The sequence below is a fragment of the Erwinia sp. Leaf53 genome, assembly GCF_001422605.1.
In the GTDB taxonomy this organism is placed as follows: domain Bacteria; phylum Pseudomonadota; class Gammaproteobacteria; order Enterobacterales; family Enterobacteriaceae; genus Erwinia.
The window spans coordinates 1-115,343 of record NZ_LMLK01000021.1 but is presented as its reverse complement, the minus strand read 5'-3'; the positions used below and the strand labels follow the sequence as shown (position 1 = coordinate 115,343).

Here is a 115,343-nt window from a genome sequence, read left to right as displayed (position 1 = left end):
TTGCCATGCGTTATGTATTGAGTCGATTTGCCCTGCTGCTGGTACTGACCGCGCTCAGTTTACCGACCCGGGCGGACCGTATACGCGATCTGACCACCGTCGGCGGCGTGCGTGATAACTCGCTGATTGGCTATGGCCTGGTGGTGGGGCTGGACGGCACCGGTGACCAGACCACCCAGACGCCGTTCACCACCCAGAGTATGAACAACATGCTGTCGCAGCTGGGCATCACCGTGCCGGCCGGCACCAATATGCAGCTGAAAAACGTGGCGGCGGTGATGGTCACCGGCAAACTGCCGGCCTTTGGCCGTCAGGGGCAGGTGATGGACGTGGTGGTCTCTTCAATGGGTAACGCCAAAAGCCTGCGCGGCGGTACGCTGCTGATGACCCCGCTGAAAGGGGTCGATAACCAGGTCTATGCGCTGGCGCAGGGGAATATCCTCGTGGGCGGCGCGGCGGCTTCGGCGGGCGGCAGCAGCGTGCAGGTCAACCAGGTTAACGGCGGCCGCATCACCGGCGGTGCCACCATTGAGCGTGAGTTGCCGAACAACTTCGGCACCAGTAACGTCATTAATCTGTTCCTGAATGCGGAAGATTTCAGCATGGCGCAGCGCATCAGCGATGCCATTAACAGCCGCGGCGGTTACGGTATGGCTCAGGCGGTGGACGGGCGCACCGTGCAGATCCGCACCACGGCCAACAATACCTCTCAGGTGCGCCTGCTGGCCGACATTCAGAACATTGACGTCTCGGTGCCGATTCAGGACGCGAAGGTGATCATCAACTCGCGTACCGGATCGGTGGTGATGAACCGCGAAGTGATGCTCAGCCAGTGCGCGATTGCGCAGGGTAACCTGTCGGTCACCGTTAACCAGACGCAGAACGTCAGCCAGCCGGATACGCCGTTTGGCGGCGGCCAGACGGTGGTGACGCCGCAGACGCAGATCGACATGCGCCAGTCCGGCGGCGCGCTGCAGAGCGTCAGCGCCAGCGCCAACCTGAACAGCGTGGTACGCGCGCTGAACGCGCTGGGCGCCACGCCGATCGACCTGATGTCGATTCTGCAATCGATGCAGTCGGCGGGCTGCCTGCACGCCAAACTGGAAATTATCTGATGGGTGACGCGCAGTCGATGACGGATGCGGCCTGGGACAGCCGCTCCTTAAACAACCTGAAGCGGCTGGCCGCCAGCGACCCGAAAACCCATGCCAAAGCGGTCGCGAAGCAGGTGGAAGGGATGTTCGTGCAGATGATGATGAAAAGCATGCGCGACGCGCTGCCGCAGGATGGCCTGATGAGCAGCGACCAGACCAGACTCTACACCTCGGTCTACGATCAGCAGATCAGCCAGCAGATTGCGGCGAGAGGGCTGGGGCTGGCGGACGTGATCGTTAAGCAGATGGCAACCCAGGCTCCGCCGGACGAGAAGGCCGGCACGGTGCCGATGCCGCTGGATAAAAGCTTTATCAACACGCTGCCGCCGCTGGAGATGGAACAAACCGTGCGCCGTGCGGTGCCGCGCCTGCCGACGCCAGGCACGCCCGACGGCCAGGCCTTTATCGCCCAGCTGGCGCAGCCGGCGCGCGAGGCCAGCGCACAGAGCGGGATCCCACATCACCTGATCCTTGCGCAGGCCGCGCTGGAGTCAGGCTGGGGGCAGCGGCAGATCCTCACCCGCGACGGCAAGCCGAGTTTTAACGTCTTCGGTATCAAGGCCGGCGGCAGCTGGCAGGGTAAGACCACCGATATTATGACCACCGAGTATGAGAACGGTGAGGCGAAGAAGGTTAACGCGAAGTTCCGCGTCTATGACTCCTATTCCGAGGCGCTGCAGGACTACGTCAATCTGCTGAGTAACAACCCACGCTACGCGGCGGTGACCAGCGCCTCTTCACCGGAGCAGGGCGCACGGGCGCTGCAGGCCGCCGGCTACGCTACCGATCCGAAATATGCCCAGAAGCTGATGGGCATGATTCAACAGTTTAAACAAGCCGGTGAGAAGGTGGTAAAAGCCTACGGCCAGGACCTGAGCAAGCTGTTCTGAATCCGCAACCTCAGCGGTGTCAGTCTGAAGAAACCGCTCAAGTTTGCCTGATTTTTACCGATAACTTCTGCAGGCCGGATTAGCGTTCTCCCGGCATCTTTTTCGTCATGGCTGGCATTGCCGCTGCCGGTAACCAAGGAACCGACATGTCTAACCTTATCAATACCGCGATGACCGGCTTAAGCGCCGCTCAGGCCGCGTTAAGCACCACCAGTAACAACATCAGTAACTACAGCGTGTCCGGATACTCCCGTCAGACCACCGTGCTGGCGCAGGGCAACAGTACGCTGCTCGGCGGCCAGTATTACGGCAACGGCGTCAAGGTGTCGGCCATTTCTCGTGAGTATGACCAGTTTATTACCACCCAGCTGCGTACCGCCAGCGCGCAGAACAGCGCGCTGACTACTCAGTACAGCCAGGTTTCCAATATCGACGATATGCTCTCCAGCACCAGTAACACGCTGTCGAGCAGCATCCAGAGCTTTTTCAGCTCGGTGCAGACGCTGGTCAGTAACGCCAGCGATCCCTCGTCGCGCCAGGCGGTGCTGGGTAAGGCCGAAGGGCTGGTTAACCAGTTTAAGGTGACCAACACCTATCTCAGCAATATGGACACCAGCCTGAATACCTCGATCTCGTCTACGGTGGATCAGGTCAACACCTACGCCAAGTCGATCGCGAATATTAATCAGCAGATCGCTAAGCTGACCAACACCAGCGCCGGCAGCGATCCCAACGATCTGCTGGACCAGCGTGACCGCCTGGTCAACGAACTGAACAACCTGGTGGGCGTGACCGTCAGCCAGCAGGATGGCACCAGCTACAATGTCTCTATCGGTAACGGCATCTCGCTGGTGAACGGCAGCAACTACTATCAGCTGGCTGCGGTACCTTCCAGCAGCGATCCGGGCCGCATCACCCTGGCCACGGTTAACAGCAAAACCGGCAACACCAGCGAGATCCCTGAGAACCAGTTCAACACCGGTTCGCTGGGCGGCCTGCTGGCGTTCCGCAGCGATCTTGACAGCACCCGCAACCAGGTGAGCCAGCTGGCGCTGGCGCTGGGCGACAGCTTCAACACCCAGCACAAGGCGGGCGTTGACAGCAACGGCGACGCCGGTGAAGACTTCTTCAACTTCGGTGGCACCAGCGTGCTGTCGAATACCAAAAACACCAGCACGACCGAAGTCACGGCGGCCATTGCCGACAGCAGTAAAGTGCAGGCGTCCAACTACACCGTGACCTACGGCGACAGCGGCTGGAAGGTGACGCGGCTCAGTGATAACGCCAGCATCACCGCCGCCAGCGGCACCGACGCCAGTGGCAACGCGACGCTGAGCTTTGACGGTTTAAAACTGACGGTTGACGGTACGCCTGCGGTAAAAGACAGCTTCACCGTGAAGCCGCTGGCCAACGTCATTACCAATATGAGCGTCAACATTACCGATGAAGCCAAACTGGCCGCGGCCAGCAGCGCTAACGGCGTCAGCAACAACGAAAACGCCCAGGCGCTGGTTGACCTGCAGACCAAAGGCGTGGTCAATGGTAAAAGCACCCTGACCCAGGCCTATGCCAGCATGGTGGCGGATGTGGGTAACAAAACCAGCACCCTGAAAACCACCAGCACCACCCAGACCAACGTGGTGACGCAGCTGAGCAACCAGCAGCAGTCCGTCTCCGGGGTTAACCTCGACGAGGAGTACGGTAATCTGACTCGCTATCAGCAGTACTATATGGCTAACGCGCAGGTGCTGCAGACGGCCTCCTCTATTTTCGATGCACTACTCAGCGCCGTTCGCTGATAGCGCCAGAAGGATTTAACCATGCGACTCAGTACCACAATGATTTATGACCAGCAGACGCGCGGCATCTCGACGGCTCAGCAGAGCTGGCTGGCGGCAGGCGATCGGCTCTCTACCGGCTTACGCGTTGTAAAACCGTCCGACGACCCGGTTGCTGCCTCGCAGGCGGTAGTGGTCTCCCAGGCGCAGGCGCAGCAGGATCAGTTTAAGACCGCGCGCGTCTTTGCCACTCAGGCGCAGTCGACGGAAGAAACCACCCTGACTCAGGTGACGTCAGTGATTCAAAGCGCGCAGACCACCATCGTAGCGGCGGCAACCGGTACGCTGTCTGATGATGACCGCGCCTCTTACGCCACCCAGCTGGAAGGACTGCGCGATCAGCTGCTGAGCCTGGCCAACAGCACCGACGGTAACGGACGCTATATCTTTGGCGGCTATAAGACGGATGCCCCGCCGTTCACCAGCGATGCCAGTGGTAACATTACCTATAACGGTGGCGATGTTGCCATTACGCAGAAAGTGGACGCCAGCCGTACAATGACCACCAGCCACACCGGCGATAAAGTCTTTATGTCGCTGACCAGCAACGCCAAAACCGAGCCGGACGGCTCTGCCGGTGAAAGCAATCTCTTCACCACGCTGAACACCGCGATTGCCTCACTGAAAGTTCCGTTGGAAGATGCTGATTCAGCCACGCGTACCGCGGCCAGCGACGCTATCGCTAAAACCAACCGTGGCCTGAGTAACTCACTGAATAACGTGCTGAGCGTGCGCTCTGAGAACGGTATTCAGCTCAAGGAGCTGGAAGACCTGGATGACCGTGCGGCGGATACTGCGCTGAATCTGAAAACCCAGATGAGCGGGCTGGTGGATGCGGATATCACCGAAGCTGCATCCAACTGGACCATGAAGCAGGCGGCGCTGCAGGCTTCTTATACGGTCTTCAGCCAGATGTCGAAGATGTCACTGTTTGCGATGAATGCGTGATCCCACTTTAACGGCTGAACGCCCCTGAATGCTGGGGGGATAATCTGAACCGCTGCCCGCACTGACCTGCTGGCGGCGGTTTTTTTATGCCTGCTGTTTATCCTGCAGCACCGCACCAGCCGGTACGACACCGAGCGCAACCGGAAGGGAGTGGCAGACTCAGGCAGAATTCTGCGGCAGGCGGTTAACCCCTTATTGCGCCGGAGGTGGCACCCTGAGGCGGGCGTTACACAAGGCCGCCGGTACAGGCCGCAGCCTGATGTTATGCAGGGCAGTGAGGGGGGGTATTTTGCGCAAAAAAAAGCCCCGGCCAGCTGGCCGGGGCTTTTGCATCAGCTAACCCGTCGCTTAAGGACGCGTTGCCGGTGCGGTCGCCTGATGAGTAGCGGCGTGGCCACCCGCAGCGCCTTTACCTTCAAAGTTGAAGTCCGGGCGTACCCAGTCGCTGTTGCGGGCCGGTTCTGGCTGGAAGTCCGGCGCAGGTGCTTTGGTCATCGGTGCGGTAGCGTGGTGCTTGTAGACGCCCTGCGCCGGTGCAGCGTTCAGCTCAGCGGCGGGCAGATCGCGCCCCGGGACCGCAGCATGCGGTTCGCTGACTGCCGGCTGTTCAGCCACGGCAGCCTGCTGCGCTTCAACGATCTCAGCAACCTGCTGTGCCGTCTCTTCACTGACGTCCGCGGCCTGCTGCTGCGCCAGTTCGCTGGCGACTGCCGCATCCGCTGTCACAGGCTCTGCAACCTGTTCAGCCGCTGCAGTCACCCGGGCATCATCAGCGGCAACCGCCTGAGCAATCACCTCTTCAGCCACGCTCTCTTTCGCCGGTGGGATCACCGAAGGTACCTGGTCGGCAGCAACGTCGATAGCCGCGGTGTCATCGGTATTCACCACGCTCACCGGGGCCTCTGCCTGCGGTTCAGCGATGTGCACCGGCTCAGCTTCTGGCTGTGGTTCGGCAGCCGCCGCAACCGGTGCCTGAGCTTCAACTTCGGCAGGTGCCGCAACCGGTGCCTGAGTTTCAGCTTCAACAGGTGCCGCAACCAGTGCCTGAGCTTCAACTTCGGCAGGTGCCGCAACCGGTGCCTGAGTTTCAGCTTCAACAGGTGCCGCAACCGGTGCCTGAGCTTCAACTTCGGCAGGTGCTTCAACCGGTGCCTGAGCTTCAACTTCGGCAGGTGCCGCAACCGGTGCCTGAGCTTCAACTTCGGCAGGTGCCGCAACCGGTGCCTGAGCTTCGGCTTCAACAGGTGCCGCAACCGGTGCCTGAGCTTCTGCTTCGGCAGGTGCCGCAACCGGTGCCTGAGCTTCTGCTTCGGCAGGTGCCGCAACCGGTGCCGGGGCTTCAGCCTGTTCTGGTGCAACTACTGCTGTTTCGGCTTCAGCCTGCTCAACGGCAGGGATCGCCGCGGTAGCAACGGTTTCAGCGACGGCAACGGCAGCAACATCATCAGCCGCGTCTTCCACGTCGGCGTGGCCATAGGCTGGTACGACGGACTGTTCATGCTGATGATCGCCATCGGTTACCTGAGCCACCGGGTAAGAAACCCACACTTTACCTGAGGCCATTTCCGGCGAAGCGCCAGCTGAAGCCAGCGGCATCGGTGACTGCGTCGGGTGATGCTCATCACGATAGCGACGACGGCGCTGACCGCTCACGCGCAGGTGGCGTGGTGAACGACGTGAACGGCGTGGCATGGTGTTGCCTTCGCGATCGTCGCTTTCTGCCGTTTCAGCAACCGGCGTTACGTCGGCAGGCTGGGCTGTCGGGGTTTCGTCAGCGGGTTCCGGCTGGAAGGCGCGGGCCGCAGTCTGCTCAGCGGTTTCGATACGCACTTTCTGGTTCAGCTGGCGCGGGTTACGGCGCGGCAGAACCTGGACGTTCTCTTCCTGATCGGCCTCATCCACCGCTACCGGAGCAACGAAGGTTTCTTCCTGCACCGGCTGCTGCGTTTCATCCTGACGACGGGGTTTACGCTCGGCACGCGGTTCACGACGCGGCGCCTCGACCTGCGCGACATCATCTTCAGTGCGCGCATCCGGCACCATACGTTCGCTGCGTGCGTCGGGCACCATGCGTTCGTTACGCGAATCCGAGCCGTTACGGCGGTTACGGCGGTCATCACGGCCTTCGCGTGGGGCGCGTTCAGGACGCTCGCTGCGCTCTTCGTTACGATCGTTGCTGCGTTCGTTCCGGTCGTTGTTGCGCTCGTTCCGGTCGTTATTGCGGTCGTTACGGTCGTTATTGCGTTCGTTCCGATCGTTGTTACGGTCGTTACGGTCGTTATTGCGGTTGTTACGCTCGCCGTTGCGGTCGTTACGTTCACCGTTGCGGTCGTTACGTTCACCGTTGCGGTCGTTACGTTCACCGTTGCGGTCGTTACGCTCGCCGTTGCGGTCGTTACGCTCGCCGTTGCGGTCATTACGCTCGCCGTTGCGGTCGTTACGGTCGCGGCGGGTGTTCTGACGACGGTTGTTGTTACGACGTTCACCACGTGGAGCCTGCGGCTCTGCAGGTTTCTGTTCAGCCGCAACTTCTTCAACGACAGCCGGTTTTTCCTCAGCGGCAAACAGCTTTTTCAGGCCGTTAACGAAGCGGCTAAACAGGCCAGGCTGCGCAGCAGCGGCCGGAGCCGTTGCAGCAGCGGCAACCTCTGCTTTAGTGCTCAGCGCTTCTTCTGCCGGTACTTCCTGTGGCAGCGGTGGGGCATCCGGCATCACGAAGGCGGCCAGTGCAGGCTGCTCAGGGCGTTTACGTTCGGCGTGCTCTTCTTCAGACGGCAGCGCCATTTCTGCTTCATGCAGTTTTGGCAGATGATAGCTCAGCGTCTGCGTCTCTTCACCGTTGCGCACGCGCAGTACGGAGAAGTGCGGGGTCTGCATCTGATCGTTTGGTACGATGATCGCGCGCACGCCGCCCTGGCGTTTCTCAATTGCGCTGACCGCTTCACGTTTTTCGTTCAGCAGGTACGATGCAATCTGCACCGGCACAATCGCGTGGACTTCTTTGGTGTTCTCCTTCAGCGCTTCTTCTTCAATCAGACGCAGAATAGAGAGTGACAGCGACTCGTTATCACGAATGGTGCCGGTACCGCTGCAGCGTGGGCAGACGTGATGGCTGGACTCACCCAGTGACGGACTGAGGCGCTGGCGTGACATCTCCAGCAGGCCAAAGCGGGAAATGTGGCTGATCTGGATGCGGGCACGGTCCTGACGGACGGCCTCACGCAGACGGTTTTCCACCGCACGCTGGTGGCGCACCGGGGTCATATCGATAAAGTCGATAACGATCAGGCCACCAAGGTCACGCAGACGCAGCTGACGTGCGATCTCGTCGGCGGCTTCCAGGTTGGTGTTGTACGCCGTCTCTTCGATATCGCCACCGCGGGTTGCGCGGGCGGAGTTGATGTCGATGGCGGTCAGCGCTTCGGTGCTGTCGATCACGATAGAACCGCCGGATGGCAGGCGAACTTCACGCTGGAATGCCGACTCGATCTGCGATTCGATCTGATAGTGGCTGAACAGCGGGATTTCACCGGTGTACAGCTTGATTTTGCTGCTGAAGTCCGGGCGGCCCAGCGCAGCGATATGCTGACGCGCCAGCTCCAGTACCTTCGGGTTGTCGATCAGGATCTCACCGATGTCCTGACGCAGATAGTCGCGGAAGGCGCGAACAATCACGTTGCTCTCCTGATGGATCAGGAAAGGAGCAGGGCGGCTGTCGGCGGCTTTCTTAATCGCATCCCAGTGCTTCAGGCGGAAGCTTAAGTCCCACTGCAGCGCTTCGGCAGATTTACCGACGCCTGCGGTGCGCACGATCAGGCCCATGCCATCCGGCAGCTGCAGGTCGGACAGGGCTTCTTTCAGATCGGTGCGGTCGTCACCTTCGATACGGCGTGAGATACCGCCAGCACGCGGGTTGTTGGGCATCAGCACCAGATAGCTGCCGGCGAGACTGATAAAGGTGGTCAGCGCAGCGCCTTTGTTGCCACGTTCTTCTTTATCAATCTGAACGATCACTTCCTGACCTTCACGCAGCACATCCTTAATATTCGGGCGGCCGTGTGCGGAGTAATTAGCAGGGAAGTATTCGCGGGAAATTTCTTTCAGAGGTAGGAAACCGTGCCGGTCAGCGCCGTAGTCTACAAAAGCGGCTTCAAGGCTGGGTTCAATGCGGGTGATCTTGCCTTTATAAATATTGGCTTTCTTCTGTTCGTGTCCAGGGCTTTCGATATCCAGATCGTACAGACGTTGTCCATCCACCAGGGCAACACGCAACTCTTCCTGCTGAGATGCGTTTATCAACATTCTTTTCATCGTAACTTACTCATTATTCTTACATTAGGGACAAAGCTGCGGGCAAAGTAACGCTGGACGCTATAAACCGATGGCCCCGTGTCTTATCGCAAAGCCGTCAACCTCCCGGATGTCGGCTGCTCAAGGGGCGCAAAATCTCGGTTGCCTGTTTTTCATATGGAAAAACAGCGCATTCAAGGGGGGGAACCGCCAGTAGAATACCAGGTGAACCAATCCCGTTGTGTGTCCAGGCTGCAACCCGCAGCCCGCTAAATGCCTGATGGTTCACTACGTCTTACGCCATTGCTGCGTGATATGAACTATCCGGCAAAATTTTGTTCACAAGCTTTCGCATAAAAAACGGAATCATTATTCCATTGCTACACTTGTGATCGCAAGGTGACTTTCTCCGCGATGAGAAGTTTCTCTCAGCTTTTAGAGCGAATTGCAGTGCTTTTCTGCAAATTGTCTAAAAACCGGTCACAACTTCCTGCGGCGACCGTCACTGCCAGTTAAGCACAGAAAAAGATGTGGCGCTATCACTGCTGGCTATTTAGAATCGCCAACCATGAAAACCAATACTCCAGCCGTACAGTATGTTGCCATTTCCGCTGATGAAGCGGGGCAGCGCATCGATAACTTTTTACGCACCCAGTTAAAAGGTGTGCCGAAAAGCATGATTTACCGCATCCTGCGCAAAGGCGAGGTGCGGGTGAACAAAAAACGCATTAAACCGGAATATAAGCTGGAGGCCGGCGACGAGGTGCGCATTCCGCCGGTTCGGGTGGCAGAACGTGAAGAGGAGGCGGTCTCGCCTAAGCTGGCCAAGGTCGCGGCGCTGACCGCAGCCATCCTCTATGAAGATGACCACATTCTGGTGCTGAATAAGCCGTCAGGCACCGCGGTACATGGCGGCAGCGGGCTCAGCTTTGGCGTGATTGAGGGCCTGCGGGCGCTGCGGCCGGAGGCGCGCTTCCTTGAACTGGTGCATCGTCTGGATCGTGATACCTCCGGCATTCTGCTGGTGGCGAAAAAACGTTCCGCACTGCGTTCGCTGCACGAACAGCTGCGGGAAAAGGGCATGCAGAAAGACTACCTGGCGCTGGTCAGCGGACAGTGGCCGTCGCACGTCAAATCGGTGCGCGCGCCGCTGTTGAAAAATATTCTGCAAAGCGGCGAGCGGATAGTGAAGGTCAGCGCCGAAGGGAAACCCTCGGAAACCCTGTTTAAAGTGGAAGAGCGCTACGACGTGGCAACGCTGGTTAAGGCCAGCCCGGTGACCGGGCGCACCCATCAGATCCGCGTCCACACCCTGCACGCCGGCCATCCGATCGCGTTTGACGATCGCTACGGTGAAGCCGGCTTCGATCAGCAACTGGGCGGCACCGGCCTCAAGCGTCTGTTCCTGCACGCGGCAGCGCTGAAATTCACGCATCCGGGCAGCGGCGAAGAGATGCGGGTCGAAGCACCGCTGGATGATGAGCTGAAACGCTGCCTCGCCGTGCTGCGCAATAAGAGCAAGGCGTAACGCAGACGCTGGCCCAGCCGTAATAGCCGAGCCAGCGCTTTTCAGAGCGCTGTGCTGTTACGCCAGCGGGTCGACACCGGCCTGACGCAACATCTCCGCCAGTGCGATCAGCGGCAGGCCGACCAGCGTGTTCGGATCGCGGCCGGATAAGCGCTCAAACAGCGTAATCCCCAACCCTTCACTCTTAAAGCTGCCCGCGCAGTTGAGCGGCTGCTCCAGCGCAACGTAGCGGGCTATTTGCGCGTCGCTCAGCGGGCGGAAATCGACGCTGAATGGCTCAACCCGGCTCTGCACGCTGCCGTCGCGGCTGTCGAACAGCGCCAGTCCGGTATAAAACACCACGCTGTTGCCGCTGGCGGCGCGCAGTTGTGCGCGGGCATTCTCCTCGGTGTGGGGCTTGCCGCAGATCGCGCCGTTAAGCACGCAAACCTGGTCTGAACCCACAATCAGGCTATCGGGGAAAGCTTCCTTCAGCGCACGGGCTTTAGCGATCGCCAGCCGGAGCACCAAATCCTCAGCAGACTCACCTGGATGAGGCGTTTCGTCAGTTGACGGGGCGGCGGTGGTAAACGGCAGCTGAAGCTTTGCCAGCAGGGCCTGACGATAGGGTGAAGTGGACGCTAACACCAGTTGTCGCATAATTTTTTCCAGAATCTATAGCGTAACAGTGGCAGGCATTTTAAACTATGCGCCGCACTGGATGCGAATCATGGGTGAAAGATGTCGTTTTACGGCCTTTTTCTTTGACTCTATGTCGTTACAAAGTTAATATGCGCGCCCTATGCAAAAGGTAAAATTACCCCTGTCTCTCGACTTAGTACGTACTGCTCAAAAACGCCTGGACTACCAGGGTGTTTACACCCCTGATCAGGTTGAGCGTATTGCCGAGTCAGTAGTCAGTGTGGACAGCGATGTAGTATGCGCGATGTCGTTCGCGATTGACCCACAGCGTCTGGCAGTACTGGAAGGTACCGCTGAAGTTTCCGTTACGCTGTGTTGCCAACGCTGCAACAAGACGTTTGCTCACGAGGTCCACGTATCGTACTGTTTCAGCCCGGTCGTCACCGACGAGCAGGCAGAAGCTCTACCGGAAGCGTACGAGCCGATCGACGTCAACGAGTTTGGCGAAACCGATCTGCTGGCAATGGTTGAAGATGAAATCATCCTCGCCCTGCCTGTCGTTCCGGTGCATGATTCTGAACACTGTGAAGTGTCCGAGGCGGACATGGTGTTTGGTCAACTGCCTGCAGAGGCGGAAAAACCGAATCCATTTGCCGTATTAGCCAGTTTAAAGCATAAGTAATAGGAGTAAGGTCCATGGCCGTACAACAGAATAAACCAACCCGTTCCAAGCGTGGCATGCGTCGTTCGCACGATGCTCTGACCACTGCAACTCTTTCCGTAGACAAAGTTTCAGGCGAAACTCATCTGCGTCACCACATCACTGCGGATGGTTACTACCGCGGTCGCAAGGTCATCACTAAGTAATTCCGCGGATTTAACGCGGTACTACTTTGACACGATTGACCCTGGCGATAGATGCCATGGGCGGGGATTTCGGTCCCTGCGTGACAGTGCCTGCGGCAATGCAGGCACTGGCGTCTAATCCGCATCTGCACCTCCTTCTGGTCGGCGACCCCGACGTCATCTCGTCATCCCTTGCAAAAACTGATTCTGCCCTGCGGGCACGTCTGCAAATTATTGCTGCCGAGTCGGTTATTGCCAGTGATGCCAGACCGGCTCAGGCGATCCGCGCCAGTCGCGGTTCGTCGATGCGCATCGCGCTGGAGCAGGTAAAAGAGGGGCACGCCGCGGCCTGCATTAGCGCCGGCAACACCGGCGCGCTGATGGGGCTGGCGAAACTGTTGCTCAGGCCGTTAGACGGCATTGAACGTCCGGCGTTGATGACGGTGTTGCCGCATCAGCAGCAGGGCCGCACGGTGGTACTCGATTTAGGGGCCAACGTGGAATCCGACAGTGCCATGCTGGTGCAGTTTGCCGTTATGGGGGCGGTGATGGCTGAAGAAGTCCTGTCAATCACCAATCCCAGAGTGGCCCTGCTCAATATTGGCCAGGAAGAGACTAAAGGGTTAGATTCGATTCGCGGCGCGGCGGCTATACTGCGGCAGTCGCCGACGATTAACTATATTGGATACCTCGAAGGCAACGATCTTCTTACCGGAAAGACCGACGTGCTGGTCTGCGATGGCTTTGTGGGCAACGTCACGTTGAAAACAATGGAAGGCGTGGTAAGAATGTTCCTTTCGCTGTTGAAATCACAGGGCGAAGGTAAAAAAAAGGCGTGGTGGTTGAGAATTATTGGACGCTGGCTACAGAAACGTCTGGCGAAGAAATTCGGCCACCTCAACCCCGACCAGTACAATGGCGCCTGTCTGTTAGGATTACGCGGCACGGTGATTAAGAGTCACGGTGCTGCCAATCAACGCGCGTTTACCGTGGCGATAGAACAGGCAGTGCAGGCGGTGCGGCGGCAAGTTCCCGAGCGGATTGCCGCCCGCCTTCAGGCTGTATTACCTAAGAGTGACTGAGCGTACATGTATACGAAGATTATCGGTACGGGCAGCTATCTGCCCGAGCAGGTGCGGACTAACGCCGATCTGGAAAAAATGGTGGAAACAACGGACGAGTGGATTGTCACCCGTACCGGGATCCGTGAGCGTCGTATTGCCGGCCCGGATGAAACCGTCGCCACCATGGGCTTCCACGCCGCCGAGCGCGCGCTGGAAATGGCCGGTGTGGATAAAAATGACGTTGGCCTGATCGTGGTGGCCACCACCTCATCCAGCCATGCGTTTCCGAGTTCAGCCTGCATGATCCAGCAGATGCTGGGAATTGATGATGCCGCCTCTTTTGACCTGGCAGCGGCCTGCGCGGGCTTTACCTACGCGCTGAGCGTGGCCGATCAGTACATTAAAAACGGCGCGGTGAAAAATGCGCTGGTGATCGGTGCCGACGTGCTGGCACGCATGCTCGATCCGAACGATCGCGGCACGATCATTCTGTTTGGCGACGGTGCGGGTGCGGTGGTGCTGGGTGCCAGCGAAGAGCAGGGCATTATCTCCACGCACCTGCACGCTGACGGCCGCTATGGTCAGCTGCTGACCCTGCCGAATCAGGATCGTGAACATCAGGATACGCCATCCTATGTCACCATGGCCGGTAATGAAGTGTTCAAGGTTGCCGTAACCGAACTGGCGCACATCGTCGATGAGACGCTGACGGCAAATAACCTTGACCGTTCTGCCGTCGACTGGCTGGTGCCGCACCAGGCTAACCTGCGCATTATCAGCGCCACCGCCCGCAAGCTGGGTATGGACATGGATAAAGTAGTGGTGACCCTCGATCGCCACGGCAATACCTCTGCCGCTTCCGTGCCAACGGCGCTGGATGAAGCGGTACGCGATGGCCGTATTCAGCGCGGTCAGCTGATTCTGCTGGAAGCCTTTGGTGGCGGGTTCACCTGGGGTTCCGCGCTGGTTCGCTTCTGATTAACAGGAAATGATGATGACGCAATTTGCAATGGTCTTCCCGGGACAGGGATCGCAGTCGGTCGGCATGCTGGCCGAACTGGCCGCTGAACATCCGCTGGTGGAACAGACTTTCGCCGAAGCTTCTGACGCGCTGGGCTACGATCTGTGGCAGCTGGTGCAGCAGGGTCCTGCTGAAGAACTGAACAAAACCTGGCAAACGCAGCCGGCTTTACTGGCTGCATCTGTTGCCATTTTCCGCGTTTGGCAGGAAAAAGGCGGAAAAGCGCCGTCAATGCTTGCAGGCCACAGCCTGGGTGAGTACAGTGCGCTGGTTTGTGCCGGGGTGATCGCGTTTGCTGATGCGATTAAGCTGGTAGAACTGCGCGGTAAACTGATGCAGGAAGCCGTTCCGGAAGGAACGGGTGCCATGCAGGCGATTATTGGCCTCGATAACGCGTCGATCGTCAAAGCCTGCGAAGAGTCTGCACAGGGGCAGGTGGTGTCACCGGTGAACTTTAACTCACCGGGTCAGGTGGTGATTGCCGGCAATAAAGAAGCCGTTGAGCGTGCCGGTGCCGCCTGTAAGGCTGCCGGCGCCAAACGTGCACTGCCGCTGCCGGTTAGCGTGCCGTCACACTGTGCGCTGATGAAACCCGCCGCCGACAAACTGGCGGAGGCGCTGCTGCAGCTGACCTTTAACGCGCCGCAGTTCCCGGTCGTCAACAACGTTGACGTACAGTGCGAAACCTCTGGCGAGGCGATTCGCAGCGCGCTGGTGCGTCAGCTGTACAGCCCGGTGCGCTGGACGGAGTGCGTAGAATTTATGGCCCGGCAGGGCGTGACGTCGCTGCTGGAAGCGGGTCCGGGCAAGGTGTTGACCGGTCTGACAAAACGTATTGTTGACACACTGACGGCGGCGGCGGTAAACGATCCGGCCAGCCTGTCTGCAGCGCTTGAGCAATAAACGAGGAATAACATGAATTTCGAAGGTAAAATTGCGCTGGTAACCGGCGCAAGTCGCGGCATTGGCCGTGCTATCGCGGAAACGCTGGTCGCTAAAGGTGCCAAAGTTGTCGGCACCGCCACCAGCCAGAGCGGCGCTGATGCCATCAGCGAGTATCTGGGTGACAACGGCAAAGGGCTGTTGCTCAACGTCACTGACGCGGCTTCGATTGACAGCGTCTTAGAAAATATTCGCAGCACATTTGGCGAAGTGGATATTTTAGTCAATAATGCAGGCATCACGCGTGACAATCTTCTGATGCGCATGAAAGATGATGAGTGGCAGGATATCCTGGACACCAATCTGACTTCCGTATTCCGTCTGTCAAAAGCGGTAATGCGTGCGATGATGAAGAAACGCGCGGGCCGGATTATTACCATTGGCTCCGTCGTTGGAACAATGGGTAATGCGGGCCAGGCAAACTACGCGGCAGCAAAAGCGGGTTTGATTGGCTTTAGCAAGTCACTGGCGCGTGAAATCGCGTCACGTGGCATTACCGTTAACGTTGTGGCACCTGGTTTCATTGAAACCGACATGACGCGTGCGTTGAGCGAAGATCAGCGTGCGGGCATTCTGGCGGAAGTGCCTGCGGGTCGCCTTGGCGATGCGCAGGAAATCGCCAATGCTGTAGCATTTTTAGCCTCTGACGAGGCGGCGTACATCACAGGTGAGACGCTGCACGTCAATGGCGGAATGTACATGGTTTAATAATCACGAAAATCATTTGCGTTATTTGCGGCAATGGCCGCAAAATAGCGTAAAATCGTGGTTGGAACAGCCGGGATTTAGTTGCATCTTTTTCAACATTTTATACACTACGAAAACCATCGCGAAAGCGAGTTTTGATAGGAAATTTAATAGTATGAGCACTATCGAAGAACGCGTTAAGAAAATCATTGGCGAGCAGCTGGGCGTTAAGCAGGAAGAAGTTGTGAACACTGCCTCTTTTGTTGAAGATCTGGGCGCTGATTCTCTTGATACCGTTGAGCTGGTAATGGCTCTGGAAGAAGAGTTCGATACCGAGATTCCGGACGAAGAAGCTGAGAAAATCACTACTGTTCAGGCTGCTATTGATTACATCAATGGTCACCAGGCATAAGTGAACATCTCCAGGCGGTCATTCGACCGCCTGAGTTTTATCTGAACATCCCACATCCTGTCCTTTTTTCCCTCCCTGGAGGACGAACGTGTCTAAGCGTCGTGTAGTTGTGACCGGTCTTGGCATGTTGTCTCCTGTCGGCAATACCGTAGAGTCCACCTGGAATGCTCTTGTTGCCGGTCAGAGTGGCATCAGCCCGATCGACCATTTTGATACCAGTGCCTATGCAACCCGTTTTGCCGGTCTGGTAAAGGATTTTAACTGTGACGATTTCATCTCGCGTAAAGATCAGCGCAAGATGGACGCCTTTATTCAATATGGCGTCGTTGCAGGCATTCAGGCCATGCAGGATTCCGGCCTGGTCATTACTGACGAGAACGCCGAACGTGTGGGTGCTGCTATTGGCTCCGGAATTGGCGGCCTGGGTCTGATTGAAGAGAATCACGCGTCACTGGTTAACGGTGGCCCGCGTAAAATCAGCCCGTTCTTTGTTCCCTCAACCATCGTTAATATGGTTGCCGGACACCTGACCATCATGTTTGGCATGAAAGGTCCCAGTATTTCTATCGCTACCGCCTGTACGTCTGGCGTGCATAACATCGGCCACGCTGCGCGTATTATCGCCTACAACGATGCCGATGTGATGCTGGCCGGCGGAGCGGAAAAAGCCAGTACGCCGCTTGGCGTGGGTGGCTTTGGCGCGGCGCGCGCACTGTCGACCAATAACGATAATCCGCAGGCGGCCAGCCGCCCGTGGGACAAAGATCGTGACGGCTTCGTGCTGGGTGACGGAGCGGGTCTGCTGGTACTGGAAGAGTACGAGCACGCCAAACAGCGCGGCGCGAAAATCTATGCCGAAATCGTCGGCTTTGGTATGAGCAGCGATGCCTACCATATGACCTCACCGCCTGAAAATGGCGCCGGTGCGGCACTGGCGATGGTCAACGCGCTGAAAGATGCGCAGCTGAAACCTGAACAGATCGGTTATATCAACGCGCACGGTACCTCAACCCCGGCCGGTGATAAAGCGGAAACGCAGGCGGTTAAGTCGGTGTTTGGTGAGTCAGCCAGCACGGTGCTGGTCAGCTCAACCAAGTCGATGACCGGCCACCTGTTAGGGGCGGCGGGCGCGGTAGAGTCGATTTTTACCATTCTGGCCCTGCGCGACCAGATCGTTCCGCCGACCATCAATCTGGACAATCCGGACGAAGGCTGTGACCTCGACTTTGTGCCGCACACCGCGCGTAAAGTTGAAAACATGGAATATGCCCTGTGCAACTCCTTTGGTTTCGGCGGCACTAACGGCTCGCTGATTTTCCGTAAGATTTGATGCTGAAGCAGTAACAACAGTGAGGCCCGCTTTCTAGCGGGCCTTTTTTTTAGCGCAGGCGCACCGGCCGCCCCCTCAGGCAGTTTCAGATGATTCTGTCGGCATTGGCAGGTAATCTGGCTGACATTCGGATAGCGGGAAGCAGGCATAATGTGGATTAACGGTATACGGCAGCAGACGATCGAGGCCAGCGATCGGGCGGTACAGTTTGGCGACGGCTGTTTCACCACCGCGCGCGTCAGGCAGGGGCAGGTAGAGTGGCTGGAGGCGCATCTGCAGCGGCTGCAGCAGGGCTGTGAACGGCTGCTGATCGCCGATGTCGACTGGGCGGCGCTGCGGTCTGAAATGATCGCCGCCAGCGCCACGCTGGCAGACGGCGTGCTGAAGGCAATCGTCACCCGCGGAAGCGGTGGCCGCGGCTACAGCGCCAGCGGCTGCGGCAGCCCGACGCGAATTATTTCGCTGGCCGCCTACCCGGCGCACTACGACGCTTTACGCCACAGCGGTGCCCGGCTGGCGCTCAGCCCGGTGCGGCTGGCGCAAAACCCGCTGCTGGCCGGTATTAAACACCTCAACCGGCTTGAGCAGGTGCTGATCCGCACACGGCTTGAACAGACGGGGGCCGACGAGGCACTGGTGCTTGACACTGATGCTATGCTGGTGGAATGCTGTGCGGCGAATTTATTCTGGCGCACCGGGGATCGGGTCTTTACCCCGGACTTAAGCGAATCAGGGGTCAACGGCATCCAGCGACAGCGGGTGATGCAGCAGATTGTCGCCCATGGCCTGTCACTCAGTGAGGTGCGCGTGGGAATTGATGCGCTGGCCGCTGCCGATGAGGTTTTCATCACCAATGCGCTGATGCCGGTGCTGCCTGTGCGTCAGGTCGAGTCATGGCACTATCCTTCGCGCCAGCTGTTTTCTCTGCTTTGCCCCCATTAGATAACGTGGAATTTTTATGACTACAACACGCAAAATCGTCGTCGGGGTGGTTGCGGCAGCACTGTTAGCCGCCGCATACGGTTACTGGCAGACGCGTCAGTTTGCCGATTCTCCCCTGACCATTAACCAGGAAACGATCTTTACCCTGCCCGCCGGCTCCGGCCGCGTGGTGCTGGAAGCCCAGCTGGAGTCAAAGCACATTATCAAACCCGGCCCGTGGTTTGGACTGTTGTTGAAGCTGGAGCCGGAGCTGGCGGAGTTCAAGGCCGGCACCTATCGCTTCGATGAAAAGATGACCGTGCGCCAGATGCTGGCGCTGCTGGCCTCCGGTCGCGAAGCGCAGTTCCCGCTGCGCTTTGTGGAAGGAACGCGCCTGCAGGAGTGGCTCAGTCAGCTGCGCAGCGCCCCCTATCTGAAACATCAGCTGGCAGACGACCAGCTGACGACCGTTGCCGCCGCGCTGCAGCTGCAGGGTGAAGAGCAGGGTGCCGAAGGCTGGTTCTATCCGGATACCTACCACTACACCGCCAATACCAGCGATGTCGCGCTGCTGAAACGCGCCCATCAGCGGATGGAAAAAGAGGTGGATGAGGCCTGGCAGGGACGGGAAGATAACCTGCCGTATAAATCGAAACTCGAGCTGCTGACCATGGCGTCGATCGTTGAGAAAGAGACGGCGGTCAGCGACGAGCGCGCTAAGGTGGCGTCGGTGTTTATTAACCGCCTGCGCACCGGCATGCGTCTGCAGACCGACCCCACGGTGATTTATGGCCTTGGCAGCGACTACAGCGGCACCCTTACGCGTAAGGATCTGGACACGCCCACGGCGTATAATACCTACACCATTAACGGCCTGCCGCCGGGGCCGATTGCCATGCCGGGCAGCGCCTCGCTGCAGGCTGCCGCCCATCCGCTGAAAACCAGCTATCTCTATTTTGTCGCTGACGGTAAGGGCGGGCACACCTTTACCACCAATCTGGCCAGCCACAATAAAGCCGTTCAGGTCTACCGGCTGGCGATGAAGGAAAAAAATGAACAGTAAATTTATCGTTATTGAGGGCCTGGAAGGGGCGGGTAAAACCACGGCACGGGATGCGGTGGTCGCTGAACTGCAGCGGCACGGAATTAACGATATTGTCTTTACCCGCGAGCCGGGCGGTACGCCTCTGGCGGAAAAGCTGCGCGAGCTGATCAAGCAGGGCATCGAGGGGGAGCGCGTCACCGACCAGGCAGAGCTGCTGATGCTCTATGCCGCCCGCGTACAGCTGGTCGAAAACGTGATTAAGCCGGCGCTGGCACGCGGTGCCTGGGTGGTTGGCGATCGTCACGATCTCTCATCGCAGGCTTACCAGGGCGGCGGCCGCGGCATGGACAGCGCGCTGATGCGCACGCTAAAGCAGGCGGTGCTGGGCGACTTTGCCCCCGATCTGACCCTGTACCTCGACGTGACGCCGGAAATTGGCCTGCAGCGGGCGCGGGCGCGTGGCGAGCTGGATCGGATCGAACAGGAGTCGCTGAACTTCTTTATCCGCACCCGTGACCGCTATCTGGCGCTGGCCGCCGCAGACCCACGCATCCTCACCATCGACGCCACCCGTCCGCTGGCGCAGGTCAGCCAGGATCTGCAGCAAACGCTGGCCGGCTGGTTACAGGACGTCCGATGAACTGGTATCCGTGGCTGAATCCGGCTTACCGACAGATCCTCGGCCTGCATCAGGCCGGGCGCGGGCACCATGCGCTGCTAATCCAGGCGCTGCCGGGCATGGGGGACGATGCGCTGGTATGGGGCATCGGTCGCTGGCTGATGTGCCGCCAGCCTGAAGGTCTGAAAAGCTGCGGTCACTGCCACGCCTGCCAGCTGATGCAGGCGGGTACCCACCCGGACTGGTACCGGCTGGAAGCTGAGAAAGGTAAAACCACGCTGGGCATCGACGCCGTCCGCAACGTGACAGAAAAACTCTACCATCATGCCCAGCAGGGTGGGGCCAAGGTGGTCTGGCTGCCGGATGCCGCCCAGCTGAGCGAGGCGGCGGCTAACGCCCTGCTGAAAACGCTGGAAGAGCCGCCGAAAAACACCTGGTTTATGCTCAGCTGCGAAGAGCCCGCGCGGCTGCTGGCCACGCTGCGCAGCCGCTGCCTGCTGTGGCATCTTCAGGTGCCGGACGAAGCGCAGAGCCTGAACTGGCTGCAGAAACAGTCGACGGCCAGCGCAGAGGAGCGCATGGCGGCGCTGCGGCTGGCGGCCGGGGCACCGGCCGCCGCGCTGGCGCTGCTGGAGCCAAAGGTGTGGCAGCAGCGTCAGGCGTTGTGTCAGGCGCTGCCTGCAGCGCTGCAGGGTGATATGCTGACGTTGCTGCCGGTGCTCAACCATGAGCAGGCGGCGCAGCGTATTGGCTGGCTCTGTTCGCTGCTGATTGACGCTGCCAAATGGCAGCACGGTGCCGGGGCGTACATCACTAACCCTGACCAGCAGGCGGCGGTCAACGGGCTGGCCAGCCTGCTGCCGGCGGCGGCGATCGATCGCAGCCTGCGTCACTGGATGGCCTGCCGCGATCGCCTGCTGCACGTGGTGGCGGTCAATCGCGAATTACTGCTTACCGACCAGCTGTTAGGCTGGGAAGAGACGATCAAACCGGCGGCTGCCGGTATCCACCTTTAAGAGTAGCGAACATGTTTTTAGTTGATTCTCACTGCCATCTGGATGGCCTGAACTACGAAACCCTGCACAAGGATGTGGCCGACGTGGCCGCCAAGGCGGCGGCGCGCGACGTAAAATTTATGCTGGCGGTAGCCACCACGCTGCCGGGCTATAAAGCGATGACCGCACTGATTGGCGATCGTCCCGACGTGGCTTACTCCTGCGGCGTGCACCCGTTGAATCAGGAAGAGGAGTACGACTTCGCCGAACTACGCGCGCTGGCCGCCGAACCACGGGTGGTGGCGATGGGCGAGACCGGGCTGGACTATTTCTATCAGAAAGAGACCAAAGCACGTCAGCAGGCTTCCTTTCGGGAGCATATTCGCGTGGGGTGCGATCTGAACAAACCGGTGATTGTCCACACGCGTGACGCGCGCGAAGACACGCTGGCTATTTTGAAGGAAGAGCAGGCCGATCGCTGCGGGGGCGTGCTCCACTGCTTTACTGAAGATCGGGAAACGGCGGAAAAACTGTTGGATATGGGTTTCTACATCTCTTTCTCCGGTATTGCCACCTTCCGCAATGCTGAGCAGATCCGCATCGCGGCGCGCTATGTGCCGCTGGACCGCATGCTGGTGGAGACGGATTCGCCGTATCTGGCCCCGGTGCCGCACCGTGGCAAAGAGAATCAGCCGGCCTGGACCCGAGATGTGGCGGAGTACATGGCGGTGGTGAAGGGCGTCAGCATTGAAGAGATGGCTCGCGCCACCACGGAAAACTTCTCGCGCCTGTTCCACGTGCCGATGTCGCGCCTGGGCGGTTGAATCCGCTGGCTGATTTGTTTTATGCCTCGTAATTAATAGCGAAAAGTCGTAAAGTGCAGCGCCGAAAATTGGCAGCTGCACTTTTTTTTAGCGCATAATTTAGCGGGTTTTGACGATTTTTCCTGGTTATCGGCGGGTGGGCAGCGCGAAACGTGATAGCCATCAAACAAATTTTTACCAATTTATTTTACTCTTCGTAATAAATACCGAGAGCGTTAAGACTCTCTGAAAAAAGCAAGGGATCCTCCCTCCTTTGCACCGCGTACCACGCGAACGAAAAGCACTCATACTCAGGAGCTTTACACTATGTTCAAAAATGCATTTGCGAACCTGCAAAAGGTCGGTAAATCGCTGATGTTACCCGTTTCGGTGCTGCCGATAGCGGGTATTCTGCTGGGCGTTGGTTCTGCCAACTTCAGCTGGTTACCGCTGGTCGTCTCACAGGTGATGGCGGAAGCCGGTGGTTCAGTCTTTGCCAATATGCCGCTGATTTTTGCCATCGGCGTGGCGCTGGGCTTCACGAATAACGATGGCGTTTCTGCCCTTGCGGCGGTGGTAGCTTACGGCATCATGGTGAAAACCATGGCCGTGGTCGCGCCGCTGGTGCTGCACCTGCCGGCGGAAGAGATCGCCAGCAAGCACCTGGCCGATACCGGCGTGCTCGGCGGGATTATCGCCGGCTCCATCGCCGCGTATATGTTTAACCGCTTCTACCGCATCAGGCTGCCAGAGTATCTTGGCTTCTTCGCCGGTAAGCGCTTTGTACCGATTATCTCCGGCCTGACGGCGATCTTCCTCGGCGTGGTGCTCTCCTTCATCTGGCCACCGATTGGTTCGGCTATCCAGACCTTCTCCCAGTGGGCGGCGTACCAGAACCCGGTGGTGGCGTTTGGCATCTACGGCGTGGTTGAGCGTTCTCTGGTGCCGTTTGGCCTGCACCATATCTGGAACGTGCCGTTCCAGATGCAGATCGGCGAATTCACCAACGCGGCAGGCCAGGTATTCCACGGCGATATCCCGCGTTATATGGCGGGTGACCCAACCGCAGGTAAACTGTCCGGCGGCTTCCTGTTCAAAATGTACGGCCTGCCTGCCGCAGCGATTGCCATCTGGCACTCCGCGAAGCCTGAAAACCGTGCCAAAGTGGGCGGTATCATGATCTCCGCCGCGCTGACCTCGTTCCTGACCGGTATCACCGAACCGATTGAATTTGCCTTTATGTTCGTTGCGCCGATCCTGTATGTGATCCACGCAATTCTGGCCGGTCTGGCGTTCCCAATCGCTATTCTGCTGGGCATGCGCGACGGTACCAGCTTCTCGCACGGCCTGATCGACTTCATCGTGCTGAGCGGTAACGGTAGCAAACTCTGGCTGTTCCCGATTGTCGGTATCATCTACGGCATCATCTACTACACTATCTTCCGTGTACTGATTGCCAAACTGGATCTGAAAACGCCGGGCCGTGAAGAGAGCTCCAGCGAGCAGACCAGCGCCTCGGCCAACGAAATGGCGGCCAACCTGGTTGCTGCATTCGGCGGTAAAGAGAACATCACTAACCTCGACGCCTGTATTACCCGTCTGCGCGTCAGCGTGGCGGACGTGGCGAAAGTCGATCAGGCAGGGCTGAAAAAGCTTGGTGCTGCCGGCGTAGTAGTGGCAGGTTCCGGCGTTCAGGCGATTTTCGGCACCAAGTCCGATAACCTGAAAACCGACATGGACGATTACATGCGTAACGCGTAAGCGCTAAGCATCAGTAAAATGAAAAGGGAGCGCAGGCTCCCTTTTTTACGTCTTAAGCAATAGTGTATGATCCTGTCCGCAGGTGAAGAAAAGAAAAACGGCGTTGAAAGTTGATAAAAAACGATTTTCTCGCTCATACTGCGATAATTGTACAGATGCTAAGGATATGCACCATGGCCGAAGAAACCATTTTCAGTAAAATCATCCGCCGCGAAATTCCGGCTGACATCGTCTATCAGGACGAACTGGTCACCGCCTTTCGCGATATCTCTCCGCAGGCACCCACCCATATTCTGGTGATCCCCAACCTGCTGATCCCAACGGCCAACGACGTGCAGGCGGCGCATGAGGCGGCGCTGGGTCGGATGATGACCGTGGCGGCGAAAATTGCCAAAGAAGAGGGCATTGCCGAAGACGGCTATCGTCTGATTATGAACTGCAATAAGCACGGCGGGCAGGAGGTGTACCACATCCACCTGCACCTGGTGGGCGGCCGCCCTCTCGGGCCGATGCTGGTCTCCTGACCCTGAACGGCTACGGAAGTCACCCGATGCGGATCATCATTATCAGCGCGCTGATGCTGCTGGCACTCAGCGGCTGTTCCAGCGACCGCACCGCAATCAACACCGCGCAAACGCTGGTGATGGAGTCGTCGGTGCTGTCGGCCGGCATCACCACCGATGAGCCGACGATCCGCGAGGTCAACGGCCAGCAGCGTGCCTCAACCACCCTGTTTAACCAGCAGGACAAACCGGTCAGCGTCAACTGGCGATTCTACTGGTACGATGAAAAAGGGCTGGAGATCCTGCCTTTTGAACGCCCACAAACCGTGGTCGTTCCTGCCAACGGCAAGGCCGAAGTGGCCTCGCAAAACGGCAACCTGTCGGCGGGCAAAGTTCGTCTCTACCTGTATCTGTGAGGAGTGATAGCGTGCAACATAAATTTAAGCTGGCGGGCGTACTGGCGCTGGCCCTGTTACTGACGGGCTGTATTACCGGTGAACAGCAGCAGGGGCAGCAGCCTGCGCCGGTGGAACCGGTACAGCCGCAGCCGCAACCTGAGCCACAACCGGTACCAGCACAGCCTGCGCCGGTAGAGAACGTGCCGCAACCGCCGAAGATGCAATCCATCAACTGGCAGGCCAGCGTTTCTCCGCTGGTGGCGCAGATGCTGAAGGCGGATGGCGTCACCGCCGGCAGCGTGCTGCTGGTCGACAGCGTGAAAAACAGCACTAACGGCAGCCTGCAGAGCGCTAAGGCGACCGCGGCGCTGCAGGGTGCGCTGGCCAATAACAGCCAGTTCACGCTGGTCAGCCCGCAGCAGCTGGGCGTGGCTAAGCAGACGCTGGGCCTGTCGGCGGAAGACAGCCTGGTCTCGCGCAGTAAAGCGATCGGTCTTGCCCGCTACGTTGGCGCACAGTATGTGCTGTACAGCAATGCCGAAGGCGACATCAAATCGCCGACGCTGCAGATGCAGCTGATGCTGGTGCAGACCGGTGAAATTATCTGGTCAGGCAGCGGTGCCGTTCAGCACTGATCCGGCACTCGGTCAGCTAATCAGGCAGCACTTTCCGGCGGCAGACATTGCCGCCGGATGCTTTACGGCGCAAAGCGGCCTGAGCGGTGGCAGCGTGCGCATCGCGCTGCCGGACGTTACGCTGCTGGCGCGACGGGCGGACGTTACCCCGCTGATGCCTGGCGTCTGCCGCCGTCGTGAGTACCGCATTTTACGCAAGCTGGCCGCCAGCGGTGTGGCACCGCAGGCGGTAGGGCGCAACCCGCACTGGCTGCTGCTGGGCTGGCAGGTGGGGCAGGTGCTGCACCCCGACGCGCTGAATGACTGGCTGGAGCCGCTGGCCGCCACCGTGGCGCGACTGCACCAGCAGCCGCCGTGCGGTTACCGCTTAACCCTGCTGCCGCTGTTGCAATGTTACTGGCAGCGCAGCCAGCCTGCACGGCGCACGCTGACGTGGCTGCGGGCGTTACGGCGGTTAGCGCGTCAGGGTGAGCCGCGTCCGCTGCGGCTGGCACCGCTGCATATGGATATCCACAGCGGCAATCTGATTAACGCCGGCGGCAGGCTCAGGCTGATCGACTGGGAATATGCCAGCGATGGCGATGTGGCGCTGGAACTGGCCGCAATCATTAGCGGTAACGGGCTGGATATCGGGCAGCAGCAGCGGCTGATTACGGCTTACGCCGGACAGCAGCAGCTGCAGCCTGACGCCCTGATCCAGCAGATTCACCGCTGGCTACCGTGGCTGACGCTGCTTGCCAGCTGCTGGTATGAACTGCGCTGGCAGCAGAGTGGCGAGACGAATTTTCTGGCGCTGGCCGAACAGGGCTGGCGGCAGGTTAAACACAATGTAGCCTGAATCATTCAGGTTGCCTGAAGCGAATGCCTGTGCGACCTGATGAATGACGGATATAGCCTGTAACAGCAGGATAAGAGGTGAACTGTGGGACCCGTAATGTTAGACGTGCACGGCTACGAACTGGATGCCGAAGAGCGCGAAATTTTACAGCATCCGCTGGTGGGCGGGCTTATTCTGTTCACCCGCAACTACCACGATCCGGCGCAGCTGGCCGAACTGGTACGGCAGATCCGCGCCGCCTCACGCCAGCGGCTGGTGATCGCGGTCGACCAGGAAGGCGGACGCGTGCAGCGCTTTCGCGACGGCTTTACCCGGCTGCCCGCGATGCAGGCGTTTGCCGCACTGAATGACGCGGCGGCGGGGGAACAGCTGGCGCAGCAGGCGGGCTGGCTGATGGCCGCCGAGATGATCGCCATGGATATCGACATCAGCTTTGCGCCGGTGCTGGACATTGGCCACGGCAGCGCGGCAATTGGCGAGCGCTCATTCCATCAGGACCCGGCGATCGCGCTGGCGATGGCGCGGCAGTTTATCCGCGGTATGCACGATGCCGGGATGAAGACCACCGGCAAACACTTCCCGGGGCACGGTGCGGTCAGCGCCGACTCGCACAAAGAGACGCCGCGCGATAACCGCAGCGAAGCGGAGATCCGCCAGCAGGATATGCCGATTTTCAAACAGCTGATTGCCGAAGGCGCGCTGGATGCGATCATGCCAGCGCACGTGATCTATACCGAGGTCGACCCTAACCCGGCCAGCGGCTCATCGCACTGGCTGCAGACGGTGCTGCGCAGTGAGCTGGGCTTTAACGGCGTGATCTTCTCTGACGATCTGTCGATGGAAGGGGCGGCGGTAATGGGTAACTATGCCCAGCGTGGGCAGGCGGCGCTGAACGCCGGCTGCGACATGATTCTGGTCTGCAACCACCGTGCAGGCGCGGTGAGCGTGCTGGATAATCTGCCGCCGACCCGCAGCGAACGGGTCAGCCAGCTGTACCACCGTGGTCATTTCAGCCGGCAGCAGCTTATCGACTCGCCGCGCTGGAAAGAGAGCCATAACGCGCTGGAAAAACTGCAGGATCGCTGGCTGACGCAGAAGGCGAATTCTGCCCGCTAATTCAAATCTCCACGTTGTTTTTTATATAAAAATTAACCCGCCAGCCGGCGGGTTAAATACCCCTGTTATTCGTAGTATTCCCGCTTTTATTAATAAAATTGACCAGGATCAATTTTCGTAGAACAGATGAATTCCCCCGTGTTATTCTGCCCTCAGCTCGCGAATTAACATCGCCAACCCTATGTTTGCTAAGGTTATTATTTAACTTTTAGTTAACGATTGGTTCACTTTTATGAGGGTCGTCAGACTGTATCTATGAAGAAAATTGTTATTATCGGCGGAGGCGCCGGAGGACTCGAACTGGCTACTCAGCTGGGCCACAAGCTGGGGCGCAAAAAGAAAGCGCAAATCACGCTGGTGGATCGTAACCAGACTCACCTGTGGAAACCGCTGCTGCATGAAGTGGCCACCGGATCGCTGGATGAAGGCATTGACGGACTGAGCTACCTGGCTCACGCCCACAAGCACGGCTTTGAGTTTCAGCTCGGTACCCTGACCACCCTGAACCGTGACGATAAGCGCGTGCACCTTGCGGAAATTCGCGATGAGAAGGGCGCTCTGCTGGTCGCCGAACGCGAACTGGAGTACGACACGCTGGTGATGGCGCTGGGCAGTACCTCTAATGATTTCGGTACGCCGGGCGTCAAGGATAACTGCATCTTCCTCGACAACCCGCATCAGGCGCGTCGTTTCCATAACGCCATGCTGAACCTGTTCCTTAAGTTCTCCGCCAGCAACGGTGCCACCGAAAAAGTGAACATCGCCATCGTCGGTGCCGGTGCCACCGGGGTGGAACTCTCTGCCGAGCTGCATAACGCGGTGAAAGAGCTGCACAGCTACGGCGTTAAGGGGCTGAACAGCGAAGCGCTGAACGTCACGCTGGTGGAAGCCGGCGAGCGTATTCTGCCGGCCTTACCGCCGCGCATCTCCGCCGCGGCTCATCAGGAGCTGAGCAAGCTGGGCGTGCGCGTTCTGACCCAGACCATGGTTACCAGTGCCGATGAGAAGGGCCTGAACACTAAGTCCGGCGAGTTTATTGACGCCGACCTGATGGTATGGGCCGCGGGTATCAAGGCACCGGACTTTATGAAAGAGATCGGCGGCCTCGAAACCAACCGCATCAACCAGCTGGTGGTGGAGCCGACGCTGCAGACCAGCCGCGACCCGAACATTTACGCGATCGGCGACTGCGCGTCCTGCGCGCTGCCGGCGGGGGGCTTCGTGCCGCCGCGTGCGCAGTCCGCTCACCAGATGGCGTCACGCGTGCTGGCAAATATCCTGGCAGAGATTAAAGGGCAGCCGCAGAAGCCCTACGTCTATAAAGACAACGGCTCGCTGGTTTCGCTCTCACGCTTCAGCACCGTGGGCAGCCTGATGGGCAACCTGATGCGCGGTTCGATGATGATCGAAGGCCGCATTGCACGTATCGTCTACATCTCGCTGTACCGCATGCACCAGATTGCCCTGCACGGCTACTTCAAAACCGGGCTGATGATGCTGGTGGGCAGCATTAACCGGGTGATCCGCCCGCGTCTGAAGCTGCACTAAGCCGCGCGGTAGTCCGCGTCTGAACCGGTCCTGCATCCTGTTCAGATCCTGAAAGGCCGGGAAGGGCGTCGCGAATGCGGCCCTGACCTGGCCTTTTTTTCTGCTGCAGGTGGGGGCATTACCGGTGCTCGGAACACTCCTAAAACCCCGTATCTTCGGTGCTTTCGCACGTTTTCTTCCCCTATTCTTATTGTCACATTCCCCGTCAGATTGCAAAATTCAGCTCATTACCCTGGTGCGTCGCGCACGCCGGGTAGGCCGTACCTGCCACGGATGTTGCAGCAGGCCAGTATGCGCGGTAACTGTCAGGAGGATTTCCTGTGAATAAATCAATGTTAGCGGGAATTGGAATCGGTGTGGCTGCCGCGCTGGGCGTAGCTGCCGTGGCCAGCATGAACGTGTTTGACCGTGGTCCGCAGTTTGCCCAGGTGCTCTCCGCCACGCCGATTAAACAGACGGTAAAAAACCCGCGTCAGGAGTGCCGTAACGTCACTCTGACCCACCGCCGCCCGGTGCAGGATGAAAACCGCATCGCCGGCTCGGTATTAGGTGCGGTAGCCGGTGGCGTGCTTGGCCACCAGTTCGGCGGCGGACGTGGGCGCGATGTTGCCACGGTCGCGGGTGCGCTGGCCGGCGGCTACGGCGGTAATCAGGTACAGGGAGCGCTGCAGGATCGTGACACCTACACCACTACCGAGCAGCGCTGCAAAACGGTCTATGACAAGCAGGATAAAATGCTGGGTTACGACGTCACCTATAAAATTGGCGACCAGCAGGGTAAAGTCCGCATGGATAACGACCCGGGTACCCGCATTCCGCTGGACAGCAACGGCCAGCTGATGCTGAATAATAAAGCCTGAGCCTGAGCCTGAGCCTGGGCCTGGGCCTGAAAAACGTTGACCGTTGACAGCCGCAAAGCTGTCGACAGTCAACGCGTTAATGATGGCACATCCGTATTACTTCCACTTCAGTCATGACGCCCAACTCAACCGCCTCAGTAAAATTCACGCTGCTGAGTGCCGTTAAACCCGTAATATAGCGGGCATAATTCTGCAACCCTGCAACCCTGCAACCCTGCAACCCTGCAACACTCAGACACTGCAGGACATCCCTGCGTAGCGATGGATTATTTCGCCACCAGCTGAAACTGCTTGCCTATCGCGCCGGCCATCGCCAGCAGCGCATCGAGGGTGAATTTTTCGGTTTTCTGATTCACCACGTCAGAGACGCGCGGGCGGGTAACGTGCATGATCTGCGCGGCCTGGTGCTGCTTAATATTGCCCGCTTTGATCCAGTCAGCGATCTCCGCCATCACCTGTTTTTTCATCGCCTGCAGGCGACGGATCTCCTCGTCAGAGTCGCGCAGCAGCGCTGCCGCCTGGGCATCATCAAACCCGAGGTCGCTAAAGATATTATCCTCCGCCCGGGTCAGATGGCGGCTGGCAGTGTCAATTTTATCGCTCATACTTTGCTCCTGGTCCTTTCCGCAATCACTTCGCGATAGCGGGTTTTGATGATAACAACATCTTCGTTACGCGTTTTCTGCGATTTTTTAATAAAGCTGTGCAGCACGTAAAGTCGTTCGGCAAACTTTGCCACATACACCACCCGGCCAGAGTGATGTTCGTCGTTCAACCGGATCTCCACCACTCCCGCCCCCCAGTCTGCAATCACTTTAAAGTCGGCGGGGTCTTCACCAAACTGAACCTTACGCAACTCCCTGCCTGCCAGCGCCCGCAGCGTCAGCGGCAGCTGTTTCAGATCGTCCAGTGAGCTGCCGCGCCAGTCGATCGTCTTCGGTCGCAGGTGTTGTTCCGTTGTGTGCGTCATTAAGCCTCCCTGAGTGTATAAGTTTTTGTACAACACGCAAGTGGGGCCAGCACGTTAAGTTCATTCGTGATGGCCGGCTCCGGCGGTTGACCGAGTACACAGGGTAAGCTCTGAACGGATGGCGGTCATCATCGTGGCGCAGGCACGTGTCAGATCCTGAAAGCGTTACGTAAAATTAGCGGGGAAGGGGCACGAAATGAGAATTCAGGCCCTGCCGCATAAGAATTATCGCGGCAGGGGCCTGGGTGAAAGAACCGGCTGCGTTGAAAGGCGCAGGCCCGGCGGAGGTCAGGCATCAGGTCAGACCGCGTGCTCCTGCAACTGCTGCATAAACGTCTGTACCCATTTAACGCGCAGCTTGCGCTCGTCGAGATCGCGCATAAACTTCAGGCGGGTCGGGCCGTCCAGCCGCCAGTGCTGCGGCTCCTTCTGCAGCAGGCCGATCAGCCACATCGGGTCAACCTTATTCTTCTCGGCGAATTCGATATAGCCGCCTTTCTCGCTGGCCTCCAGCTTGCGAATACCCAACGCTTTGGCGGCCAGCCGCAGCCCGGCGATATCCAGCAGATTGCGGGCGGCATCCGGCAGCAGGCCAAAACGGTCGATCAGCTCCACTTTCAGGTCGTCCAGCTCGCCGGCCTGCTGGGCGCTGGCAATACGCTTATAGAACGACAGGCGCGTGTTGACGTCAGGAATAAAATCATCCGGCAGCAGCGACGGCATCCGCAGCTCAATTTCGGTCTGGTTGCTGGTCAGATCTTCCAGCGATGGCTCGCGGCCCTCTTTCAGCGCATCGACCGCATTCTCCAGTAGCTCCATATACAGCGAGAAGCCGATGGTTTCCATCTGGCCGCTCTGGCCTTCGCCGAGCAGTTCGCCAGCGCCGCGGATCTCCAGATCGTGGGTGGCCAGCGCGAAACCGGCCCCCAGATCTTCCAGCGAAGCGATGGCCTCAAGGCGCTTATGCGCATCGGTGGTCATCGCTTTCGGGTGGGGCGTCAGCAGCCAGGCGTACGCCTGATGGTGCGAACGACCCACGCGACCGCGCAGCTGGTGCAGCTGTGCCAGGCCGAAGTGATCGGCGCGCTCGATGATAATGGTATTGGCGGTGGGGATATCGATGCCGGTCTCAATGATGGTGGTACACACCAGCACGTTAAAGCGCTGGTGGTGAAAATCGTTCATCACCCGTTCCAGCTCGCGTTCGCGCATCTGACCGTGGCCGATGGCCACCCGGGCCTCCGGCACCAGATCGCTGATGCGCTTCGCCGCTTTCTCGATATTTTCCACATCGTTGTACAGATAATAGACCTGGCCGCCGCGCAGCACTTCGCGCAGCAGCGCTTCGCGCACCACCAGCTCGTCGTACTCGCGGACGAAGGTTTTTACCGCCAGGCGGCGGGCCGGTGGCGTGGCGATAATCGACAGATCGCGCATGCCGCTCATCGCCATATTCAGGGTGCGCGGGATCGGGGTGGCGGTCAGCGTCAGAATATCGACGTCCGAGCGCATCGCCTTGATGCGCTCTTTATGGCGCACGCCAAATCGGTGCTCTTCATCGACGATCAGCAGCCCCAGGTCGCGCCATTTGATCTCGCTCTGCAGCAGTTTATGGGTGCCGATCAGAATATCGACCTTGCCTTCCCGCGCCTCTTCCAGCACCTGCGCCTGCTCCTTTGCGGTACGGAAGCGGGACAGCACCTCGATGCGCACCGGCCAGTTGGCAAAGCGATCGCGGAAGTTGTCGTAGTGCTGCTGCGCCAGCAGGGTGGTCGGTACCAGCACCGCCACCTGCTTGTGGTTCTCTACCGCCAGGAAGGCGGCACGCATCGCCACTTCCGTTTTACCAAAGCCGACGTCACCACATACCAGCCTGTCCATCGCCAGCGGCTGACACATATCGCTGAGCACGGCGTTAATCGCCTGCGCCTGGTCCGGGGTGGTTTCAAACGGGAAGCTTTCACAGAACAGCTGGTACTGCTGCTTATCATGCTTAAAGGCAAAGCCGGTCTTCGCCGCGCGCTGGGCATAAATATCCAGCAGTTCGGCGGCGACGTCGCGCACTTTCTCTGCTGCTTTTTGTCGGGCGCGTGACCAGGCGTCGCTGCCCAGCTTGTGCAGCGGGGCGCTCTCATCGGCACCACCGGCATAGCGGCTAATCAGGTGTAGCGAGGAGACCGGCACGTAGAGTTTGGCGTCGCCGGCGTAGGCCAGCATCAGGTATTCGGCCTTGATACCGCCGGTTTCCAGGGTGGTCAGGCCAATATAGCGCCCGACGCCGTGCTCCAGATGCACCACCGGCTGCCCCGGATGCAGCTCGGCGAGGTTGCGGATCAGTACGTCGGGGTTGATGGTACGGCGACTGTCCTGGCGACGACGGCTGACCCGCTCGCCCAGCAGGTCGCTCTCGCAGATCAGCGCACGGTGGCGCAGGCCGTCGATAAAGCCGTGCTCGCTGGCGCCGATCAGCAGGTAGTGACCCGGTTGGCGGGCATCATGCAGCGCGTCGATCGGCTGCGGTTTCAGCTTAATCCGCGCCAGCAGCTCCTGCAGCGTTTCGCGGCGGCCTTCACTCTCTACCGAGAACACCACCGGGCCGTCAAACTCTTCAAGGAAGCGGCGCAGCGCGTCCAGCGGCGCTTTCGCCTGGGCCTGCACCGCCAGGTCCGGCAGCGGCTGGTACTGCAGGTTACGGTTAGCGGCTTTATCGGGCAGCTGCTCCGTTGCCAGCTGTATCCGCGGCCACTGCTTCAGTTCGCCAAACAGCTCGTCCGCGCGCAGCCACAGTGAAGGGGGCGGCAGTAACGGGCGCATCGGGTCAACGCGGCGATTCTCATAGCGGGCATTGACGTCCTGCCAGAAACGTTCGCTGCTGGCCTCAAGGTCGCCGGTGCTGACCAGCAGAGTTGAGGCGGGCAGATAGCTGAACAACGTCGGCAGTGGGCCGTCAAAAAACAGCGGCTGCCAGTACTCGATACCGGCAGGCAGGGTGCCCTTGCTCACCTGCTGGTAGATGTGTTCCGGTTCGCGCCTGACGTCGAACCGCTCACGCCACTGGCTGCGAAACAGTTCGATCGCATTTTTATCGGTAGGGAACTCATGGGCCGGCAGCAGATTGATCGCCGTCACCTCTTCCAGCGTGCGCTGGCTGTCGGTGTCGAACAGGCGCAGGCTGTCAATTTCATCATCGAAAAAGTCGATGCGGTACGGGCGGTCGCTGCCCATCGGATAGAGGTCGAGCAGGGCTCCGCGGGTAGCGAATTCACCGTGGGCCATCACCTGATCGACGCTGCGGTAACCCGCCTGCTCCAGCTGGCTGCGCAGCGCGTCTCGCGACAGCTGCTGCCCTTTGCGCATCACCAGCGCATGGCCGTGCAGATAGCCGTGCGGGCAGACGCGCTGCATCAGCGTGTTCACCGGCAGGATCAGCAGGCCGCGGGTCATCGTTGGCAGCTGGTACAGCGTGGAAAGCCGCGAGGAGATAATCTCCTGGTGCGGGGAGAAGCTGTCGTAGGGCAGCGTCTCCCAGTCGGCCAGCGCGATCACCGGGCAGTCGGTAAACTGGCGTATCTCATCCTGCAGGCGCAGGGCATTTTGCATATCCGGCGCGATCAACATCACCGGACCGGCGTGGCGTTCAACAATTTCGGCACACTCTACGGCGCAGGCTGCACCGGTTAACTGCCCCAGTTGGCGCAGGTCGCCCGCCTTTGCCGGCAGGTCATAACGGTAATGTTCAGGCATAATCAGTTCGGCGTTCTCATATCTCAAAGGAGAGCGGGAACCCGGCGGCCGGCCTGCCAGTTGACGGCTCTGTTGCCGCAGGGCTTTCCCATTTCAGCCCGGCGAGTATAACTCTAAATGGTTGAAGTTGCAGTGGCCAGGCGGATTATCCTGGCGTTAAACGCGCGCGGTTGCGCACTCAGACGTCGCCGCTATTATCCTCCTCGACCGCCTGCTGGATGCGCTGCAAAATATCCGGGAATGCCGACTGGACACGGCTCCAGCTGGGGATAAAGGGTTTTTCATTAGGGCGCTCGATAAACGACTGACCGGCTTCCAGAATCGACTGGGTGAACATCTCCACCGCAGCCTCCTCAACGTGCTGATCAAATCTCAGGCCGTTCATCATCGCGTCATGGCTGTAAATTTCCATCACGTCCAGCGCGTAGCGGTAGTAGGTGGCTTTCAGCACGCGGAACGAATCGCTGGTGATGTTCACCCCCATGGTGGCCATTTTACGCAGCAGCGACTGTACGATATCGTTGCTCATGCGGCGCAGGCCGCCGCTGCCATCCTCTTCCGACAGCGGCTGGTGTTTATGATCGTAGTTGTCGGCGATCTCCACCTGGCAGCTCTGCCGGGTGGTGTAGTTGCGGTAAATCTCCGACAGGACGCCGATCTCCAGCCCCCAGTCGCCGGGAATTTTGATGCCGTTGAGCACCTGGGTGCGCATGGCAAACTCGCCGGAGAGCGGGTAACGAAAGCTGGCAAGATAGTCGAGGTACTCGGAGTGGCCGTAAACCTTCTGCAGCGCCCGCAGCAGCGGGCCGACCAGCAGGCGGCCCACGCGGCCGTTCAGCTTGCCGTCCGCCACCCGGGCGTAAAAGCCTTTGCAGAATTCGTACTCGAAATTTGGATTAGCCAGCGGATAGAGCAGACGCGCCAGCATGCCGCGCTCATAGGTGACGATATCGCAGTCGTGCAGCGCCACGCAGTGTGAGCGGTCAGAGGCGAGGGTGTAGCCGGTGCAGAACCAGACGTTGCGCCCTTTTCCGGGTTGCGAAGGCGACAGTCCCTCCTTATCCAGCTCGGCGTCCAGCGCTTTCAGCCGCGGCCCGTCGTTCCACAAAATGCGGTGACGCTGTGGCAGGCGGGAGAAGAACTCCCGCGCGTGCAGAAACTGGTCGCGGTCAGCGCGGTCCAGGCCGATCACAATCTCGGCCAGATAAGGCACTTTCGCCAGTTCGTCGACGATATTTCCCAGCGCCGGGCCTTCAAGTTCTGAAAACAGCGAAGGCAGGATCAGCCCCATCTTACGTTTGCGTGAAAAGCGTACCAGATCCTTTTCCAGCTCTTTAAGCGGGCGCTCAGTCAGATTGTGGAAATTGGTAATCACCCCGTTCTGGTAAAAATCGCTCATCGCATTCCCCTGTCAGACTCGTGAACACTCAGGTTTGAGTGATAAAAAAATCCAGCCCTTCGCTCCAGCCCTGCGGGCCGGCGTGCGCGGTGCGATACACCGCCGGATTTGCTGCGCGCTGCAGCAGCAGCGGGTTTTTACTGAAACCTTTAATCACCACGGCAAAATCGACGCTGTCCAGCATCGGGGCATCGTTAGGGCTGTCACCCAGGCCAATGGTCAGCGGGGCCGCAGCGCCAAACGGCGTCTCCTGCAGCAGCCAGCGCAGCGCGCTGCCCTTGTCCCAGCCCTGCGGCATCACGTGCCAGAAACGTCCTCCCTGCACCAGCGCCAGCCCTTCCTCCGCCAGACGTTGCCCGAATAGCGCGAAGCGCGCGTGGTCATCGCGCCAGATCAGGCTTTCTGACGCCTCGCGCATTTTAGCCAGCGCGGCGTCGCCCGGCGACAGGCCGGTCCAGTCGGCGATCTCTTTTTCGGTGACGTCAGAAAAACCGGTGAACTTAAACCCCTCACGCTGCCTGAGCCGCAGCAGGGTATGACACAGGCTGGCGTAATCCGGGCCGGGATGATGACGCAGCGGGCCGCCCGGCGCACCGTCCCACTGCACCAGCGCACCGTTCTCGCTGATAAACGGCGCGCTGCCAAGCCCCAGCGCCCGCTGCAGCGGCACAATCTCAGTGGCGGTTTTACTGGAGCAGATGACGATCGGGATCCGCGCTTCCTGCAGGCGGTCCAGCCAGGCCTGTGCAGGTTGCCAGCTGTAGGTGTGATGATCGAGCAGTGAGCCGTCGAGATCGGTGACGATCGTCAGTGGATCCTGCAGAGTCGGCATAGATACCCCCGGTTATCAAATCAGCAGGCAGCAGCAGTGCTGCGAAGGTGATGGCGAACGTGTTGCTGGTATTAAGGTAAACATAGCGCGGCAGCTCAGGCGCCGTTAGCAAGTATAGACGCTGTGACAGAAGGGGAATCGCGGGTAAAAAAAAGCCCGCGCTGCGCGGGCAAAATCCTTGTTACTTTTTAGGTTGACCGCACCTTTAGGGGTGATGCAGTGGGAACATTCTACGTTTTTCTGCGGACAGAAGTCTCATCACCAATTGTTAAGAAAACGAAAAAGTCAGCAATTACGCAGCTTTACCCGTCTTTACCGGCAGAACAGGCGATAGTGTCTATACTGGAACAGGTGCTGAGCACAGATAACACTGATAACGGAGAGAATATGGATTTTATTCGAATTGTGATTGCGATTCTTTTACCACCACTGGGCGTCTTTATGCAGGTCGGCTTTGCCGGTGCGTTCTGGCTTAACATCCTGTTGACGCTGTGCGGCTATATTCCGGGTATCGTGCATGCGGTGTGGATCATAGCGCGGCGATAATCTCGCTTATTCGTAAGAAAACCCACGTTAACGCGTGGGTTTTTTTATGGTCAGTAATAAAATCCAGGCAGAGAATTATCAGGTTAAGGGTTAGAAAGTCGTCAATAATTAGCCTTAAAACTATTTTTTTAAGCCGGTATCGTGGAAACACCACCGGGGTTTAAACTGAATTCAGTTCATCATCGTCGGAAACTATCAGATCATAATTATCTTTGTGCCGGAATAAATATCCGTGCCTGACGAGATCCGATCGTTTAAATGAAGCGATTGCGCAAAAAAAAACGGGCGCTCGTCTGCACGAGGCCCGTCAGGGTAATACTTTTTACTTATGACGTTCGTGAATCAGAACGTCTCCCAGTTATCCCCGTCAGCCAGCGCCGGCTTTGCCGTTACCGGCAGCGCTTTTTTACCGCTGACGCTGGCGGTGCGCAGCGGGGCAGCGGCGTAGGTGTTCAGCTTGAAGGTGGCAACCGCCTGGGTCAGGCGGGCCGCCTGTTCTTCCAGTGAGGCGGCGGCGGCAGAGGCTTCCTCCACCAGCGAGGCGTTCTGCTGGGTGACGTTGTCCATCTCGGTTACCGCCTGGCTGACCTGTTCAATGCCCCGGCTCTGCTCGTCTGAGGCGGCAGCGATCTCCGCCATAATATCGGTGACGCGGCGCACCGCGTCGACGATGCCGCTCATGGTATCGCCGGCGTGTGCCACTTCGCTGGAGCCTTTGCCGATCAGATCCACCGACTCGGCAATCAGGCCTTCAATCTCTTTTGCGGCACCGGCGCTGCGCTGCGCCAGGTTACGCACTTCGCTGGCCACTACCGCAAAACCACGGCCCTGCTCGCCGGCGCGCGCCGCTTCCACCGCGGCGTTCAGCGCCAGGATATTGGTCTGGAAGGCGATGCTGTTGATCACCGTGGTGATCTCAGCAATTTTCTTCGAGCTGGCGGAGATGTTGTTCATGGTGGTCACCACGCCGTTGACGATAGCCCCACCGTCGCGCGCGCGGCCGGAGGCTTCTGCCGCCAGCTGGCTGGCATGGTGCGCGTTCTCGGCGTTCTGTTTCACCGTCGAGGTCAGCTGCTCCATGCTGGCGGCCGTCTGCTCCAGCGCGGCAGCCTGCTGTTCGGTACGTGAGGAGAGATCGGTGTTACCCGCGGAGATCTCACCTGACCCCTGGTAGATCGCCACCGCACCTTCACGTACGGTACCCACGGTGGTGACCAGCGACTGCTGCATCAGCTGCAGATGGTGGCCCAGCGTGCCAATTTCACTGCGTCCCCACTGCTGCTGCGGTGCGGTCAGATCGCCGGCGGAAATCTGCTCAATGCGTTCCACCGCGTGGCGCATCGGTGCAATCACCACGCGCTTGAGGAAGATAAAGGTCGCCAGCGTCAGCAACAGCGCCAGTGCAAAGGCCGCAGCCATCATGATAAAGCCAAGGCGGGTTTGCGCGGCCGCTTCAGCATTCATGCTTTCGGCGCGCTCGGTGCGGATCTTCACCGCTTTGAGCAGCACGGCGTTATAGGCGTCATCAAATTTACGGGTGTAGTCGGTTTCCTGGGCAATCACCCCTTCAAAGCTGCCGTCGTTGGCGCTTTTCACCATCGGCAGCAGGCCCTTCTCAAGGTATTCACCGAAGCGGGTCTTCAGCTCGGCGTCCAGCGCGGTGTCGGCCGGCGTTTTCACCCGGCGCTGCTCGTAGCGGCTAAAGCTCTCGCGCGCCTGCTGGATGCGCTTTTCTGTGGTGTCGAGATTGGCCTTAAACTCCTCCATTTCTCCGATGCGCGCCGAAGCACCCGCGTGGATCACCGTCAGGCGTGCCGTACGCAGATTATTAGAGCTGTTCGACAATGCCATACGCACCTGGATCTCTTCGGTGACGTCATTAAGCGACTGATTACTATGGATAAGAAAGTAACTGGCGAGGCCGATACACAAGGCGAAAAGTAACAGAATGCCACCCAGAATGGTGGCAAACAGCGGGACCAGGCGGAGATGCTGCCAAAAACTAACGGTCTGCTGCGCGTCATTTTGTTGTAGTTTCATATCCTATGCTCTCTGATGGGGACGAAGATACGCTCCGGTCGTCCTGTTAACATCGGCATTGGAAAGGAAACGCTTAGCGGGGAAGTGGGAGGTGCTTCACAAAATTGACATTGAGTGCTGAAGCATTCAGACGGGACGTCTCCCGTCTGCGCCGGCGTTATCTCAGATTGACATAGATACCGCTGGTCACATTGTCTGCCAGCCGGACAACATGATAAATAACCTGCTTTTTGTGGGTTTTAATTTTGCGTTTTATATTTCCTTTGTGTGAGGAAACCGTTTTTGCTTTGATTTGCAGTTTGTCAGATATCTGAATCGTATCATGGCCTGACATCCACATTCTCAGCATGCAGGATTCCGTCCTGCTCAGCGTCAGCGGGTGAACGTCTGAACCCGACAGGTAGCGCGAGGCGTGGCCACAGCGCTGCTGGATGTAGGTGCTGAGCAGTTCGTCGAGGGTGCCGGGTTTGATCGACTTAGAGGTAATAATCAGGTTTTTTCGGACATATAAATACTCTTCAAAATGAATGTTCGAGATCGCCATAAATATAAAAAATAACGTATCCGGATGCTGCAGGATGATGTTTCTCAGTAACTGACTGGCATCGGCTTCGTGAATAAAAGAGTCTTCATTGATAAAAACCACGCCTGGCCTGTACTTTTTACAGTAACTTTGTAACTGACTGGTTTCCGTTACCGTAATAATGTTCTTTTTTCTCAGCCCTTTCCCGAGCAGGTAATCATTCAGTCCCAGCCGCGTATAGTTACATGAATCCATAATCATTGTTGGCATAATAGCGACCCTTAGAGAAATGAAGGCACGACCTGAGGGATATTCCTCAAAAGAGATGCAATTTCCGGACCTGTTATTGGGGTAAAACTCAGCCCCTCACAGGGCGCGGAACCTAAGTAAAATACTGGTGTTGGCGAAAAAATAACAATTTAAAACATCACGATAAGAGGCATCCCTGAGCAGGTATTTTCAGACATGTCTTAGCGTTGCCATGTTTAAAATACGCTAACTGCCGATTAATAAAAATATTTTTCACTGTTAATTTACACTTATCAGAATTTCCTTATGGAAAAGTGTAAAGCTTTGAACCTATTACTGACGTAATACATTTGAATGACTTAAGTTTCCGAAGGGTTAGTCTGACGTTTATCTAGCGTGCCGGCATTTCATTCAGCAACGTTGATAACAGGTCGAAGATCTCGCTAAACAGATGTTCGCAGAACGGCGCCAGCAGCGGCATCATCAGAATGATAAACACCATCCCCAGGGTTAGCGTGATGGGGAAGCCGATAGCAAATACCGAGAGCTGGGGGGCCACACGGTTGAGCAGGCCCAGAGAGAGGTTAAGCGTCAGCAGCAGGGTGATCAGCGGCAGCGCCAGCTTCAGACCGTTAAGGAAAATCAGGCCGGCCGCGTTGGTAAGCGCAAAAAAAGCATGACTGTTCAGGGGTTCACCGCCTACCGGCAGGGTGTGGAAACTGTCGGCAAGCAGCGAAATCAGCCACAGGTGGCCGTTAAAGGTCAGAAACAGCAGCATGGCCAGCATATCGAGAAAACGGGCCAGCACCGGCATATTCAGGCGGCTGCCGGGGTCAAAGAAGGTGGCGAAAGAGAGCCCCATCTGCAGGCCGATTACTTCACCGGCGGTACGCACGGCGGCAAACGCCAGCTGCAGCGTAAACCCGGTGGCTACGCCAATCAGGATCTGCTGGATCAGCAGCCAGAAACCGCCGACGGAGAACAGGGTGACGTTGGTCGGTGGTAAAGAGGGGATCAGCACCCAGGTGATCATCACGCCAAGGCCGAGTTTGACCTTGCGGCTGATCGACTTCTCGCTCAGCAGCGGGGCGGTCATGATCAGCGCCAGCACGCGCGCCAGCGGCCAGAAAAACTGACTGATCCAGAACAGAAGCTGGCTGCTGTCGAACTGAATCATCAGCCGATCATATAAGGCAAATTGCTGAACAGGGTGCGCATATAATCCAGCACCAGGCTCAGCATCCACGGCCCGGCGATCACAATAGTGGCGACCACGGCGAGGATTTTCGGGATAAATGACAGCGTCTGTTCATTGATCTGGGTAGCGGCCTGCAGCAGGCTGATAATCAGCCCGCTGAGCAGGGCGGCCAGCAGCAGCGGAGCGGCCAGCGCCAGCGCCACCTTCAGGGCGTCATGGCCAAGCTGCATTACCGATTCGGGTGTCATGCGTTGCTCCGGTTAGGAATAAAAACTCTGCGCCAGCGAACCCACCAGCAACTGCCAGCCGTCGACCAGCACAAACAGCATCAGCTTGAACGGTAGCGAGATGGTTGCGGGGGGCACCATCATCATCCCCAGCGCCATCAGCACGCTGGCCACCACCAGGTCGATAATCAGGAACGGAATAAATACGGTGAAGCCAATCTGGAACGCGGTTTTCAGCTCGCTGGTGACGTACGCGGGCACCAGAATCCGCATCGGTACCGCTTCCGGCCCGGCCAGCGGCGGCGTGTTGGCCAGCCGGGCGAACAGCGCCAGGTCAGCTTCACGCGTCTGGCGCAGCATAAATTCGCGCAGCGGCTGGGCGCCTTTATCCATCGCTTCCTGCATGCTGATTTTGTCTTCGCTGAACGGCAGATAGGCGTCGGAATAGATCCTGTCGAATACCGGGCCCATAATAAAGAAGGTCAGAAACAGCGCCAGGCCGAGCAGCACCTGGTTCGGCGGTGCCGATGGCGTACCGAGGGCGTTGCGCAGCAGGCCAAACACGATAATGATGCGGGTGAAGCTGGTCATCATCAGCAGGATCGCCGGCAGGAAGGTCAGCGAGGTGATAAACACCAGCGTCTGCACCGGCAGCGACCAGCTCTGGCCGCCCCCGGCGAGCGGTTTGCTGATAAGCCCCGGTAACTGGGCATAGACGTTGGGTGCCAGCATCAGCAGCGACAGCACCAGCAGCGGCAGTATGCGTTTCATTTTTGCTTTTGGCCTTTAAGAAGCGACTGGAGGAGCTGACGAAAATCGGCCGGCGCCTGTGGCGGTGTGGATGAGGTCGGTTCAGGGGCCGGGGGCAGGGTGTGCAGATGGGTAATCTGCTGGGCGGTAACGCCCAGCACCAGCCGGGCACCTTCGACATCCACCACCACCACGCGTTCGCGCTGCCCCAGCTGGCAGCTGGCGCTGACGTTCAGCGTTGCGCCCCGGCCACGTTTCGGTGTCAGGCCCACTCGCTTCGCCAGCCAGGCACAGGCAAGGATCAGCAGAATAATGGCGGCCAGCACGCCGCTGACCTGGGTAAGCACCGATGCGGAAGAGACCGCGGGCTGGCCGACCACCGGCTGTGACGGCTGGGTAGTGTTCACTTAGCGGCTCAGGCGGCGCATGCGTTCGGACGGGGTAATGATGTCGGTAATGCGCACGCCGTACTTATCGGCGACCACCACCACTTCCCCCTGGGCAATCAGATAGCCGTTGATCAGGATATCCAGCGGTTCACCCGCCAGGCCATCCAGCGCCACCACCGAGCCCTGCGTCAGGCGCAGCAGCTCCTTAATGGTCATCTTGGTGCGGCCCAGTTCCACGGTCAGTTTGACCGGAATGTCCATAATCAGGTCGATATCCTGCAGCGATCCGCTGACGTCACCGGCTTCCAGTGATTTGAAAATCCCCGCCGTTGAGGCAGAGGTGGTGCTCGCCTGCTCATTCATCGCATCAGCCCACAGGTCGTCCGCGGAGATGTCGTTGTCGGACGGCTTATTGATGTCACTCATGGGGCTGTTCCTCATTCATCGAGTTCAAAATCGGGTTAATCAGGTGTTCCACGCGCAGCGCATACTGCTTATTCAGCGTGCCGTACTGGCTGGTCAACACCGGTACGCCATCCACATGGGCGATAATGCGGTCCGGTTTTTCAATCGGCAGCACGTCGCCAGGTTTCAGCGCCAGCAGGCGGGAGATACGCATCGAAATGTCGGCGAAGTTAGCCACCAGCTCCAGTTCGGAGTGTTGCACCTGTTTCACCAGCGTATCGCGCCAGTTCTCATCTTCGCGCCGCGAGTTCTCCAGCGGCGGGTTGACCAGCGTTTCACGCAGCGGTTCGATCATGCTGAACGGGATGCAGATGGTGAACTCACCGGTCAGGTTACCCACCTCAACCTGGAACGGCGTGGTGACCACGATATCGTTCGGTGACGTGGTAATGTTGGTGAACTTGACCTGCATTTCGGAACGCACATACTCCACGTCCAGCGGATAGATCGGCTTCCAGGCATCGCTGTAGCCATCCAGCGCCAGCTTCAGCATGCGCTGAATCACGCGCTGTTCGGTATGGGTGAACTCGCGCCCCTCAACCTTAGTCGGGAAGCGGCCGTCGCCGCCGAACAGGTTATCTACCGCGATAAACACCAGACCAGGCGAAAACACCACCAGCGCCGTTCCGCGCAGCGGCTTAAGGTGGATCAGATTGAGGTTAGTCGGTACCGGCAGATTACGGGCAAACTCGTGGTAGGGCTGGATCTTGATCGCCCCCACGGTAATATCCGGACTGCGGCGCAGCAGATTAAACAGCGCCATACGATAAGAACGTGCAAAACGCTCGTTAATAATCTCCAGCGCCTGCAGGCGTTCACGCACCACGCGGCGCTGGGTATTGGGATCGTAAGGGCGAATGCCGTTATCGCTACCCTGACTAACCTGATCGTCTGCTGCGCTGTCGCTGTCGCCATTAAGCAGCGCGTCAATTTCTGCCTGAGAAAGAATGCTATCGCCCATAAATTTACATCACCGCAGTATGAAGGCCGTAAACAGTACGTCGGTCACGACCTGCTGGGGTTGTCCTTGCACCAGCGGAGGTGCCAGTACCTGTTTGATCTGTGTTACTAATTCCTGCTTACCCTGCTCATTGGCTAACGTAGCAGCGTTTTGACGCGATAACAGCAGCAGCAGTCGGCTGCGTACTTCCGGTAAATAATCATTCAGACGACGACGGGTATCTTCATCCGGCAAACGCAGGGTAAAGCCTACGTAGAGCACGCGATCCGGATCGTTGTCAGGATTGATCAAATTGACCGTAAAAGTGTCCAGAGCAAAAAACACCGGCGCCGGCGGTGGCTCCGGCTTAGCAGCCGCAGTGGCGTTAGCCGGAGAGTTCATCGAGCGCCAGACTGTATAGCCCGCCACGCTGCAAGCGACCAGAGTTACTACCAGCAACACCGGTATCAGGAGCTTACGTTTGCCGCTTTTGGCTTTAGCGTTATCAGTCATATTAGCTGTAACTTCCTGTGATTATTTTCGGGGGCGGTGCCACCTAATCCGCTAACCCACGGCGTTGCGGGCAAATTATCCCGCGTCCTGAGCCAAACAATAGGCTGAAAAGACGCGGATAATGCCGTCAGCTTACGCGTTTGTAGCCGTCAGGCGAAAATATCGACAGCGCTGGACCCTGCGGCGCGCGCCTGCAGGGCGGCAGGTACGGCAAGAGGCGTCACATCACTGCTATTTTCCGAAGCAAGACTAAACTGGCTTCCGCTGTTATTACGCTGCTGCTCCTGCTGCCCGGCGAAGGACTGGTTCTGCGGGAACGCATCGCTACTTACATTACTTTGACCCAGGTTGATGCCACTCTCAGCCAGGGCACTGCGCAGCTGTGGAAGCGCGGCTTCCAGCGCGGCACGTACCTGACTGTGGTTCGACACCAGACTCAACTGTGCCTGATCATTATCCAGCTTCAGGCTGATCTGGATACTGCCCAGGTCCTGCGGGTGCAGACGTAGTTCGGCGGTCTGCTGCCCGTTACGGCTGAACATCAGGATCTGCTGTCCCAGTGCCTGCTGCCACTCCGGGCTGCCGAGCTGAGAATTAAGCTGCGGCGTGGCCGGTGCGGTGACCAGCGAGCTACCCGCTGGCGTCAGCGGAGCGGTTGCGGCACTGATGGCATTTGTAGTTATCGTCGCATTAGTAGCAGAACTTGAATTTTCTTTATCGATATCTTTACCAATAGTGCTCATAACCTGCTGAAAAGCCGGGCCAGATGCCGATTCTGCCGCGTCTGTAGCCTGATTACCAGCATCGTTGTGGGCGCTCAGCAGGGGCTGGCCGCTGCTGCGTGGCGTGCCGCTGGTGGTGGTGCTGGTCAGCAGGCCGGCTGCGCGCCCGTTTCCGGCATCGGCTTCATCGGTGGCGAGGCCTTCACCTTTACCTGCGGTCTGCGTCGTGCGCGGCACCAGCGTACTGGCCGGCAGCATCGCCTGCAGGGCTTGCAGGGCCTGTAAATCCATGTCGCTGAGCGCGATCGCCGGTTTGAGCTGGCTGTCGCCGTCGCCGGTGGCGGCAGGCAGCGTGCCGCTGGTCTGCGGCTGCAGCAGCGCGTTCAGCGCATCCGGTTTGTCCAGCGCGGAGAGCAGATCGCTGAGACGTGACTTCGCCGCGCTCTTGTCAGAGGCGCTCTGTTCCGTGCTGACGTCAGGCAGGGTAGGTTTACCGGTGCCGCTCTGCTGTGCGAGTGAGAGCAGACGGTTGCCCAGCAGGGTCAAAAATTCTGGCTGCGCGCCGTCGCCAGCGGTGGCGGCATCGGTGGATGCGTTGGTATCCGTCGCGAAGGTGCCGGAACGGCTGCTGGTGATCGGCGTGGCTGTCGCTGTCGTCGTGGACGTAGTAACCGGTGTTGGCAAAGGGATCATTCGCCTTTCCTCAATAGTGCCCGTTGGGCAAATTCATCCATCCGTTTCTGATCGAGACGGTTTTCTTGTAATAACGCGTTAGCGGCCGCGCGGGCCTGCAGCGTCTCATAGGCATGCAGCCGCTGCTGTTTATCGCGCCACAGGTTAAGTGCACCTTCAACCCGTTGATTCCACTGCGTCAGCTGCTGGCGATGCTGCTGAATGGCCTTCTCCAGCGTCTCAATAAACTGGTGATAGTTGTACCAGCGGGTGCTGGCAATCCCCTGAGTCATGGTGTTATTGAGATTACTGCGGTACTCATCCTGATAGTTGAGCAGCATGTTCAGCTGCTCATCTGCCTGTTTCTGTGCGCGCCGCATATCGCCTAACTGGATAGCGGCTTTCTCGACATCTTTCAGCGCCAGGTCGCGCAGGGTGTCAATTGCTGAGGCCTGTTTAGCCATAAACCCTCCGGCGGCGAGCTACCCTGTGCTCAGGGCGCTAGCCGAAAATCGCCTGCAGATGCAGGCAGGCATCATCGAAACTGCTGCGCTCAAACATCCCCTGCTGCAGGAAGGCCTCCAGTTCAGGGTAAAGTCTGATCGCTTTGTCGAGCGTCGGGTCGGTGCCGGCGGCGTAAGCACCGACGCTGACCAGATCGCGGTTACGCTGGAAGCTGGACAGCAGCTGTTTAAACTGGCGCACCCGCGCGTAATGGGTGTCGTCGATCAGGTGCGCCATCACGCGGCTGATCGAGGCTTCAATATCAATGGCCGGATAGTGGCCGGATTCGGCTAAGCGGCGGGATAGCACGATATGGCCATCCAGAATCGCACGCGCCGAATCGGCGATCGGGTCCTGCTGGTCATCGCCTTCGGTTAACACGGTGTAGAAGGCGGTGATTGAACCGCCGCCGTCAATGCCGTTACCGGCGCGTTCCACCAGCGCCGGCAGTTTGGCAAACACGGAAGGCGGGTAGCCTTTGGTTGCCGGTGGCTCACCGATTGCCAGCGCGATTTCGCGCTGTGCCATGGCGTAGCGGGTCAGCGAGTCCATAATCAGCAGCACGTGCTGGCCGCGATCGCGAAAATCTTCCGCAATCCGCGTGGCGTAAGAGGCACCCTGCATGCGCAGCAGCGGGGAAACGTCCGCCGGCGCGGCGATCACCACCGAGCGCGCGCGGCCCTCGATGCCGAGAATATTTTCAATAAAGTCTTTTACTTCGCGGCCGCGCTCGCCGATTAAGCCCACCACGATCACGTCGGCTTTGGTGTAGCGCGCCATCATCCCCAGCAGCACGCTTTTGCCGACGCCGGAGCCGGCAAACAGCCCCATACGCTGGCCGCGGCCGACGGTGAGCAGGGCGTTGATCGCCCGCACGCCGGTATCCAGTACGTCGGTGATCGGCGTGCGCTGCAGCGGGTTAAACGGCGGCGTGGCCAGCGCGGCACGGTAGCCGGTTTCCGGTGCGGGCAGGCCGTCCAGCGGGCGACCGCTGCCGTCCAGCACCCGGCCAAGCAGCTCCGGCCCGAGCATCATCTGCTTGCCGTTATGACTGCCGTCGCCGCTGACGCGGGCGTAAACGCGCGCGCCGGGCAGAATGCCTTCCACCTCTTCCAGCGGCATCATCAGCAGGCGCTGGCCGTTAAAGCCGACAACTTCGCTCTCCACCTCGCTGATGCCCTGGCCATCGTGACGTTCAATAACGCAGGTGGCCCCGAGCGGCAGCTGCAGGCCGGTTGCTTCCAGCACCAGGCCGGTAGCACGGGTCAGGCGGCCGTAACGACGCACCTCCGGCACCGACGCCATGCGCTTTTCAAAATTATCCAGCGTGCCGAGCCAGCGTGACAGTCGCGTGGTCATTACAGCTCTCCCGGCGCGGCCAGGCGGCACAGCTCATGCCAGCGGGTGGCAACGCTGGCGTCGAGATCGCCATCTTCCGCGCTGACCTTGCAGCCGCCGGGATGAATGCCCGGATCGGCCAGCAGCCGCCAGTCGTGCAGATTCAGGGTCGCCCCAAGGCTCTGCTCGATGCGCGGCAGGTCTTCCGGGCTGACCCGCAGCGTCGGCTTGCCGCTGAACATCGGCTCCTGCTGCAGCATGGTCTGGATCTGCCGCAGCAGGGCGGTACCGTCCACCTGCGGTGCCTGGCCAATCACCTGGCGCGCCGCTTCCAGCGCCAGCTGCATCAGCCGGGCGGCGATCACGCTGTCCAGCGCTTCCAGAGTATGGTGAAACTCTGATACCAGCTGCTGCATCCGCGCCTGCAGCGGGGCCTGCTGCTGCTGTGCCTCGCTGAGGCCCTGCTGCATGCCGCTGTCATAACCGGCCTTTTGCCCCTCGGCAAAGCCGCGCTGCTGGCCTTCCGCGTAGCCCTGGGCACGTGCGTCTTCCCGCTCGCGCGTCAGCCATTGCTCATGTTCGAGCTGCTGCTGGTCAACGGCGGGGGCTTCTTCGCCGAACTCCGGCAGCAGCGGGTCATCACTCAGCGTCAGCGGTGGAATAGCCGGCCGCTCGCGCGCCATCAGATCGTCCGGTACCCAGCGCTGCCAGGGCAGGGAAGCGTTATCAGACATAGGTCTCTTCGCCTCCGCCAATCACCATCTCGCCGCTTTCGGCCAGACGACGTACGATCAGCAGAATCGCTTTCTGCTCGCCCTCGACGGCAGACATACGCATCGGGCCGCGGTTGGCCAGGTCGTCGCGCAGGATATCGGCCGCACGCTGCGACATATTGCGCAGGAACTTCTCGCGCAGCGGCTGTTCGGAGCCTTTCAGTGCCACCAGCAGCGATTCGGATTCCACTTCCTGCAGCAGGCGCTGAATGCTGCGATCGTCGACCTCGATAAGGTTTTCGAACAGGAACATCTCGTCGACGATTTTCTGTGCCAGCTCGCCGTCGAATTCGCGTACCGCGTCGATAACCGCCTCTTCCTGCTGAGACTTCATCAGGTTGATAATCTCGGCCGCCGTGCGCACGCCGCCCATCTTCGCCCGCTTGAGGTTCTGACCGTCCAGCAGGCCGTTGAGCACTTCGGTCAGCTCGGCCAGCGCCACCGGCTGTACGCCGCCAAAGGTAGCGATACGCAGCATCACATCGTGGCGTAAACGTTCGTCGAACTGTGCCAGGATATCGGCCGCCTGGCCACGTTTGAGGTGCACCATAATGGTGGCAATGATCTGCGGGTGTTCGTCGCGGATCAGATCTGCAGCCGCCTGCGGCTCCATAAAGTTGAGCGTTTCCATCCCGGTGGCGGTGCCGCGGGTTTCCAGAATATCTTCCAGCAGGCTGGAGGCGCGCTCTTCGCCGAGCGCCTTCACCAGCACGCTGCGCAGGTAGTCATTGGAGTTGATGCTCAGCGCCGCGAATTGTTCGGCGTCGATCTCAAACTCGCGCAGCACGTCGGTCAGCTGCTTGTGCGAGACCTGGCGCATGCTGGCAATCGCCGAGCTCAGATGCTGGACTTCGCGGGTGTCGAGGTGCTTGAACACCTCGGCCGCGCGGTCTTCACCGACCGTCATCATCAGAATGGCGCTTTTTTCAGTTCCGGTGAGACTCATAGCTCGTCCTTCATCCACTGGCGAATAACCAGAGCCACCACCCGTGGGTCATTTTCTGACATCTCACGGATACGCTGGCTCATCACCTCAGCGCTTACGCGGTGCTGAGATTTACGTTCCTGATCGAGCTCATCTTTCGACAGCTTGACCGACACACCTTCATCATCATTACCGCGTGACGTTGCTGCCACTGCGGCCGCTTCGGCGATCGCCTTATCCTGCGCGGCTTTACGCAGCAGCTGTGGGCGAACCAGTTTGCGGTAGAGGATCCAGGCGACAATCAGCACCAGCAGCCAGCGTCCGGCTTCCAGCATCTGATCGATAAAGCGCTGCTGCTTCCAGAACGGCAGGGCATCGCCCAGGTCATCGCTGGCGGTAAACTGCGAATTAACCACGTTCAGGCTGTCGCCGCGCTGGCTGGAGAACCCCATCGCTTCGCGGGTCAAATCTTCAATCTGCTTCAGCTGCGCTTCGTTCAGCGCCACCGGCTTACCGGCAGCATCGCTGCGGTAGTTCACGACGACCGCTACCGACAGCCGCTGCACTTCACCGACGTTCATTTTGGTGTGCAGAATGGTGCGGTTGACTTCGTAGTTGGTGGTGTCGTCGTTACGGGTATTGGAGGGCACGGTGCTGGCCGCCGTGCTGGTGGCCGCGTTAGCCGTCGCGTTGTTCGCGGTCGGGTTAGCCCCGGCGGCGTTAGCGTTCGGGGTGGTAATTGGCCCGGAATTGGCCGGCGCTGGCTGGTTGGAGAGGGCGCCTGGCACGCCGCCAGGATACTGCCCGCCCAACTGCTGACTGTTGCTGCTCTGACGCGAACGAACGGCCTGCTGGTCCGGGCTGCTGTTCGGCTTGTACTGCTCATCGGTCTGTTCACGCTTGTTGAAGTCGACCTGCGCGGTTACCTGCGCGTGCACGTTGCCGTTGCCGACAATCGGGCCGAGGATCGCTTCGATGCGCTGCTGATAACGGCTCTCAACGTCGCTGGTGTATTTCAGCTGGGTATCATTCAGATCGCGTCCGCTGGTATCCGACTGGGTCAGCAGGCGTCCACCCTGATCGACTACGGTGACGTTGCCCGGCGGCATGCCGGCTACGCTGCTGGAGACCATATGCACCACGGCATTGATCTGACCTTCATCCAGCGCGCGGCCCGCCTGCAGCGCCAGCGTTACCGACGCGGACGGGGCCTTCTGCTCGCGCACGAACAGCGACGGTTTTGGCATCGCCAGGTGGACGCGCGCGCCTTTCACCGGGCCGAGGGTTTCAATGGTTCGCGCCAGTTCGCCTTCCAGCGCGCGCTGGTAGTTAACCTGTTCGCTGAACTGGCTGATGCCGAACTTCTCTTTATCCAGCAGCTCAAAGCCAACGGAGCCGCCTTTTGGCAGCCCCTGGGACGCCAGACGCAGGCGCAGCTCATGCACTTTATCGGCCGGCACCATCAGTGCCCCGCCCTTATCATCAAACTGATAGGGGATGTTCATCTGGGTCAGCTGGGTGACGATAGCACCGCCGTCTTCATTGCTCAGGTTGCTGTACAGGACGCTGTAGTTCGGCTGTTTTGCCCACAGCACCATGGCCATCACCACGGCGATTAGCGCAGCTACGGCGACGATAATGGGAATACGGGGGTTGGCGCGTAGGCGGGCGAACAGGTCGTTAAGACCCTTCTTTTCTGAGTTAGCCTGCGTGACAGTTGAATTCATGACCCTTTCCTGCCTGATCGTTGACCGGAACTTGTGCTGTTATTGTTATGTGGTAACAAAACTGACTCCCTGATGCGCTGGCTTAAAAAAAAATCCACCTCGATGGACTGCCATTATTTTCTGAAATGAGAAATTTAATGGGTGGATAAGCCGGGTTTTTTGCAGCTATTTAGCGGCTTTGTCTTATTGACACTGTGCTAACTTTGTTCACAACAGCAAAAACCAGGGTGCAGGACAGGGGAAATCATGGCGATTCAGGGTATTGAAAGTGTGGTGCAGGCGCTGCAGTCCACCGCGTTACAGGCCGGCGGTAAGAGCGCTGAGGCTGGCAGTCAGGCGGATTTTGGCGCTGAGCTGAAGGCGGCGTTAAATCGCATCAGCGAAACGCAAACCGCGTCGCGTCAGCAGGCGCAGGATTTTGAACTGGGCAAAGAGGGCATCTCGCTGAATGACGTGATGGTGGACATGCAGAAATCGAGCGTGTCGATGCAGATGGGCATTCAGGTGCGTAACAAGCTGGTCAGTGCGTACACAGAAATCATGAATATGACGGTGTAAGTAATTGTTTTAAGGCGATAAAGAAGGCGTTCTTTATCGCCAGTGGGGCGGCAGCGTAACGGGACAGAGAGCGATCAGATCTGGTCATCCGGCGTACGTTGTACCACCAGCTCCAGCGCATTACGGTAGATATCCAGCTGCACCACGTCGTTTTCCGATTCCAGCTTCTGCAGCAGATAAAAAATCACATCCTTGTTGGTAACAAAACCTTTTTGCGCGGTAATCTGGGCCATGGCCAGCCGTACGACTTCCGCTTCACTCAGATGAAGGTCGTCTGACATTTTGAAGTATTCAGAAATTTGCGACTCGGTTGAAATTTCCTGCTGCATGGTCGTATCTCCAAAAGCTTCCCGTTTACCGCCCGGACAGGGGCAGGCAAAAACGGAGAAGCATGCTAAAATAGGAAGCGATCGTTAAAAAATTACCTCTGCAAGTAGAAATCCGAATACCTGCAGAGGCGATGCAAAGCATCATTCGTTACGCGAAGCCTTCTGGCTTCCCGTTAAATCTATACAATGATCGTAAGCTTGTACAACTTTACCGTAAAATATTTTACTGGTCAGATCTGTTGGCTGAAGTATAGTCCACTATCGCTGACTCATTTCACCCTTTCTGCTGAATGTTTCCCCGTTGCTGCCGATAACTGCTGATAGCGCCTGCTGTCACGGCCCCTGTCAATTACAGCCCGAGGATGAAATGGATAATTTCCAGAAAGAGATCGACGAGAGAGCGAACCTCGCCTTATCAAACAAGTTCGAACTGCTGCTGTTCCGCCTCGGGTGTGCTGAAGGGCAGGAAAAACCTGAACTGTTTGGCATCAACGTGTTTAAACTGCGCGAAATCGTGCCGATGACCGCCATCACCCGCGCGGCGGGCATGCACTCTCCGCTGCTCGGCATGGCTAACATTCGCGGCCAGCTGATCCCGGTGATTGACCTGCCGGCGGTGGCGGGCTGTATCCCGGCCACCGGATTAAATCTGCTGCTGGTCACCGAGTATGCCCGCAGCACCCAGGCTTTTGCCGTTGAGTCGGTGGAAGACATCGTGCGGCTCAACTGGAACCAGGTCCACGCCGCCGAGTCAGGCGTCAGCACCCACAACATCACCAGCATTGCCTGCCTGGATGATGCCAACACCATGGCGATGGTGCTGGACGTTGAACAGATCCTGCATGACGTGATCCCCTCCGTGCGTGAAGTGAAAGAGAACGACATCCAGCTGAAAAACTTCAAAATGAAGCCGGGCGCGGTGGCGATCGTCGCGGAAGACTCAAAGGTGGCGCGCTCGATGATCGAGCAGGGGCTGAAGGTAATGGGGATTCCGGCGCTGTCATTTACCACCGGGCTGGAAGCCTGGACGCAGATCAAGATGATGGTGGCAGACGCGCAAAAGGAAGGAGTATCAATTCACGACAAGATTGGCCTGGTGCTGACCGACCTGGAGATGCCGGAAATGGACGGCTTCACCCTGACGCGCAATATCAAAACCGATCTCGGCCTGCAGCAAATTCCGGTGGTGATCCACTCCTCGCTCTCCGGCAGCGCCAATGAAGATCACGTGCGCAAGGTCGGGGCCAACGGTTATGTGGCAAAATTTGAGATTGGCCAGCTCTCCGCGGTGATCCACCAGGTGCTGGAGGACGCGGCGCGCTAAGCCGCGTGGCCAGCCCACGCAGGCGGGGCTGTAACGCTGACTCCGGTCTGGAGGAGGAACTCCGCGCCTACAATACAAACTCCGGACGTACCTGATTACGTCCGCTGTGTTTGGCGATATACAGTTGCTGGTCGGCCTGGTCGATGGCCGCATCCAGACTCTGTACGTGATCGATATCCAGCGCGCTCAGACCGATACTGACGGTAACGCTCAGATTGTTACCGTTGAGCAGAATTTCATTGTTTTCAATGCGGTGGCGCAGCCGGTTGGCCAGCAGGAACGCCCTCGCCGGGTTAATACCCTCAATCAGTACCAGAAATTCTTCGCCACCCATGCGGCAGATAATCGCCGACGGTTGCAGCGACTGACGGATGCACTCCGCGGTGCGGGCAAGTACGTGGTCGCCCGAGGCGTGGCCCCAGGTATCATTAATATTTTTAAAGCGGTCGATGTCCACCAGGAACGCCGCGCCGGTAAAGTTGCGCGTTTTCCCACGCGGCTTCATCAATGTTTCCAGCCGTGAGGAGAGCCCGCTGCGGGTCAACGCGCCGGTCAGCAGATCGAAGTCGGCACGCTGGGTCACCCGCGCTACCAGCTTTTTATTGGCGGTGGTGCTCAGGGCGACGATCAGCGGGCCAATCAGCATGGCCGCCACGCCCACCCGGGCTGACGACAGGCTGTCGATGCGAAACAGGTCATCTTTGCCCTGGATATTCAGCACGTTACTGGCCACGAGGATAATCTCGCTGATGCCGGTGATAAAGGTCAGGCAGCAGGTGACAAACAGCGGATAGCTGATGGCGCACCACAGCAGGGCGGGTAGCGGGAACAGCAGGCTGGCGCCGCCGCCGACCCAGATGCCGGCCACGGTGGTGATAACCAGCGTTACTACCGGCAGCAGCGAACTTTCCTGCCTGACCTTCTTCATCTCTTTCAGCTCATCGCGGCGCGGCAGGCTGATCACCAGCGGCAGCAGCAGTAATGAGGTGGAGAGCTGTTCGGAGAACCATGAAAACAGCGCCTTAAACAGCTCATCGTGGAAGTAACGCTCGCTGACGATAGCACCCAACACTGCACATGCGGCGGCGCCGATCATCGACGCCGGGAACACCCTGACCAGCGCCTGCAGGCGGCGCGGCTGGGCGCCGGTGAAGCGATCGGTCAGCAGCACCCAGCGGGCGCAGGCCACAAAAGCCATATTGGCGATATTCAGGCCGACGGAAATCAGCAGCGGCGTGCCCCACAGCAGGTCCACCGTCAGCATCCCGCAGAACATGATCAGCAGCGTTACCGGATGATCCAGCCGTGGAAAACGTATCAGCAGCCCGACCAGCAGGGCGTTGCCGGGCCAGAAGATCGACAGGGATTCGAAGCTGCGCAGGCTTAACCCGGTCAGGGAGAGCACCATGGCAAGCGAAAAGAGCAAAGCAAGCTGTTTCAGGCTGAATGGTTGATATTGCATGGCTTAGCTCAGGGCAGTTGTTATGGCCGCTCATGCGATCGGTGCGTTAAGCTTTGCCCTGCGGCGAACAACAGACCTGATTCGAATGGGTGAGTTAAAATTACGCGCCCACACGATACGTGACAAGCCGGATTAACGCAATTTATTAAACTATCCTCATGAAAGGGATTAAAAAAACGGCATGGATTACGTTTTTTTGCGCTATCCGTGCCGGGACATTGTCCGAATGTTTCAGACATTGACAAAACAATCAGCGCTTCATGGGCTTAGTGGTTCCATAACGCCGTGCTAACCTTTATCATCCCCGCTATTCAACGCTGCCGTTGCGGCCACCTTAAAGACGGATTTTATGTATCGACCTGTCGCCCTGTTTATTGGTCTGCGCTACATGCGCGGACGTGCTTCTGACCGCTTCGGGCGGTTTGTCTCCTGGCTGTCGGCCATCGGCATTACGCTTGGCGTGATGGCGCTGGTCACCGTACTGTCGGTGATGAACGGCCTTGAGCACGAGCTGGAGAAAAACACCCTCGGGCTGATGCCGCAGGCGGTGCTCTCCGGCACGTCCGGCTCCATCAACCCACAGCAGATCCCAGCCAGCCAGCTGCACCTGCGTGGCGTCGATCGGATAACGCCGCTGACCACCGGTGAGGTGGTGATGCAGAGCGCCGCCAGCGTCGGCGTTGGTGTGATGCTCGGCGTCAACCCTGACGAAGCCGATCCGCTGACCCCCTACCTGATTAACGTGCAGCAGCAACAGCTGCAGCCGGGCCAGTATCACCTGATCCTTGGCGAGCAGCTGGCGACCCAGCTGGGCGTCAAGCGCGGCGACAGCCTGCGGCTGATGGTGCCGTCTGCCAGCCAGTTCACGCCGATGGGGCGCATCCCCAGCCAGCGTCTGTTTACGGTGATCGGTACCTTTGCTTCTAACAGCGACGTCGACGGCTATCAGATTATGGTTAACCAGCAGGACGCCTCGCGCCTGATGCGCTACCCGGCGGGCAACATTACCGGCTGGCGTCTGTGGCTGGACAAACCGCTACAGGTGGACAGCCTCAGCCAGCAGGCGCTGCCGGCCGGGCTGGTGTGGAGCGACTGGCGCGATCGCAAAGGCGAGCTGTTCCAGGCGGTGAAGATGGAGAAAAATATGATGGGGCTGCTGCTCAGCCTGATCGTCGCCGTGGCCGCCTTTAACATCATCACTTCTCTTGGCCTGCTGATTATGGAAAAGCAGGGTGAAGTGGCGATCCTGCAAACCCAGGGGCTGACCCGCCGCCAGGTGGTGGCGGTGTTTATGGTGCAGGGCGCCACCGCCGGCATCGTCGGCGCGCTGTTCGGTGCGCTGCTGGGCGTGCTGCTGGCCAGCCAGCTGAACAATTTAATGCCGGTGATTGGCGCGTTCCTCGACGGCGCGGCGCTGCCGGTCGAGATTTCCATGACCCAGGTGGCCACCATTACCCTAACGGCGATGGTGGTGGCGCTGTTGTCCACGCTCTACCCTTCCTGGCGCGCCGCCGCCGTTCAACCCGCTGAGGCTTTACGTTATGAGTAACACCATCCTGTTGCAGTGCGACAACCTGTGCAAACGCTATCAGGAGGGCAGCGTGCAGACCGATGTCCTGCGCAACGTCTCCTTCAGCATGGGCAGCGGCGAGATGACGGCGATTGTCGGCAGCTCCGGTTCCGGTAAAAGTACCCTGATGCACCTGCTCGGTGGGCTGGATACGCCGACCTCCGGCGAAGTGGTGTTTGACGGCCGATCGCTGAACGGCATGTCTTCCGCCGCCAAGGCCGAGCTGCGCAACCGCGAGCTGGGTTTTATCTATCAGTTCCACCACCTGCTGCCGGACTTCAGCGCGCTGGAGAACGTGGCGATGCCGCTGCTGATCGGCAAAACCAGCAAAGCGGAGGCGCAGAGCCGTGCGCTGGCGATGCTCAAAGCGGTGGGGCTGGAGCACCGCGCCGCGCACCGCCCGGCGGAGCTCTCCGGCGGTGAGCGCCAGCGCGTGGCGATCGCCCGTGCGCTGGTCAATAAACCGCGGCTGGTGCTGGCCGATGAACCGACCGGCAACCTCGACGCGCGCAACACCGATGCCATCTTTGGCCTGCTCGGTGAACTGAACCGCAGCCAGGGTACCGCCTTCCTGGTGGTCACCCACGATCTGCAGCTGGCGAAACGCATGGGCCGCCAGATGGAGATGCGTGACGGGCAGCTCAGCGAACAGCCGACGCTGACGGGTAGCCTGTGATGGGGCAGCTCTCTCTTCTGCTGGCGCTGCGCTTCAGCCGCGGCCGTCGTCGGGGCGGCATGGTGTCGCTGATCTCGGTGATCTCCACCGTCGGCATTGCGCTGGGGGTGATGGTACTGATTATCGGCCTCAGCGCGATGAACGGCTTCGAACGCGAGCTGAACAACCGCATTCTGGCGGTGGTGCCGCACGGCGAGATCGAAGCGGTTAACCAGCCGTTTACCGGCTGGCAGAGCCTGCTGCCAAAAATCGAACAGGTGCCCGGCGTGGCCGCCGCCGCCCCCTACATTAACTTCACCGGCCTGATCGAGAGCGGCAGCAAGCTGCAGGCGGTGCAGGTGAAGGGCGTGGATCCGGCGCAGGAAGGGCGCCTGAGCGCGCTGCCGTCCTACGTACAGAACGGTGCCTGGCAGAGCTTTGCCGCGGGCAAGCAGCAGATCCTGCTGGGGCAGGGGGTGGCCAACAGCCTGAAGCTGAAGCAGGGCGACTGGCTGACCATCATGATCCCCAACAGCGATCCTGAACATAAGCTGCTGCAGCCGAAGCGGGTGCGCCTGCAGGTCAGCGGCATCCTGAAGCTCAGCGGCATGCTCGATCACAGCCTGGCGCTGGTGCCGCTGGCCGACGCGCAAAGCCTGCTGGGCATGGGCGACAACGTCACCGGCATCGCGCTGAAGGCGAAAGATCCGTTTGACGCGCAGAAGCTGGTGCGCGCCGCCGGGGAAGTGACCCACAGCTACGTCTATATCCGCAGCTGGATTGGCACCTACGGCTATATGTACCGCGATATCCAGATGATCCGCGCCATTATGTACCTGGCGATGGTGCTGGTGATCGGCGTGGCCTGCTTCAACATCGTCTCCACGCTGGTGATGGCGGTAAAGGACAAGAGCGGGGATATCGCCGTGCTGCGTACCCTCGGCGCGAAAGACGGCCTGATCCGGGCGATCTTCGTCTGGTACGGCCTGCTGGCCGGGCTGGTGGGCAGCGTTAGCGGCGTGGTGCTGGGGGTGCTGGCCGCGCTGAACCTGACGCCGATCGTTCACGCGCTTGAAACCTTGACCGGCTACCATTTCCTGTCCGGCGATATCTACTTTATTGATTTCCTGCCGACCGAGCTGCACTGGCGGGATGTGATCACGGTGCTCGCCACCTCGCTGCTGTTAAGCCTGATCGCCAGCTGGTATCCGGCGCGGCGCGCCAGCCGCATCGATCCGGCGCGGGTGCTGAGTGGGCAGTAAGGTCGGGAGACGCGATGTACTACGGATTTGACGTCGGCGGCAGCAAAATTGCCCTCGGCGTGTATAACGAGCAACGCCAGCAAGTATGGAGCCGGCGCGTGCCGACCCCGGCAGATGACTATGCGCAACTGCTGGATACGCTGTGTGAACTGACCGCTGAAGCGGATGCGCACTGCGGTCAGCGGGGTAGCGTTGGCATCGGCGTGCCCGGCCTGCCGGTGCCGGACGACGGCACGCTGTTTACCGCCAATATCCCGGCGGCGCGCGGCCGCACGCTGCAGGCAGATCTCAGCCAGCGCCTCGGGCGAGCGGTGCGCATCGATAACGATGCCAACTGTTTTGCCCTGTCGGAAGCCTGGGACGATGAGTTTCAGGCCTACGCGGTGGTGCTGGGGATCATTCTCGGCACCGGCGTCGGCGGCGGGCTGATCGTCGAGGGTAAACCGGTCACCGGCCGCAACTACGTGGTCGGCGAGCTGGGGCATATGCGGCTGCCGGTGGATGCGCTGGAGATCCTCGGGCGCGACGTGCCGCTGCTGCCCTGCGGCTGTGGCAAACGCGGCTGTATTGAGGGCTATCTCTCAGGAAACGGTTTTGCCTGGCTGTGGCAGCACGTTTATCAGCAGAGTCTCAGTGCACCGGAGATAATCACCCGGTATTATCAGGGAGATGCTGACGCACGGCAGCACACCGAGCGCTACCGTGACCTGCTGGCGGTGTGCCTCGGTAACTGGCTGACGCTGCTCGACCCGCACCTGGTGGTGTTCGGCGGCGGATTATCCAATTTTGACGCGCTGTATGAGGGGCTGGCGGAGCGGGTGGCACCTTTGCTGCTACCGGTGGCCCGGCCACCGCGGTTTGCCAAAGCCCGTCATGGAGACGCAGGCGGAATGCGCGGTGCCGCATTTCTGCATATTAAAAGCCTGTCCCGGTAAAATAACCTGATGGGATGGCTCAAAGGATTAAGGAGAGGTTATGATGCGTACACCCCGCCGCCGTCTGCGGCTGGCCCGCGACAAGAAGAACCGCCGCAAGGTTCAGCAGCGTTTTCGTCAGCGCATCTTCGAGCGCGACCGTAACCTTGAAATCGCCATGCATCCGCTGCCGCGCGTGGTGGTGCTGACCGGGGCCGGCATCTCCGCCGAGTCCGGCATCCAGACCTTTCGCGCCGCCGACGGCCTGTGGGAATCCCACCGCGTTGAGGACGTTGCCACGCCGGAAGGCTTTCAGCGTAACCCGGAACGGGTGCAGGAATTCTACAACGCCCGCCGCCAGCAGCTGCAACAGCCTGAGATCCAGCCTAACGCCGCGCACCTGGCGCTGGCCGAACTGGAGTCCGCACTGGGCGACCGTCTCCTGCTGGTGACGCAGAATATCGACAACCTGCACGAACGTGCCGGCAACCGCAACGTGATCCACATGCACGGTGAACTGCTCAAGGTGCGCTGCGTCTCCAGCGGCCAGGTGCTGCACTGGAACGACGACGTGAAACCGGACGACCGCTGCCACTGCTGCCAGTTCCCGTCGCGGCTGCGCCCGCACGTGGTGTGGTTTGGCGAAATGCCGTTGCATATGGAGGAGATCTACCAGGCGCTGGCCGAGGCCGATTACTTTGTGGCGATCGGCACCTCAGGCCACGTCTATCCGGCGGCCGGGTTCGTCAGCGAAGCTAAACTGCAGGGCGCGCACACGCTGGAGCTGAACCTGGAACCAAGCCAGGTCGGCAGCGAATTCGCCGAAGCGCAGTACGGCCTCGCCAGCGAAGTGGTCCCGGCCTGGGTGCGCGGACTGCTGGACGGGCTGAAGCGCTAAGCGGGCTGAAACAGCCGACAGAGGATTTCCGCTGCCACTGTTGCTGCTCCCACACCGGCCTGAAAACACCCCGCTAATGCTGCTCTTGTTTAAAAGATCCCTGTCACTGATGTGACAGGAGAACGGTTAGATCTCATCACGTATGTTGCCTTACTGATTGCTGTCACGCTTGCCTGTCGGCAGCGAAAAAATCAAATGTGCCACCACGCCGCCAACCAGTCCCCAGAACGCCGCCCCGACGCCAAACAGGCTGACGCCGGAGGCGGTAATCAGAAAGGTAATCACCGCCGCGTCACGCTGCTTCTCATCGCTCAGCGCGCGCTGCAGGCTGCCGGCAATGGTGCCCAGCAGCGCCAGCCCGGCGATGGTGTGGATCAGCGGCAGCGGTAGCGCGTTAAGCAGGCCGCCGATCGCGCCGCCGAAAATACCCGCCAGGATATAGAACAGCCCGGCCATCGCCGCCGCCCAGTAGCGGCGCTGCGGATCGGGGTGGACGTCCGGCCCCATGCAGATCGCCGCGGTAATCGCCGCAATACACATGGTAAAGCCGCCGAACGGCGCCAGCAGCAGCGCGGTCAGTCCGGTCCAGGCGATCAGCGGGGAGACCGGCAGCGTATAACCGGCGGCCTTCAGCGTGGCGATGCCCGGCGCGTTTTGCGAAGCCATGGTGACCACAAAAAACGGAATGCCGATGCTCAGCAGGCTGGCGGGGTTAAAGTGCGGCATCACGAACTGCGGGGCCACCACGCTCGGCCCACCACTGAAGTGGATCGCGCCCTGGCCCCAGGCCACCGCCAGCCCGCACAGCAGCGTCAGCACGATGGCGTAACGCGGCAGCAGGCGGCGCGCCAGCAGATACGTCAGCAGCATGCTGCCGCTGAGGGAAAAATTGACCTGCAGCGCGCCAAAGGCGTCAATGCCGAAGCGCAGCAGGATGCCGGCCAGCATCGCGCTGGAGATGGCCAGCGGAATATAGTTCATCAGTCGGGCGAACAGCCCGGTCACGCCGCAGAAAACGATCAGCGCCGAGGCGAAAATAAACACGCCGATGGCGTCGTTGATCGAGGTACCGGGCAGGGTGGTGACCAGCAGCGCCGCGCCGGGCGTTGACCACGCGGTCAGCACCGGCGTGCGGTACCACAGCGACAGCCCCAGCGAGGTTATGCCCATCCCCAGCCCGAGCATACTCAGCCAGCCGTTGATCTGCAGCGGCGTGGCTCCGGCCGCCGCTGCGGCCTGGAAGATAATCGCCGCCGAACTGGTATAACCGACCAGCACGGCAACAAAACCGGCCACCACGGCAGGGAAGGTGAGATGACTGAGGGACAGCGGCGGTCGCATGGCTAACTCCATATAAATCGTGCGTTATAGCGCACAAGCTAGCACCGTGCGTTATAGCGCACAAGCGGTTATACTGCGTTTTTTACCGGATTTACCGGAGGTTTTATGCAGGCGCTGCAACACCATCTTGCCGACACCCTGAAGCGTGAACGCAGCCAGCGCGGCTGGAGCCTGACCCAGGCCGCCGACGCCACCGGCGTCAGCAAGGCGATGCTCGGCCAGATCGAGCGCGGCGAATCCAGCCCGACCATCGCCACGCTGTGGAAGATTGCCACCGGCTTTAACCTCTCCTTCTCGGCGTTTATCAGCGCAGAGGCTGCGCCGCCGGATCCCGCCAATACGGCGCTATCCGCAGCGCAACAGGCCGCTGCGGCTCAACAGACAGAGGGTGATCCCGATCCTCGTCCGCCGCATTCTGGCGAGGGTGATCAGGTTTCCCGCCCATCCCGTCAAAACCGCGCCTCAGCCGCCGCGCCCGTTGAGCACCCCCAGCGCAGTCATCCGACCCCGGTCGCCTATCAGCAGTCCGATCGCGGTATGCAGGCCACGCTGCTGTTTCCCTTCGATCCCGAAACCGGCTTTGAGCTGCTGGTGATTGAGCTGGCCGCCGGGGCGCTGAGTGAATCCAGCGCCCACGAAGCTGGCATGATCGAGCACGTGATTGTGCTGGAGGGTGAGCTGGAGATCTGCCTCGACGGTGAATGGCAGCGGCTGGCCTGCGGCGAAGGCGTTCGCTTTCGCGCCGACCGGCCACATGCTTACCGCAATCCTGGAGCGCAGCCGGTGAGGTTTCATGATGTGATCCACTATCCGCGCCGTTAATTGCGTCTTTACCCGCTTCACTGATCTGTGACAGGATTTTGTCTGAGTCGCAGCACCATAATCATACCAGGCACTCCAGAGGGATCACTGATGAACAATCTGCTAGACCGCTTCTTAAGCTATGTCGCTATCGACACCCAGTCCAGACCCGGCGCGCGGCAGACGCCGAGCAGCGAAGGGCAGTGGACGCTGCTGCGCCAGCTGCAGGATGAACTGAAGGCGCTGGGGCTGAGCGATATTAGCTGCAGCGAACACGGGATCGTGATGGCCACGCTGCCGTCTAATGTCGCCTGGCCGGTGCCGACCATCGGCTTTATCTCACATGTGGATACCGCGCCGGATATGACCGGCAAAAACGTCAATCCGCAGATTATTGAGAACTATCGCGGCGGCGATATTGCGCTGGGGCACGGCGAAGAGATCCTTTCGCCGGTGACCTTCCCGGTGCTGCACCAGCTGCACGGGCATACTTTGATCACCACCGACGGCAAAACCCTGCTGGGTGCGGACGACAAAGCCGGGGTGGCGGAGATTATGACCGCGCTGGCGCGGCTGGTCGCGGAAGGCAAGCCGCACGGCCCGATCCGCGTTGCTTTCACGCCGGATGAAGAGATTGGCAAAGGAGTGCGCCACTTTGACGTCGCCGCCTTTGCCGCCGACTGGGCCTACACCGTGGACGGCAGCGGCATTGGCGAATTTGAGTATGAGAACTTTAACGCCGCCTCGGTGACGGTAAGCATAACCGGCAATAACGTCCATCCGGGCAGCGCCAAAGGGGTGATGGTCAACGCGCTGGATCTGGCGATGCGCTTTCATCAGGCGGTGCCGGCGGAAGAGGTGCCGGAGAAAACCGCAGGCTACGAGGGCTTTTACCATCTGCACGGCAGCAAGGGCACGGTGGAACACGCCGAACTGCACTATATCGTGCGCGACTTTGACCGCGAAAGCTTCGCCGCCCGCAAGCACACCCTGCAGCAGATCGCCGACCGGCTGAACCAGACGCTGCCGGAATCGGCCAGCATCCGCCTGCAAATCGAAGATACCTACTTCAATATGCGCGAGAAGGTGGAGGCCTGCCCGCAGAGCATCGAACTGGCGCTGCAGGCGATCCGCGACTGCGGCATCACGCCTGACGTGAAGCCAATTCGCGGCGGCACCGACGGCGCACAGCTCTCCTTTATGGGGCTGCCGTGCCCGAACATCTTTACCGGCGGCTACAACTACCACGGCAAGCACGAGTTCGCCTCGCTGGACTATATGGAGAAGGCGGTGCAGGTGATTACCCGGATCGCCGCGCTGGCGTCAGAGCAGGCCAGGCCGCGCTGAGCGCCTCACCGTTAAACGCCCGCCAGAGCGTCGACTCTGGCGTGTCAGCCGCGCCCGGCGGCGGTGCGTAGCGCATTATCCGGCCGTGCGTTACCATTAGCTGTGTTATTTCCTCATTCAGCGATCGCGCCTGGCGCTGTGATAAGCAGTGCCGACGCGTCTGTCGGTAAAGGATCGAAAATGAACAAAACCGTTATGTCGTTGCTGTCTGTCATGCTGCTGGCCAGCCCGCTGGTGCAGGCATCAAGTGAAGCCGCCTGGCAGCAGAGCAACAAGGATATGCAGGGGGCTTGTCTTAAGGCCAGCCAGCTCAGTAAGGTAAAAGTGGTGGGTAAGGCCATTGAGTATGACGACAGCGTGGGTTACAGCGCGCTGTTGCTGGAAGGGCGCTACCCGCAGAAGCACATGAACAACCAGCGCGGACGTGAGCTGTGCCTGTTCCAGCGCAGCAGCGGTAAAGCGGTGGTCAGTGAAGCCGATCGCCTGAGCGCGACAAAGTAATTCCCTCCTCCACGCCGCCCGTCCAACGGGTGGCGTCTCCCAGCCGTTCCCGTTTCACAAACGTCATCTGCCGTTAACCGGCCTGTCACACAGCGCGGGCAAAGTAGGGCGCATCCGCAGCTACGGATCGTTTTCTCTGTGCTGCAACGGAAATGACGTTGTGGAGATTTTTTTTATGCTGAACATGTCCAGACATCCGACCACTTTATACCAGGCGATTGCCAGCCAGCTGGAGCAGGAGCTGCATCGCTACCGCTGTGGCGACTATCTGCCGCCGGAGAAACAGCTGGCGGCGCAGTATGCGGTTAACCGCCATACGCTGCGTCGGGCGGTGGATCAGCTGGTGGAGAAGGGGCTGGTGCAGCGCCGCCAGGGGGTGGGGATTCTGGTGCTGATGCGCCCGTACAACTACCCGCTGCATGCTCAGGCACGTTTCAGTCAGAACCTGCTGGAGCAGGGCAGCCATCCGACCAGCGAACGCCTGCTGGCGGTGCTGCGCCCGTGCAACAGCGACGTGGCGACGGCGCTGGGCTGTCAGGAAGGTGACACGGTGATCCATCTGCGCACCCTGCGCCGGGTCAACGGCGTGCCGGTGTGCGTGATCAATCACTGGCTGCCGGAGCTGAGCTGGTGGCCGCAGCTGCAAACGTTTACCAGCGGATCGCTGCATGACTTTATGCAGCAGCATCTGACCTCCGGCCTCAGCCGCAGGCAGACGCGGATCACCGCGCGCCGCGCGCAGGCGAAAGAGAGCCAGCTGCTGGAGGTGGCGCTGCACGCGCCGCTGCTCTGCGTGCGCACCCTGAACACCGAAACCGACGGCGGCAGGATGGCGGAATACTCCGTCAGCCTGACCCGCGCCGATATGATTGAACTGACGCTGGAGCACTAAATGGAAGCACAGAGAATCCGCCAGCACTGGCTGTCGGTGCTGGCCCACAGCACGCCGCAACAGCTGCTGGCGCACTGGCCCGCACAGCTGCAGCCGGAGTACCAGCTGCTGCGCGCACCTGAAACCGGCCTGACCCGCCTGCAGGCGCGGATGGGCGGCACCGGTAAACGTTTTATCCTCGGTGACACCACCGTCACCCGCGCGGTGGTCAGGCTGAACAACGGCTTATGCGGCTACAGCTACGTGCTGGGCCGTGACCATCAGCACGCCGAACGCTGCGCGCTGCTGGATGCGCTGCTGCAGGGGGAACAGTTCAAGGCCCTGCAGCAGCAGATCATTGCGCCGCTGGCGGCCCTGCGTCAGGAGCAGCTGACGCTGCGCTCGCGCGAGGTGGCCAGCAGCCGCGTCGACTTCTTTACCCTGGTCCGGGGAGATAACTAAATGACCTTACTTGCCAGCTTCAGCCATCCGGTTGCCGACGCGCAACGCGCCTTCCGTCGTATTCTCAAAGCCATGAGCGAGCCGGGGGTGATGGTCTCGCTGCCGGTACTGCCGGCGTGGGGGCAGACCTCCACCGCCGCCACGGCGGTGATGATGACCCTCGTCGACGGTGAAACGCCGCTGTGGATCGACGCCCGGCTGGATAACGACGCCCTGCGCAACAATCTGCGCTTCCACACCGGCGCGCCGGTGACGGACTGCACCCGGGCACCGTTTGCGCTGCTGCACGCGGAATCTGAGGCCGATATCGCCGGTTTTTCTGCCGGGGACAACCTCTCGCCGGAGAAGAGCAGCACGCTGATTATTGAAGTCCCGTCGCTGAGCGGTGGCCTGACCCTGCGCCTGCGCGGTCCGGGGCTGATGGAAACCCGCGCCATTGCGCCGAAGCTGCCGGAGAACGTGCTGCGCTATCTGCGCGACCGTTCGCATCGCTTCCCGCAGGGGATCGACCTGATCTTTACCTGCGGGGAAAATATGATGGCGCTGCCGCGCACCACCGACGTGGAGGTGTGCTGATGTACGTCGCGGTAAAAGGGGGCGAGAAGGCGATCGCCGCCGCCCATCAGCTGCAGGAGAGCCTGCGCCGCGGCGATCCGCAGCAGCCGGAGTTGCAGTGTGAACAGATTGAGCAGCAGCTGGGGCTGGCGGTGGATCGGGTAATGACCGAAGGCGGCATTCACGACCGCGAGCTGGCGGCGCTGGCGATCAAACAGGCCAGCGGCGACCTGGTGGAAGCGATCTTCCTGCTGCGCGCCTACCGCACCACGCTGCCCAGACTGGCGGACAGCGTGCCGCTGGACACCGCGCAGATGCGCGTCGAGCGCCGTATCTCGGCGGTGTACAAGGATCTGCCCGGCGGGCAGCTGCTCGGCCCGACCTACGACTACACCCACCGGCTGCTGGATTTCACCCTGCTGGCGGAGGGTAAAGCGCCCGCCGCGCCGCGTGCGGACCAGCCGCTGGAGCCGCGCTGCCCGCATATGTTCGACCTGATGACCCGCGAAGGGCTGGCGCTGCGCGAAGAGGATGACGGCAGCGAGCCGCCGGATATCACCCGTGAGCCGCCGTCCTACCCGCAGCCGCGCGCGGCACGCCTGCAGCAGCTGGTGCGCGGCGACGAAGGCTTTCTGCTGGCGCTGGGCTACTCCGGCCAGCGCGGCTATGGCCGCACCCATCCGTTTGCCGGCGAGATCCGCACCGGCTACGTCACCGTCGAGATCGTACCGGAGGAACTGGGCTTCCCGCTGGATATCGGCGAGCTGCTGCTGACCGAATGCGAAATGGTCAACGGTTTCACCGCCCCGGAAGAGCGTGCGCCGCACTTTACCCGCGGCTACGGACTGGTGTTTGGCCGCGCCGAGCGCAAAGCGATGGCGATGGCGCTGGTCGATCGCGCGCTGCAAACCGCTGAGCACGGTGAGCGGGTCACCAGCCCGGCGCAGGATGAGGAGTTTGTGCTCGCCCATGCGGATAACGTCGAAGCCTCCGGCTTTGTTTCGCACCTGAAGCTACCCCACTACGTTGATTTCCAGGCCGAGCTGGTGCTGCTGAAGCGCCTGCGCGCCGAATACGAGGAGCAGCACCGTGAGTGAACTGAACGGCTATAACCCCGGCTACCTCGACGAACAGAGCAAACGCACCCTCCGGCGGGCGATCCTCAAGGCGGTGGCGATCCCCGGCTACCAGGTGCCGTTCGGCGGCCGCGAAATGCCGATGCCGTACGGCTGGGGCACCGGCGGCATCCAGCTGACCGCCAGCGTGATCGGCGAGCACGACGTGCTGAAGGTGATTGACCAGGGCGCGGACGACACCACCAACGCGGTGTCGATCCGCCGCTTCTTCCAGCGGGTCAGCGGTGCGGCCACCACCGAACGCACCGTCGACGCCACGCTGATCCAGACCCGTCACCGCATTCCGGAAACGCCGCTGGCGGAGGATCAGATCCTGATTTATCAGGTGCCGATCCCGGAGCCGCTGCGCTTTATTGAGCCGCGTGAAACCGAAACCCGCACCATGCACGCGCTGGAAGAGTACGGCATCATGCAGGTCAAACTGTATGAGGATATCGCCCGCTACGGCCATATCGCCACCACCTACGCCTACCCGGTGAAGGTTAACGATCGCTACGTGATGGACCCGTCGCCGATCCCGAAATTTGATAACCCGAAGATGAATATGATGCCGGCGCTGCAGCTGTTTGGCGCCGGGCGCGAGAAGCGCATCTACGCGCTGCCGCCCTATACCCGGGTCGAGAGCCTCGACTTTGACGATCACCCGTTCAGCGTGCAGCGCTGGGAGCAGCCCTGTGCGCTGTGCGGCTCACGCGACAGCTATCTGGATGAAGTGGTGCTGGACGACGCAGGCAACCGCCTGTTTGTCTGCTCCGACACCGACTACTGCGGCGAACAGCAGCAGCTGCAGGGCCAGCGCCCGTCCCCGGAAGAGCAGCAAGATCCACAGGAGCCGTCCACATGATCGCAGAGTCACCGCTGCTGGCGGTTAACCAGCTGACCCACCTCTACGCGCCGGGCAAAGGCTTCAGCGACGTCTCATTTGAACTGTATCCGGGTGAGGTGCTGGGCATCGTCGGCGAGTCCGGCTCCGGCAAAACCACGCTGCTGAAGGCGATCTCCGCCCGGCTGACGCCGCAGCAGGGCTCGATTATCTATCAGGGCGAAGACCTCTACGCCCGCAGCGAAAGCGATCGCCGCCGCCTGCTGCGCACCGAATGGGGCGTGGTACACCAGTACCCGATGGACGGGCTGCGCGCGCAGGTCTCCGCCGGCGGCAATATCGGCGAACGGCTGATGGCGGTGGGGGAACGCCACTACGGCCAGATCCGCGCCACCGCCGGCCAGTGGCTGCAGGACGTGGAGATCCCGCTGGCGCGCATTGACGACCTGCCGGGCACCTTCTCCGGCGGCATGCAGCAGCGCCTGCAGATTGCCCGTAACCTGGTCACCCGGCCGAAGCTGGTGTTTATGGATGAACCCACCGGCGGTCTGGACGTTTCGGTGCAGGCGCGGCTGCTGGATCTGCTGCGCACGCTGGTGCGCGATCTCAACCTGGCGGTGGTGATCGTCACCCACGATCTCGGCGTGGCGCGGCTGCTGGCCCACCGGCTGCTGGTGATGAAGCAGGGCGCGGTGGTGGAGAGCGGGCTGACCGACCGGGTGCTGGATGACCCGCATCATCCCTATACCCAGCTGCTGGTTTCATCGTTGCTGAGCTGACGCGTTATGCGGTCATCAGTCCCCGGTGCGGGCGGCGGCACCAGGCGGGTTACCGCCCGTCAGGCGCTGAGTGGGGCAGTGAAACGTTGACTACTATTATCTGACGGTGATAACCCTCATGAGCTTAAAACTACGCGTTGAAAATCTGTCGAAAACGTTTGTGATGCACAACCAGCAGGGCGCACGCCTGCCGGTGCTGGAAAACGCCACGCTGCAGGTGGCGGCGGGGGAGTGCGTGGTGCTGCACGGCCACTCCGGCAGCGGCAAGTCCACGCTGCTGCGATCGCTGTACGCTAACTATCTGCCGGACAGCGGCCATATCTGGCTTGATCATCACGGCGAATGGGTCGATCTGGTCAGTGCCCCGGCGCGACAAATCCTCAGCATCCGCCGTGACACGCTGGGCTGGGTCAGCCAGTTTCTGCGGGTGATCCCGCGTATCACCACGCTGGAAGTGGTGATGCAGCCGCTGCTGGAGCGCGGCGTGGCGCGCGCCGAGAGTGAAGCGCGTGCGAAAGCGCTGCTTGGCCACCTTAACGTGCCCGAGCGGTTATGGTCGCTGGCGCCCTCAACCTTCTCCGGCGGTGAACAGCAGCGGGTCAATATCGCCCGCGGCTTTATCGCCGAGTCGCCGATTCTGCTGCTCGACGAGCCGACCGCCTCGCTGGACGCCACCAACAGCGCCGCGGTGGTGGCGCTGATTGAGCAGGCGCGCCAGCGCGGCGCGGCCATCGTCGGTATTTTTCATGACCACGCGGTGCGCGAACGCGTCGCGGACCGTCTGCATGTGATGCAACCTGTTGCCGTGGAGCACGCCCTGTGATTATCAACAACGTTAAACTGATTCTGGAAAAGGAAGTGGTGGCCGGATCGCTGGCCTGCGAGAACGGCGTCATCACCGCTTACGCCGACACGCCCAGCCAGCTGCCGGAGGCGATCGACGGCGAAGGCGGCTGGCTGATGCCGGGCATGATCGAACTGCATACCGATAACCTCGACAGGTTCTTTGCGCCACGACCAAAGGTGGACTGGCCGGCCCACTCGGCGATGAGCAGCCACGATGCGCTGATTATTGCCAGCGGCATCACCACGGTGCTGGACGCGATCGGCGTCGGCGACGTGCGCGACGGCGGCCACCGCATGGATAATCTGCAGAAGATGATTAAGGCGATCCGTCACAGCCAGAAGCACGGGCTGAACCGTGCCGAACACCGTCTGCACCTGCGCTGCGAGCTGCCAAATGATTCGACGCTGCCGCTGTTTGAACAGCTGATGTGCATTCCCGAACTGTCGCTGGTGTCGCTGATGGATCACTCGCCGGGCCAGCGCCAGTACGTGTCGCTGGCGGCGTGGCGCACCTACTTTGGCGGCAAGTATCAGATGAGTGACGCGCAGCTGGACGCCTACCAGGCCGACCAGCTGCGGCTGGCCGCCCGCTGGTCCGCACCGAACCGCGAGGCGATCGCCGCCTGGTGCCGCCAGTACCGGATCCCGCTGGCCAGCCACGATGATGCCACCCATGCTCACGTGCAGGAGTCGCAGGCGATCGGCAGCACCATCGCCGAATTCCCGACCACCGCCGAAGCCGCACGCGCCTCACGGGAACTGGGGCTGCAGGTGCTGATGGGGGCACCGAATATCGTGCGCGGCGGCTCACACTCCGGCAACGTAGCGGCCGCTGACCTGGCCGCGGCGGGTCAGCTGGATATCCTGTCATCCGATTACTATCCCGCCAGCCTGCTGGATGCGGCGTTCCGGCTGGCGCACGACGAACGCAACGCCTTCGACCTGCCTGCCGCCATCGCGCTGGTGACCCGTAATCCGGCACGTGCCATTAACCTGCACGATCGCGGGACGATCGCCGAAGGGCTGCGTGCCGATCTGGTGCTGGTGCACGAGCATCAGCAGCAGCCGTACGTCAGAAGCGTCTGGGCGCAGGGCAGGATGGTGTTCTGATGGCGCGGCTGATCTGGCTGATTGGGCCGTCCGGTGCCGGCAAGGACAGCCTGCTGCAGGCGCTGGGCGAATGCCCGCCGCCGCAGCTGCTGATTGCCCACCGCTATATCACCCGCAGCGCCGGGGCGGGCGGCGAGAACCACGTGGCGCTCAGCGAGCAGGAGTTTTTACGCCGCAGCGAGCTGGGGCTGTTTGCCATCGAGTGGCAGGCGCACCAGTGCTTTTACGGGCTGGGTTGCGAAACAGACCTGTGGCTGGCTAACGGGCTGAACGTGGTGGTCAACGGCTCGCGCCGCCACCTGCCGGTGGTGCAGCAGCGCTACGGCGAGCTGCTGCTGCCGGTGTGCCTGCAGGTCTCCCCGGCGGTGCTGGCGCAGCGACTGTTGCAGCGCGGGCGGGAGGATGCGGGTGCGATAGAGCGGCGTCTGGCACGGGCGCTGGAGCCGGTTCCGGCCTCCTGCATCACCCTGAACAACGACGGCGACCTGCGGCAGACTTTGGAAGCCTTCTCGCAGATTTTGCATAAAAACGCGGCGATCCGCTGACGCTGCACCGCCCACAGAGACGTTGTCCTGGTTCTCAGCGGAAATTTCCGCCTGGGTCAGACGCTATTCTACGGTCAATTCGTGCTTAAGAACGCATCCGGCCACCGCCCGCTGCGGGCACAGCAGAAGATTTCAGGGAACATAGGTTAAGTGACAAAGCCGGGATTTTAAGATATAGATCTCAGCTCCCAGGGGGAGCCAGGCAGCTGGCTGAGAGATCGCAGGCGTACGCAGCGCGATGACCCTTATTACCTGATCCGGATAATGCCGGCGAAGGGATGGCGCAGCCTGGCTAACTCTCGCCGGTAGTCCGTTACCCAAGGACTACCTGATGACCCAACGTTTTACCGAACAACTCCGTGAACTGAGCCAGCCCACCTGGTCGCAGGCGGTACAGCACCGCTTTGTCCGCGAACTCTACCAGGGCGAAGTAGCCGATACGGTCATGGCCACCTATCTGATCCAGGATTACCGCTTTCTGGACAGCTTCCTCACCCTGATCGGCTCCGCCATCGCCAGCGCCGACAGCACCCTTGCACGACTGCGCTTTGGCCGCTTCGCCGGTATGGTCTCTTCCGACGAAAACACTTACTTCCTGCGAGGATTCGACGCGTTAGGCATCAGCGAACAGCAGCGTACCAGCTTGCCGGACAGCGCCCCCACCGCCGGTTTTAAAGCCATCATGCTGGAAGCCGCCGCTACCCGCTCCTACGCCGCGATCCTCTCCGTGCTCAACGTCGCCGAATGGCTCTACCGCGACTGGGCCACCCGCGCCCCGCGCCCGCTGCCGGAAAACTTCCTCTACGCCGAATGGGTCACGCTGCACGACAATCCCGACTTCAACGCCTTCGTCGACTTCCTGCGCGAAGAGCTGGACCGGGTCGGCCCCGCCGAACGCGATCGCTGCGAAGATTTCTTCCTGCGCGCCGTCACCCTGGAAAAAGCCTTCTTCGATGCGGCCTACGACTAAGCATTGAATATGGCTGCCACGCCACCGCTCCCCCTTCCGGCTGTTGCGTTGTTGCTTCAGGGCGTGGCTTTTCGCTCAGGTGTCCCGCATAAACGCCGATAAGCAGGCATCGGAGCCGGGAGCTGCCGTGGATCGTAACCCCGGTTGCCGCGTTAAGTAAGATCAACCATAAGCGTAACCTGTATAGCAATAAGCGTAACATTGCAGGTGTAACACTAAAAAGTTCGCTAGTTTAATAACGACTCCTTACTCTGACTCTCAATGGATGGTGTGCGTAATGAAACAAGAACTGCTGATTATTCAACCGCTGATGCCGGTGCTGAGCGAAGCGCTGCACCGCGACTACCTGTGCCACCGCCTGTATGAACAGCCGGATGCAGCCGCCTGGCTACGGCAGCACGGGCAGAGCATTCGTGCCGTGGCCACCCGTGGCGACGTCGGCCTGGCCCCGGAGGTGATGGCCGCGCTTCCGGCGCTGGAGATTATCTCGGTGTTTGGCGTCGGTACCGATGCTATCGACCTGGCCGCCGCCCGCGATCGCAATATCACCGTGACCGTCACCTCAGACATTCTTACCGATGACGTGGCCGACCTGGCGCTGGCGCTGATGCTCAGCGTCTCACGGCAGATCGTGGCGCAGGACGCCTTCCTGCGCGCCGGCGAGTGGCCGCAGCGCCCGCCGGTGCTGGCCAGCAAATTGAGCGGTAAGCGCGTGGGTATCCTCGGCCTTGGCAGGATTGGTGCGGCCATTGCCCGCCGCTGTGCCGCCTTCGATATGCAGGTGGGCTACGTTAACAGCCGTCAGAGCGACCAGCCGGGCTGGCAGCGCTTCGGCGATCTGCATCAGCTGGCGCAGTTCAGCGACGTGCTGGTGCTGGCGGTGCCTGGCGACGCGCGCAACTATAAGGTGGTGGACAGCGAAATCCTCAGCGCGCTGGGCGAAAAGGGCATTCTGATTAACGTGGCGCGCGGCGCGGTGGTCAATGAAGATGACCTGATCGACGCCCTGCAGAATCGCACCATTCTCGGCGCGGGGCTGGACGTCTACGACAATGAACCGGCCATCGATCCGCGTTTTGCCGCGCTGGAAAATACCGTACTGACCCCGCATATCGCCAGCGCCACCGGCGAGACCCGCCAGGCGATGGCCGATAACGTTGCCGGTAATCTGGCGGCCTGGTTCGCGCGCGGTGAAGCGCTGACGCCGGTGGGCTGAGAATCAGCGTCATCGTGACCAAACGTTAACCTTTACAGGGCCCTGGTGGGCCCTGTTTCGTTGGCTTTACTCAACCTGAAGACTTCCTGGTTGATGAAGTGTGCGGCTTGAAGGAGGGTTGATGAAGAAGGTTAACAGGGCAAACGTAAAAAGTGCGGCCACGCCGCACTTATCTGATGATGTTATAGCAGTAGCACTGGTGGTCTCAGTGGCAATCGCTAGCGAACGCGCGGCGCCTTAGTAGCGCCCGTCAATCACCTCAACGCCTTTCGCCTGCAGCGCCACATCGATCCAGCTGCGCTCCAGCTCGCCGGTTTTGGCCAGCTCGAAGTTGCGTTCGTCGACGATCAGATAGGCCTGTGCCGCCTCCAGAATCCGCGCCGCGTCACCGTGCGGGATCACGATCACCCCGTCATGGTCGCCAAGGATAATGTCGCCCGGCGATACGTGGATATTGCCGCAGGCGATCGGCACGTTGATCTCCCCCGGACCATCCTTAAACGGGCCGCCCGGCGTCACGGCGGCGGCATACAGGTGATAATCCATTTTACCGATCCCTTCGATATCGCGGATCGCGCCGTCCAGCACCAGCCCCTCAATCCCGCGCTGGCGGGCAAAGGTGGTCATCACTTCGCCCATCAGCGCCTGGCTGGTATCGCCTTCGTTGTTCACCACGATCACGTCACCCGGCCCGGCCAGGTCCATCGCTTTATGCAGCATCAGATTGTCGCCGGAGCGGGCTTTAACGGTAAACGCCAGCCCGCACATCACCGGGTTACGCGGCGCGCTCATCAGGTTAATCTTCTGCGACAGGGCGGGCAGGCGGCTCATACAGTCGGCCACCACCGCAGCCGGCAGCTGGCGGAAGGCCTCAACATACGCGGCAGCGCTGAGGTCGCGCTGTAAGAAAATTCGGTTTCCTACGCTCATAACGGATTCCTTAATATGAATTCAGGGTGGCGACGGCGGCGGCGATCTGTGCCGCGCCGGCCTGGAGTGTGGCGAGATCGGTGGCAATCGACAGGCGGAAGTAGGGCGACAGGCCGTAGGCAGAACCGGCCACCACCGCCACGCCGGCGCTCTCCAGCAGCCACAGCACTACCTCCGTGTCGCTTTTCAGCACCTGGCCGCCGGCGGTGGTTTTGCCCAGCAGCCCGGCGCAGTTAACGTAGAGGTAGAAAGCGCCGTCCGGCAGCTGGCAGTGCAGGCCGGGAATGGCGTTCAGGGCGGCGGCCATCGCGTCGCGGCGCTGGCGGTAAATTTCGCGGCTGTGGCTGATAAATTCCGTGCCGCTGTTCAGCGCCGCCAGCGCGGCCGCCTGGCTTACCGAGCTGGCGTTGCTGGTGGACTGCGACTGCAGCGTGCCCATCGCGGCGATCAGCGCCTTTGGTCCGGCGGCATAGCCGATGCGCCAGCCGGTCATGGCATAGGTTTTCGACACGCCGTTGACCACCAGCGTGCGATCCGCCAGGCGTGGCTCCACCTCGAGCAGATGCACGTTCTCTGAGCCGTCGTAGCGGATATGCTCGTAGATATCGTCGGTCATAATTGCCAGGTGCGGATAGTCGAGCAGCACGTCGGCCAGCGCACGGAGTTCGGCGCGGCTGTAGGTCGCCCCGGTCGGGTTAGACGGCGAATTAAGCAGCAGCCAGCGGCAGCGGCTGGTGATTGACGCGCGCAGTTGTTCCGGCGTCAGCTTAAAGTTTGCCGCTTCCTGGCAGGTGATAATCAGCGGGCGGCCGTCGCAGGCCAGTACCATATCCGGGTAGGAGACCCAGTAAGGGGCCGGGATCAGCACTTCGTCGCCGGTTTCCAGCGTGGCGGCAAAGGCGTTGAAAATGGCGCTTTTAGCGCCGTTGGTGACGATAATATCGTCGGCGGCGACGGTCAGGCGGTTCTCGCGCGCGAATTTGGCGGCAATCGCCGCCCGCAGCGCCGGGGTGCCGTTATTCTGCGTGTAGCGCGTTTCGCCGCGGTTAATCGCCTCGCAGGCCGCCTGGCAGATCGCCGGTGGCGTGTCAAAATCCGGCTCGCCGACCACCAGATTGATAATCGATTTGCCTTCGCGCTTCAGCGCGTTGGCGCGATCGGACGCGGTGCTGCTCGGCGATGGTTTGATGCGCGTGACGCGGCTGGCAATACGGATAGCACTCATGATGACTCCAGTCTGTTCCGGGATAGCACCACGTTACGAATTCAGGCGGCCGGCGGGTAACAGGGAATCGTTCTGATTCAAGAGCAAAAGCTTATGGATGGGGCACCGTCATAAGCAAACTGACCTGCAATAGTGCAGGCGAAGCCAGGGAGCAACTGGCTGATTTATAGGGCCATCCTGATATAACACGATCTATCTCACTGTTTTGCATATTAACTTTTTTAACATCGCACTTTGTGGGGTGGGTAACAATCAGCCTGGCCTGACTCTTGCTACACTCCCGTTCACTTTTCCGTAACATATTGAACGTGAAACAGGGGTGTAACGATGAATCTCAGGCGGCTTAAGTATTTTATCAAAATTGTCGATGTGGGCAGTTTGACTCAGGCGGCTGATATTCTGCACATCGCCCAGCCGGCCCTCAGCCAGCAGCTGGCTTCACTGGAGGGGGAGGTAGGTCAGCAGCTGTTGATCCGCACCAAGCGCGGCGTCACCCCCACCGAAGCCGGCAATATCCTCTACGCCCATGCTCAGGCGATCCTGCGTCAGTGTGAACAGGCGCAAAGTGCGATCGACGGTGCGGGTCAGGCATTGAGCGGGCAGGTTTCCGTTGGCCTGGCCCCCGGCACCGCCGCTTCGCTGCTGGCGCTGCCGCTGATGGAAGAGGTGCGTCGCCAGCACCCTGGCATCCTGCTCTACTTTAATGAGAGCTTCGGTACCACCCTCAGCGAGCTGATTATGAGCGGGCGCATGGATATGGCGGTGCTTTACGGCAACCGGCAGGTCCATGGGCTGGCCTTTATCCCGCTGATGAAAGAAGATTTGTGGCTGGTGACGCCGCCGTCCGAGGCCCGCTTCGGTAAAACCGTTACCCTCGAACAGATCGCCCATCTTGATCTGTTCCTGCCGCGCATCTACAACATTATGCGTAAGCTGGTCGATGAAGCTTTTGTGCAGAAGAATCTTGCTTACAAAGTGACGTGCGAAATCGAGTCGGCCACCACGCTGGCCCAGGCGCTGGCCAGTAATCTGGGTTCCACCATTCTGCCGGAGTCGATCGCCCGTCAGATGCTGAAGCAGGCACCACTGCTGCGCATGAGCAAGATCGTCGAACCGATTCAGGCACCGCTCTCCTTCTGTACCTCCGATCATCTGCCGCTGTCGCAGCCGGCCGAAGCGGTGAAGAAAATCCTGCTGTCGCTGATGGCCGAACGCACCCAGGACAACCGACCGCTGACCCTGGTCAGCTAAGCATCCTCCACCAGCAACAAAGCAGCACTCAGGCAGCACTCAGGCGTACCCTGAGTCGCTGCCTTTTGTCGCTTCAGGTTCGGGTGCACGCCTAATCGGAGAGTAGCTTTGGGACCGCTGGTCGCTTCAGGTTCCGGTGCCCGGCTAATCGGGGTTTATCCGGAACGCGGACACGCCAGTAACGTCCCTGGGCTCTGCCGGGCACCTCCCTGTGCCCGAAGGTCCGCTTATCCGGATAAACCCCGATTGCCTGTCTATCCGGAACGCGGACACGCCAGTAACGTCCCTGGGCTCTGCCGGGCACCTCCCTGTGCCCGAAGGTCCGCTTATCCGGATAAACCCCGATTGCCTGCTATTTTCTGCGTCGCTGTTTTAAAACCAAACCAAACCAAACCAAACAGCCACTCCTGTTTAGCTGCCAGCGATCCTGACGAAAAGCGATGTCTTTAGCAGCAACGCAATAGCTGGCAGGGAGGACGCGGGCGAAAAGGTTAGCCGGGCGTGCGGCGCAGGGAGCGCCGCCCGAGCTTACAGGGACGTACTTGCAGCGTCCCGGCGTTCTTTTCGACGTACTTGCAGCGGGCGAAAAGGTTAGCCGGGCGTGCGGCGCAGGGAGCGCCGCCCGAGCTTACAGGGACGTACTTGCAGCGTCCCGGCGTTCTTTTCGCCCGCGGCCGAACCCACCACCAGAGCAGAAAGCCACGCCCTAAGACAGCAACACCACAGCCAACAGTAATAAGGCTCTCTTATCACCCTAAAGCGAAACCCTCTTACACCCGGGCAAAAGCCACAAGATACAGTGTTCCCATCACGGTTTTTCCGTTAGCGGATACCACGTTGAGGAAATGGAATGGATCCAGCACGTCAGTTACAGACCCCGCAAATCAGCTGGCTTGGCACCCACGCGGTGCTGTTCGAAGCCCCCGGTGAACTCAGCCTGGAAAACCAGCAGCGCATCTGGGCGCTGGCGGACTATGCGCAGGAGCTTAACGCCATCCGAGGCGTTGTGCCGGGCATGAATAATCTGATGCTGGTGTTCGGCCCGCAGCTGCAGGAAGGTGCCAGCCTGTTTCAACGGCTGCAACGCCAGTGGCAACGCGGCGAGAGCAAAACCTTCTCCGGCCGCGTCATCGAACTGGACGTCACCTACGGCGGTGAGCCCGGCCCGCATATCTGCGATGTGGCCGAACACACCGGCATGACCATTCAGGAGATCGTCCAGCGCCACAGCGAACCGCTTTATCCGGTTTACGCCCTCGGCAGCCATCCCGGCTACTGCTACCTCGGCAATATGGACCCGGCGATCGCCACCCCGCGCCGCAGCACGCCGGTGCAGAGCATTCCCGGTGGATCGGTATCAATAGGCGGCGTGCAAACCGGCGTCTCGGCTTCGCCAGGCCCCAGCGGCTGGAACACCATCGGCCGCACTGATTTCGTCTTCTTTGATGCCCACGCCGAACCCCCGGTGCGGCTGCAACCCGGCGACAGCATTCGCTTTCGGGTAAGCCGGGTGCTGGCATGATCGTTATCGAACGTACCACCGCGCTGACCAGCGTGCAGGACACCGGCCGCTTTGGCGCGCTGCACTTCGGCGTCGGCACCGCCGGTGCGATGGATCCGCTGGCGCTGCGCCTTGGCAACGCGCTGCTCGGCAATCAGCCGGACGACGCGGCCATCGAAGTGCCGCTGTTCCCGTTCCGTCTGCGCTTCACCCGCGACTGCGCCTTTGCCCTCAGCGGTGGCGACAGCAGCGCCACGCTGGGAGAGCGGCGCATCCCGGCCTGGTGGGTGGCGCAGGCGCGCGCCGGTGACGTGCTGACCCTGCACGCCTCGCGCTTCTCCGCACGCAGCTACCTGCACCTGCCGGGCGGCGTGGACGTGCCGACTGTACTTGGCTCGCGCAGTACCCAGCTGCGCGGCGAGTTTGGTGGTTTTCATGGCCGTGGCCTGCAGCAGGGTGACTGCCTCAGCCCGTGCCTGACGGACTGGCAGGGTGCTACCGACTTCGGTATCGCACCGCCACGGCTGGCGCTGAGCGATAACCCGACCGGTATTCCGCAGGTGCGGGTGCTGCCCGCCGCCGAATACCGCGCCTTTACCGATGCCTCAGTAGCGCGATTCTGGCAGCAGCAGTGGCGCGTCACGCCGCAGAGCAACCGCTATGGCTACCGGCTGGAAGGCGAGGGCCTGGTGGCGAAAACCCCGCTGGAGATGCGTTCTCACGGCATCATCCCCGGGGTTATCCAGGTGACCCACAGCGGTCAGCCGATTATTCAGATGCGCGATGCCCAGCCCAGCGGCGGCTACCCCAAACTGGGTACGGTGATCGACGCCGATATGTGGCTGCTCGGCCAGGTGCCGGTGGGCAGCAGCGTGCAGTTTGTGGAAGTGAACTGGCAGCAGGCGGAGGGCGCCGGGCGCGAGCGTCAGCAGTGGCTTGATGCCCTGTGCCAGCGTATTGAAGACTACCGGCTGTGCCCACAGCAGGCCTGAGGAGGCAGGATGTTAGCATTTCGTGAAATTCAGGCGATTGCCCGCCGGCTGCGCCGCAGCGGGCTGGAGAGCATCGAGATCAAAGGTGCAGATTATGCCGTGCGGCTGACCTGTGAACCGGGCGGTGCATCAGCATTACCTGCCGCCGCCGGCGTGGCCGCGCCGGAACCACAGGCACCGCCAGCACCGCCAGAACCGCTGGCGCTTACGGCATCGATGCCCGGCCATATCTGGCTGCAGGACCCGCTCACCGGCAAGGCGCTGGCGGAGGAGCAGGGGACGGTGGCGGCGGGCGATCTGCTGGCGCTGCTACAGGTCGGGCCGATCTGTCTGCCGTTACGGGCTCAAACCGGCGGCAGGCTGGCGGGTTATACGGTCAGTCATGGACAGCGGGTGGAGTACGGCCAGCCGGTGGCACAGGTCATCACAGAGGAGACAGCAAATGAGAGCCATTGATCTTAACGCCGATCTCGGCGAAGGCTTTGGTGACTGGCGCATGGGCGATGACGCCGGACTGATGGCACTGATCAGCTCTGCCAACGTCGCCTGCGGGTTTCACGCCGGGGATGCGGCGATCATGGCGGCCAGCGTGGCGCTGGCCAGACGCCACGGCGTCGATCTCGGGGCGCACGTTGGCTTCCCCGACCTGGCCGGTTTTGGCCGCCGCCGCATGCAGATTGATACCGCCACCCTGGCGCATTACGTCACTTATCAGCTGGGAGCGCTGGCCGCCTTTGCCCGCGTAGAGGACTACCCGCTCAGCCATATGAGCTTTCACGGCGCACTGGGCAATATGGCCGCCGAGGACGATGCGCTGGCGCGACCGCTGCTGGCGGCGGTGCAGGCGTTCGATCCTGACATCATTATCAGCACCACCGCCGGTAACGCCGTTGAACGCTGCGCCCGCGAGCTGGGGCTGCGGGTGGCCTGTACCTTCCTGGCGGACCGCGCCTATCAGGCAAACGGGCTGCTGGTACCGCGCGGCCAGCCAGGGGCGGTGATCCACGATCCGTTGCTGGTCAGCCAGCGCGTGCTGACGCTGTTGCAGACCGGCAGCATCAACGCCATTGACGGCACGCTGCTGGCGATGGACATCTCGTCGGTTTTACTGCATGGCGATACCCCGGGTGCGCTGCAACTGATCGCACAACTGCGCCAGGATATTGCGAATGCGGGCGGGGAAATCATCCCGATATCGAAACATTCCTATGAATAAACAGTGGCATAGCTTATTACTATAGCCGCTATAAGGCAGCCTTATTGCCCTAAAGCCTTTCCCTCTTACCCCTCACCGCGATGAGCGGATAGAGTCAAAACAGAGCAAAAAGAACATCAGGAGAAGTCTATGCCGTTTGCAGATTATAAAACCGCGCTGGTTACCGGTGCTTCAGCCGGAATGGGTGAAGCGATCGTTGAGCGTTTGTGCCAGGAAGGGATCGTCGTTCATGCCGTGGCGCGTCGCCACAACGAACTGGAGCAGCTGGCCGCGCGTACCGGCTGTATTCCGCACGCCATCGACGTCTCTGACGTGGCGGCGTTGACTGAACTGTGCCAGAACCTGGAGATCGACATTCTGGTCAACAACGCCGGCGTCTCGCACCCGGGCTCTATCCTGCAGTCTGAGGCGCAGCATATTGAGACCCAGGTCGACGTTAACCTGCGTGCGGTGCTGCACCTGTGCCGCCTGCTGGTGCCGGGGATGGTCGATCGCGATCGCGGCCACGTCATCAACATCACCTCGATTGCCGCGATCTACAACTTCGGTGGCAACTCGATCTACCACGCCACCAAAGCCGGTGTACATGCGCTGTCGCGCCAGCTGCGCGTCGACTGCTACGGCAAGCGCGTGCGCATCACCGAAGTGTGTCCGGGACGCGTTGCCACCGACATCTTCGGCAACGTCAGCGGCGATAAAGAGGGCGCGCGTAAGCAGTTTATCGACGGCTTCGAGCTGCCGACGGCCAAAGACATTGCCGACACCGTGGCCTTCGCCATCGCGGCACCGGTGGCGGTGAACATTGGCAATATCGAGATCACCCCGACGCTGCAGGTGCCGGGCGGGCTGTCCACCATGCGTCCCGGTGATGCACCGCGCTAACGCGTAACTGACTGAGGGCCTTGCTGATGAACGGTTCACTCGATTTTAGCGTCATTCTGCACGGCCAGTACGGGCATATGATCCTTGACGGCATGTGGCTGACGCTGCAGCTGGCGGTGGGTGCCTGGCTGCTGGCGATGGTGCTGGCGATGGTGCTGGTGGTGATCCGCCTGACCAGAGTGCGGCCGCTGGAGTGGCTGGTGGCGGCCTGGGTCTCTTACCACCGCAACGTGCCGACCCTGATCCAGCTGATGATGTGGTATTTCGCCATCCCCACGCTGCTGCCGGAGTCGGTGCAGATGTGGCTGAACGAGTTCAACGCCGAGTTCCTGTTCTCGCTGGTGGCGCTGGGCATGTGCCAGTCGGCCTACTTCTCGGAGGATATCCGCAGCGGCCTGCGCGCCACGCCGGACGGGCAGAGCGAGGCGGCACGCGCGCTGGGCATGAGCTACGTGCAGTCAATGCGGCTGATTATTCTGCCGCAGGGGGTGCGCAACGCGCTGCCGGCGCTGATTAACCACACCGTGCTGCTGTTTAAAAATACCAGCCTGGCGATGGTGATAGGCGTTGCCGACCTGACCTACGTGACCCGGGAAATCGAGAACTACACCTTCCGCACCTTCGAAGCGTATCTGGTCTCGACGTTCTGTTACCTGGTCTTCTCCCTGCTGCTGATGGCCGCAGGCGCGCTGCTGGCGCAGCGTTTCCACCGTGTCACTGCGAGGTAGGCTGAATGAGTGAAATGCTGACGATTTTACAGCAGAACGGCATGCTGTTCCTGATGGGGCAGTACCCCAACGGCCCGCTGGGCGGAGTGCTCTGTACGCTGCTGGTGTCGCTGTCGGCGATTGTGCTGGCGCTGCCGGTGGGCGTGCTGCTCGGTATGGCCCGTATCTCGCCGTTCCGTATTCTGCGCTGGCCGGCCACCGCCTGGGTTTACGTGCTGCGCGGCGTGCCGCTGCTGATGGTGGTGTTCTGGACCTACTTCTGCGTGCCGCTGGTGCTGGGGCACACGCTGAGCGGCTTCGGCACCATGCTCTGCACGCTGGTGGTGTATGAGAGCGCCTATATTGCCGAAATCGTGCGTGCCGGTATTCAGGCGCTGCCGAAAGGGCAGTACGAAGCCTCCCGTGCGCTGGGCATGAGCTACACCCGCACCTTCCGGCAGGTGATCCTGCCGCAGGCGCTGTTCAATATGCTGCCAAGCCTGGTCAGCCAGCTGGTCTCCATCATCAAGGACAGTACCCTCGGCTACGTGATCAACGTGCCGGAGCTGACCTATGCCGCCAACCAGGTCAACAACCAGCTGCTGACCAAGCCGTTTCAGGTGTTCGCCATTGTCGCCATCAGTTACTACATCATCTGCTTCAGCCTGACCTGGTTCGCCGGCTGGCTGGAACGTCGCATCAATGCCAGGCGCAACCGGGATGAGCAGGCCGCCGTGCCGCAGCGCAGTGTCTCACTGGCAACCAAATCCGCTATCGAGGAGTAACGCATGAATCCGATTATTCGCTTTAACCAGGTGAACAAATGGTACGGTGCCTATCACGCGCTTGCCGATCTCAATGCGGAAGTGAACAGCGGCGAGGTGGTGGTGGTGTGCGGGCCGTCCGGTTCCGGCAAATCGACGCTGATCCGCACCGTTAACCGGCTGGAGCCGATCCAGGAAGGGCAGATCGTCTTTGACGGCCAGGACATTCACGGCAGTAGCACCCAGCAGAACCAGTTGCGATCGCGCATCGGTTTTGTGTTTCAGAGCTTTAATCTGTTCCCGCACCTGTCGGTGCTGGACAACATCATGATCTCGCCAGTCAAAGTGCTGGGCGTGCGCAAAGCCGAGGCGAAGCAGCAGGCGCTGGCGCTGCTGGATCGCGTCGGGCTGGCGCACAAGGCTAACGCCTGGCCGGCGCAGCTCTCCGGCGGCCAGCAGCAGCGCGTGGCGATTGCCCGCGCGCTGGCGATGAAACCGCCGGTGATGCTGTTCGACGAGCCGACCTCGGCGCTTGACCCGGAGATGGTCGGCGAAGTGCTGAGCGTGATGCGCAGCCTGGCGAACGAAGGTATGACCATGATGTGCGTCACCCATGAGATGAATTTTGCCCGTGAAGTCGCCGACACCATCTGGTTTATGGATGAAGGCAAAATACTGGAGAAAGCCCAGCCGCAGAGCTTCTTCACCCAGCCGCAGCACCCGCGTGCGCAGCGTTTCCTCACTGACCTGCGTCAGCATTAAAATAATAACCGGAGCCTGAAAACGATGAGAAAACCTTTTCCGCTGTCACTGGCACTCTGTTTGCCATTACTGCTGAGCACCAGTCTCTCCGCCCGTGCGGACACCTTAAGCGACATCACCAGCCGTGGATCGCTGAACTGTGGCGTTTACAGCGACACGCCGCCGTTCTCCTCACCGGATCCGAAAACCCGCGAACTGGCGGGCATGGATGTTGACCTCTGCCACGCGCTGGCAAAGCAGCTGGGCGTAAAAGCTAACCTGATGCCGGTGTCGGTTGAGGCGCGCATCGCCATTCTGACCACCGGACGTGCTGACGTACTGATCGCCAACCTCGCTTACACCAAAAGCCGCGCGCGGCAGATCGCCTACAGCGACCCGTACTATATCGCCAAAGAGGTGCTGGTCGTTAAGGAGGCCAACGCGGCGAAAACCCCGGCAGATTTCAAAGACAAACGCCTTAGCTCGACGAAAGGCTCCACCTCAGAGCAGGCAATCCGCCTGGCCGGTGCCCGCCCGGTGACCTTCCAGGACACCGCCTCCGCCTACCTGGCGCTGCAGCAGAATAAGTCGCTGGGCTTTGTCACCAACGGGATGACCGCGCTGCAGATGGTTAACCGCGCCGGTGCCGACGGCGTGAAGCTGGCGATTATCAAAGAGCCGATGGCGCTGGAGCCGGTGGCGGTGGGGATGAAAAAGGATGACGACGCGCTGCTGAAAAAGGTCAACGAAAGTCTGGCGACGATGGAGAAGGACGGTGAGATCGACGCCATCTGGCAGCGCTGGCTGGGGCCGCAAACCGAATACAAAATGGTGCGCGAAGAGAAGGTGCAGCCGCTCAGCGGGCTGAAGTTTGAAGCGCTGGAATAATACCGCCGATCGCCGGGCGTGTGGGGGGATCCCACACGTCCTTACCGCACGCCAGCTCCCCCCGTAATCAGCAGGCCTCCCGGCATCCATACTTCAGCTTTAACCGAACAGGCCCCGCATCCCTTATTTCAACGTTTGCCGAATGTGTCTCGCATCCCTTACGACTGACTTTCGCCGGATAGAGATGAAACGTTCTTCACAGGCCAAATGGCCGGTTTGCAGCCCGTGCAGAAGCGTTGCGTGGGGGCTCGCAAAGGTGCGCTACAGGCCTGGAATGAGGATTTTCACACGCGGAAAGCAGGTGTAGATTCGGTCAGGAAAGGAGTAACCTCCGTTATCCGGGCCGTTCGGCGGGCATTATCTGATGCCAGGCTGTCAACTTTTGAACGTGCAGTGGTGACGAAAAGTGTGGATGACCCCGCCCCGCTGGGCTTATATACCTGGAACGCGGTCATTTCGGGCGCGCTACTGGCACCTTTACAGGTATGTGAAGTGGTGATTCGTAATGCGGTTTCAGATGCACTTGAGAGCATTTATGGTTCAGAGTGGCCGTGGAATCGCTCTTTTGAAGGAAGCCTGCCTCATGGCAGAAAGAGCGATCTGCTGGAAGCAAGGAGGGTGGCAGAAGGCACGGATACCGTCATCCCTAAGAAAAGATGAGAACCAGATCCCATTCTGATCTCTCCAGACTTGCCAGGCCGTGTTAACGCTGACGATAATCGCGGCGCAACGGCAGTACAGGTTGCCGCCCGTTTTTATTACGGCATGTCACTGGTAATGCAGGCAAGACCAAAATAAAAATGCTCACCCTTATTTTTTGGGGGGCATTTCTATTTTGGTCTTTTTTTTTGGTTTTTTTCAGGGGTGAAGTATGAATTATAAACAGCTCGGCCACGACATTATCGCACTGTGCGGCGGTAAGGCGAATATTATCAGGTTAACGCACTGCGCCACGCGCCTGCGTCTTGAATTCAGCGACCGCAGTCAGGTACAGGACAAAGCGATAGAGCAGCTGCCTGGGGTGATCGGGGTGGTGGAGAGCGGCGGCCAGTTTCAGATTGTGATCGGCAACCAGGTACAGCAAACCTACCGCACCATGCTTGATGCCGGCAGCGGCACAGCCGGCGCGAAGCCGGTGGCCAGCGCCAGCAAAGGCGGGGTGTTCAGCCAGATTATCAGCGTGATCTCCACCACCTTTACCCCGGTGATCCCGGCAATTACCGGTGCCGGGATGATCAAAGCGCTGCTGGCGATTCTGAAACTGAGCGGTCTGATTACCGCCGCCAGTACCACCTATCAGCTGCTGGATACCATTGCCGATGCCGCGTTTTTCTTCCTGCCGGTACTGCTGGCTTACGGCGCGGCGATCAAATTTTCCTGCAACCCGATCCTGGCGATGACCATTGCCGGGGCGCTGCTGCATCCCAACCTGGCACAGATGCTGGCGAAGGGCGGTGAGATTACCTTTATTGGTATCGACGTGCGGCTGGCGGATTATGCCGGTTCGGTACTGCCGATCATCTTCACCGTGTGGATTATGTCGTGGGTGGAACGGTTCGCCGAGCGGGTGTCGCCGTCGATGATCACCTTCTTTACCAAACCGATGATCGTGCTGCTGGTTACCGCACCGCTGGCGCTGGTAGCGATAGGGCCGTTTGGCATTCTGCTCAACGACCTGGTGGCCACCGGCGCAGCGGCGATCGATGGCCGTGCCAGCTGGCTGATCCCGATGCTGATGGGCGGGCTGCAGCCGTTCCTGGTGATCACCGGCACGGCGTGGGCGATGACGCCGATTGCTACCATGCAGCTGAGCCGTCAGGGTTTTGAAACCATCAACGGTCCGGGGATGCTGGCGTCAAACATTGCTCAGGGTGCCGCTACCCTGTGCGTGGCGCTGAAAACCAAAAATAAAGATCTGAAGCAGCTGGCGTCGTCCGCCGGTTTCACCGCGCTGCTGGGGATCACCGAGCCTTCGCTGTACGGGGTGACGCTGAAGCTGAAACGCCCGCTGATTGCCGCGATGATCGGCGGCGGCTGCGCCGGGATTTACGCCGGACTGAGCGGCGTAGTGCGTTACGCCTTTGTCTCACCGGGGCTGGCGGCGCTGCCGGCCTTTATCGGGGAAAATCCGATGAACATCGTCCACGCGCTGATCACCTGTCTGATTGCCATCGTGGTCACATTTGCGCTGACCTGGGTGCTCGGTTTTGACGATCCGCAGCCGGTTGCGGATGCACCACAACAGGATGCCGCAGAGACTGCGCGTCAGGGCGAAGCTACCCGCGCAGCGCAGGCTGCTGGCGTGACCGCTGCTCAGGCCGCGGGCGTTAATGGCTTAGCCAGCCAACCCGTGAATGCCAGCGTGATGGGCACTGTTCAGGCCCGGGCAACTTGTGCTTCAGTGCAGTCGTTGCCGGACAGCGGTGAGGTCGCCACGTTAGCAACTGCGTCCTGTAGTAGTGCGGTTCAGACACCGCAGGCCAATGCCCTGCGCAGCGAAACCCTGCTCAGCCCGCTCAGCGGACGGGTGCTGCCGCTGTCGGCGGTGCCGGATGACGTGTTCTCCCTTGGTCTGCTCGGCCAGGGCGTGGCGATCGAACCGGATCGCGGCGTGCTGGTCTCGCCGGTGGCGGGTGAGGTGATGACCTTCCTGCCGTCAAAACACGCGGTGGGCATCAAATCCGACGGCGGGGCGGAAGTGCTGATCCATATCGGCATCGATACCGTTAATCTTAACGGTGAACACTTTACCTCGTCACTGCAGGTGGGCGATCGGGTCAGCGTCGGTGAGGTGCTGGTCACCTTCGATATCGCGGCGATCGCGGCGGCTGGCTATCCGCTGATAACGCCGGTGCTGGTGGTTAACAGTGAAGATTATCAGTCCGTCACTGCCGTCACTGCCGTCACCGCCAGCGGTCAGGTGGAGACCGGTGCAGCGCTGCTGGCGCTGAGCGCCCGGTCAGGGGAGAAAACAGCATGATCTATCAACAACCGTCGCCGTTTCCGGCAGGCTTTTTATGGGGCGCCTCCACTTCAGCGTATCAGGTGGAGGGGGCGTGGAATGAAGACGGCAAAAGCCCGTCGGTGATTGACATGTACCAGCATTCAGCCGACACCGCAGACTTTACCGTCGCCAGCGACCACTACCACCGCTGCATTGAGGATGTACGGCTGTTTGCCGAACTCGGACTGAAAGCCTACCGCTTCTCCATCGCCTGGACGCGGATCATTCCCGGCGGCACCGGCGAGGTGAACCCGGCCGGAGTGGCGTTTTACCGGCGTCTGGTCGACGAACTAAACCGCCACGGCATCGAGCCGATCGCCACGCTGTATCACTTTGATCTGCCCTGGTGCCTGCAGCAGCAGGGCGGCTGGGAGAACCGGGCAACCATCGACGCTTTTGTCGGCTATGCGCGCACGCTGTTCAGCCTGTTTGGCGACAGCGTACGCCACTGGCTGACCATCAACGAGCAGAATACGCTGATCCTGCACCCCGGCGCCGTCGCCCTGCCGCCGGGCGGGGTGCCACCGACGGCGAAATCGCTGTGGCAGCAGAACCACCATATGATGCTGGCGCAGGCGCAGGTAATGGCACTGTGCCACCGGATGCTGCCGGCGGCGAAGATCGGCCCGGCGATCAATACCACCTCAATGTACCCGGAGCACTGTAAGCCGGAAGATGCCATCGCCGCGCATAACTGGGAAACGTTGCGCGGCTGGAGCTTCCTCGACCTGGCGGTGCACGGGCGTTATAACATGCTGCACTGGCGCTACCTTACCGATCGCGGCCTTGCCCCGGACATGGCCGAGGGGGATGCGGCGATCCTGCTGCAGGGCAAGCCGGACTATGTCGCCATCAACTACTACTCGACGGCGACCATTGCCGCCAGCCGCGGCGATGCGTCAGACGTCAGCGCACGCGCCGGGGATCAGCAGATCATGCTGGGGGAGCCGGGGGTGTACCGCGCGGCGGAGAATCCGTTCGTCGGCAAAACCCGTTACGGCTGGGTGGTTGACCCGGTCGGGCTGCGCCTGACGCTGCGCAAGACGTACGAGCGTTATCATCTGCCGATCCTGATCACGGAAAACGGCATCGGTGCGCCGGATGAACTGCAGGCTGACGGAACCATCGCCGATGATTACCGCATCGACTTTCTGCGCCAGCATATTCAGCAGGTGCAGCTGGCGCTGGCGGACGGCGTGCCGGTGATGGGCTACTGCCCGTGGTCAGCGATCGATGTGGTCAGCACCCATCAGGGGTACGGTAAGCGCTACGGCTTTATTTACGTTAACCGCGGCGAGCATGACCTGAAGGATCTGCGGCGCATCCGTAAGCAGAGTTTCGGCTGGTATCAGCGGGTGATTGCCAGCAACGGTCAGACCTTGTAAAACAGAGCCAGACAGATAATGGCCGGGTGGTGAAATGGAAAAAATGACGGTAGCCAAAGTGCTGAATAACAGTCTGGTGTTATCCAGCACGCCCGGCCATGACGAAGTTATTGTGATGGGTAAAGGCATCGGCTTTAACAGCAACGTCGGCGATACCCTGGACCCGGAGAAAATCGAGAAGATCTTCGTGGTGCAGGGCAGCCAGACCTCGCGGGACTACCTGCGGGTGATCGCCAACTCGCCGGAATACCTGCTGCCACTGGTGCAGGCGCTGATCGACGATGCCAGCACGCGGCTCAACGCCCGCTTCAGCGAGCAGCTGTTCTTTACCCTGGTGGACCATATCTGTTTTGCCATCGAGCGTTTCCAGAAGGGCATGGTGATCCAGAACCGTCTGCTGGCCGAGGTGAAACGTTTCTACCCGCGTGAGTTCAGCGTGGCGCAGCAGGCGGTCGCCGGCCTCAACCAGCAGCTGAATATCCGGCTGCCGGACGAGGAGGCGGGCAATATCGCCTTTCACCTGGTCAATGGCCAGACCGACGTGCAGAATATGGAATCGACCCTGCTGTCGGTGAAGATGCTGAAGGATATTTTCAATATCGTTAAGTATCACTTTAACGTGACGCTGGATGAGGATTCACTTAACTACCAGCGTTTCCTCACCCACCTGCAGTTCTTTATTCAGCGGATGATCGAGGGGCGGCAGATCGTCGCCAGAGAGGACTTTATCTTCGCCCAGGTCAGCCGCGAGTATCCGCGCCACTACCGCGCCAGCCAGCTGATCGCCGAATATGTTCATAACCTGCTCCAGGTAACGCTGACCAGCGACGAATTACTCTATCTGATGATACACCTGGTGCGTATCGCCAGCCCGGATGAACCGTAGGCGGAGGAGGGGCAGGCGAAGCGCGCCTGTCACACTTGCCGCCTTTGCTTTAACTCGCGCCATCCTTTCCTGCACTGAGTCAGGTTGTGTACTTCCCGGCTGTCTTTGCTAACGATCCAAGGCTGAAAGCAACTGTCTGGCATCTGGCATCGTACATTTGTCCGTTCCCTTTGTCCTGTAACACTCTCCATCTGTCATCTGCCATCTGCCATCTGCCACCTGCCACCTGCCACCTGCCACCTGCCACCTGCCATAAAGCCTGCAGGCGCACCCTGCGCACCCTGCGCACTTTGCGGGCCGAGATAACCCCGCGTTCCTCCACGTTAAAAATTCGTGAATCGCGTCTCAAATCGGTGATTAATCCCTCAGCCGGGCTTGCCGTCGCAGAAGCACAGTGATATTAATGCACTTGTTCACAAATAATCGTGAAGTTGTAAAGTAATTCACAAACAACCTGATCAAGGACATGCCATGTCGGAACTGAAATTTGCCACCCGCCTTAACTCCTTTGCCTCCGGGGCCTGGCGCTACTGGCCGGAGCTGAAGGGCAAACCTACCGTGCTGCAGATGATTGAGCGTGCGGCCACCGCGAAGGGGCTGACCCACCTCGATTTAAACTATCCGCAGCACATCACTGACGATATCAACACCATGCGGCAGAAGATCGCGGACGTCGGGCTGGCAGTAAACGGCATGCAGATGCGCTGGGATGCGCCAGAATTTAAAATCGGTGCCTACACCAACCCGGACCCGAAAGTGCGCCGCCAGGCGATCGAGCTGACCAAGCGCGGCATCGACGCCGGTCGCGAGTTCGGTGCCAGCATTATGACCCTGTGGATGGGGCAGGATGGTTTCGACTACTGCTTCCAGGCGGATTACAAGAAGATCTGGGAAGACGCGGTCAGCGCCGTGCGTGAAGTGGCGGAATATGCCGGCGATATGGACGTCAGCATCGAGTACAAGCCCAACGAGCCGCGTGCTTTTGCCATCTTCCCCAACGTCACCACCTGCCTGCTGGCGGTGGAAGAAGCCGGTTGCCCGAACCTCGGTGTAACCCTCGATTTTGCCCACGTGCTGTTTGCCAATGAGGTGCCGGCCTTTGCGGCGGCGATGGTGGCACGCCGTTCGCGCCTGCTCGGGCTGGATCTGAATGACGGCTGGGGAAAACGTGACGACGGCCTGATGGTCGGTGCCGTTAACCCGCGCGCCACGCTGGAATTCCTCTGGCAGATGAAGCGTGACGGCTACAAGGGCGCCTACTACTTCGATACCTTCCCGGACGCCAGCGGCCTCGACCCGGTGCGCGAAGCCGAAACCAACATCGCCACGGTGACCCGTTTACTGAAACTGTGCGATCGGCTGGATAATAATACCGAATTGCATGATGCAATCAGCCGTCAGGACGCGGTGACCTCCCAGCAGATTATTAACGACATCATGCTGGCACGATAGTTTTTCTCTGGACAATCCATCTAACAACAATATCAGGATCGATCATGAAAAGAACCTTACTCTCTGTACTCGCCGTTACCCTGCTGAGCACCACCGCGTATGCCGCCGATCTGCCACCGTTGCAGTCTGACACCGAAGCGGATCGTACCGACTGGACGCAGCTGACGGAAAAATATGGCCCGTTACCGGCTCCGGCGAAAACGCTGAAAATTGGTGGCGTATCAAAAACCCTGACCAACGAATACTGGCGATCGCTGGGCGATGGCTACAAGGCCAGCGGCGCGAAATATGGTTTCACCGTTGAGTACCAGGCGGCGGCGAATGAAGACGATCAGCTGGGCCAGCTGTCGATTGCGGAAACGCTGATCTCGCAGGGCTTTAACGGCCTGCTGGTGTCACCGCAGACCGACGCCAACCTGCAGCCGGCCTATGAGGTGGCCAAAAGCAAAGGCATCCCGGTGGTTAACGTTAACGATGCGGTGATGCCGAACGCGTCACACTACGTCGGCAACGTGCAGAAGGATAACGGCGTGCGCGTGGCGCAGTGGTTTATCCAGCACTATCCGCAGGGCGGCAAGGTGGCGATCGTTGAGGGGCAGCCGGGCGTCTATGCCGCCGGGCAGCGCACCAAAGGCTTCCGCGAAACCATCAGCAAAAACGGCAAGTTCACCGTGGTGGCCAGCGTGCCGGCCAACTGGAGCCGTGAGAATGCCTATAACGCCGCCTCCACCATCCTGCAGCAGCACCCGGATCTGATCGGCTTCTATGCCAACAACGACGGCATGGCGCTGGGCGTGGTGGAAGCGGTGCGGGCGCAGAATAAAAGCAAGCAGACCGCCGTATTTGGCACCGACGGCATCTCCGACGCCTATGCTTCCATCAGGCGCGGTGAGCTGACCGGTACCGTGGACAGTTTCCCGGTGCTGACCGGCGAGGTGGCGATGGAAGTGATGCTGCGTCTGATTAACGGCCAGAAAATCTCCCGCGTGGTCTCCACCCCGCAGGCGCTGATCACCAAAGACAACGCTGAGGCTTTCTCGACCAAAGACAACGCGAAGCTGCGTCAGCTGCTGGCACAGCAGCAGTAATGCGGGTGACGGAGGGGATAATGGAACAGTTCAGTTTAACCATGCGCGCTATCAGTAAAAGCTACGGCAGCGCGGCCGCGTTACAGGGCGTTGATTTTTCGGTGCGTCCCGGCGAAGTTCATGCACTGATCGGCGAGAACGGCGCGGGGAAATCCACGCTGCTGAATATTCTCTCCGGAGTGCGGCTGGCGGACGGCGGTGAGATCTGCGTTGACGGCGTCACCATCCAGATGAAAAACCCGCTGTCTGCCCGTCAGGCCGGTATCGCCATGATCCACCAGGAGTTACAGCACGTTCCTGAACTCTCCGTCGCGCAGAACATGTTTCTTGGCCGGCCGCTGACGCGCGGGGCGGGTTTTTTCGTTGACCGTAAGGCGCAGTATGCCAGAGCTAAAAGCATTCTGCGCCGCCTGGATCCGAGCATCGACCCGGACGAGCCGATCAAAAATCTCAAGGTTTCGCAGCAGCAGATTGTCGAGATCGCCCGTGCGCTGCTCGATGAAGCAAAAATCATCGCCATGGATGAGCCGACCTCAAGCCTGACGCCGCGCGAATTCGACCGCCTGGCCGAGCTGATCGGCGATCTTAAGGCGATGAACGTGGCGCTGATTTACGTGTCGCACAAGATGAATGAGATCTTCAAAGTCTGCGATCGCGCCACCATCCTGCGTGACGGCAGGCAGGTGGGGGTGGTTAACATCTGTGACGAAACCGAAGAGAGCATCGTCACCAAAATGGTCGGCCGTAAGATCGACAAGGTCCAGCATCAGTCGTATATCACCGACCGTGAGGTGCTGCGGCTGGAGGGCGTCGGGCGCGGCACGGCGGTGCTGCCCGCCAGCTTCAGCGTGCGCGCCGGCGAAGTGCTGGGGATTGCCGGGCTGGTCGGTGCCGGGCGCACCGAGTTGCTTAAGCTGATCGCCGGCATCGATAAGAAGAGCTGCGGCGAGGTCTGGGTCGACGGCGTGGCGGTGAAAAATCTCAACGTCAGCCGGGCGATTAAAGCCGGTATCGGGCTGGTGCCGGAGGACCGTAAAAAAGAGGGCATTATCAAACAGCGGGCGGTAAAGATGAATATGGCGCTGCCCTCGATGGCGCAGTTCACCCGTCAGGGGCTGCTGCGGCAGCGTAAGCTGGACGCGCTGGCGCTGCAGGTGATGACCGATCTGAATCTGCGACCGTTAAATATTGAAAAACCGATTGGTACCTTAAGCGGCGGCAATCAGCAGAAGGTGATTATCGGCCGCTGGGTGGCGGCGGATAATAAAGTCTTCCTGTTTGATGAACCGACGCGCGGTATTGATATTGGTGCCAAAGCGGAAATCTATAATTTAATTGAAAAGCTGGCCCGCCAGGGGAAAGCCATTGTGGTGGTCTCCTCCGAGATGCCGGAAATAATGCGTATTTCAGACCGGGTACTGGTGATGCGGGAAGGAAAAATAACCCGTGAACTGCAGGGTGATGCAATCACCGAAGAGAATATCGCCCGTTATGCGATTAACGAACTGGCTTAAGCATTAACTTTCTAAGGTAATAACATGATGACGCAAGATAAGACTCAACCTGGGCTGCCCACCGCCGCGCTGTTTAAATTTAATCTGCGCGATGCCGGTACGCTGATTGGCCTGATAATCATTGTCGTGACGTTCTCGCTGCTGTCACCGGTGTTCTGGACTCTGCCTAACCTGCTGAATATTTTGCAGCAGTCATCCATTAACGCGATTATTGCGCTGGGAATGACGCTGGTGATTATCTCCGGCGGTATTGACCTGTCGGTGGGGCCGACCGCAGCGCTGTCTGCGGTGCTGGGAGCCACGCTGATGGTCGCCGGCGTGCCGGTGCCGCTGGCGGTGATGGCCACGCTGGGCGTCGGCGCGCTGTGCGGGGTGTTCAGCGGCACGCTGATCGCTTATGCCGGGCTGCAGCCGTTTATCGTTACCCTCGGCGGCCTGTCGCTGTTCCGCGCGCTGTCGCTGATTTTCACCAACGGTAACCCGATTTTTGGTATTCCGATGGAGTTTCGTAACCTGATTAACAGCGCGCCGTTTGGCGTGCCAGCGCCGATTCTGATCGTAGTGGCGATTGCGCTGCTGCTGTGGGTGGTGATGAATAAGACCCCGCTGGGCGAGTATATTCTGGCGGTGGGTGGCAACGAAGAGGCGGCGCGGGTGGCCGGGGTGCCGGTGAAACGCACCAAGGTTACGGTCTATGTGATCTCCGGGCTGCTGGCCTCGCTGGCCTCGCTGATCCTGATCGGTCGCCTTGGCGCGGCAGAGCCCACGCTCGGCAACCTGTGGGAGCTGGATGCGATTGCCGCCGCGGCGATCGGCGGCGCGTCGCTGATGGGCGGCAAGGGCAGCATTGTCGGTACGCTGATCGGCGCGGTGATCCTCGGTTCGCTGCGTAACGGTCTGACGCTGCTAAATATTCAGGCGTTTTATCAATTGCTTGCCACCGGCCTTATAATTATCATAGCGATGTTGATAGACAGAGCGACACGAGGCAAGTAATGAAGCAGGATCCGCGAGCCATTGGCGCTCAAATACGCATGAGATTACCCGGCCTGACCCCGCTGGAAAGAAAAGTGGTGGATTCAATCACCTCGAAAACAGATTTAACCGAGCAGACCTCAATTAAAGAGATCGCGCAGGCCAATAATGTTTCCGAGGCGATGGTGGTGAAAATTGCCAAGAAATTGAATTTCTCCGGTTTTCGTGAGTTCAGGAGCAGCCTGCTGTTCTACAACTATTCAGAAGTGGCCGGGCTGCATGCGGAAATTGAAGCGGATGACTCGTCGGAGCAATTACTGGCAAAAGTATTCAGAACCTCGATACAGGCCATGGAAGAGACCATGTCGATTCTGGATATTTCTGAGTTCAACCGGGCGGCAGAGATCTTATTTAAGGCGCGGCATATCGATCTCTACGCGGTGGGGGGGTCAGCCACCGTTGCGCGGGATTTAAGCCACAAGCTGCTTAAGATCGGTATCAAAACCACCGTCTATGACGATGCGCATATTATGCTGATGTCGGCGGCGGTATTAGCGGATGATGATGCGGTGATCGCCATCAGCCATTCCGGTGCCACCCGTGCGGTGAACGACCCGATTAAGCTGGCAGCGCGTAACGGGGCCAAAGTGATTGCAATTACCAACTACGCCGAGTCGCCGATTGCGCGTAATGCGCAGGTGGTGCTCACTTCAACCTCTCAGGGATCGCACCTGCTCGGGGAAAACGCCGCGTCACGCATCGCCCAGCTGAATATTCTGGATGCCCTGTTTGTGGCGATAGCGCAGAAGGATCTGAAAACGGCGGAGAAAAACCTGATGAAGACCCAGCAGGCGGTCCAGGACCTCAGAGAATATTAGCATGAGTCAGATCTTAGTCACCGGCAGTCTCCATTACGACATTATGCTGCAGGCCGATCATCGCCCGGAAAAGGGCGAAACGGTGATCGGCAGCCGCTGCAGCTACAAATTTGGCGGTAAAGGCGGTAATCAGGCGGTGGCCGCCGCGCGGGCGGGGGCTGCAGTGCGCTTCGCGGGCGCGGTCGGCGACGATGCGCCCGGAGCATTTTTGCTGGCGGTATTAGATGAGCACGGCATTGACAGCCGGGTGGCGGTAAAAGCCGGTGAACCTTCCGGGATGAGCGTGGCGATCCAGGATGCCGAAGGCGACTACGGCGCGGTGGTGGTGTCGGGGGCAAATACCCTGATCGAACCCCAGGCGCTGGCGGAAGCGTCGCTGTGGCAGCAGGTGGGGATGCTGGTGCTGCAGAATGAGGTCACGGACGCGGTGAACCTCGCCGCGGCGCAGGCTGCCCGCCAGCGGGCGATCCCGGTGTGCATCAACGCCGCCCCGGCACGGGCGTTAAGCCCGGCGCTGATCGCCTGCCTCGATCTGCTGGTGGTGAACGGCGTGGAAGCGCGCGACATGAGCGGCATCAGCGTCAACAGCCTTGCAGATGCGCTGCAGGCCGCTCAGGCGCTGGGCCAGCACTATCCGGCGGTGGTGGTCACCGCCGGGGAACACGGCGTGGCCTGGATTGAAGCGGGCCAGCCTGCGCAGTCGCTGGCCGCACAAAAGGTGGTACTGGTCAGCACCCACGGCGCGGGGGACTGCTTTATGGGTATGCTGTGCGCCACGCTGTTGCAGGGCGAGCCGCTCTCCACCGCCGTTGCGCGTGCTAATCAGGCGGCCGCTGAACACGTTTCACGCCCGGCGGCGTAACACCGCCCGCCGTGACGGCCGGTTTCTCCAGTCTCAAGGCCCTGAATGCTGCTGCATTCGGGGCTTTTTATTGCCGTCAAATTGTTGCCCGGGTTTTTACTTCCGCGGATCCACACCCTGATGAAGGTGACCGAACCTGGCGCGAAAAGTTTTATCATCGGGTACGTAAGTCACGCATTTCACCCCTGCGTCAGCCAGGGCGTAGCGCACCGCCTTAGTCCGACCGGCTCCATCTCTTTTCCAGCCGCCCGGAAAGCAGGCTTAACGGCCAGATTACCAGGAAGTAGATCAGCGCCACGCAGGTGAAGATCTCCAGCGGGCGGTAGTACGCGGCGCTGAGCAGCCGCCCCTGATACATAATCTCCTGCACCGACAGCACCGAACAGAGCGAGGTCATTTTCGCCATCTCGATGCCGCGGTTGGTCAGCGCGGGCAGCATGCGTTTGAACACCTGCGGGAAGATAATGCGCCGCAGGATCTGCGCTTTACGCATGCCGATCGCTTTTGCTCCTTCCCACTGCCCCTGTGCCACCGACTGAATACCGCTGCGGAAAATCTCGCAGCAGTAGGCGGAGGTGTTGAGGCCCAGCGCCAGCAGCGAGGCCTGCAGCGGCGACAGCTGCACGCCGGTCAGCGCCGGCAGGGCGTAGTAGAACCAGATCAGCTGAATCAGCACCGGGGTATTGCGGAACACTTCCACCCAGGCGATGCTCAGGCCGTTTAACAGGCGGCTACCCGAGGTGCGGCCAAGGCTGAACAGCGCGCCGGCCAGCATGCCCAGCGGAAAAGCGACAGCCCAAAGTTCTACGGTCAGTATAATGCCGCGCCCCAGCACCGGCAGGCTGGTCCATACCACGGCGCTGTCCCAGCTAAATTCCACGGTGGTTTACTCCCATGTTTTAATCCTGCGCCCGACTGTAGCGGGCGAGGCGGTATTCAGCGATGCGCGCCAGCTGGCTGAGCAGCAGCAGCGAAATAAAGAACAGCCCGGCGATCACGGTGTAGATCTCCAGCGGGCGGAACAGCATGCTGTTGACCTGCATTGCTTTATAGATCACGTCGCTGTAGGCGAGGGTGGAGGCCAGCGAAGTGGTTTTAATCAGCTCGAAGGTGCGTTCGACAAACGGCCCGCTCATCCGGCGCAGCGCCTGCGGCAGGATCACCCGCCACAGGGCGCGACGGTGGCTCATGCCGATCGCTTTTGCGCCTTCCCACTGGCCGCGCTCCACTGACTGGATGCCGCCGCGAAACACCTCGGCGTAGAAGGCGCCGGACTGGGTGGAGAGGGCGATGGCCGCCGCCCAGTAGGGCGACAGCGTAATGCCGCTGACCAGCGGCAGGGCGTAGAAGCACCAGAAAAAGTGTACCAGCGGCGGCGTATTGCGGAAAAAGTCGATAAATACCTTCGCCGGCAGCCGCAGCACGCGCTTAGGTGACATCATCATCAGCGCCACCACGCCGCCGACCAGGATGCCGATCAGGATCGCCGCCAGCGCCAGCTGCGCGGTGCCGAGCAGCCCCTCCAGCAGCAGCGCCCGCTGCTGCCAGACGCCGCTAAAATCCCACTGATACTGCATACCTTCTCCTGCTGCCCTTGCCACAGCGCAATGCGCCAGTGATCTGTTGCACATTCTGCTGCCGGGCAGCGCAGGGCGATTTAGCCCGCTACGCTACACCGGTCAGTTGACGGCCGGTTACCCTGTTGCTGGCGACCGCTTCCGCGCCGGCCGTATTAGGCACACCGGTTACCGATCCGCCGTCACGCCCGGAATGGCTTTGGCATCCAGCCCTTTAGAAGTCATATACTCGCTAAAGGTTTTCTGCACCTCACCGCTGGCGTTCAGCTTGATCACTTCCTCGTTGATGTAGTTGAGGAAGCGCGGGTCGCTCTCTTTGCGCAGGCCGATGCTGCTGGACAGCTGCACCACCGGGGTCGGCACGACCAGGTTGCCGGTACGGATGTGCGACAGGGCAATTGCCAGCGCCGGATGGTAGAAGGCAAAACCGTCGATGCGTTTCGACATAAACGCGGCAACGGTCTCATCGGTGTTGGCGAAGCGCTGGATCTGCGCTTTCGGCAGACGCTGGGTCAGATCGCGGTCGGTCGAGCTGCCGAGGGTCACGCCAATGCGCACGTCAGGGCGGTTAAGGTCGTCCCAGCTGTCGGCTTTGATGCCGTCTTTCACCAGCACGCCCTGCTTGTACCACAGCAGCGGCGCTTCCGGGAACGCCAGCGCTTTTTTACGTTCGGCGGTGGCGTCCAGCACCAGCAGCAGGTCGATCTGATTGGCCTGAATAGCTGCCGCAACGTTGCCGTAGGTGGTCTCCACCGGCACCAGCTTCACGCCGAGATCCGCAGCAATCTTCTCGCCAAGCTTATAACCCACCCCGGTCCACTGGCCGCTAATCGGGTCTTTGTAGTACCACGGATCGCCAGGCGCCACGCCAAGGCGCAGCTGTTTAGTCTCATGAATCTGATCCCAGGTGGAGTCTGCAGCGCTGGCGGCGGCTGAGAACAGCGTGCTGCCAAGCAGGGCGGCGGCAAACAGCCGACGCAAAGGACGATGCCATACGTTCATAAATTACCTCGGGTTATGGGCCGCTGTGGTGGCTTAACGCACCTTAGCCGGCCTGGGTGTAGTGTTCATAAAGGGCGGAGAGGCGTGCGGTCAGCGCCCCCGGCTGGCCGCTGCCGATGGTCTTACCATCCACGCGCACCACCGGGGTAAGGCCGCCCAGCGTACCGGTAATAAAGGCTTCATCGGCGGTGTAGACCTCGGCGAGGGTGTAATCACCCACCACCAGGGTAATACCCGCCTCACGCGCCAGCCGCATCACCGTTTTATGGGTGATGCCGTTGAAGTTGAAGCGCCCGCTGGAGGTCCAGAGCTCATCCCCGCGCACGATAAAGAAGTTGGTGGAGTTACAGCTGGCGACAAAGCCGTGCGGATCGAGCATCAGCGCTTCGTCGGCACCGGCGTTGATTGCCTGGATCAGCGCCTGAATAAAGTTCAGGCGGCTGTGTGAGTTGAGGCGCAGGTCGAACACGTCCGGGCCGCTGCAGCGGTAGGTGGAGGTAAACAGCGACAGACCCTGACTTTTTTTCGCGTTATCAATCACCTTAAACTCGGCGACGATCACGATGGTCGCCTGGCCCAGCGCAAAGCGCGGATCCTGGTTTGGCGTGTGTTTTTTACCGCGGGTGACCATCAGACGGATATGCACGCCGTCGTGCATCTGGTTACGTCGCAACGTTTCTTCAATCAGTGCCAGCATGCCGGCCTTATCGACGCCGATATCCAGCTCAATCGACTTCGCCCCGTCGAACAGTCGGGTAAGGTGCTGGTCGATGGCCAGCAGCTTACCGTTAACCAGCCGCAGCCCCTCCCAGACGCCGTCTCCCAGCACAAAGCCGCTGTCAAAAATCGACACCGTGGCCTGATGTTTCGGCACAAACTCGCCGTTAACGTAAACAATCACGTTCTCGTTGCGCTCGTCAGGGATATAGCCCTGTGCGCTGGTGCCGGAAGGCGTAATGCTCATGATGGTTCCTTACGTAAAATGCCCTGGTGGAAGCGTCCCTGGTGCAGGCGCCGGGAATCAGCTAAAAGCTGAAGGTGGTAAAACGGTCGATAAACGCCCGGGTTTTCGGCCGCTGCGGGTGCTTCAGCACCTCGTCCGGCGTGCCGCTCTCGTAAAATTCACCGTCGGCAAAGAAGATCACCCGGCTGGCGAAGTGGTAAGCAAAACCCAGCTCGTGGGTCACCAGCAGCAGGGTGCGGCCCTCGTCAGCCAGGCTGCGGATGCTGGTCAGTACCTCACCGACCAGTTCCGGATCCAGCGACGAGGTCGGTTCATCAAACAGCATAATTTCCGGCTGCATCGCCAGCGCGCGGGCGATCGCCACCCGCTGCTGCTGCCCGCCGGAAAGGCGGCCAGGGTAAGCCTGCGCCTTATCGCCCAGCCCGACCTTATTCAGCTCGGCTAAGGCAATCTCCTGCGCCCGGGCTTTTTTAAGGCGCTTCACCTGTACCAGCCCCTCCATCACGTTCTGCAGGACGGTCATCTGTGGGAAGAGGTTGAACTGCTGAAACACCATGCCAATTTTTTTGCGCACCTCACAGAGTTCAGCCTCGCTGTACTGTACGCGTTTTTCACCGTTACCGGCCGGCGGCAGCGCCTTGCCAATCAGCCGGCCGTCGAGGGTAATCTCTCCGGCGCTGGGCAGTTCCATAAAATTCAGGCAGCGCAGCAGGGTGCTTTTACCTGAACCACTGCCACCGATAATCGCGATGCGATCGCCGGCATTTACCGTCAGATCGACGCCTTTCAGCACGTGGTGGTCACCAAAACGCTTGTGCAGCTGGCTGATGGTCAGCAAAGGGTGTGACATAAGCGGTTCTCTTATCAGGTTCTTTTGGCGGGAGCGATAAGCCCCTGGTGGATTTTCACTGACTCCACCACTTTTTCCACCCCGCGGTACACGTGCTCAGCGATATCTTCCCGCATCGCCTGCCAGTCATCGCCACAGGCCAGTGCGACATAGCTTTCATGGGCGTCCAGACGGGCGCCTTTACGGCCATGAATATCCTGGTGCAGCGACCAGTAAAGTTGTAGCCGGCCGGATAAGCTGCGCCAGGTACTGACTAACAACTCGTTGCCACAAAAGTCAAAGGCGGTGCCGTGCAGGTGCAACTCGGCCTTAATCGCCGCGAATTTGTCATCCTGTAGCAGGATCTGCAGCAGCGCTTCATGACGCTGATGCAGCGCGGCACGAAACGCCTCATCCCGCTTCGGCCACACCAGCTCAAAGGCGAAGGTTTCCAGCACCCGACGCATATCGTACAGATCGCGCAGGCTCTGCTCATTCAGCGACTGCACGTAGTAGCCCGCATAGGGTTTAGCCACCAGCAGCCCTTCTTCCACCAGCGCCGAAATGGCCTCGCGCATCGGCGCGCGGCTGACGCCAAACTCCTGGGCCAGCCGTGACTCGGTCAGCTTACTGCCCGGCGCCAGTTGACGTTCTATGATCGCCTGACGCAGCCGTTCACCCACTTCAGTACGCAGCGTTACGCGGGGAGTCACAGGGTTGATATCCATCGGGCATCCTTTTTTGTCGACTGTCGACAATCTTAAGAGACTATAAGATAAACTTAAGTAAAAGAGTAATAGCGGTTTGATCTAATTAATAGCATTTTATCCAAAGGAGGGAGAGGGGGAGGGAAAACGGCCTGAGCCACTTTGAGTTACAGGCACAACAACCTGAACATTAACAGCATGAATTCCGCCTCTGGACTGTCGGCAGTCCTTTCGGCCCAGGCCCGGCTGAAGCACTTCTTATCCCGTATGGCTTGCGCAAGCTGCTCCCTGAGCCGGGCGTTCTTTTTCAAATTTGGCTCCTCTGACTGGACTCGAACCAGTGACATACGGATTAACAGTCCGCCGTTCTACCGACTGAACTACAGAGGAATCGTGTGAACGAGGCGCATATTAATCATCGCGGGTCGGGGTGTCAACGCGTAAACGTCATAAAAGTGACTGAGTGCCGATGTTTTCAACAAGCTGATGATTTGTCGTGCATTTACCGTCTAATCCCCCGGTGAAAAGCCGGGGGAAGACGAGGATCAGGCGCTGACCGTGCGGCTGTCCCGCAGCCGGGCATAGCTGAAGGAGAGGATAAACAGCAGGCTGAACAGCACCACAATGGTCGGTGCCGGGGCGCTGTCGAGGAAAAATGCCAGATATGTGCCGCTAAAACAGACCGCGACCGACAGCAGCACCGCGCAGATCATTACCGTGGCAAAGCGGCGCATCAGCAGCAGGGCGATGGCCCCCGGCGCGATCAGCAGCGCAATCGACAGAATAATTCCCACCGACGACAGCGTGGCTACGATGGTCATGGCAATCAGACACAGCAGGCCGTAGTGCAGCAGTCCGGTGTTCAGGCCGCTGGCCTTCGCCTGGCTTGGGTCGAAGGCGTGCAGCAGCAGATCGCGCCATTTCACCACGACCACCAGCAGCACCACGGCCGCGATGGCGGCGGTCTGCGCGATATCGGCAAAAGACACCCCGAGCATATCGCCAAACAGAATGTGGTCGAGATGCACCTCCGACTGAATCGACACGTAAAGCACCAGCCCGAGCGCAAACATGCCGGAGAAGACGATGCCCATCACCGTATCACGCTTGATGCGGCTGTTGTCCGACAGCCAGCCGCTGGCCAGCGCGCAGAACAGCCCGGCGACAAAGGCACCGATCGCCACCGGAATACCGATAATCCAGGCCACCACCACGCCGGGAAACACCGCGTGGCTCATGGCATCACCCATCAGCGACCAGCCTTTGAGCACCATAAAGCATGACAGCAGCGCGCAGGGGATGGCGACCACCAGCGAAATGGTCAGCGCGTTGACCATAAAGTCGAACTCAAAAGGTTGCAGCAAAACGTTAAGCATCAGAGCCGCTCCTGAGATGAGCCGGGGTTGCGCCGCGCCTGGAGGCCACGCTGCCTGCGCGCCAGCCAGCCGTGCTTCGGCGCAAAGATAAACGCTACCAGGAACACCAGCGTCTGGGCCAGCACGATAATGCCGCCGGTGGCGCCGTTCAGCCAGTAACTCAGCCACGCGCCGAAGAAGCTGGTCAGGCTGCCGATCAGTACCGCAATCAGCAGCAGGCGCTCAAAGCGGTCGGTGAGCAGGTAGGCGGTTGCCCCCGGCGTCACCACCAGGCAGATCACCAGAAACGCGCCGACGGTCTGCAGCGCGGCGACCGTACAGGCGGCCAGCAGGGTGAAAAACAGCAGCTTGAGCCGCGGCGGGCTCAGGCCAATCGAGCGCGCGTGGCTCTCGTCAAAAAAGGCCACCATCAGGTCTTTCCACTTCAGCAGCAGGATCAGCAGCGAGACAAAGCCAATTACCGCCAGCTGCACGATATCCTCCGGGGCGATGGCCAGAATATTGCCCATGATGATGGTCTGAATATTCACCGAGGTCGGGTTCAGCGACACCATAAACAGCCCCAGCCCGAAGAACGAGGAGAAGATCAGGCCGATAATTGCGTCCTCTTTCAGTCGGGAGCGCTGGTTGAGGAACAGCATGCTGCCTGCCGCCAGCCCGCCGGAGAGAAACGCGCCGAGGGCAAACGGCAGGCCGAGCATATAAGCACCGGCCACGCCGGGCACGATCGAGTGGGAGAGGGCGTCACCAATCAGCGACCAGCCCTTTAACATTAGATAGCAGGAGAGAAACGCGCAGACGCCGCCGACCAGCGCCGACACCCACATGGCGTTGAGCATGTACTGGTAGGTGAAGGGTTCAATGAGCCAGCTCACTTCAGGTTCTCCCAGTTGATCTCGCGCAGCGCGCCGCTGAAGGCGGCCTCAAGGTTTTCGCGGGTAAAGGTGGTGCGCGTCTCGCCGCTGGCCAGCACCGTGCCCTTAACGATCACCGTGCGATCGCAGTAGTCGGTGACCGAAGCCAGATTATGGGTGGAGACCAGCAGCGTGCGCCCCTCGTCGCGCAGTTCACGCAGCAGGCTGATGATCTGCCGTTCGGTATTGACGTCAACGCCGGTAAACGGCTCGTCGAGCAGGATCACCTCACCGCGCTGGGCGATGGCACGCGCCAGGAACACGCGCTTTTTCTGCCCGCCGGAGAGCTCGCCGATCTGCCGCTTGCGGAACTCCAGCATATTGACCCGCGCCAGCGCCTCCTCCACCAGCCGGTGATCCTCGCGGCGGGCGATGCGCAGCCAGTTCATATGGCCGTAGCGGCCCATCATCACCACGTCCTCCACCAGCACCGGGAACGACCAGTCAACGTCCTCCGCCTGCGGCACGTAGGAGACCAGGTTCTGCTTCAGCGCCTGTTTGCCCGGCCGGTCGAGCAGGGTGATGCTGCCGCTGGCCAGCGGCACAAAGCCCATAATCGCCTTGAACAGCGTCGATTTACCGGAGCCGTTAATCCCGACCAGGGCGCTAATGCTGCCGGTCGGCAGGGTCAGCGAGGTGTCGCGCAGCGCGGTGTGGCCGTTGCGGTAGGTGACCATCAGGTTATCAATGCGGATGCCGTCAGGCCGCACCACGCCGGCCGGGACGCCGGTCATTTTGCCATCCCCTGCTGGATACCCTTGACGATGGTGTCGCTGGTGACGCGCAGCAGGTCAAGGTAGGTGGGCACCGGACCATCGGCCGCGCTCAGCGAGTCAACGTAGAGCACGCCGCCGTAGTGGCTGCCCGTCTCGCGGGCCACCTGGCGCGCCGGTTTATCGGAGATGGTACTTTCGCTGAATACCGCCGGGATATGATGCTGTTTTACCGCATCGATCACTTTTCTCACCTGCTGCGGCGTACCCTGCTGATCGGCGTTGATCGGCCACAGATAGAGTTCTTTCAGCCCGTAGTCGCGGGTCAGGTAGGAGAAGGCCCCCTCGCTGCTGACCAGCCAGCGCTTATCCTCAGGGATCTGCGCCAGCGCCTGTTTCGCCGGGGCGACGGTGGCGCGGATCTGCTGCTTGTAGCGCTCGGCGTTCTGCTGGTAACTGGCCGCGTTGGCCGGGTCGTACTTCACCAGCGCGTCGCGAATGTTATCGACGTAGATCAGCGCGTTGTCGGCCGACATCCAGGCGTGCGGGTTAGGTTTACCCTGATACGGGCCTTCACCAATGCCCATCGGTACCACCCCTGAGGAGACCACCACTTCCGGCACTCCTTTCAGGTGCTGATAGAAGCGGTTAAACCACAGTTCCAGGTTCAGACCGTTGGCGAGGATCAGCTGCGCGCCCTGCGCCCGCTTAATGTCGCCCGGCGTTGGCTGATACTCGTGGATTTCTGCTCCCGGCCTGGTGATGGACGCGACGTCGGCGCTGTCGCCCGCGACGTTTTTCGCCATATCGGCAATCACCGTAAAGGTGGTGATGACTTTCAGCTTCTCCGCCGCCAGCGCGCCGGACAGGGGCAGGACGGCAAGGGTGAGGGCGCAGAGCAGCCGGGGTAAGCGTAACAGTCGGGGCATTCGGATTCTCCTGAACGGGGTAATGACGCAGGGTGATTAGCTGATGCTATAAGGTATAGCACAGGCTATAACTCAGGGTGAGCATTTTTTGCTCCTGATTCGGTAAAAATTTGTCAGCTGAGCAGGTGGGGATGGGGAGCAGGCGCGTGGCGACCGGCCGGGTTGTCAGTGAGAAGGCAGGGAGCGGAGGGCTGGAAAGCGCAGTATCGCACAGTGAGATGACAGGAAAACGAAACGTCAGGGCGAGGCTGCTTAACCCGTTCAGGTTGCGTTGAATCGGAAGGCGCGGGTTATTTTCAGATGACTGATAACAGCGTGCAGGCTGTACCAAAAATAAAACGGATTAATGTAATGCTGCAATTAAGGTTTTAATCGAGCTGCCCTTGATAAAATAAGGTATTTTGTTTTTTTCATCAGTAGAGATGTAATTTTTTATGTGAGTTTCTTTTGATTTTAAAATGGATATTTTACTATTTTTTAGTGGTTTAGGCAAAATGTGCTTTACCTGAAAAGTTCACTGAACCTTCCTTTTGTTTATCCGTCGTTGATTGTTGTAATTTTTTATATCAAATAAAATGCTGCTGTTTTTTTGAGCGGAAATAACATTAACACAGAAGTTTAAGCGTTTTCTGGTTATTAAGCGGCAGGATGTTTCCATTTAATCTGGCATGGGAGTCATGGATGAACCTGTATTATCGAACTTTTTCAGCGGCGTCATTTGGCTGTGGCGCACTGTTACTCTGCTCAACCCCGCTGTGCGCCGCTCCCCCCACCGCCAGCCCGGAGCAGCAGCGTGCGGCCGCGCTCAGGGATGCCAGTGAACAACAGCGCCAGCAGGAGCGTGAACGCGCGTTGCAACAGCAAAATACTCCACGCCCTGAGGTCCGCCTGAGCGTGCCGCCACTGGCGGTGACGGCGTACCCGGCCAACGAGAAGCCCTGTTTTCCGTTGCACAGCGTGCGGCTGGAGGGCGAAGACGCGGGCCGTTTTCAGTGGGCGCTGGCGGCGGTCAACGGCATTGACGGGCGCTGTCTGGGCGGGCGGGGCATTAAACTGGCGCTGGATCGCGTGCAGAACGCCATTCTTGCGCGCGGCTATGTCACCACCCGGGTGATGGCCCGGGAGCAGGACCTCAGCCACGGTGTGTTAACCCTGACGCTGCAGCCGGGGCGCATCGGTGTTGTTCGCTTCAGCGATCCGGTGGGCTGGCGTGGCCGGCTGTGGAATGCACTGCCGGCGCGGCGCGGCGATCTGCTTAATCTGCGCGATATTGAACAGGCGCTGGAGAACCTGCGCCGGGTGCCGAACGTGGCCGCCGATATCCGTATCGTGCCCGGCCAGCAGGAGGGCAGCAGCGACCTGCTGATCGGCTGGCAGGAGAGCCGCCCGCTGCACCTGAGCCTGGCCGTGGATGACGGCGGATCGAAGAGTACCGGGCGCTATCTCGGCTCGGCCACCTTGTCGGTCGACGCGCCGTTTGCCCAGAACGATCTGTTCTATGCCAGCGTCGGGCGTGATCTGTTTCAGCACGGGCCGTTTGGCAATCGCTCGCATACGCTGAACTACATGATCCCCTATGGCTACTGGCTGTTTAGCGCCAACTACAACGACTACACCTACCATCAGAATCTGCCGAGCGCGGGCGATATCCTGACCTACAGCGGCAAAAGTGAAAACGCGCGTTTTACCGTCTCGCGCCTGCTGCTGCGCAGTCAGTCGCACAAAACGTCGCTCAGCCTCAGCGCCTGGGGCCGCCAGGCTACCAACGCCGTCGACGGCATTGATATCAGCCAGCAGCACCGCCGCACGGCAGGCTGGGAGGCAGGGATTAATCAGCACAGTTATCTGAACAGCGCAACGCTTGACGCCAGCCTGCGCTGGCGGCGCGGCACCGGCGCATTTGGCGCGCTGCCCGCGCCTGAAGAGTCTTATCACGGCGGCAGCGCCCGTACCGGCATCGCCAGCGGCGACCTGAACCTGAACCTGCCGTTGACGTCGGCCTGGCGTTACAACGGCACGTTGAGCGGCCAGTGGAGCCACCATGCCCTGACGCCGCAGGACCGGATGGCGATTGCCGGCCGCTACACCGTACGCGGCTTTGACGGTGAAGAACTGCTCTCTGGCGAACGCGGCGTGCAGTGGCGTAACGAACTGGCGTGGCGCGCGCCGTTACCCGGCCATGAGCTCTACTGGGCGGTCGACTATGGCCGTGTGGCTGGCCCCGGCACCCGCTATCTGACCGGGCACCAGCTGGCGGGCAGCGCCGTTGGCCTGCGTGGCGCACTGTGGCAGCGGCTGAGCTACGACCTGTTTGCCGGCGTGCCGCTGGTGAAGCCGCAGGGGTTTCACACCTCCGGGCTGACCAGCGGGTTTAGCGTCAGCCTGCAGCTGTAGCATCAGGTAACCGTTTTGCTTTCATCCCCACGCCCCTGAAGGCGCAGGGTAATCGCCGTGCTGCTGACGGTAAATAACTGACTTATCAATCACTTTTTTCAGGGAAGAAAATCATGAACAAGCGCTGTTATCGTCATATCGTCAACCGCACACGCGGTGAACTGCAGGTGGTATCCGAGCTGGCGCGCGGCTGCGGCACGCCGCCCGCCCAGGGGCGCAGTGGCGGCCACAGGCGTTGGGTCGCGCTGCGTCCGCTGGCGCTGCTGGTCGGGCTGGCCGTCAGCGCCACGCCGGTGCTGGCGGCAGGTATTGTCGCCGACGGGCGTGCCCCCGCCAGCCAGCAGCCGCAGGTGATCGATACGCAGAACGGCCTGCCGCAGGTCAATATCAGCGCGCCAAACCAGGCCGGGCTGTCGCACAATCAGTACCAGCAGTTTGATGTGGATAAACGCGGGGCGATCCTTAACAACTCAGCGACCATGACGCAGACGCAGCTGGCAGGCATGGTTCAGGGCAATCCGAACCTGAACGGGCGCGATCCGGCGCGGGTGATCCTCAACGAGGTCAACAGCAGTAACCCCAGTCAGCTGAGAGGTTATCTTGAGGTGGCGGGCGGTAAGGCGCAGGTGATTGTCGCCAACCCGGCCGGGCTGCTGTGCGACGGATGCGGCACCATCAACGCCGGGCGTATGACGCTGAGCACCGGCAAACCGCAGTGGAACCAGGACGGTAGCCTGGCGGGCTGGCAGGTGGAGCGCGGACGGATTGAGGTGGCGGGCGGCGGGCTGAACGATAATGCCCGTAACGACACGGCTTACGTTGAGCTGCTGGCGCGCACGGTGAAGATTAACGGCAGCATTCGCGCCACCCGTGAGGCCACGGTGGTGGCCGGGCGCAACCGCATCAGCGCCGATGGCTCGGTTATTCAGCCGCTGGCGGTGGAGAGTGGGCCAGCGGAACTGGCCATCGATATGGGCCAGATGGGCGGCATGTACAGCGGGGCGATCCGTATGATCGCTACCGAAGCGGGCGTTGGCGTGCGCAACCGTGGCGGCCAGCTGCAGGCGGACAAAACGCTGACCGTCAGCAGCAACGGGCGGCTGGTGTGGCAGGATAATGCGCATACCCAGGCCGGTGGCGATATTCGCCTGCAGGCTCGCGACGATATTGAACAGCACGGCACCCTCTATACGGGAGGAAAACTGCAGGTCAGCAGCACCAGCGGACATCTTCGCCAGTCCGGTACACTGGCTGCGGCCGGGGACGTGTCGCTGCAGGCTGCGCAGGGCATCGACAGCCGGGGAAATCTGCTGGCGGGTAGCGATATCAACAGTTCGCTGGTGCATAAGGCGGATCTGACCCTGAAGAGTAAAGGTACGGTTCGTGCCGGTGGCAGGCTGTTAAGTCGGGGAGACGTCACTGTCAGCGGCAGCCGGGTCGACCTGAGCGGCAGCCGGCTGGCAGCCGGACGCGCGATACTGCAAAGCTCAGACACGGACAGGCGGACAGAAAGAACGAAACGCCGCGGATCGGCCACTCTGACCGAAAAACCGCAGCAGGCCCCTTCAGCCCGGCTGGCGAATAATCCCCCTCAGACAGGCCATAATCAGCAGGCAGATCGGCAACAGTCTCCGGCAGACGCTGCACCGGCTGCCGTCTCACTGGCCGGCGCGACCCTCGACGTCGGCCAGCTGTGGCTGACCACCTCCGGTGATATTGCGGCACAGAACGCTTCAGTCAGCGCGGGAAGCTGGCAGATTACCGGCAACGATCTGTGGGCTGAGGGCGGCGTCTGGACGCAGACCGGTGATGCCCTCAGCCGCTTTCAGCTGACCGGCGCGCTGGATAACCGCAGCGGCAGCATTGAAGCGCAGGACCTCAGCCTGCAGGCGGCATCGCTGAACAACGCCAACGGACGTCTGGTGGCGCTGGGGGAGCAGGCGCAGCGCTGGCAGACTGACGGCCCGATCGGTAATGATGGCGGGCTGCTCGGCAGCAACGGCGCGCTGGCGCTGGATGCCGGTAGCATCAGTAACGTCAACGGCACTCTGACCAGCCAGGGATCGCTGACGATGAATGCCCGTGACGGCATCAATAATCAGCAGGGAAAAATCATCAGCGGCGGCACGCTGGGCCTGAGCACCGCAGGCGTATGGGATAACCGCGATGCGCAGGTGATGGCAGAGAACCTGCAGCTGACGGCGCAAGGGCTGAATAACGCGGGCGGCAAGCTGCTGGCCGTTGAGCATCTCCGGCTTGATATTGACGGCGACACGGATAACCAGGGTGGCACGCTGCAGGCCGGCGAGCTGACGCTGAATGGCGGCGGTACTCTGGACAACCGCAACGGCCGCCTGTTCGGCCAGCAGGCGGTGCGGCTGCATACGGGTAATGTGAACAACAATGACGGCTGGATCGGCGGCCAGCAGATTGTGACGCTGGAGGCAGGACGGCTGGAAAATCGCAACGGCAGCGTGCTGAGCAGCGGTGATGCCACACTCAAACTGAGCGAGCTGGATAACCGCAGCGGGCAGCTGAAAGCGAACGGCGTGATGAGCGTTAACGCCGGCAACATCGATAACCGCCACGGCGAGGTTTATGGTGGCAGCGAGCTTAAGCTGCTCGCCGCCCGGACGCTGGATAACCGTAACGGGCAGCTGACCGCAGACGGCAGCCTGCAGCTGCAGGCGCAGGATCTTGATAACCGCCAGGGGCATCTCACCAGCCGTCTGGCGGCGGTGATTGCGGCAACCGGCCTGGCCAACCGTGAAGGTCAGATCTACAGCAGCAGTTCGCTGAACATCGCCAGCGACCGGCTGGATAACCGCGAGGGTCGGCTGCTGGCAGAGGGCGATGTCACACTGCAGGGTCTGGCTAAGGCTGATGAGGCCAGGGCAGCGGATCACAGCGCAGCCGCGCTATCCGCCGCTGACCGTGCGCTTTCCACGGCAGATGCTGCCCCGGGCGTGGCTGAACTCCTGAATCAGCGCGGCACCATTGAGAGCGGCGGCACCCTGAATGCTACGCTGCGCGCACTGAATAATACCGGCGGTTCACTCACCGGCGGCCGGGCGCTGACGCTGGCACTGGGCGGCGACTACACCCATCGCACGGGCGACACGCTGACCAGCAACGGCAGGGTGACGCTGAGCGTGGCCGGGGTATTAACCAACCTGGCACAGTGGCTGCTGCCCGGCGATCTGCAGCTCACCAGCAACGGCCTGAACAACAGCGGCAGCCTGGTCGGAAAAACGCTGCAGCTTACCACCGGACTGCTGCAGAATGACGGCCGGATTGAGGCCGACAACCTGCAGATAGCCAGCGACCGGCTGGACAACCGCGCCACCTTAACCGGCGATCGCATTGCGGTAACCACTGGCACCCTCGACAATCACGGCAGCCAGGCGCTGATCGCCGCAACCGAACGCACCGATCTCACCGCCCGCCAGCGGCTGACCAACCGTGACGACGCGCTGATCTACAGCGCTGGCGATCTGCAGCTGCGCAGCGGCGATCTGATTGAGAACCTTGCCGCCACCATTGAGGCGGATGGCAACGTTGCCTTCAACGCTGCCCGGCTGGAGAACCGCCGTATCGGCCTGGAAATCGAACGGGAAGCGGAAGAGGAGGATTACCGCTGGCACCGTTACAACTACTACTGGCGGTCCTACAAGTCCGGGGTCAACCGCGATAAAAACACCATGGCTCCGGTGACGCAGCATATTCCGTACCGGGATGATTCAGCGGTTAACAGCAGCCGCTATGGCACAATCCTCGATATCGATGCGGATAACAAACGCGCGAAGGTGCGGGTAAAGAACAATCACGGCAGGGAAATTGAGCTGTGGGTGAACTATCTGGCGCTGAAGCCGGGGGCTGAGGGGGGCTTTGACATGACCTTCTACGCCACGCGCGGCAGCCACCAGGATGACGTGCCCACCCCTTATCACAACACCTTCTGGCGTGAATTTAACCAGGGGAAAATCGAGCAGTGGGATCCGCAGCGCCACCTCGACATCTTCAACGCGCCGCAGGTGACCGATTACAACAACCTGCGCGAACGCAGTGCCAGCGGCAAAGTCCTCCGCGACAGGCTGGTTTCCGAGGGGAGCGCTGCCCGCATTCTGGCGGGCGGCAGTATGTCTTTAACTATCCGTAACGAATTGCTAAACGATGCCAGCACGATCGGTGCTAATGGCGATCTGGCCGTCAGCGGTGGCGGTGAAGTGAAAAATATCGGCTACTCGGTTAACGAACGGCGCCAGGAGCACATCGTCGATCACTACGATAAAGACACCGTGCACTGGCATCCTGAGTTCGATCGCGATGAGACCACCGCGCTCAGCATGATTGACGGCATCATCAGCGGTAATCGCAACACCACCATTACCGCCGTCAGCATTAGCAACACCACCGTTGGCCAGGCGCAGACCAGCCTTACCGAGGCGGCGCAGCAGGCCGCACAGGCGGCGCGCGAAGAGCGGGAACGTAACCCGCTGGCCACACAGGTGCAGGCGGGCGAGCAGCGTCCGGGTGAAACCGACCCGTCGCTGACCGCGCAGCAGCAGGCGGAGAAGGTCGCCAGCCATATTCCGGATAACGGCCTGTTCCATCAGCGCCCCGGGCCGGAAAGCCCGTATCTGGTGGTGACCGATCCGCGCTTTGCCGACCGCGGCAAATTTATCAGCAGCGACTATCTGCTGCAGCGGGTGGGTTACGATCCGGCTGCCGTGCACAAGCGCCTTGGCGACGGCTTCTATGAGCAGCGGGTGGTGCGTGAACAGCTGCTGAACCTGACCGGGCGGCCTTCGCTGCACGGCGAGGACGCGATGGCGCAGTATCAGGCGCTGATGAACAGCGGCGCGCAGGCGGCCAGCGATCTGCAACTGACAACCGGCGTGGCGCTGACCCCGGCGCAGATTGCCGCTCTGCAGCAGGATATCGTCTGGCTGGTGAGTGAAACGGTGCAGACCGCAGCGGGGCCACAGACGGTGCTGGTGCCGAAAGTCTATCTGGCCCCCGGTACGCTGCGGCTGACCGGCGATGGCGCGTTAATTGGCGGCGGCGAGCTGAAGCTGTCGGCAGAGAGCATTAACAATGCGGGTAATCTGTTTGCCGACGGGGCGCTGGAGGTCACCGCCGGCCAATTCCACCATCAGGGCGGTGACATTCGCGCCGATGCCGTGCAGGTCCGGGCGAATCTGATCGACATCAGTACCGATCTGCAGAACGCGCTGCGGCAGGCGGCAGTCAGCGCGCGGAAGATTGACCTCAACGGCGGCGATATCACGATGAAGGGCGCGAAGCTGGCGGCCAGAGAGGATCTCGCCATCAACGCCACCCATAACATCACTATCGGCAGCGCCCGAAGCAGCCATGCCGGCAGCTATGAGGTGATATCCGGTTCGCTGGGGGGGCGTGCGGCGGGCGATCGTGAAGAGGCAGGCTCACGCCTGGCGACGGTCAGCGGGGAGTGGCAGCAGGCGCTGGGCAGCAGTATCACCTCCAACGGCAGGCTCAGCATCAACGCCGACAACGATCTGACGGTTAAGGGCAGCCAGCTCGCTGCCGGCGGGCAACTGAAGGCCAGCGCCGGGGGCAATATGAACCTGCTGGCAGAGGAGGTCAGCAGCTCCAGCCTGCTCAACGCCGCGAGCGGCAATACGCGGGTCAGCAACCAGTATGATGAGACCCGCCAGCAGCTCAGCAGCATCAGCGGTGCGGGCGGTGTGGATCTGCAGGCAGGTAATACATTCCGGGCGGAGGGCGCACAGGTTGACAGCACTTCAGGCAGCGTCAGCGTTACGGCAAACCAGGTCAGCATTGGCGAAGTACATATCACCTCGTCAATTGCGGACGCTGAAAGTACCCGGCAGGGCAAAACGAAGGCCAGCCGCACGCTGGAAGCCCACCGCGATGGCGTGACTGGCAGCACCTTCAGCGGCCAGGAGGGGGTGCTGCTTAACGCGACCTCGGGCGATGTCACCCTGACGGCCAGCACCCTGCACAGTGAAAGTGGCGAGGTGGCGGTGTCGGCGAAGCGGGACGTAATCCTGAATACCGCGACCGAACGTGAAGAGCAGTCCAGCGACGTCCGGAGTACGAAGAAGGGCTTCCTGAACAAAAAAACCACTCATATTGCGCAGGAGGATCGCGTCACTCGGGAGCAGGGATCTACCCTCAGCGGCAACAGGGTAACCGTTACTGCCGGACATGATGTCAGGGTCAGCGGCTCGGCCGTCGTGGGTGATGACGATGTTAACATCCGCGCGGGCAACCGGATTGATATCAGCGCCGCCACCGAAACCGACGCTCATTACCTGCTGGAGGAGAAGAAAAAAAGCGGGCTGTCTGGCACCGGTGGCATTGGTTTCAGCATCGGCAAACAGTCCAGCCGTCATGAGATTGACGAGAAGGGCACCACCCAGAGCCAGAGCGTCAGCACCATTGGCAGCCGCGATGGCAGCCTGAACATTACGGCTAACGATGCGGTGCATGTCGCGGGTGCGGATCTGGTGGCCGGTAAGAATATGACGCTGAGCGGCAGCAGCGTCACCGTCGATCCGGGACATGACCAGCGTACCCGTGATGAACGCTTTGAACAGAAAAGCAGCGGCCTGACCCTTGCGCTCTCCGGCGCGGCGGGTGGGGCCATCAACACGGCCGTCACCGCCGCGCAGGCCGCCCGTAAGGAGAGCGACAGCCGCCTGGCCGGATTGCAGGCAACCAAAACCGGGCTTGCTGCGGTGCAGGCGCAACAGACGATGGAGATGGACAGCGCGAAAACCGGCGCGGCTGATGCACGCAATCAGGCTGCCGGGCTAAAACCTGGCGACGAAGGATTTGAAAAAGGCGCCACCGATACGATCGGCATCAGCGCCTCTCTCGGCAGCCAGTCGTCGAAAAGCGAAAGTCACAGCGACAGCAGCCGCGCGCAGGGCAGCACCCTCAGCGCCGGTGGCAATATCAGCATCACGGCCACCGGGCAGGGGAACGCGGGTGCCAGCGATAACGGCAATATCAGCATCAACGGCAGCCAGGTTGACGCCGGTGGCGATGTGGCGCTGAACGCGAAAAATGATATCAACCTCACTTCCGCGCAAAACCGCGAACAGAGTGAAGGGAAAAACAGCAGCAGGGGCGGCAGCCTTGGCGTGGGGGTCACCGCCGGCTCCGGCGGGGCCGGGTTCAACGTCTCGGCGAACGTAAATGCCGGTAAAGGCAGCGAACACGGCAACGGCCTGACCCATACTGAGACCACCGTTAGCGCGGGCAATAATCTGGTTATCATCAGCGGCGGCGACACGACGCTGAAGGGGGCGCAGGCCAGCGGGAAAGCGATTGTGGCTGACGCTGGCGGCAACCTGACCATTGCTTCAGAGCAGGACGGCGACCGCTACGACTGCTTCAGAGCAGGACGGCGACCGCTACGATGCTCGACGAGCTGGTGGAAAAGGCGCAGC

General features: G+C 60.3%; 107 protein-coding genes, 1 tRNA gene and 1 riboswitch. Of the genes, 70 read left to right on the top strand and 38 right to left on the bottom strand.

Annotated elements, in window-relative coordinates; all coding sequences use genetic code 11:
• Positions 1 to 5 precede the first annotated feature (5 nt).
• From ASF13_RS12210 to flgL, 4 genes are all read left to right on the top strand, one after another.
• Entirely contained in the window at positions 6 to 1,115 is a 1,110-nt protein-coding gene (locus ASF13_RS12210) for a flagellar basal body P-ring protein FlgI (RefSeq protein WP_056236612.1), read from the top strand.
• Positions 1,115 to 2,044 carry a flagellar assembly peptidoglycan hydrolase FlgJ gene (gene flgJ, locus ASF13_RS12205; RefSeq protein ID WP_056236610.1) on the top strand — a complete coding sequence of 310 codons (930 nt, stop codon included), beginning with the start codon at positions 1,115 to 1,117 and terminating at the stop codon, positions 2,042 to 2,044. The genes ASF13_RS12210 and flgJ overlap by 1 nt, the downstream gene beginning before the upstream one ends.
• Positions 2,045 to 2,190: 146 nt before the next feature.
• Positions 2,191 to 3,843, top strand: coding sequence for a flagellar hook-associated protein FlgK (gene flgK, locus ASF13_RS12200; RefSeq protein ID WP_056236608.1), 1,653 nt, complete (start codon positions 2,191 to 2,193; stop codon positions 3,841 to 3,843).
• A 21-nt stretch (positions 3,844 to 3,864) separates the two neighbouring features.
• On the top strand, positions 3,865 to 4,830 hold the full coding sequence (gene flgL / locus ASF13_RS12195) for a flagellar hook-associated protein FlgL (protein WP_056236607.1): 966 nt from the start codon (positions 3,865 to 3,867) through the stop codon (positions 4,828 to 4,830).
• Between the two features lie 348 nt (positions 4,831 to 5,178).
• Here the strand turns inward: flgL and rne are convergent, their stop codons facing one another.
• Entirely contained in the window at positions 5,179 to 9,141 is a 3,963-nt protein-coding gene (gene rne / locus ASF13_RS12190; RefSeq protein WP_056236605.1) for a ribonuclease E, read from the bottom strand.
• 547 nt (positions 9,142 to 9,688) lie between these two features.
• On the opposite strand from rne, the gene rluC reads away from it, so the two are divergent.
• Positions 9,689 to 10,648, top strand: coding sequence for a 23S rRNA pseudouridine(955/2504/2580) synthase RluC (gene rluC, locus ASF13_RS12185; protein WP_056236603.1), 960 nt, complete (start codon positions 9,689 to 9,691; stop codon positions 10,646 to 10,648).
• Between the two features lie 57 nt (positions 10,649 to 10,705).
• On the opposite strand, the gene ASF13_RS12180 is transcribed toward rluC, so the two are convergent.
• On the bottom strand, positions 10,706 to 11,287 hold the full coding sequence (locus ASF13_RS12180; RefSeq protein ID WP_056236601.1) for a nucleoside triphosphate pyrophosphatase: 582 nt from the start codon (positions 11,285 to 11,287) through the stop codon (positions 10,706 to 10,708).
• A gap of 142 nt (positions 11,288 to 11,429) precedes the next feature.
• Here ASF13_RS12180 and yceD point away from each other — a divergent pair, with 142 nt between their 5' ends.
• From yceD to ASF13_RS12080, 21 genes are all read left to right on the top strand, one after another.
• The gene (gene yceD / locus ASF13_RS12175; protein WP_056236599.1) at positions 11,430 to 11,951 is read left to right on the top strand and encodes a 23S rRNA accumulation protein YceD; all 522 of its coding nucleotides are present in this window, start codon (positions 11,430 to 11,432) and stop codon (positions 11,949 to 11,951) included.
• Positions 11,952 to 11,965: 14 nt separating this feature from the next.
• Entirely contained in the window at positions 11,966 to 12,136 is a 171-nt protein-coding gene (gene rpmF, locus ASF13_RS23550; RefSeq protein ID WP_017348070.1) for a 50S ribosomal protein L32, read from the top strand.
• 26 nt (positions 12,137 to 12,162) lie between these two features.
• On the top strand, positions 12,163 to 13,197 hold the full coding sequence (gene plsX, locus ASF13_RS12170; protein ID WP_072166369.1) for a phosphate acyltransferase PlsX: 1,035 nt from the start codon (positions 12,163 to 12,165) through the stop codon (positions 13,195 to 13,197).
• 6 nt (positions 13,198 to 13,203) lie between these two features.
• On the top strand, positions 13,204 to 14,157 hold the full coding sequence (locus tag ASF13_RS12165; RefSeq protein WP_056236595.1) for a beta-ketoacyl-ACP synthase III: 954 nt from the start codon (positions 13,204 to 13,206) through the stop codon (positions 14,155 to 14,157).
• A gap of 16 nt (positions 14,158 to 14,173) precedes the next feature.
• A complete protein-coding gene (gene fabD, locus ASF13_RS12160) occupies positions 14,174 to 15,103 on the top strand; it encodes an ACP S-malonyltransferase (RefSeq protein WP_056236594.1) in 930 nt (309 codons plus the stop codon).
• A 12-nt stretch (positions 15,104 to 15,115) separates the two neighbouring features.
• Positions 15,116 to 15,850: a 3-oxoacyl-ACP reductase FabG gene (gene fabG / locus ASF13_RS12155; RefSeq protein WP_056236592.1), complete on the top strand. Its 735-nt coding sequence runs from the start codon at positions 15,116 to 15,118 to the stop codon at positions 15,848 to 15,850.
• Positions 15,851 to 16,004: 154 nt separating this feature from the next.
• A complete protein-coding gene (gene acpP, locus ASF13_RS12150) occupies positions 16,005 to 16,241 on the top strand; it encodes an acyl carrier protein (protein ID WP_004157115.1) in 237 nt (78 codons plus the stop codon).
• Positions 16,242 to 16,329: 88 nt separating this feature from the next.
• Positions 16,330 to 17,571 (top strand): beta-ketoacyl-ACP synthase II, encoded by a 1,242-nt coding sequence (fabF, locus tag ASF13_RS12145; RefSeq protein ID WP_056236589.1) that lies wholly within the window; start codon positions 16,330 to 16,332, stop codon positions 17,569 to 17,571.
• Positions 17,572 to 17,718: 147 nt separating this feature from the next.
• A complete protein-coding gene (gene pabC, locus ASF13_RS12140) occupies positions 17,719 to 18,513 on the top strand; it encodes an aminodeoxychorismate lyase (protein WP_056236588.1) in 795 nt (264 codons plus the stop codon).
• 16 nt (positions 18,514 to 18,529) lie between these two features.
• Positions 18,530 to 19,555 carry an endolytic transglycosylase MltG gene (gene mltG / locus ASF13_RS12135; protein ID WP_056236585.1) on the top strand — a complete coding sequence of 342 codons (1,026 nt, stop codon included), beginning with the start codon at positions 18,530 to 18,532 and terminating at the stop codon, positions 19,553 to 19,555.
• The gene (gene tmk, locus ASF13_RS12130) at positions 19,545 to 20,177 is read left to right on the top strand and encodes a dTMP kinase (RefSeq protein ID WP_056236583.1); all 633 of its coding nucleotides are present in this window, start codon (positions 19,545 to 19,547) and stop codon (positions 20,175 to 20,177) included. The genes mltG and tmk overlap by 11 nt, the downstream gene beginning before the upstream one ends.
• Positions 20,174 to 21,172 carry a DNA polymerase III subunit delta' gene (gene holB / locus ASF13_RS12125; protein WP_056236581.1) on the top strand — a complete coding sequence of 333 codons (999 nt, stop codon included), beginning with the start codon at positions 20,174 to 20,176 and terminating at the stop codon, positions 21,170 to 21,172. Before tmk ends, holB begins: the two co-directional genes overlap by 4 nt.
• An 11-nt stretch (positions 21,173 to 21,183) precedes the next feature.
• Positions 21,184 to 21,975 (top strand): metal-dependent hydrolase, encoded by a 792-nt coding sequence (locus ASF13_RS12120; RefSeq protein WP_056236579.1) that lies wholly within the window; start codon positions 21,184 to 21,186, stop codon positions 21,973 to 21,975.
• A 306-nt stretch (positions 21,976 to 22,281) separates the two neighbouring features.
• Positions 22,282 to 23,715, top strand: coding sequence for a PTS glucose transporter subunit IIBC (gene ptsG, locus ASF13_RS12115; protein WP_056236578.1), 1,434 nt, complete (start codon positions 22,282 to 22,284; stop codon positions 23,713 to 23,715).
• A gap of 173 nt (positions 23,716 to 23,888) precedes the next feature.
• Positions 23,889 to 24,239 carry a purine nucleoside phosphoramidase gene (hinT, locus tag ASF13_RS12110; protein WP_056236576.1) on the top strand — a complete coding sequence of 117 codons (351 nt, stop codon included), beginning with the start codon at positions 23,889 to 23,891 and terminating at the stop codon, positions 24,237 to 24,239.
• 26 nt (positions 24,240 to 24,265) lie between these two features.
• Entirely contained in the window at positions 24,266 to 24,634 is a 369-nt protein-coding gene (locus tag ASF13_RS12105; RefSeq protein WP_056236574.1) for a YcfL family protein, read from the top strand.
• An 11-nt stretch (positions 24,635 to 24,645) separates the two neighbouring features.
• A complete protein-coding gene (gene lpoB / locus ASF13_RS12100) occupies positions 24,646 to 25,251 on the top strand; it encodes a penicillin-binding protein activator LpoB (protein WP_056236572.1) in 606 nt (201 codons plus the stop codon).
• Positions 25,211 to 26,089, top strand: a complete 879-nt coding sequence (gene thiK, locus ASF13_RS12095) for a thiamine kinase (RefSeq protein WP_056236570.1) — start codon at positions 25,211 to 25,213, stop codon at positions 26,087 to 26,089. Before lpoB ends, thiK begins: the two co-directional genes overlap by 41 nt.
• Positions 26,090 to 26,185: 96 nt before the next feature.
• A complete protein-coding gene (gene nagZ, locus ASF13_RS12090; RefSeq protein WP_056236568.1) occupies positions 26,186 to 27,205 on the top strand; it encodes a beta-N-acetylhexosaminidase in 1,020 nt (339 codons plus the stop codon).
• 255 nt (positions 27,206 to 27,460) lie between these two features.
• On the top strand, positions 27,461 to 28,753 hold the full coding sequence (locus tag ASF13_RS12085; protein ID WP_056236566.1) for an NAD(P)/FAD-dependent oxidoreductase: 1,293 nt from the start codon (positions 27,461 to 27,463) through the stop codon (positions 28,751 to 28,753).
• A gap of 320 nt (positions 28,754 to 29,073) precedes the next feature.
• On the top strand, positions 29,074 to 29,613 hold the full coding sequence (locus tag ASF13_RS12080; RefSeq protein WP_056236565.1) for a glycine zipper 2TM domain-containing protein: 540 nt from the start codon (positions 29,074 to 29,076) through the stop codon (positions 29,611 to 29,613).
• Between the two features lie 266 nt (positions 29,614 to 29,879).
• Here ASF13_RS12080 and ASF13_RS12075 read toward each other — a convergent pair whose 3' ends face one another.
• From ASF13_RS12075 to ASF13_RS12055, 5 genes are all read right to left on the bottom strand, one after another.
• On the bottom strand, positions 29,880 to 30,218 hold the full coding sequence (locus ASF13_RS12075) for a helix-turn-helix domain-containing protein (protein ID WP_056236563.1): 339 nt from the start codon (positions 30,216 to 30,218) through the stop codon (positions 29,880 to 29,882).
• Complete coding sequence (locus ASF13_RS12070; protein ID WP_056236561.1) at positions 30,215 to 30,583, bottom strand: type II toxin-antitoxin system RelE/ParE family toxin; 369 nt, start codon at positions 30,581 to 30,583, stop codon at positions 30,215 to 30,217. Before ASF13_RS12070 ends, ASF13_RS12075 begins: the two co-directional genes overlap by 4 nt.
• A gap of 300 nt (positions 30,584 to 30,883) precedes the next feature.
• Positions 30,884 to 34,327, bottom strand: a complete 3,444-nt coding sequence (gene mfd / locus ASF13_RS12065) for a transcription-repair coupling factor (protein ID WP_056237156.1) — start codon at positions 34,325 to 34,327, stop codon at positions 30,884 to 30,886.
• 178 nt (positions 34,328 to 34,505) lie between these two features.
• Positions 34,506 to 35,726, bottom strand: a complete 1,221-nt coding sequence (locus ASF13_RS12060; protein ID WP_056236559.1) for a hypothetical protein — start codon at positions 35,724 to 35,726, stop codon at positions 34,506 to 34,508.
• A 28-nt stretch (positions 35,727 to 35,754) separates the two neighbouring features.
• On the bottom strand, positions 35,755 to 36,558 hold the full coding sequence (locus tag ASF13_RS12055) for a mannosyl-3-phosphoglycerate phosphatase-related protein (protein WP_056236557.1): 804 nt from the start codon (positions 36,556 to 36,558) through the stop codon (positions 35,755 to 35,757).
• A gap of 387 nt (positions 36,559 to 36,945) precedes the next feature.
• On the opposite strand from ASF13_RS12055, the gene ASF13_RS23545 reads away from it, so the two are divergent.
• Positions 36,946 to 37,104, top strand: a complete 159-nt coding sequence (locus ASF13_RS23545) for a YqaE/Pmp3 family membrane protein (protein WP_072166368.1) — start codon at positions 36,946 to 36,948, stop codon at positions 37,102 to 37,104.
• A 342-nt stretch (positions 37,105 to 37,446) separates the two neighbouring features.
• On the opposite strand, the gene ASF13_RS12050 is transcribed toward ASF13_RS23545, so the two are convergent.
• The 15 genes from ASF13_RS12050 to fliF form a co-directional block, all read right to left on the bottom strand.
• Entirely contained in the window at positions 37,447 to 39,144 is a 1,698-nt protein-coding gene (locus tag ASF13_RS12050) for a methyl-accepting chemotaxis protein (RefSeq protein WP_056236555.1), read from the bottom strand.
• Between the two features lie 157 nt (positions 39,145 to 39,301).
• The gene (rcsA, locus tag ASF13_RS12045) at positions 39,302 to 39,937 is read right to left on the bottom strand and encodes a transcriptional regulator RcsA (RefSeq protein ID WP_056236553.1); all 636 of its coding nucleotides are present in this window, start codon (positions 39,935 to 39,937) and stop codon (positions 39,302 to 39,304) included.
• A gap of 370 nt (positions 39,938 to 40,307) precedes the next feature.
• Complete coding sequence (fliR, locus tag ASF13_RS12040; RefSeq protein ID WP_056236552.1) at positions 40,308 to 41,093, bottom strand: flagellar biosynthetic protein FliR; 786 nt, start codon at positions 41,091 to 41,093, stop codon at positions 40,308 to 40,310.
• Positions 41,093 to 41,362: a flagellar biosynthesis protein FliQ gene (gene fliQ / locus ASF13_RS12035; RefSeq protein WP_056236550.1), complete on the bottom strand. Its 270-nt coding sequence runs from the start codon at positions 41,360 to 41,362 to the stop codon at positions 41,093 to 41,095. Before fliQ ends, fliR begins: the two co-directional genes overlap by 1 nt.
• Before the next feature lie 12 nt (positions 41,363 to 41,374).
• Positions 41,375 to 42,112: a flagellar type III secretion system pore protein FliP gene (gene fliP / locus ASF13_RS12030; protein ID WP_056236547.1), complete on the bottom strand. Its 738-nt coding sequence runs from the start codon at positions 42,110 to 42,112 to the stop codon at positions 41,375 to 41,377.
• Positions 42,109 to 42,498: a flagellar biosynthetic protein FliO gene (fliO, locus tag ASF13_RS12025; protein WP_056236545.1), complete on the bottom strand. Its 390-nt coding sequence runs from the start codon at positions 42,496 to 42,498 to the stop codon at positions 42,109 to 42,111. Before fliO ends, fliP begins: the two co-directional genes overlap by 4 nt.
• A complete protein-coding gene (gene fliN / locus ASF13_RS12020) occupies positions 42,499 to 42,906 on the bottom strand; it encodes a flagellar motor switch protein FliN (RefSeq protein WP_056236542.1) in 408 nt (135 codons plus the stop codon). It lies immediately after the preceding gene.
• Positions 42,899 to 43,906 (bottom strand): flagellar motor switch protein FliM, encoded by a 1,008-nt coding sequence (fliM, locus tag ASF13_RS12015; RefSeq protein WP_056236540.1) that lies wholly within the window; start codon positions 43,904 to 43,906, stop codon positions 42,899 to 42,901. The genes fliN and fliM overlap by 8 nt, the downstream gene beginning before the upstream one ends.
• A gap of 9 nt (positions 43,907 to 43,915) precedes the next feature.
• Complete coding sequence (gene fliL / locus ASF13_RS12010) at positions 43,916 to 44,398, bottom strand: flagellar basal body-associated protein FliL (protein ID WP_056236539.1); 483 nt, start codon at positions 44,396 to 44,398, stop codon at positions 43,916 to 43,918.
• Between the two features lie 149 nt (positions 44,399 to 44,547).
• Complete coding sequence (locus ASF13_RS12005) at positions 44,548 to 45,813, bottom strand: flagellar hook-length control protein FliK (RefSeq protein WP_056236537.1); 1,266 nt, start codon at positions 45,811 to 45,813, stop codon at positions 44,548 to 44,550.
• The gene (gene fliJ, locus ASF13_RS12000; protein WP_056236535.1) at positions 45,810 to 46,256 is read right to left on the bottom strand and encodes a flagellar export protein FliJ; all 447 of its coding nucleotides are present in this window, start codon (positions 46,254 to 46,256) and stop codon (positions 45,810 to 45,812) included. Before fliJ ends, ASF13_RS12005 begins: the two co-directional genes overlap by 4 nt.
• 37 nt (positions 46,257 to 46,293) lie before the next feature.
• Positions 46,294 to 47,655, bottom strand: a complete 1,362-nt coding sequence (gene fliI, locus ASF13_RS11995; protein ID WP_056236533.1) for a flagellar protein export ATPase FliI — start codon at positions 47,653 to 47,655, stop codon at positions 46,294 to 46,296.
• Entirely contained in the window at positions 47,655 to 48,368 is a 714-nt protein-coding gene (gene fliH / locus ASF13_RS11990; RefSeq protein WP_056236531.1) for a flagellar assembly protein FliH, read from the bottom strand. The genes fliI and fliH overlap by 1 nt, the downstream gene beginning before the upstream one ends.
• Complete coding sequence (gene fliG / locus ASF13_RS11985) at positions 48,361 to 49,353, bottom strand: flagellar motor switch protein FliG (RefSeq protein WP_056236529.1); 993 nt, start codon at positions 49,351 to 49,353, stop codon at positions 48,361 to 48,363. The genes fliH and fliG overlap by 8 nt, the downstream gene beginning before the upstream one ends.
• The gene (gene fliF, locus ASF13_RS11980; protein ID WP_056236527.1) at positions 49,350 to 51,059 is read right to left on the bottom strand and encodes a flagellar basal-body MS-ring/collar protein FliF; all 1,710 of its coding nucleotides are present in this window, start codon (positions 51,057 to 51,059) and stop codon (positions 49,350 to 49,352) included. Before fliF ends, fliG begins: the two co-directional genes overlap by 4 nt.
• 246 nt (positions 51,060 to 51,305) lie before the next feature.
• Between fliF and fliE the strand changes: the two genes are divergently transcribed.
• Positions 51,306 to 51,617 (top strand): flagellar hook-basal body complex protein FliE, encoded by a 312-nt coding sequence (fliE, locus tag ASF13_RS11975; protein ID WP_056236526.1) that lies wholly within the window; start codon positions 51,306 to 51,308, stop codon positions 51,615 to 51,617.
• Between the two features lie 74 nt (positions 51,618 to 51,691).
• Here the strand turns inward: fliE and ASF13_RS11970 are convergent, their stop codons facing one another.
• The gene (locus ASF13_RS11970; protein ID WP_235514999.1) at positions 51,692 to 51,898 is read right to left on the bottom strand and encodes a biofilm/acid-resistance regulator YmgB/AriR; all 207 of its coding nucleotides are present in this window, start codon (positions 51,896 to 51,898) and stop codon (positions 51,692 to 51,694) included.
• Positions 51,899 to 52,313: 415 nt separating this feature from the next.
• Here ASF13_RS11970 and ASF13_RS11965 point away from each other — a divergent pair, with 415 nt between their 5' ends.
• Entirely contained in the window at positions 52,314 to 53,270 is a 957-nt protein-coding gene (locus ASF13_RS11965; RefSeq protein ID WP_056236522.1) for a chemotaxis protein, read from the top strand.
• 67 nt (positions 53,271 to 53,337) lie between these two features.
• Here the strand turns inward: ASF13_RS11965 and ASF13_RS11960 are convergent, their stop codons facing one another.
• Positions 53,338 to 54,732 carry a GGDEF domain-containing protein gene (locus ASF13_RS11960; protein WP_056236520.1) on the bottom strand — a complete coding sequence of 465 codons (1,395 nt, stop codon included), beginning with the start codon at positions 54,730 to 54,732 and terminating at the stop codon, positions 53,338 to 53,340.
• Between the two features lie 349 nt (positions 54,733 to 55,081).
• On the opposite strand from ASF13_RS11960, the gene lolC reads away from it, so the two are divergent.
• From lolC to cobB, 5 genes are read left to right on the top strand one after another with little or no spacing between them, the layout of a single operon-like run.
• Positions 55,082 to 56,281 carry a lipoprotein-releasing ABC transporter permease subunit LolC gene (gene lolC, locus ASF13_RS11955; protein ID WP_056236519.1) on the top strand — a complete coding sequence of 400 codons (1,200 nt, stop codon included), beginning with the start codon at positions 55,082 to 55,084 and terminating at the stop codon, positions 56,279 to 56,281.
• Positions 56,274 to 56,978 (top strand): lipoprotein-releasing ABC transporter ATP-binding protein LolD, encoded by a 705-nt coding sequence (gene lolD / locus ASF13_RS11950; protein WP_056236517.1) that lies wholly within the window; start codon positions 56,274 to 56,276, stop codon positions 56,976 to 56,978. Before lolC ends, lolD begins: the two co-directional genes overlap by 8 nt.
• The gene (gene lolE / locus ASF13_RS11945; protein ID WP_156365585.1) at positions 56,975 to 58,219 is read left to right on the top strand and encodes a lipoprotein-releasing ABC transporter permease subunit LolE; all 1,245 of its coding nucleotides are present in this window, start codon (positions 56,975 to 56,977) and stop codon (positions 58,217 to 58,219) included. The genes lolD and lolE overlap by 4 nt, the downstream gene beginning before the upstream one ends.
• A gap of 14 nt (positions 58,220 to 58,233) precedes the next feature.
• Complete coding sequence (nagK, locus tag ASF13_RS11940; protein ID WP_056236514.1) at positions 58,234 to 59,154, top strand: N-acetylglucosamine kinase; 921 nt, start codon at positions 58,234 to 58,236, stop codon at positions 59,152 to 59,154.
• Between the two features lie 43 nt (positions 59,155 to 59,197).
• On the top strand, positions 59,198 to 60,031 hold the full coding sequence (gene cobB, locus ASF13_RS11935) for a Sir2 family NAD+-dependent deacetylase (protein ID WP_056237155.1): 834 nt from the start codon (positions 59,198 to 59,200) through the stop codon (positions 60,029 to 60,031).
• Between the two features lie 150 nt (positions 60,032 to 60,181).
• Here cobB and ASF13_RS11930 read toward each other — a convergent pair whose 3' ends face one another.
• Positions 60,182 to 61,372 (bottom strand): benzoate/H(+) symporter BenE family transporter, encoded by a 1,191-nt coding sequence (locus ASF13_RS11930; protein WP_056236513.1) that lies wholly within the window; start codon positions 61,370 to 61,372, stop codon positions 60,182 to 60,184.
• A gap of 105 nt (positions 61,373 to 61,477) precedes the next feature.
• Between ASF13_RS11930 and ASF13_RS25345 the strand changes: the two genes are divergently transcribed.
• From ASF13_RS25345 to ASF13_RS11860, 14 genes are all read left to right on the top strand, one after another.
• A complete protein-coding gene (locus ASF13_RS25345; protein WP_056236511.1) occupies positions 61,478 to 62,194 on the top strand; it encodes a helix-turn-helix domain-containing protein in 717 nt (238 codons plus the stop codon).
• Positions 62,195 to 62,284: 90 nt separating this feature from the next.
• The gene (pepT, locus tag ASF13_RS11920) at positions 62,285 to 63,520 is read left to right on the top strand and encodes a peptidase T (RefSeq protein ID WP_056236509.1); all 1,236 of its coding nucleotides are present in this window, start codon (positions 62,285 to 62,287) and stop codon (positions 63,518 to 63,520) included.
• Between the two features lie 180 nt (positions 63,521 to 63,700).
• Positions 63,701 to 64,021, top strand: a complete 321-nt coding sequence (locus ASF13_RS11915; protein ID WP_056236507.1) for a hypothetical protein — start codon at positions 63,701 to 63,703, stop codon at positions 64,019 to 64,021.
• Positions 64,022 to 64,196: 175 nt separating this feature from the next.
• On the top strand, positions 64,197 to 64,913 hold the full coding sequence (gene phnF / locus ASF13_RS11910) for a phosphonate metabolism transcriptional regulator PhnF (protein WP_056237153.1): 717 nt from the start codon (positions 64,197 to 64,199) through the stop codon (positions 64,911 to 64,913).
• Positions 64,914 to 65,354, top strand: coding sequence for a phosphonate C-P lyase system protein PhnG (phnG, locus tag ASF13_RS11905; RefSeq protein ID WP_056236506.1), 441 nt, complete (start codon positions 64,914 to 64,916; stop codon positions 65,352 to 65,354).
• Complete coding sequence (phnH, locus tag ASF13_RS11900) at positions 65,355 to 65,930, top strand: phosphonate C-P lyase system protein PhnH (RefSeq protein ID WP_056236503.1); 576 nt, start codon at positions 65,355 to 65,357, stop codon at positions 65,928 to 65,930.
• On the top strand, positions 65,930 to 67,006 hold the full coding sequence (locus tag ASF13_RS11895) for a carbon-phosphorus lyase complex subunit PhnI (RefSeq protein WP_056236501.1): 1,077 nt from the start codon (positions 65,930 to 65,932) through the stop codon (positions 67,004 to 67,006). Before phnH ends, ASF13_RS11895 begins: the two co-directional genes overlap by 1 nt.
• Positions 66,999 to 67,889 carry an alpha-D-ribose 1-methylphosphonate 5-phosphate C-P-lyase PhnJ gene (locus tag ASF13_RS11890; RefSeq protein ID WP_056236499.1) on the top strand — a complete coding sequence of 297 codons (891 nt, stop codon included), beginning with the start codon at positions 66,999 to 67,001 and terminating at the stop codon, positions 67,887 to 67,889. Before ASF13_RS11895 ends, ASF13_RS11890 begins: the two co-directional genes overlap by 8 nt.
• The gene (gene phnK / locus ASF13_RS11885) at positions 67,886 to 68,647 is read left to right on the top strand and encodes a phosphonate C-P lyase system protein PhnK (protein WP_056236497.1); all 762 of its coding nucleotides are present in this window, start codon (positions 67,886 to 67,888) and stop codon (positions 68,645 to 68,647) included. The genes ASF13_RS11890 and phnK overlap by 4 nt, the downstream gene beginning before the upstream one ends.
• A gap of 118 nt (positions 68,648 to 68,765) precedes the next feature.
• Positions 68,766 to 69,470 (top strand): phosphonate C-P lyase system protein PhnL, encoded by a 705-nt coding sequence (gene phnL, locus ASF13_RS11880; RefSeq protein ID WP_056236495.1) that lies wholly within the window; start codon positions 68,766 to 68,768, stop codon positions 69,468 to 69,470.
• Complete coding sequence (phnM, locus tag ASF13_RS11875) at positions 69,467 to 70,603, top strand: alpha-D-ribose 1-methylphosphonate 5-triphosphate diphosphatase (RefSeq protein ID WP_056236493.1); 1,137 nt, start codon at positions 69,467 to 69,469, stop codon at positions 70,601 to 70,603. Before phnL ends, phnM begins: the two co-directional genes overlap by 4 nt.
• The gene (gene phnN / locus ASF13_RS11870) at positions 70,603 to 71,148 is read left to right on the top strand and encodes a ribose 1,5-bisphosphokinase (protein WP_056236491.1); all 546 of its coding nucleotides are present in this window, start codon (positions 70,603 to 70,605) and stop codon (positions 71,146 to 71,148) included. The genes phnM and phnN overlap by 1 nt, the downstream gene beginning before the upstream one ends.
• Positions 71,149 to 71,329: 181 nt before the next feature.
• Positions 71,330 to 71,444, top strand: a riboswitch (TPP riboswitch).
• Between the two features lie 35 nt (positions 71,445 to 71,479).
• The gene (locus ASF13_RS11865) at positions 71,480 to 72,118 is read left to right on the top strand and encodes a TenA family protein (protein WP_056236489.1); all 639 of its coding nucleotides are present in this window, start codon (positions 71,480 to 71,482) and stop codon (positions 72,116 to 72,118) included.
• Positions 72,119 to 72,395: 277 nt separating this feature from the next.
• On the top strand, positions 72,396 to 73,334 hold the full coding sequence (locus ASF13_RS11860) for a 2-hydroxyacid dehydrogenase (protein ID WP_233208959.1): 939 nt from the start codon (positions 72,396 to 72,398) through the stop codon (positions 73,332 to 73,334).
• Positions 73,335 to 73,571: 237 nt separating this feature from the next.
• On the opposite strand, the gene ASF13_RS11855 is transcribed toward ASF13_RS11860, so the two are convergent.
• Both ASF13_RS11855 and ASF13_RS11850 read right to left on the bottom strand, forming a co-directional pair.
• Complete coding sequence (locus ASF13_RS11855; protein ID WP_056236486.1) at positions 73,572 to 74,264, bottom strand: RraA family protein; 693 nt, start codon at positions 74,262 to 74,264, stop codon at positions 73,572 to 73,574.
• A gap of 10 nt (positions 74,265 to 74,274) precedes the next feature.
• Entirely contained in the window at positions 74,275 to 75,489 is a 1,215-nt protein-coding gene (locus tag ASF13_RS11850; protein WP_056236484.1) for an aspartate transaminase, read from the bottom strand.
• A 327-nt stretch (positions 75,490 to 75,816) separates the two neighbouring features.
• Here ASF13_RS11850 and nac point away from each other — a divergent pair, with 327 nt between their 5' ends.
• The 20 genes from nac (at position 75,817) to ASF13_RS11755 (ending at position 96,475) form a co-directional block, all read left to right on the top strand.
• Complete coding sequence (nac, locus tag ASF13_RS11845; RefSeq protein WP_056236482.1) at positions 75,817 to 76,740, top strand: nitrogen assimilation transcriptional regulator NAC; 924 nt, start codon at positions 75,817 to 75,819, stop codon at positions 76,738 to 76,740.
• Positions 76,741 to 77,590: 850 nt separating this feature from the next.
• Positions 77,591 to 78,262, top strand: coding sequence for a 5-oxoprolinase subunit PxpB (pxpB, locus tag ASF13_RS11840; RefSeq protein WP_056236480.1), 672 nt, complete (start codon positions 77,591 to 77,593; stop codon positions 78,260 to 78,262).
• A complete protein-coding gene (locus ASF13_RS11835; protein WP_056236478.1) occupies positions 78,259 to 79,233 on the top strand; it encodes a biotin-dependent carboxyltransferase family protein in 975 nt (324 codons plus the stop codon). The genes pxpB and ASF13_RS11835 overlap by 4 nt, the downstream gene beginning before the upstream one ends.
• A gap of 9 nt (positions 79,234 to 79,242) precedes the next feature.
• Positions 79,243 to 79,689: a hypothetical protein gene (locus tag ASF13_RS11830; protein ID WP_056236476.1), complete on the top strand. Its 447-nt coding sequence runs from the start codon at positions 79,243 to 79,245 to the stop codon at positions 79,687 to 79,689.
• Positions 79,676 to 80,449 carry a LamB/YcsF family protein gene (locus ASF13_RS11825; RefSeq protein WP_056236474.1) on the top strand — a complete coding sequence of 258 codons (774 nt, stop codon included), beginning with the start codon at positions 79,676 to 79,678 and terminating at the stop codon, positions 80,447 to 80,449. The genes ASF13_RS11830 and ASF13_RS11825 overlap by 14 nt, the downstream gene beginning before the upstream one ends.
• Before the next feature lie 129 nt (positions 80,450 to 80,578).
• Positions 80,579 to 81,331, top strand: coding sequence for an SDR family oxidoreductase (locus tag ASF13_RS11820; protein WP_056236471.1), 753 nt, complete (start codon positions 80,579 to 80,581; stop codon positions 81,329 to 81,331).
• Between the two features lie 26 nt (positions 81,332 to 81,357).
• Entirely contained in the window at positions 81,358 to 82,059 is a 702-nt protein-coding gene (locus ASF13_RS11815; RefSeq protein ID WP_056236469.1) for an amino acid ABC transporter permease, read from the top strand.
• Between the two features lie 5 nt (positions 82,060 to 82,064).
• Positions 82,065 to 82,823, top strand: coding sequence for an amino acid ABC transporter permease (locus ASF13_RS11810; RefSeq protein WP_056236467.1), 759 nt, complete (start codon positions 82,065 to 82,067; stop codon positions 82,821 to 82,823).
• Between the two features lie 3 nt (positions 82,824 to 82,826).
• The gene (locus ASF13_RS11805; protein WP_056236466.1) at positions 82,827 to 83,564 is read left to right on the top strand and encodes an amino acid ABC transporter ATP-binding protein; all 738 of its coding nucleotides are present in this window, start codon (positions 82,827 to 82,829) and stop codon (positions 83,562 to 83,564) included.
• Positions 83,565 to 83,588: 24 nt separating this feature from the next.
• Positions 83,589 to 84,431, top strand: a complete 843-nt coding sequence (locus tag ASF13_RS11800; protein WP_056236464.1) for an ABC transporter substrate-binding protein — start codon at positions 83,589 to 83,591, stop codon at positions 84,429 to 84,431.
• Positions 84,432 to 84,671: 240 nt separating this feature from the next.
• Positions 84,672 to 85,091 (top strand): hypothetical protein, encoded by a 420-nt coding sequence (locus ASF13_RS24325; protein ID WP_146005470.1) that lies wholly within the window; start codon positions 84,672 to 84,674, stop codon positions 85,089 to 85,091.
• Positions 85,092 to 85,302: 211 nt separating this feature from the next.
• A complete protein-coding gene (locus ASF13_RS24055) occupies positions 85,303 to 87,411 on the top strand; it encodes a glucose PTS transporter subunit IIA (protein ID WP_056236462.1) in 2,109 nt (702 codons plus the stop codon).
• Positions 87,408 to 88,820, top strand: coding sequence for a glycoside hydrolase family 1 protein (locus ASF13_RS11790; protein ID WP_056236460.1), 1,413 nt, complete (start codon positions 87,408 to 87,410; stop codon positions 88,818 to 88,820). The genes ASF13_RS24055 and ASF13_RS11790 overlap by 4 nt, the downstream gene beginning before the upstream one ends.
• A 43-nt stretch (positions 88,821 to 88,863) precedes the next feature.
• Positions 88,864 to 89,706: a BglG family transcription antiterminator LicT gene (gene licT, locus ASF13_RS11785; protein WP_056237152.1), complete on the top strand. Its 843-nt coding sequence runs from the start codon at positions 88,864 to 88,866 to the stop codon at positions 89,704 to 89,706.
• A gap of 471 nt (positions 89,707 to 90,177) precedes the next feature.
• Positions 90,178 to 91,158, top strand: coding sequence for a TIM barrel protein (locus tag ASF13_RS11780; protein ID WP_056236459.1), 981 nt, complete (start codon positions 90,178 to 90,180; stop codon positions 91,156 to 91,158).
• 44 nt (positions 91,159 to 91,202) lie between these two features.
• Positions 91,203 to 92,246, top strand: coding sequence for a substrate-binding domain-containing protein (locus ASF13_RS11775; RefSeq protein WP_056236457.1), 1,044 nt, complete (start codon positions 91,203 to 91,205; stop codon positions 92,244 to 92,246).
• A gap of 20 nt (positions 92,247 to 92,266) precedes the next feature.
• The gene (locus ASF13_RS11770; protein ID WP_056236455.1) at positions 92,267 to 93,760 is read left to right on the top strand and encodes a sugar ABC transporter ATP-binding protein; all 1,494 of its coding nucleotides are present in this window, start codon (positions 92,267 to 92,269) and stop codon (positions 93,758 to 93,760) included.
• A gap of 24 nt (positions 93,761 to 93,784) precedes the next feature.
• A complete protein-coding gene (locus ASF13_RS11765) occupies positions 93,785 to 94,756 on the top strand; it encodes an ABC transporter permease (RefSeq protein ID WP_056236453.1) in 972 nt (323 codons plus the stop codon).
• Positions 94,756 to 95,613 carry a MurR/RpiR family transcriptional regulator gene (locus ASF13_RS11760; RefSeq protein WP_056236451.1) on the top strand — a complete coding sequence of 286 codons (858 nt, stop codon included), beginning with the start codon at positions 94,756 to 94,758 and terminating at the stop codon, positions 95,611 to 95,613. The genes ASF13_RS11765 and ASF13_RS11760 overlap by 1 nt, the downstream gene beginning before the upstream one ends.
• Position 95,614: 1 nt before the next feature.
• A complete protein-coding gene (locus tag ASF13_RS11755; protein ID WP_056236450.1) occupies positions 95,615 to 96,475 on the top strand; it encodes a PfkB family carbohydrate kinase in 861 nt (286 codons plus the stop codon).
• A 214-nt stretch (positions 96,476 to 96,689) separates the two neighbouring features.
• Here the strand turns inward: ASF13_RS11755 and ASF13_RS11750 are convergent, their stop codons facing one another.
• From ASF13_RS11750 to ASF13_RS11700, 11 genes are all read right to left on the bottom strand, one after another.
• The gene (locus tag ASF13_RS11750) at positions 96,690 to 97,355 is read right to left on the bottom strand and encodes an amino acid ABC transporter permease (RefSeq protein ID WP_056236448.1); all 666 of its coding nucleotides are present in this window, start codon (positions 97,353 to 97,355) and stop codon (positions 96,690 to 96,692) included.
• 19 nt (positions 97,356 to 97,374) lie between these two features.
• Positions 97,375 to 98,052, bottom strand: coding sequence for an amino acid ABC transporter permease (locus ASF13_RS11745; protein WP_056236446.1), 678 nt, complete (start codon positions 98,050 to 98,052; stop codon positions 97,375 to 97,377).
• 168 nt (positions 98,053 to 98,220) lie between these two features.
• The gene (locus ASF13_RS11740; RefSeq protein WP_056236443.1) at positions 98,221 to 99,054 is read right to left on the bottom strand and encodes a transporter substrate-binding domain-containing protein; all 834 of its coding nucleotides are present in this window, start codon (positions 99,052 to 99,054) and stop codon (positions 98,221 to 98,223) included.
• 43 nt (positions 99,055 to 99,097) lie between these two features.
• A complete protein-coding gene (locus ASF13_RS11735; RefSeq protein WP_056236440.1) occupies positions 99,098 to 100,018 on the bottom strand; it encodes an aminotransferase class IV in 921 nt (306 codons plus the stop codon).
• Between the two features lie 61 nt (positions 100,019 to 100,079).
• Complete coding sequence (locus ASF13_RS11730; RefSeq protein ID WP_056236439.1) at positions 100,080 to 100,868, bottom strand: amino acid ABC transporter ATP-binding protein; 789 nt, start codon at positions 100,866 to 100,868, stop codon at positions 100,080 to 100,082.
• A gap of 14 nt (positions 100,869 to 100,882) precedes the next feature.
• Entirely contained in the window at positions 100,883 to 101,575 is a 693-nt protein-coding gene (locus ASF13_RS11725) for a GntR family transcriptional regulator (RefSeq protein ID WP_056236437.1), read from the bottom strand.
• Positions 101,576 to 101,868: 293 nt separating this feature from the next.
• Positions 101,869 to 101,944: transfer RNA gene (locus tag ASF13_RS11720), tRNA-Asn, on the bottom strand.
• A 155-nt stretch (positions 101,945 to 102,099) separates the two neighbouring features.
• Complete coding sequence (locus tag ASF13_RS11715) at positions 102,100 to 102,933, bottom strand: metal ABC transporter permease (protein WP_056237150.1); 834 nt, start codon at positions 102,931 to 102,933, stop codon at positions 102,100 to 102,102.
• Positions 102,930 to 103,805, bottom strand: coding sequence for an iron/manganese ABC transporter permease subunit SitC (gene sitC / locus ASF13_RS11710; RefSeq protein WP_056236435.1), 876 nt, complete (start codon positions 103,803 to 103,805; stop codon positions 102,930 to 102,932). Before sitC ends, ASF13_RS11715 begins: the two co-directional genes overlap by 4 nt.
• A complete protein-coding gene (locus ASF13_RS11705) occupies positions 103,802 to 104,578 on the bottom strand; it encodes a manganese/iron ABC transporter ATP-binding protein (RefSeq protein WP_056236433.1) in 777 nt (258 codons plus the stop codon). The genes sitC and ASF13_RS11705 overlap by 4 nt, the downstream gene beginning before the upstream one ends.
• The gene (locus ASF13_RS11700; protein WP_056236431.1) at positions 104,575 to 105,486 is read right to left on the bottom strand and encodes a metal ABC transporter substrate-binding protein; all 912 of its coding nucleotides are present in this window, start codon (positions 105,484 to 105,486) and stop codon (positions 104,575 to 104,577) included. Before ASF13_RS11700 ends, ASF13_RS11705 begins: the two co-directional genes overlap by 4 nt.
• Positions 105,487 to 106,167: 681 nt before the next feature.
• Here ASF13_RS11700 and ASF13_RS11695 point away from each other — a divergent pair.
• Both ASF13_RS11695 and ASF13_RS11690 read left to right on the top strand, forming a co-directional pair.
• A complete protein-coding gene (locus ASF13_RS11695) occupies positions 106,168 to 107,880 on the top strand; it encodes a ShlB/FhaC/HecB family hemolysin secretion/activation protein (RefSeq protein WP_056236429.1) in 1,713 nt (570 codons plus the stop codon).
• Between the two features lie 113 nt (positions 107,881 to 107,993).
• Positions 107,994 to 115,343 (top strand): hemagglutinin repeat-containing protein (locus ASF13_RS11690; protein ID WP_056236427.1); only part of this gene is annotated, 7,350 nt, incomplete at its 3' end.

Bases quoted from the DNA above. Each gene is read 5' to 3' on its own strand.
- ASF13_RS12210 (WP_056236612.1), top strand. From the start codon at position 6: ATGCGTTATGTATTGAGTCGATTTGCCCTGCTGCTGGTACTGACCGCG.
- licT (WP_056237152.1), top strand. From the start codon at position 88,864: ATGACGGTAGCCAAAGTGCTGAATAACAGTCTGGTGTTATCCAGCACG.
- fabD (WP_056236594.1), top strand. From the start codon at position 14,174: ATGACGCAATTTGCAATGGTCTTCCCGGGACAGGGATCGCAGTCGGTC.
- fabG (WP_056236592.1), top strand. From the start codon at position 15,116: ATGAATTTCGAAGGTAAAATTGCGCTGGTAACCGGCGCAAGTCGCGGC.
- ASF13_RS12050 (WP_056236555.1), bottom strand. From the start codon at position 39,144: ATGAAACTACAACAAAATGACGCGCAGCAGACCGTTAGTTTTTGGCAG.
- ASF13_RS11930 (WP_056236513.1), bottom strand. From the start codon at position 61,372: ATGCGACCGCCGCTGTCCCTCAGTCATCTCACCTTCCCTGCCGTGGTG.
- ASF13_RS11970 (WP_235514999.1), bottom strand. From the start codon at position 51,898: ATGTCAGACGACCTTCATCTGAGTGAAGCGGAAGTCGTACGGCTGGCC.
- ASF13_RS11805 (WP_056236466.1), top strand. From the start codon at position 82,827: ATGAATCCGATTATTCGCTTTAACCAGGTGAACAAATGGTACGGTGCC.
- ASF13_RS23545 (WP_072166368.1), top strand. From the start codon at position 36,946: ATGGATTTTATTCGAATTGTGATTGCGATTCTTTTACCACCACTGGGC.
- ASF13_RS11755 (WP_056236450.1), top strand. From the start codon at position 95,615: ATGAGTCAGATCTTAGTCACCGGCAGTCTCCATTACGACATTATGCTG.
- phnK (WP_056236497.1), top strand. From the start codon at position 67,886: ATGATCGCAGAGTCACCGCTGCTGGCGGTTAACCAGCTGACCCACCTC.
- ASF13_RS12105 (WP_056236574.1), top strand. From the start codon at position 24,266: ATGCGGATCATCATTATCAGCGCGCTGATGCTGCTGGCACTCAGCGGC.
- ASF13_RS12120 (WP_056236579.1), top strand. From the start codon at position 21,184: ATGTTTTTAGTTGATTCTCACTGCCATCTGGATGGCCTGAACTACGAA.
- ASF13_RS11770 (WP_056236455.1), top strand. From the start codon at position 92,267: ATGGAACAGTTCAGTTTAACCATGCGCGCTATCAGTAAAAGCTACGGC.
- pxpB (WP_056236480.1), top strand. From the start codon at position 77,591: ATGGATCCAGCACGTCAGTTACAGACCCCGCAAATCAGCTGGCTTGGC.
- fliM (WP_056236540.1), bottom strand. From the start codon at position 43,906: ATGGGCGATAGCATTCTTTCTCAGGCAGAAATTGACGCGCTGCTTAAT.
- ASF13_RS11800 (WP_056236464.1), top strand. From the start codon at position 83,589: ATGAGAAAACCTTTTCCGCTGTCACTGGCACTCTGTTTGCCATTACTG.
- ASF13_RS11915 (WP_056236507.1), top strand. From the start codon at position 63,701: ATGAACAAAACCGTTATGTCGTTGCTGTCTGTCATGCTGCTGGCCAGC.
- fliI (WP_056236533.1), bottom strand. From the start codon at position 47,655: ATGACCACGCGACTGTCACGCTGGCTCGGCACGCTGGATAATTTTGAA.
- fliF (WP_056236527.1), bottom strand. From the start codon at position 51,059: ATGAATTCAACTGTCACGCAGGCTAACTCAGAAAAGAAGGGTCTTAAC.
- ASF13_RS12070 (WP_056236561.1), bottom strand. From the start codon at position 30,583: ATGACGCACACAACGGAACAACACCTGCGACCGAAGACGATCGACTGG.
- mfd (WP_056237156.1), bottom strand. From the start codon at position 34,327: ATGCCTGAACATTACCGTTATGACCTGCCGGCAAAGGCGGGCGACCTG.
- flgJ (WP_056236610.1), top strand. From the start codon at position 1,115: ATGGGTGACGCGCAGTCGATGACGGATGCGGCCTGGGACAGCCGCTCC.
- ASF13_RS12085 (WP_056236566.1), top strand. From the start codon at position 27,461: ATGAAGAAAATTGTTATTATCGGCGGAGGCGCCGGAGGACTCGAACTG.
- fliQ (WP_056236550.1), bottom strand. From the start codon at position 41,362: ATGACACCCGAATCGGTAATGCAGCTTGGCCATGACGCCCTGAAGGTG.
- ASF13_RS11835 (WP_056236478.1), top strand. From the start codon at position 78,259: ATGATCGTTATCGAACGTACCACCGCGCTGACCAGCGTGCAGGACACC.
- ASF13_RS11740 (WP_056236443.1), bottom strand. From the start codon at position 99,054: ATGAACGTATGGCATCGTCCTTTGCGTCGGCTGTTTGCCGCCGCCCTG.
- fliE (WP_056236526.1), top strand. From the start codon at position 51,306: ATGGCGATTCAGGGTATTGAAAGTGTGGTGCAGGCGCTGCAGTCCACC.
- ASF13_RS11855 (WP_056236486.1), bottom strand. From the start codon at position 74,264: ATGAGCGTAGGAAACCGAATTTTCTTACAGCGCGACCTCAGCGCTGCC.
- fliN (WP_056236542.1), bottom strand. From the start codon at position 42,906: ATGAGTGACATCAATAAGCCGTCCGACAACGACATCTCCGCGGACGAC.
- lolC (WP_056236519.1), top strand. From the start codon at position 55,082: ATGTATCGACCTGTCGCCCTGTTTATTGGTCTGCGCTACATGCGCGGA.
- ASF13_RS12055 (WP_056236557.1), bottom strand. From the start codon at position 36,558: ATGCCGACTCTGCAGGATCCACTGACGATCGTCACCGATCTCGACGGC.
- ASF13_RS25345 (WP_056236511.1), top strand. From the start codon at position 61,478: ATGCAGGCGCTGCAACACCATCTTGCCGACACCCTGAAGCGTGAACGC.
- phnN (WP_056236491.1), top strand. From the start codon at position 70,603: ATGGCGCGGCTGATCTGGCTGATTGGGCCGTCCGGTGCCGGCAAGGAC.
- ASF13_RS12075 (WP_056236563.1), bottom strand. From the start codon at position 30,218: ATGAGCGATAAAATTGACACTGCCAGCCGCCATCTGACCCGGGCGGAG.
- ASF13_RS11965 (WP_056236522.1), top strand. From the start codon at position 52,314: ATGGATAATTTCCAGAAAGAGATCGACGAGAGAGCGAACCTCGCCTTA.
- yceD (WP_056236599.1), top strand. From the start codon at position 11,430: ATGCAAAAGGTAAAATTACCCCTGTCTCTCGACTTAGTACGTACTGCT.
- rne (WP_056236605.1), bottom strand. From the start codon at position 9,141: ATGAAAAGAATGTTGATAAACGCATCTCAGCAGGAAGAGTTGCGTGTT.
- phnG (WP_056236506.1), top strand. From the start codon at position 64,914: ATGGAAGCACAGAGAATCCGCCAGCACTGGCTGTCGGTGCTGGCCCAC.
- ASF13_RS11960 (WP_056236520.1), bottom strand. From the start codon at position 54,732: ATGCAATATCAACCATTCAGCCTGAAACAGCTTGCTTTGCTCTTTTCG.
- ASF13_RS11725 (WP_056236437.1), bottom strand. From the start codon at position 101,575: ATGGATATCAACCCTGTGACTCCCCGCGTAACGCTGCGTACTGAAGTG.
- ASF13_RS12005 (WP_056236537.1), bottom strand. From the start codon at position 45,813: ATGATCCCTTTGCCAACACCGGTTACTACGTCCACGACGACAGCGACA.
- ASF13_RS11810 (WP_056236467.1), top strand. From the start codon at position 82,065: ATGAGTGAAATGCTGACGATTTTACAGCAGAACGGCATGCTGTTCCTG.
- nagZ (WP_056236568.1), top strand. From the start codon at position 26,186: ATGTTAGACGTGCACGGCTACGAACTGGATGCCGAAGAGCGCGAAATT.
- nagK (WP_056236514.1), top strand. From the start codon at position 58,234: ATGTACTACGGATTTGACGTCGGCGGCAGCAAAATTGCCCTCGGCGTG.
- phnH (WP_056236503.1), top strand. From the start codon at position 65,355: ATGACCTTACTTGCCAGCTTCAGCCATCCGGTTGCCGACGCGCAACGC.
- ASF13_RS24055 (WP_056236462.1), top strand. From the start codon at position 85,303: ATGAATTATAAACAGCTCGGCCACGACATTATCGCACTGTGCGGCGGT.
- phnF (WP_056237153.1), top strand. From the start codon at position 64,197: ATGCTGAACATGTCCAGACATCCGACCACTTTATACCAGGCGATTGCC.
- ASF13_RS11700 (WP_056236431.1), bottom strand. From the start codon at position 105,486: ATGCCCCGACTGTTACGCTTACCCCGGCTGCTCTGCGCCCTCACCCTT.
- ASF13_RS11815 (WP_056236469.1), top strand. From the start codon at position 81,358: ATGAACGGTTCACTCGATTTTAGCGTCATTCTGCACGGCCAGTACGGG.
- cobB (WP_056237155.1), top strand. From the start codon at position 59,198: ATGCGTACACCCCGCCGCCGTCTGCGGCTGGCCCGCGACAAGAAGAAC.
- fliH (WP_056236531.1), bottom strand. From the start codon at position 48,368: ATGTCTGATAACGCTTCCCTGCCCTGGCAGCGCTGGGTACCGGACGAT.
- rluC (WP_056236603.1), top strand. From the start codon at position 9,689: ATGAAAACCAATACTCCAGCCGTACAGTATGTTGCCATTTCCGCTGAT.
- ASF13_RS11895 (WP_056236501.1), top strand. From the start codon at position 65,930: ATGTACGTCGCGGTAAAAGGGGGCGAGAAGGCGATCGCCGCCGCCCAT.
- ASF13_RS11865 (WP_056236489.1), top strand. From the start codon at position 71,480: ATGACCCAACGTTTTACCGAACAACTCCGTGAACTGAGCCAGCCCACC.
- ASF13_RS11765 (WP_056236453.1), top strand. From the start codon at position 93,785: ATGATGACGCAAGATAAGACTCAACCTGGGCTGCCCACCGCCGCGCTG.
- fliL (WP_056236539.1), bottom strand. From the start codon at position 44,398: ATGACTGATAACGCTAAAGCCAAAAGCGGCAAACGTAAGCTCCTGATA.
- ASF13_RS12165 (WP_056236595.1), top strand. From the start codon at position 13,204: ATGTATACGAAGATTATCGGTACGGGCAGCTATCTGCCCGAGCAGGTG.
- rpmF (WP_017348070.1), top strand. From the start codon at position 11,966: ATGGCCGTACAACAGAATAAACCAACCCGTTCCAAGCGTGGCATGCGT.
- flgL (WP_056236607.1), top strand. From the start codon at position 3,865: ATGCGACTCAGTACCACAATGATTTATGACCAGCAGACGCGCGGCATC.
- pepT (WP_056236509.1), top strand. From the start codon at position 62,285: ATGAACAATCTGCTAGACCGCTTCTTAAGCTATGTCGCTATCGACACC.
- ASF13_RS12180 (WP_056236601.1), bottom strand. From the start codon at position 11,287: ATGCGACAACTGGTGTTAGCGTCCACTTCACCCTATCGTCAGGCCCTG.
- phnL (WP_056236495.1), top strand. From the start codon at position 68,766: ATGAGCTTAAAACTACGCGTTGAAAATCTGTCGAAAACGTTTGTGATG.
- ASF13_RS11705 (WP_056236433.1), bottom strand. From the start codon at position 104,578: ATGACCGGCGTCCCGGCCGGCGTGGTGCGGCCTGACGGCATCCGCATT.
- ASF13_RS11850 (WP_056236484.1), bottom strand. From the start codon at position 75,489: ATGAGTGCTATCCGTATTGCCAGCCGCGTCACGCGCATCAAACCATCG.
- mltG (WP_056236585.1), top strand. From the start codon at position 18,530: ATGACTACAACACGCAAAATCGTCGTCGGGGTGGTTGCGGCAGCACTG.
- ptsG (WP_056236578.1), top strand. From the start codon at position 22,282: ATGTTCAAAAATGCATTTGCGAACCTGCAAAAGGTCGGTAAATCGCTG.
- ASF13_RS11760 (WP_056236451.1), top strand. From the start codon at position 94,756: ATGAAGCAGGATCCGCGAGCCATTGGCGCTCAAATACGCATGAGATTA.
- ASF13_RS11730 (WP_056236439.1), bottom strand. From the start codon at position 100,868: ATGTCACACCCTTTGCTGACCATCAGCCAGCTGCACAAGCGTTTTGGT.
- ASF13_RS11825 (WP_056236474.1), top strand. From the start codon at position 79,676: ATGAGAGCCATTGATCTTAACGCCGATCTCGGCGAAGGCTTTGGTGAC.
- fliP (WP_056236547.1), bottom strand. From the start codon at position 42,112: ATGAAACGCATACTGCCGCTGCTGGTGCTGTCGCTGCTGATGCTGGCA.
- ASF13_RS11830 (WP_056236476.1), top strand. From the start codon at position 79,243: ATGTTAGCATTTCGTGAAATTCAGGCGATTGCCCGCCGGCTGCGCCGC.
- fliG (WP_056236529.1), bottom strand. From the start codon at position 49,353: ATGAGTCTCACCGGAACTGAAAAAAGCGCCATTCTGATGATGACGGTC.
- acpP (WP_004157115.1), top strand. From the start codon at position 16,005: ATGAGCACTATCGAAGAACGCGTTAAGAAAATCATTGGCGAGCAGCTG.
- tmk (WP_056236583.1), top strand. From the start codon at position 19,545: ATGAACAGTAAATTTATCGTTATTGAGGGCCTGGAAGGGGCGGGTAAA.
- fliJ (WP_056236535.1), bottom strand. From the start codon at position 46,256: ATGGCTAAACAGGCCTCAGCAATTGACACCCTGCGCGACCTGGCGCTG.
- ASF13_RS11790 (WP_056236460.1), top strand. From the start codon at position 87,408: ATGATCTATCAACAACCGTCGCCGTTTCCGGCAGGCTTTTTATGGGGC.
- ASF13_RS11735 (WP_056236440.1), bottom strand. From the start codon at position 100,018: ATGAGCATTACGCCTTCCGGCACCAGCGCACAGGGCTATATCCCTGAC.
- ASF13_RS11820 (WP_056236471.1), top strand. From the start codon at position 80,579: ATGCCGTTTGCAGATTATAAAACCGCGCTGGTTACCGGTGCTTCAGCC.
- nac (WP_056236482.1), top strand. From the start codon at position 75,817: ATGAATCTCAGGCGGCTTAAGTATTTTATCAAAATTGTCGATGTGGGC.
- flgK (WP_056236608.1), top strand. From the start codon at position 2,191: ATGTCTAACCTTATCAATACCGCGATGACCGGCTTAAGCGCCGCTCAG.
- ASF13_RS11780 (WP_056236459.1), top strand. From the start codon at position 90,178: ATGTCGGAACTGAAATTTGCCACCCGCCTTAACTCCTTTGCCTCCGGG.
- hinT (WP_056236576.1), top strand. From the start codon at position 23,889: ATGGCCGAAGAAACCATTTTCAGTAAAATCATCCGCCGCGAAATTCCG.
- ASF13_RS12060 (WP_056236559.1), bottom strand. From the start codon at position 35,726: ATGAGCGATTTTTACCAGAACGGGGTGATTACCAATTTCCACAATCTG.
- holB (WP_056236581.1), top strand. From the start codon at position 20,174: ATGAACTGGTATCCGTGGCTGAATCCGGCTTACCGACAGATCCTCGGC.
- ASF13_RS11745 (WP_056236446.1), bottom strand. From the start codon at position 98,052: ATGCAGTATCAGTGGGATTTTAGCGGCGTCTGGCAGCAGCGGGCGCTG.
- ASF13_RS11695 (WP_056236429.1), top strand. From the start codon at position 106,168: ATGAACCTGTATTATCGAACTTTTTCAGCGGCGTCATTTGGCTGTGGC.
- lolD (WP_056236517.1), top strand. From the start codon at position 56,274: ATGAGTAACACCATCCTGTTGCAGTGCGACAACCTGTGCAAACGCTAT.
- ASF13_RS11860 (WP_233208959.1), top strand. From the start codon at position 72,396: ATGAAACAAGAACTGCTGATTATTCAACCGCTGATGCCGGTGCTGAGC.
- fliR (WP_056236552.1), bottom strand. From the start codon at position 41,093: ATGATTCAGTTCGACAGCAGCCAGCTTCTGTTCTGGATCAGTCAGTTT.
- ASF13_RS11775 (WP_056236457.1), top strand. From the start codon at position 91,203: ATGAAAAGAACCTTACTCTCTGTACTCGCCGTTACCCTGCTGAGCACC.
- rcsA (WP_056236553.1), bottom strand. From the start codon at position 39,937: ATGCCAACAATGATTATGGATTCATGTAACTATACGCGGCTGGGACTG.